The following is a 115,343-nucleotide window of genomic DNA, read 5'->3' on the forward strand; positions in this document are numbered from 1 at the left end:
GTCCCGGCCCGACCATGCCGTGCTTTGGCGGGGCCGATATGACAACGCTTTACGTGACCACCTTGCGCAAGGGCATGAGCCCTGAGGCACTGGCCGCAGCCCCCTTGTCTGGCAGTGTCTTCGCGCTGGAGGTCGAGGTGCCGGGTGTCCCCATCGCCACCTTTGCCTCTCGCTCTCCAGCATCACCCGACGTGCTGAATGGAGAACGCTCACCCTCCCTGGACACGACCCGTGAACCTCACGCGTGACTGACCTTGTGGCTGCTCTTGTGCCCCGTCCCTTGTGACCTCCACCGTTGATGAATTCCAGAGGGAGACCCCATGCGCCTCAATCGCCTCAAGCAACGCATTGCCCAAAAAGAGGGCGTCGTGAATGGCTGGCTCTCCATGCCGTGTGCCTTCTCGGCAGAGATCATGGCCCATCAGGGCTGGGACAGCCTGACCATCGACATGCAGCACGGGGTGATCGATTACAGCGATCTGCTGCCGATGCTGACGGCCATCTCCACCACTGACACCGTCCCGCTTGTCCGGGTGCCAAGTCTGGAGCCGGGGTTGATCATGAAGGTGCTGGATGCGGGGGCCTATGGCGTGATTGCGCCTTTGATCAATACGGCCGATGACGCCAGGGCACTGGTGGCCGCCTGTCGTTATCCCCCGCTGGGGATGCGCAGCTTCGGCCCTCATCGCGCCATGCTGTATGGCGGAGCGGATTATGCGAAGCATGCCAATGACGAGATGCTGGTGCTGGGCATGATCGAGACCAGCGAAGGCGTGGCGAACCTGGAAGAGATTCTGGCCGTCGAGGGGCTGGATGGCATCTATATCGGCCCTGCGGATCTGGCGTTGTCACACGGGCACACACCTGGGTTCGATCACGGTGATGGCCCCATGGATATCTTGATCGACGAGATTGTCGCACGGGCTCGGCAGCACGGCAGCGTCATCGGCATTCACAACGGCAGTGCCGCGCATGCGCGACGGATGTTGGCGCGTGGCTGTGATCTGGTCACGGTCGGAGCCGATACACGTCTGTTGATGGCAGGGGCACAGGCAGTACTGAAGGACATGGAGCGCAGCGCGAATCATTGTGAAGGCTATTGAATGCACCTGGCCGTGGCAGTCGTTCGCCTGAGCCAGCGATACGCTATCAGAGGAGAGGCAAAATGAATCAGTTCGCACGTTATCCCAGCCTGGAAGGCCGGCATGTCTTCATCAGTGGCGGCGCCAGCGGCATCGGCGCGACCTTGGTAGAGCATTTCTGTGAGCAGCAGGCGCGAGTGAGTTTCATCGATATCGATGATGCCTCAGGCGAGGCCCTGGCGGCGCGTCTGACCGATCAGGGAGGAGAGGTGCATTACCGACATTGCGATGTGACTGACATCCAGCAGCTGCGCACGGTCATCGAGGCTGCAGCAGATGAGTGGGGGCCGATAGGGGCCCTGGTCAACAATGCCGCGCGTGATACCCGGGTACCGCTCACGGAGCTGGATGTCGAGACATGGGATGACCTTCAGGCCACCAATCTTCGCCATGTGGTGTTTGCCTGTCAGGCAGTCTTTGCCGGGATGCAGGCGGCGGGCGGCGGGTCGATCATCAATTTCAGCTCGCCCAGCTTCCTGCGTCGCTCGCGGGACATCTCGGCCTATTCGAGCGCGAAGGCGGCCACCATCGGTCTGACGCGCACCTTGTCGCGTGACATGGGAGATGCGGGGATTCGCGTCAATACCGTGCTGCCGGGGTGGATCATTACCGAGCGTCAGAAGGCGCTGTGGTGGAATCCCGAGCTGGAGAAGCAGGTATTGGAAAATCAGAGCCTGCACCAGCGGGTACAGCCCGAGGATGTGGCTCGGATGGTGTTGTTCCTGGCAGCGGATGACAGTCGCATGATGACGGCCCAGACCTATATCGTGGATGGTGGCCTCGTCTAGCCATGCTGAAGTGGTCATGGCGTTTTCGCAGAGCGTTTTGGGAGGCTGCGTTTTGCATGCATCACTCCCCATGAAGCGCTTTTCGTGCCAGCGCCACTGGCAACGAGATGGCGGCTTTCGCCGGAGTGGTATCGAGTGCTCCTTGGGATGATCAATAGGATAAGGGTGATCGAAGCGACAGTTTTATAGGCTGCTTCAATCATGCCAAGACATCCTTATTGAACTTTGATCCAAGGAAAGCACTTTTTTTGAAAATGAAGGTGAAAACGTTTTCAAGCGCTGCTAGTGTCTTTTCAAACGGCGAAGAATTCAGCGCTGACCATCATTTTCCTACGTCATCATCACTGAGCTTCAGGTGCGGATTTTTCGACCTGAATGCACACAATAAAACAACGCCATATGCTCGTCGGGAGAGAGGAATGAAAACGATAAAATTGACCGTCTCCGAAGCCATCGCCAGATACCTGGCGGCGCAGAAGATTGAACTTGATGGCAGTGTCGAGACCTTGTTCGGTTGCGGGTTCGCCATCTTTGGCCACGGTAACGTGACCTGTCTGGGGCAGCAGCTGCACAACATCCAGGACACGATCCCGATCTGGCGCGGCCAGAATGAGCAGTCCATGGCGGTTGCCGCCGTTGCCTACGCCAAGGCCAACAAGCGCCAGCGCATCGGGATCGCCAGCACCTCCATCGGGCCGGGTGCCACCAACATGATCACGGCTGCGGGTATTGCGCACACCAACCGCCTTCCATTGCTGATGTTCGCCGGCGATGCCCATGTCTCACGCCTGCCAGACCCGGTGCTGCAGCAGGTCGAGCATGCCCATCAACCAGGCCTGAGCGTCAATGATGCCTTCAAGCCCGTCACTCGCTATTGGGATCGCATCACTCATCCCGCACAGATCATGCAGTCCTTGCCGACAGCGATCGCGACGCTGACGGATCCCGCCAATTGCGGGCCGGTCATGATTTCATTGCCACAGGATATTCAGGGCGTTGCCTATGACTATCCAGAGGCGCTCTTCGAAGAATGCATCCATCATATTCGTCGTCCGGAAGCCGATACGCGTGCTGTACAGGATGCCATTTCCCTGCTGGAAAAGGCGGAGAAGCCGCTGATCATCGCTGGCGGTGGCGTTCATTATTCCGAAGCCAATCAGTTGCTGGCCGACTTTGCACAACGTCGTAATATTCCGGTGGTCGAGACGATTGCGGGCCGTTCTTCGCTGCTGCAATCCCACCCCTGCAATATCGGCCCGATTGGTGTGACTGGCTCGAATTCCGCCAATGCCATGGCGGCACAATGTGATGTGCTGGTGGCCATTGGCACACGCCTGCAGGACTTCACCACCGGATCCTGGTCGGTGTTTCGTAATCCAGCGCTGAAGATCGTGTCAGTCAACGTGGCGCATATGGATGCCATCAAGCATCGCGCCATGGCGGTCATCGGCGATGCTCGCCACACGCTGGAGCGTCTTGATTCCGGGTTGGGTGAATGGCAAGCCGATCAGCGCTGGCTGGAAAAGGGCCAGGCTGAGGTCGCCGAGTGGAAATCCCTGTGCGCCAACCGTGGCGAGATCACGCCCGGCGAGATGGCGTCCTACGCCCAGGTCATTGCCAGCGTCAATGCGGTGCAGGAACCCGGCGATACCGTGCTGACTGCCGCCGGTGGCTTGCCGGCAGAGCTCAACATGAACTGGCAGAGCAAGCAGCTCGGCAAGTTCGATATCGAGTTCGGCTTCTCCTGCATGGGATATGAAGTGGCGGGCGGCTGGGGCGCCAAGATCGCCAATCCCGACAACGAGGTCGTGGTCCTGGTCGGCGATGGCTCCTACATGATGATGAATTCCGACATCTACAGCTCGGTGCTGACGGGCCACAAGATGATCGTGCTGGTGTGTGACAACGCCGGGTTTGCGGTCATCAACAAGCTGCAGAACAACAGTGGCAATCCGTCCTTCAACAACATGCTGGCCGATTGTCGCAGCCAGGCCGATGAGCTGGTACGCGTCGACTTCCTCAAGCATGCCCAGTCGCAAGGTGCCTATGGTGAGCACCTGAGTGACATCAGTGATTTCCGGGCCGCCTACCAGCGCGCCAAGGAGAGCCCGCGGACCTACGTCATCGTGGTGGATATCGATTCCAGCAAGTGGTCTTCCTGTGACTGCTGGTGGGATGTGGGGCTACCCGAAGTCGTCCGCGAGGACGTGGATGAAGCGCAGGTCACCGCCATGAATGCCGGCCGTGTCCATCAGCGTCGCGGGCTCTGATTCTGCGTGAGGCCTGGCGCACACCGCAACGGGCCTCATGAACACGCTTGGAATGACAACGCCAATTACCAGCACCCATGCATTTGCAGGAGAACCCTGATGTTCAATGAAGAACACAATATCGCACCGCTGCGCTGGGCCATGGTCGGTGGTGGCCGTGGCAGTGAAATCGGCCACGCCCATCGTGCTGCTGCCCATCGTGACAACTTGTTCCAGCTGGTCGCCGGTGCCTTCGATCTCGACGCTGAACGCGGGCGTGAATTCGGCACCAACCTGGGACTCGATCCAGAGCGTTGCTACCCGGATTACGCCAGCCTGTTCGAGGCCGAAGCTGCTCGCGAGGACGGCATTCAGGCGGTCAGCATCGCCACGCCCAACAGCACCCACCATGCCATCAGCCTGGCAGCGCTCAAGGCCGGTCTGCATGTGATCTGCGAAAAGCCGGTGACCTTCACGGTTGCCGAGGCCGAGGAGCTCAAGGCCGAAGCACAGGCGCGCGGTCTGGTCTTCGGTGTCATGTATGGCTATAGCGGCTATCAGATGCTGCACCAGGCCCGTGCCATGGTGCAGTCGGGTGAGCTGGGGCAGATCCGCATGGTCAACATGCAATTCGCTCATGGCTTCCATAGCCAGCCGGTCGAACAGGTCAGCAGCGGCGCCAAGTGGCGTACCAGTCCTGCCGTTTCCGGGCCGACTTATGTGCTGGGGGATCTCGGGACGCACATCTTCTATGCCGGCCAGTTCATCACCGGACTCAAGGTCGAACGCCTGATGTGCCACCGCCAGAGTTTCGTGGCCTCGCGTGCGCCGCTGGAAGACAACGCCCAGGTGTTGCTCCAGTACCAGAACGGCGCGGTGGGGTCGCTTTGGGCCAGCGCCGTGAACGCGGGTTCCATGCACCAGCAGAAGATTCGCGTGGTGGGAGAGAAGGCCAGTATCGAGTGGTGGGATGAGTATCCCAACCAGTTGCGTCTGGAAGTGCAGGGCGAGCCGGCCCGCATTCTCGAGCGTGGCATGGGCTATCTCGCCGAAGGCGACAGCGCCGTGAACAGCAATCGCATCGGCGGCGGCCACGCGGAAGGCTTCTTCGAATCCTGGGCCAATGTCTATCACCGCTATGCACTCGCCATGCAGGGCGCCGAAGCGCGCCGTGATGGCAGAAGTACCCAGCATCTCGGTCTGTCAGAGCAGGAGTTGGAGTCGCTCTGGTTCCCCAATATCGACGCCGGTATCGAAGGTGTGCGGTTGCTGGAGTGCTGTGTGGAATCGTCTGACAACGAGAATCGCTGGGTCGCGTTCTGACCTGACTGCCGGCATCTGGAGCGCCTCACTCTGACGCTATCACCGCCATGGATTGGCGGTTGCTGTGAGGTCGCTTCGCCAATGCGCTACTGATGATGGTTATTTCAAAAGACAACGACAACGCCAAAGAGAAGGACATCCTCATGCAAATCAAGCTTTCCAACGCGCCGTGTTCCTGGGGTATCGAGTTTGCCGACAATCCCGCCAACCCCAGCTGGCAGACCGTACTGGATGAGATCGCCGGCGCCGGCTTCAAGGCGACGGAGCTGGGTCCGCTCAACTATCTGCCGACCGAGCAGGCAGCACTGGCGTCCGCGTTGGACAGCCGAGGGCTCGAGCTGATCGCCGGTACCATCTTCAAGCATCTACATGACGCGTCACGTCGTCAGGAAATCCTGGATTACACCCGCGCGACCTGTGAAGTGCTCAAGCCGCAGCAGGGCAACTATATGGTCATCATCGATCACGTCAGCTCGCCGCGCACCGATGAGGCTGGCCAGCAGGAAACCGCGACACGTCTCAATGATGAGCAATGGAACGAGATGATGGTCACTATCCGCCAAGTGGCTGAAATCTGTCAGGAATATGACGTGATGCCGGTGCTTCACCCGCATGCCGGCACCTATATCGAGTATCGTGATGAAGTCGATCGCGCCATGAAAGAGCTGGACTCTGACCTGGTCAAGCTGTGCATCGACACTGGCCATTGCACCTATGCCGGGATCGACCCCGCCGAGCTGATTCGCACCTACGGCGAGCGCGTCGCCTATATCCACTTCAAGGATATTCAGGCGCCGGTGCTGGAAAACGTGGTGAAGGATGGCATCGACTTCTATACCGCCATCGGCCAGGGCGTGTTCTGCCCGCTGGGCCAGGGCTGTGTCGACTTTGATGCGGTTCGCGAGAGTCTGGAATCCATCGGCTATCAAGGCTGGATCACCGTCGAGCAGGACGTGGACCCGACCAAGGACAACAGCGCGCTGGAAAATGCCCGCGAAAGTCGTGAATTCATTGAACGCAGCATTCTTGAAAAGGGCCTGGCGGAAGCCTGATCCGCATGAAGCCCTGTCGTCATCGCGCCAGAAGACGGCAGGGCACGGAAGATACCGCAATGACTTGTCTCGATAGCGTGGTGCGTCAGATGCCACGAGCACTCGAGCCACACCTGCCTCAGCAGTTCTCGTAATACTATAACAATCGATCACGAGAGGTCGTCATGCCCACTTCACACCCCGGTAGCGACACCGCTACCCCCTCAGCATCCACCGATTCCTCCTCACCCGACAATCAAGAAAAGCTGACGCCAGCGCAGCTTGTCTTCCTGATCAAGATCATTCTAGTGGCCGCCCTGGGTGGCCTGCTGTTCGGTTATGACACCGGCGTCATCTCCGGGGCCATCGGGCCCATCGCGCAGTATTTTGATCTGTCCGCCGCCGAGAAGGGCTGGGCAGTCTCATCTGTGGTCATCGGCTGTATCGGTGGCGCACTCATCGCCGGACGGCTGTCCATTGCCTATGGGCGCAAGGCCGTCTTTATGCTGTCAGCGTTGATGTTCACGGCGTCAGCACTGGGATCCGGCCTGGCGAGCACCTTTGATGCCTACATCTGGTGGCGCATTCTCGGCGGGATTGCCGTCGGCATGGCCAGTGTCATGGCACCAATGTATATCTCCGAGATGTCACCCGGTTATATGCGAGGGCGCACCGTCAGTCTGTTCCAGCAATCCGTGGTCTTTGGTCAGATGGTGGTGTTCTTCGTGAACTACTTCATTGCCAAGGGCATGGCGGAAACCTGGATCCTGAATCACGGCTGGCGCTGGATGCTGGGGTCTGAAGCGATCATTTCCATTCTGTTTGCAGTGCTGATTCCTTTCGTGCCCGAATCTCCACGTTGGTTGGTGCTGAAAGGGCGCCTGGACGATGCCCGCCGAGTCTTGGCGCGCTTCTATCATGGCGATGCCATTGAACGCACGCTGGGGGAGATCCAGAAATCCTTCCTGCACAATGAGAGCAAGCGTCACGCGTCGCTGCGTACCAAGGGGATGCTGGGGCTGGTGGCCATCGGGATCTTCATCGCTGCTGCTCAGCAACTGACCGGCATCAATGTGGTGATGTACTACGCACCGGATGTGTTGTCCGCTGTCACTTCCAGCAATGAAGATGCCCTGTTCCAGACCTCCATCATGGGGGTGACCTTCGTCGCCGGTAACCTGCTGGGCATGCTGCTGATCGATAAGGTCGGGCGTCGTCCGTTGTTGATTGCGGGGAGCCTTGGCAGCATTGTCGGCATGACCTTCCTGGGTGTCGTGATCGGCAATGGCGAACCGGGCATCAGTGCCTTGATCGCCCTGATCGTCTATGTCGTCTCGTTTGCCATCTCCTGGGGGTGTGTCTGCTGGACACTGGTCTCCGAGATATTCCCCAATGCCATTCGCGCACGAGCCATGTCACTGGCCGTGGCGGCGCAGTGGCTGCTGGGCTTCATCGTCACTCAGACCTTCCCGATGATGCGCCAGAGCGACTTCCTCAATGAGCTGGTCGGTGGAGGATTCAGCTTCTGGCTCTATGCGGTACTGACCTTCCTCAGTCTGCTGATCGTGCTGCGCTACGTGCCGGAAACCAAGGGCAAGACCCTGGAAGAGCTCGAGAACATCACCGGTAGTCGTCTCAGCAAGCGTCGCCGTCGTCTTTCTCGTCAGGGCTTGCCGCTGACCGCTGAGTAAACCAGGAGCGCTCTGGACTGTTCATCAAGCCGTCGTTATCTACTCCCGCTGGCAATCTTCACGTGCTGGCGGGAGCATGTCTTGCACCGGGCACTATCGTTCTGCCCCGATACCGATGGCATGATCAAAGGACACCAAGCCACAGCCAGAGGACACATGGATGAAGCATAACGTCGCGCGGTATGGCCTGATATTGAATACAGAACGGTTCGAGGAGTGTGTCGCTTTCTATCAAGGTCTTTTCGAACTGCCGCTGATGTTCAGCAAGGAAGATGGCAGTTTCAGGCTGACCTGCCTGTCTTATGGGGCGGGCTATCTGATGATCGAGCAGGGTGGGAAAGCCATTGAAGGCGGCAAGACACCAGAACAAGGTAGCGCCAAGCTACGCTTCAATGTCAGGGATATCGATCAGGCATTGGCAGATGTCAAAGCCTGGGGTATCGACGCCGAAATTGAAGAGACACCATGGGGCAGGACCATACATCTGCATGATCCCGACGGTAACCGGGTGGGGATTCGGGATGAGTCCGGGTTCGAGTTACAGGTCTCGAAATGAGAGCCTAACCCATTTGCACGATATCTTCTGAGAAGGCGAATCGTGTTCGCGTGTTTCTGGCCTCAAACACTTGCCCCTTGCGAGCCATCGCAAAATGATGGCAGGCAAGGGGTAGGTGTTACGACAAGTCAGTCTTGCGATGGCGAGGGTAGAGTATCAACTGCTGGCATTGGCGCTTGCGAGCTCCCGGCGGCGCTTACTTAGACGTGTACCAGTAATATCTTCCAATTCTTCCAGCGTCTTGCCTTTGGTCTCGGGCACATAGCGCATCACGATCAGCATGCTGAGCAAAATCAAGACGGCATATAGCCAGAAACTGAAGCCAGTGCCGAAGGCCGAGTTGAGGAACTCACTCTGACGTAGCATGGGGAAGGATTGGGTGACCACAAACCCCATGAACCATTGAGCCGCCAGAGCGATGGCCATTGCACGGCCGCGGATGGCATTGGGGAAGATTTCTGACAGTAGCGTCCAGCATACGCAGCCCCAAGAGACAGCAAAGGAAACGACATAGACAATAAGCGCCAGTAGTGCGCCGTAGCCAATGGCATCGCGCGAAATGATCAGCCCTAGTGCGCACATACCGATCATGCTGCCAATGCTTCCCGCTATCAGCAGCGGACGGCGGCCGACCTTATCGATGAGTAGCATGCCCAGCAAATTCCCGCCCACGAAGGTCACACCCATGATGGAGGTTTGTAACAGCGCATCTTCACTGCTTGAAGTTACGGTGGAGAGGACTTCCGGCGCGTAATACATCACGACGTTGATTCCTGTCAGCTGCTGGGCGCAGGCCAAGAATGAGCCCAGCACCACTAAACCAAGCAGGCCACGCTCTTTGAGGCTGATGCGATTCTCCAGGGTGGCGTCACGATAGGAAGAGACGATTTCTTTCAGCGTGCTCTCGACACGAGAGGCAGGGGTAAATTTGGCCAACACTCCGCGTGCTTGCTCGTGTCGTCCACGGAGGACCAACCAGCGAGGTGATTCGGGAATGAACATCAACAGAATGGCAAACAACAGGGCGGGCAAGGCTTCTGATCCCAGCATCCAGCGCCAGCCATGCTCAATGATCCAGGCCTCTGCCATGCCCTTGGCAATGAAGTAATTCACGAAGAAAACGACCATCTGACCAAAGACGATCGATTGCTGGAACAGGCTGACAGTGCGGCCTCGCAGGTGGCCTGGTGACATTTCTGATATGTACATCGGGGCGACGACACTTGCCAGGCCGACGGCCATACCACCGATGACTCGCCAGATACTGTAAACGGTGAAGTCCGTAGCTGTCGCTGAGCCAATGGCAGACAGGAAAAAGAGGATGGCAGCAATCAGGAAGGCCATACGCCTTCCGAATCGAATAGAGACCCAGCCTGCACAGATGGCGCCGCCGATACAGCCGATAACCACAGACGATACGGCCCAACCTTTCTCTGCTGGTGCTAATTGGAAGTAATCCGTGATGGGACCGATAGCACCTGAGATGACGCCGGTGTCATACCCGAATAGCAGTCCCCCTAGGGTTGCAATCAGCGTGATACGAATCAGATAGCCCAGTTGTCCTTTGGTCAGCCCCTGATGTTCGGAGCCGGTCTTGTGATGTGTCGATCCTGACGTGACTGGCATGCATGTCCTCCAGCGTCATGCTTGTGCAAGACGCGGTTGGCCAGGGTTCCGGCGGGTTGGCGTGGCCGGTCCTGATATTGTTCTGTTCTGAGGATGGACGTCTTAACGTTCTTGGCCCATGCGGGCCTATCCATCCTGACAAGACCGGAGCCAGCCATAAGGCTGACTCCGATATAGTGGGCACTATGAAGTTAGATTGCGGTAGCGGGGGCGAATTTCTCGCGGAGCGCTGTAACGCTCAGTGACAACTGATGTTCAAGCTTGGTGAGGTAGTCGCCCTCTTTGACAGGAGTGAAGGGGTCAGGGCCCATAGCTGGCGCCTCGATGATAATCGGCCCTGGATAACCCATTTCAGCCAGTTGTTCGAATTGTGGCTGCAGGGCGCTGTGGCCTTGGCCAATTCCGCCTCGATTGGAATCTGCGACGTGGTAAAGGCCGAGCTGCTGGCCGGTCTGCGCCAGTGCCTTCACAGGGTCGGCTTCCTCGATGTTCATGTGATAAGCGTCCAGCAACACTTGCAGCTGATCGCTGCCGACATCCTTGATCAGTTGGCGGCATTGCTCCCCAGTATTGATCAGGTGAGATTCGTAGCGGTTGAGCACTTCGAAAACCAAAGGTACCTGCCGCTCTGCAGCATAGGCACAGATTGGCCTGAGGAATTCAACGAGATAGCCGTATTCAGTGGCATGATCGCTACCTGCGGAGGGGCGGATGCGTCCCACCAACCCATGGAGTGATACTCGAGCACCGCCAATTGCATGCGCAAAATCAATAAGATCTCGGTAATACTTATCAGCGGCTTCCCGATCTGATGCATCCGGAGATGCCGGATCACAGTCACCCGGCGTCAGGGAAAAGACTTGCAGGTTGTGCTTCTGGCACAAGCCCAGTACATACTCGGGAGTAAAGCTTTCCAAGTCTCCGTGCAGCTCGACACCGTCAAACCCCAAGCGCGAGACGCGCTCAAAGGTATTTTCCAGAGAGATCGGGCCGAAAGTCCAAGTGCAGACACCTAGTTTCATGAATGACTCCATTGATCGCTATTGTTGTTGAAGGAAGTGAGTGCCCCCTGCCAGGATTAGATGTATGGCAGGGGGAGACATCAAAGTGTTGGCATCGTGAAGTGGCTTGTCTGCTCGCTTCTGAGTCCATCCGGCCAGCGAGTCGTTACGGCCTTCATGCGGGTATAGAAACGCACACCATCCGGGCCGTGCATGTGAAGCGGACCAAAGAGTGAGCGCTTCCAGCCGCCAAAGCTATGGAATGCCATCGGCACAGGGATGGGGACGTTTACGCCGACCATGCCGACCTGAATACGGGTGGTGTATTGGCGGGCAGCATCACCGTCGCGAGTGAAGATGGCCGTGCCATTGCCATACTCGTGGGCATTGATGAGAGAAATCGCCTCGTCGAGTGATTCCTGGCGAACCAGACACAAAACCGGCCCGAAAATTTCTTCGGCATAGATGCGCATATCTGGGCGCACATGATCAAAGAGGGTAGCGCCCACGAAATAGCCGTTCTCGTGCCCGGGAACCTTGATGTCACGGCCATCCACGACCAGCTCCGCACCTTGCTCGACACCGCTGTCGATGAACTCGATGACCTTGTCGGCATGCACGCGCGAGATCAGCGGTCCCATGTCATTTTCTTGCCCCTCGACTTCGCCGGGGCCAACTCGCAGGGTGGCCATCCGCTCGAGGATCTTGTCACGCAGTCGCTGAGCGGTTTGCTCACCGATCGGTACTGCGACGGAGATCGCCATGCAGCGCTCACCAGCACTGCCGTACGCCGCTCCCATCAGAGCGTCTGCGGCCTGATCCAGATCGGCATCCGGCATCACGACCATATGATTCTTCGCCCCCCCCAGGGCCTGAACACGCTTGCCATGTGCAGAAGCTGTGGAATAGATGTATTCGGCGATCGGGGTGGAACCGACAAAGGAAACGGCCTCGACGCGCTCATCGGTCAGCAGGACATCGACGGCTTCCTTGTCCCCATTGACGACGTTGAATACGCCCGGCGGCAGTCCGGCTTCTGTCAGCAGTTCTGCCATGCGCAGTGGAGCAGAGGGATCTTTCTCCGAAGGCTTCATGATGAAGGTATTGCCGGTAGCCAGGGCAATGGGGAACATCCACATCGGTACCATGGCCGGGAAGTTGAACGGGGCGATGCCTGCGCAGACACCTAGCGGTTGCATCAGAGAGTGGCTGTCTACGCCGGTACCGACGTTAAGAGAGTGTTCACCTTTTTGAAGGTGAGGCATGCCACAGGCGAATTCGACGACTTCCATGCCGCGAGTCACCTCACCGAGCGCATCCGAATGCACTTTGCCGTGCTCACGCGAAATCAGTGTGGCGAGTTCGTCGCTATGCTTTTCCAGCAGTGCCTTGAAGCGGAACAGGATGCGTGAGCGCTTGAGGGCTGAGGTGTTGGACCAGCCGGGGAAGGCGGCGCTGGCGGCAGCAATGGCGGAGCGGGTTTCCTCGGCACTGGCCAGTGACACACTTGCGGACTGCTCGCCCGTGGCCGGGTTGTAGACTGGTGCATTACGACCGCTGTCGCCGGGTTGCGTTTGACCATTGATGAAGTGATGTAACTGTTGCATGAACGTGTCCTCGTGGAGAGTGGTATTGGCGCTGACTCAAGCGAAGTGATCTGAGTCGTGCGGGCTGTCTATGCAGCCTAGTGGCCTAGAGCCGGCTCCCTCCGTGCGCAGAGGAATAAGAACCGTTCTATTTGTTGAGCGCGGTTGCCACATCATCCCGGCCCAAATATTTCGGATAACTTTGAAATGGCAGATGAATCAGGCGTTGATCAGCTCTGCCTCGCGTGCGAGATGAGCCAGATTGTCGTGACCGAGCGTTGCGTAGGTCAGCGGGTCGGCGACGGCAGGGTCTTGCTCGGCCTCTACAACCAGCCAGCGATCATCGTGCTGACCATATCCCTGACGCTTCAGCTCGGTGAAAAGCGCGGCAAAGTCAACACCGCCGTCTCCCGGCACGGTGAAAACGCCATCCAGTACGGCATCCAGGAAGGACTTGTCACGGTTGATCGCGTTGTCCATCAGTGCCATACGGATGTCCTTGCAGTGGACGTGGGTAATGCGTTTGCCATGCTTGCGTGCCACAGCGACGGGATCGCCACCGGCATAGGTCAGGTGACCGGCATCCAGCAACAGCTTCACGTGTTGTGTGGAGGCCATCAAACGGTCCACATCGGCTTCACTCTCGATGACGGTGCCCATGTGATGGTGATAAGCCATTTCCACGCCTTGAGACGCCATCTCTTTTGCGACAGCATCCAGGCCGGTTGTTAAACGCTCCCAATCGGCATCATTCATGACGGGGCGGCGTGAGACAGGAGTGTCTTGATCCCCATGTACACAGCGGCTGACTTCGCAATACACCATGACAGTAGCGCCACACGTCTTGAGCAGCTGAAGATGATCATTCAGGGCTTCCAGCTCTTCCTCGACGCTACGCTCCAGCAGGCGGCTTGAGTACCAGCCAGATACCAACGCCAGATCGTGAGCATTGAGTACCTGAGACAGGGCGTCGGGGGTGCGCGGGAATTTGTTTCCTAGCTCGAAACCAGCAAAACCTGCCTGGCGGCCTTCGCTGAGACATACCTCCAGCGGTGTGTCGGCACCGAGGCTCGGTAGATCATCATTGGTCCAGGTCAGCGGGTTGATGCCTAGGCGAATGCTCATGGCGGTATCCTTCTTCGAGATATTGAGTGTGCAAGGAGGCACCGTGGCCTCCGAGGGCATGGCGTAGACTCAGGGCCGGAGAGGCTGGCTGCACCCGACCCTGTGGATGTTTTAGTGAGCTTGTTGCTGTTTTTGCGTCACATAGCCCTGGTAGGCGTCACGGACCTCAGTACGTTCGCTGACCTCGGGAATGGCGACCTCCCACCAGTGCCCGCCTTCCTGGGTGGAGGGCAACGGATCAGTGTCTAGCGCGATGACGTAGGTTGTCTCTGAGGCCCGGGCACGCTCGAGGGCGGCTTCCAGTTCGCCAATCCCTGTGACCTGTTCGGCCTGACAGCCCAGCGCACGAGCGTGTGCCGCAAAATCCACCTTGGGAGCGCCTTCCGGAACGGTGCGACAGTCCTTGAGCAGATTGTTGAAACCGGCACCGCCAGTCGCGTGTTGTAGGCGATTGATGCAGCCGTAGCCTCGGTTATCGAGCACGACGACGGTCAATTTGTGGCCCAGCATCACTGAGGTGGCCAGCTCGGAGTTAAGCATCAGGTAACTACCGTCTCCCACTACGACGGTCACATCACGCGATGGGTGAGCCATCTTGACGCCCATCCCGCCGGCCAGTTCATAGCCCATGCATGAGAAGCCATATTCCACGTGATAACTGCCGGGGACAGTGGCTGCCCATAGCTTGTGAAGCTCACCTGGTAAGCCGCCGGCGGCACAGACCACGGTGGTGTCTTCTGTCGCTTGACGATTTACGGCACCGAGTACCTGAGCATCGGTTGGCAGCGAGAGTGCCTGGTCAGCCATCACGCTTTCCCTGACCGCTTCCCATTCCTGCTTGAGCCCAGATTGGCGTTGCACCCAGCTATCTGGTGCAGCCCAGTCGGCTAGCCCCGTCGTTAAAGCTTCTATTCCGCGCAGTGCGTCGCACTGCAGCTGCTGTGCGCCATGCTTGACGGCATCGAAGCGACCGACATTGAGGCTGATGAGTGTTTGATCGGCGGCTTCAAAGAGCGTGCGAGAGCCGCTGGTAAAGTCTTGGAGTCGTGAACCGATGGCCAGAATGACATCTGCTTCACGTGCCAGCTGATTGGCGCTGGCCGCGCCCGTCACCCCAATCGCGCCCATATTGCGAGCGTGGCTCCAAGGCAGGGCACCTTTGCCTGCCTGTGTTTCGACCACGGGGATACCGTGCTGCTCGGCAAAGGTGGATAGAGCATCGCACGCCTCGCTGTAGTGCACGCCACCGCCTGCAATCAAAAGTGGGCGCTTGGCTGAGCGGAGCGTGTCTAACGCCATCACAAGCTCTTCCTGGGCGACAGGAGCACGGCGGATACGATGGAGCTGGCGGTCGAAGAAATCGGTAGGCCAGTCGTATGCTAGCGTCTGGACGTCCTGTGGCAGACACAGGGTGGCAGGGCCGCAGTCCACGGGATCCAACAGCGTCGCCAATGCTTGGGGAAGGCTGGTCAGCAACTGTTCCGGCCGTGTGATGCGATCAAAGAAGCGCGAAACAGGTCGGAAGCAATCATTGACGCTCAGGCCGGGGTCGTTGAAATGTTCGACCTGTTGAAGCACCGGATCTGGTGCGCGGCTGGCGAAGGTGTCACCGGGCAAGAACAGCACCGGTAATCGGTTGACATGGGCAAGCCCGGCAGAGGTCACCATGTTGGTGGCACCAGGTCCGATGGACGAGGTGCACGCCATGATTCGGCGACGGTTGTTCGCCTTGGCATAGGCGATGGCAGCATTGGCCATGCCTTGTTCGTTATGAGCACGATAGGTGGGGAACGCATCACTTGCAGCGTGCAAGGCCTCGCCAAGGCCTGCCACATTGCCGTGGCCGAAGATGGCAAAGCAGCCACCGAACAAGGGGACTTCCTGTCCGTTTTGCTCGATATATTGCGCACTCAGGTATCGCACCAATGCCTGAGCGACTGTCAGGCGCACGGTACCCGGCGCTGCCGCTGAGTGAGAAACAGAGCTCATTGCAGGACTCCTTCTGCGAGCGTGGTGGCAGGACTGGCATCCTCTGCGTTGCAATAGGCATCACGCAGTTTCTGCCAATGGGTAATCAATTCGAGATAGTTGTCAGCGGCCTGTCGGGTCAGGGTCGCGTCATCGATAGTGCCCGAAAGCCAAGCTTGGCTGGGGGCGGTGAATAATGTACGGCCGACGGTGAACCCTTTGCAGATCGGGAAACGTGCTGCCTGTTCGAATCCACGCTTTACGTCTTCGATGGGGGCATCCAGTCCCAGAAGTACGACACCGTGACACCAGCTATCGCGTGTACTGATGATTTGATTCACCTTTTCCCAGCCCTGGGCTGTAAGAGCCGGAAGTTTCCACCAATCGGGACGAATGCCGAGGTTGTAGAGACGCTCCAGACTGCGCGGAATGGTGGTCTCATCGCAGGTGGGGGCGTCTGCCTGACGTGGCGGAATCACTTCAATCAGCAGTTCATGTCCGGAAATGCAGCAAGCGTCATACAGCTGGCGCAAGCGGGCTTCCTGGTCAAGGCGCAGTGTGGCTTCGTCATCGGGGTGGTAGAACACCAGGCACTTCACGATGTGGTGGCGCGGCCAGCGTCTCAGCTGGCTACCGATGTCATCGCCATGCTGGAAGCGAAGTGGGCGTGAGCTGGGGAGCTCGACCGGGCGGCCGACCCACCATTCCAGTTCAGCGGTGTCATTGAGTGCATCCTGGCCCAAGACATCATCACAGAGGATCGCCGGCCGTGTGATGCCGGCCTGCTGTGCCGCTGTGCGGGTGGCTTGTACCAGTAACTGCTTCAAGCGAGGCAGGCGATCGGGGTTACCTTCGACATCGCGTGCCATGTCCAGGAATTGACGGCGATGGTCGAATGCCAGTCCCAGCACGCTGTCCCAGTGCGCTACACGACGGGTGGTGACGCGATGCAAGTGGGTTAGATGATCATCAAGATCCGGGCGAGGCACGGACTCGCGGCGGCTCAGATAATCGAACAGTTCCGCTTCTGTGGGCATGGCTGGTGCACACCCGTGACGGGACACCACCAAGGCGCCGCACGCGTTGGCGTAATGGCCGCAAGTTTCCCAACTTTCATCGCGCAGGTAGCCACGCAGGAAACCGCTCATGAAAGCATCGCCGGCACCGAGTACATTCATGACCTCGACCTTGACGCCCTCGACCAGAATGCCGTCTTCAAGTTGTTGCGGGATCTCTTCTTCGAAGATGACGCAGCCACGCGCCCCTATCTTGCACACGAGCACTGCCTCGCTATGACGGCGAACTTCACGCAGCGCTTCTAGCGTGTCGGTACTGTTGCCGGCAATGTGAAACTCTTCTTCCGTGCCGACGATCAGGTCAAAGTCGCCAAGCCAACGTGCCATGTGCTGGCTTACGCTTTCATCCGCGACGAACCGAGTCTCGCCATCGCCAATGCTGGTCAGCCCCCAGAGTACTGGCCGGTAGTCGATGTCCAAGACACGCTTTACACCAGCGTTTCGTGCAGCATCCAGTGCCTTGCGAGCAGCGCGCTGCGTACGCGGTGTAGAGAGATGAGTGCCGGTGATGGCTAAGGCACGTGCTCGGGAGATAAATGCCGGATCGACATCATCTTCATCAATGGCCATGTCAGCACAGTCGTTACGAACAAAGAGTAGGGGGAACTGGTCTTTGTCCTTGATGCCGAGGAGCACTAGGCCCGTCAGGCGTTCAGGATCGCGGATTAAGTGGCTGACATCACAACCGGCCGAGGTGAGCTCTTCGCGCAGAAATTCCCCCATCTGCTCGTTGCCAACTCGAGCTAGCATCGAGGATTTGAGTCCAAGGCGTGCCGTACCATACGCCATATTGCCGGAGCTCCCGCCCAGGTATTTCTTGAAGCTGGTGGCGTCCTCGAGACGCGCACCGATCTGTTCAGCGTAGAGGTCAACGGCGACGCGGCCGAGGCAAATGACATCCAGATCCGGTGAGTGAGGAGAGTGGCGCGTCATGGGCATATCCCTTAATGGGCCGGTGTTACCCGGCATTGACAATAATCGATGTAGATCGAGGTATCGGGGGGAGCCCCGTAGTGCTTATTGATGATCTACGTGTACGCCTGCTCGCGGTCAGGCAACAGAGGCGGAATCCGTCCGTTGGAACTCCGCCAACTCTGCATCCAGGCTGGCCATTTCCTCGCCACCGGCCATCATGTTGAGCACTTCCTCACGAGTGATGTCCTCTTTGCGCCAGCTTCCTAATGAGGTGCCGCGCTTGAGCAGAGTAAAGGCATCACCGATGGGGTAGGCGTGATGGACGTTATGCGTGATGAAGATGACGCCGAGCCCTCGGTTGCGCGCCTGAGCGATATAGCGCAGTACCTTCGATGCCTGCTTGACACCTAGTGCTGACGTTGGCTCATCCAGAATGAGCACCTTGGCACCGAAGTAGACAGCGCGTGCGATTGCGACACACTGGCGTTCGCCGCCTGACAGCGTGCCGACTGGTTGAGACGGGTCACGCACATCGATCCCGATCTTGGCCATCTCTTCACGTGCCACCCGATCTGCAAACTCCCAGTCCACATATTTGAAAGGACCGAACCCCTTGGTGGGCTCACGGCCCATGAAGAAATTACGGGTGATCGACATCAAGGGAATCATTGCGAGGTCCTGGAAGACCGTTGCGATGCCGGCATCGAGTGCCTGGCCGGGGGACGTGAAATTGGCAGGATTCCCCTCCAGCAGCAGTTCACCGTGAGTCGGGGCATGCACTCCTGATAACGTCTTGATGAGGGTCGACTTGCCGGCGCCGTTATCGCCGAGCAGGCACATGACCTCGCCTGCGTAGACTTTCAATGAAATATTGGAAAGGGCGACTACGTTGCCGAAGTGCTTGTCGACAGCCTGCATCTCGATAAGAGGAGTGCGGGTGTCAGCGGCTTTCGGAGTATCACCTCTGGCGCGATCGGCGGCGGTCGTAGTCTGTTCCGGCGTCTGTTGCAGGTTGGCGTTAGTAGTCATTACTTAGCCTCCAGAGCTTTCTTGCGCACGTAATTGTTGAACAGTACTGCGATCAGGAGCATGGCGCCGAGGAAGACCTTGAACCAGTCAGTGTTAACGCCGGTGTAGAAGATGCCCATCTGTACCGTGCCGAAGATAAGCGCACCGAATACGGCACCCACGGCAGAGCCATAGCCGCCTGTCAGCAGAGCTCCGCCGATCACGACGGCGATGATGGCTTCCAGTTCCTTGAGCAGACCGCGAGTCGTGTCGGCTGAACCGGTATCCATGACTTGCAGGCAGGCAAAGATGGTGGCGGCGACAGCGGTAAAGATGAACAGCAGGATCTTGACCTTCATTACAGGGACGCCGACGTTGCGTGCAGCATTCACATCACCGCCGCAGGCGAATATCCAGTTGCCGAAGCGGGTGTAAAGCAGCAGCCAGGTCGCGGCAGCGGCCAGTACAATCCACCAGACGATAGAGACCGGGACACCAGTGACACTTGGATTTCCCGCGAAGTTGGTGGCAATCCAGCCTTGGGCTGCCATCCAGCTGAAGAGGCCAGTAAATACCTCGCCGGAGAAAAACGGTGCCAACCAGTCATGATCGGCAATCTCTTGCAGACCGCTGACTTGGGTGCGTCCAGTCGTCAAGCGGGTCAGGCCGATGGCCAGGCCGCGCAGGATGAACAGAAAGCCCAGTGTGACGATGAAGGAGGGCAGACCTGTGCGCATCACCAGATAGCCGTTAATCCAGCCAATCAGGACGGCGCAAGCAAAGGCGAAAGTAATGGCCAGCCAGAGGGGCCAGCCGTATTGCACGGCAGGGATGGCAATCAAGATGCCGGCAAAGCCGATCATTGAGCCTAGGGAAAGGTCGAATTCACCACCGATCATCAGGAGCGATGCCGCGATGGCGAGGATGCCTAGCTGTGCAGAGACTTCCAGGAAGTTGAGAATGCCCGCCAGGCTGAACATGCCGGTCCCCGAAGCGGCGACAGAGAAGAAGGCAAATACCAGGATGGTGCCGGCAATGGCGCCAAATTCGGGACGTTTCAGTGCGGCCTTGAGAGGGTGGACGCGGCGAAGCCGTTCGTCATCAGCGGCCGGAACGGCACTGATAGTATGATCAGTCATGATGCTCTCTCCGGGCGTCCTCATAGGGGGAGGACGCCATGTCATGGAAATGAAAGTTTTGCCAAATTGAGCTTTTCGCTTAGCGAATGCCTTGCTCTGAAAGCTCGATGACCTGACCTGCATTCTCGGCGGTGACAAATCCGGGGCCTGTGGCGACATCGCCAGCCGGCATCAGACCGTGTATGTGGTACTGATGCATGAAGACCACCGGCAGATAGCCTTGCAGGTACTGTTGTTGATCAATGGCAAAGTTCATTTCACCCGACTGAATGGCGGCGAGTATGTCGGGGGAGAGATCGAAGGTGCCGAGCTGGAATTTTTGAGTAGCGCCAGCTTCTTGCATTGCCTTGAGCATTGGCTCGGAACCGAGAGGCCCCAAGGCGAGGATGGCATCCACTTCGCTGTGCTGATTGAGGTAGGCAACGAGAGAGTTTTTGATTTCGGTGGGATCGGTGCTGGTGGCTAGTTCACTGGCGCTACCGTCGAACCCCTTGATGAAGCCCGCGCACCGTGCATCTAGCCCTACGTTGCCTTGCTCCTGATTGATGCAGAGTCCGTGTTTGGCGCCGCTCTCTACCATGCGTTCTGCCGCACCTCGCCCTGCTTCATATTCACTCTGACCAATGTGAAGTTGTGCGCCGACCTCCTTGGACTTATCGCCACCAGAATTGATGGTGATGACCGGGATCTGCTGATCCACAGCATTCTTGATGCCTTTGCCCAGTGCATCAGCGTCGGTCAGGGAAATGATAAGGCCATCTGGCTTTGAAGCTACTGCAGCATCCAGCAGTTGCGCCATCTTTGCCATGTCAAAGGTAGAAGGTGCGCGGTACTCGACTTCGACGCCAAGTTCTTCAGCTGCATCGTCAGCGCCGCGCTTGACGACTGACCAGAAGGGGTCGGAGTTCTGGCCATGCGTGATCATGACGTAGCGCTCGGTTTCGGCTGCCCAGGCGGCATTGGCCACAGAGACTGCTAACAAGGCTGTCGTGAGACTGGCTATCGCACGACGCAGGCGTGGCATCCTTCTGTGAGAGTTCGGAGAGGTGGCGAGAGGCTCGACTTTGTACATGGTTGGCTCCTGACGTTCTTTGGTTATTGTCTTTGTCAGTGAGGAAGAGCGGACTGGCGCTGCTCTCTTCCAGTATGCGAGTGCCCGGTGGTCTGGAACATGGCGTATTCCATCGCGACCGGTAGTTGGAATGTAGATTCCACTCGGATGGAATGCAACCGGAATATTCATTTTATTTTGATCTTGGAATTTTCATTCCATGCGCCTAGACTCCTCCCTATCGCCTACCGGGGGATCGCCAAGATCTCAGCGCCCAGTCAGGTAGGCACAGCGAGGAGTATTTATGCCAGATCCCACTTCCTTGCAGCGCGCCGCGCGTCAGCTGCAGACTTTTGAAGCCCTAGAGGCGCATATAGGCGAGCAATATCCCGAGCTCTCCAAGCGCTTGCAGCAGAGTGCTCGCTTTCTTCTGGATCATCCCCAGGAAGTGGCATTCGGCACGGTAGCCGCACTGGCTGACAAAGCTGGGGTGACACCCTCCACCATGATCCGCTTTGCGAATGCGCTGGGATTCTCTGGCTTTTCGGAGATGCAGAAGCTGTTCCGCTCACGCTTGGTTGAGGCAGAGCCCGATTACAACGAACGCATTCGTGTGGCTCGTGAGGTCACTGGGACGAGCCCAAGCGTCAACGAGCTACTGATGAATTTCGCCGAGGCCAATCTGCAAGCTTTGGCTCAGTTGCCTCATCGCGTGCCGACGCAAGATATCGAGCGGGCGCTGGACCTCATGCAGGCCGCGGAGGCCATTCATCTGTTGGGTGCTCGCCGTAGCTTCGTGGTCTCAAGTTACCTGGCCTATTCGCTGCGTCACGTGGCCAAGCGTGCGTTTCTCATGGATGGGATGGGGGCGATGTATCGCGAGCAGGCCGAGGCAGTGTCTGAACGGGACTGTCTATTGGTGACCAGCTTTGCCCCCTATGCCGAGGAGGTACAAAACGCCGTCAGGTCGGTCAGGGAGCGAGGGGTCCCCATCATATTGATTACGGATTCCTCGTTGAGCCCTCTGACTCGCCAAGCGGATGTGGCATTGGTCGTCAATGAGGCGGAAGTACAGGGATTCAGAGGATTGACCTCCACGTTATGTCTGGCACAAGTGCTGGCAATCGGGCTGGGGGTTCGCAATGAAGCCAATATGGCAACAGATTGTCAGAAATTGCAGATAGAAAACTGATGTTTCAATAACCAGCGGGTTCTCTTGGCAAGTCAACACAGGAGGTGTTGCCTTCCAGCCCCGCGACTTCTCGCAATGCAGTTGCAACAAGCTCAACAACAAACGCCATGAAGAGGAAGTCTTATATGAAAATCGCTCTGTTAGGTGCCGGTCGCATCGGCCGTGTTCATGCTCGCGCTATCTCTGACCACCCGACGGCCGAGCTGGCTTCGGTTAGCGACGCCTTTTCTGCAGCAGCCGAGTCACTGGCTAGCGAGTACGGCGTGCCGGTGCTAAGTGCTGATGATGTTTTCAGCTCTGACGATATTGACGGTGTCTTGATTGCGTCTTCAACACCAACGCATTCTGACTTCCTGGAACGCGCCGCTCGTTCTGGCAAGGCCGTACTGTGCGAAAAGCCGATTGACCTGGATCTAGTGCGTACGCGCCATTGTCTCGCGGTGTTGGAAGAGTATCCGGTCACCTGCGCTCTGGGGTTCAATCGTCGTCACGACCCCCAGTTTTCCGCGCTGAAGACCGCAATGGACTCAGGACGCATTGGCAAGTTGGAAATGATCACGATCACCAGCCGTGACCCTGAGCCGCCCCCCGCTGAATATATTGCAGCCTCGGGCGGTATCTTCCGTGACATGAGCATTCATGATCTGGATATGGCTGCCTGGTTGCTCGGAGAGCCTGTAACGGAAGTGACAGTAAGTGGCAGCTGTCTTGTGGACCCGGCTATTGGTGAGGCAGGTGATCTCGACAGTGTCCTGATCAATCTGAAGAGTGCGTCGGGCAAGTTGGTCAATATCAGCAATTCTCGCCGGGCCTGCTATGGCTACGATCAGCGTATTGAAGTGTTTGGCAGCAAGGGGATGTTGGAGGCGCGCAACGAAACGGATACTCAGTTGCGTTTCACGGGTGCCGAGGGGGTCGTGGATGAGCGTCCACAGTGGTTCTTCCTCGAGCGTTACTCGCGCGCTTATGCACAGGAAGTCGCCGACTTCGTGGCAGCCTGGCAGGAAAATCGGGCGCCGTTGGCAGGAGCGCAAGATGGTCTGGCGGCACTTGAACTAGCAGAAGCCGCGCTGATTTCCTACCGAGAAGGTCGGCGAGTCTTGCTCAGTGAAATCCGCTGAGACCTGCTCAGTAATTTGAATTGCCATCGCCATGATAGGAGTCGACCAATGAGCCTTCTGGTAAGACCGCATGCCCCGAGTGAAGATGGCACCTTGCTCGAGGTAACCCCGGAATCTGCAGGCTGGACACACGTGGGCTTTCGCGTGCATCGCTTGAAACAAGGTGAGCGTTTCGAGCGCCACACCGAGAGTCGTGAGCAATGCCTCGTGCTGCTCTCGGGGCGCGCGACCGTGCGTACCGGTGACCAGACTTTCGAGAATATCGGCGAGCGCATGAGTGTTTTCGATCACTTGCCTCCCTATTCGGTGTACCTGCCAGATGGCGTCGCCTACTCGGTAGAAGCCCTGACAGAGCTTGAAATAGCAGTTTGTAGTGCTCCGGGGCATGGCAACCATGCCGCGCGCCTGATTCGCCCCGAGCAGGTGGCCTGTTCGACACGAGGCGAGGGGACCAATACGCGCCATGTGCAGGACATTCTTCCGCAGACAGAGCCTGCTGATAGTTTGTTGGTGGTTGAGGTCTATACACCGCCGGGTAATTGGTCCAGCTACCCGCCGCACAAGCATTGTGCGGACAACCTCCCGGAGGAGTCTTTCCTTGAGGAAACCTATTATCACAAGCTCAATCCGTCACAGGGCTTTGCGTTCCAGCGCGTCTATACCGATGATCGCTCTCTGGATGAGACCATGGCGGTGGAGGACGGTTGCTGTGTGATGGTGCCGGAGGGATATCATCCCGCCGCCGCCCCGCACGGCTACGAGCTCTACTACCTCAATGTCATGGCCGGCCCCAAGCGGGTGTGGAAGTTCAAGAATGATCCTGCGCATGAGTGGATCGTCGAGCAGGCGTGATAGACAGGCTATTCTTCGGTAAGTCGTAAAAAAGCCCGCCTCTGGACAATCCAGAGGCGGGCTTTTGCGTTCCTGGCGTCACATTACGCCAGGAGCTTCATACCAGCTCGCGCTTTTCTTCCCGTGCGATGCGGCGATCACGTGCGACCGCGCGGCAGATGACGATCAATACCGCCAGGGTGAGCACTGGCCATACCAGTACGTAGGTGGCAAATAGCAATGTCATGAGTGTTGTCTCCTTGTTCTGTCTAGGACGTATCCAGAATCATGCGCCGGTGGAGGCGGCAGGCTGCGTCTGGATCGGTGTTGTCGTATCACGATCGCCTGAGTCGAGTGCTTCGTCATAGTTGCCGACACGTGCGGTGATGGTGTCGAAGTCGAAGCGTTCCTGGCGGCTGGTGAGGCTCATGACCACACACACCAGGGTGCTGGTGCCGTAAGCGGTCAACGATGCCAGCAGGACGGTGTAGTCGCGCAGGAAGTCAGTCGCGAAGATCAGCATGGCGATCATGGCCGCGATTCCCGCAAGGATGCCGAGAATGCGCCCCAGGAAGCCGAATACCATCAGGCCGATGATCACGCCGCCGCCGATGCTGGCGAGCAGCTCGAAGAACAGACCGCTCATGCCCGTCAGCGGCACCAGTTCAAAGCGTGCCAGGCAGAACATCACCATCGCGACGATGACCGACGTGGTGAAGGCGGTGTTGGTCACCCGATTCCAGAAGCAGCTGGCGATGACCGGGAAGACGATCGCGCCCCACAGAGCTCCGACGAAGACCAGCATCACCAGGATATCCAGTGAGAAGCTGGCGAAGACGATGCCCAGCACCGTGGCGATGATCATGGTCAAGCGGCCGATGAAGAGCATGCGCTTCGGGTCTGGCTTGCCGCGGGCGATATTCTTGCCATAGACATCGGCCATGATGATGGCGGACAGCGCGGAAAGGTCGGAATCCGCGGTGGAGGACAGCGAGCCGATCACCAGAATGAAGAACAGCGCGATGAAGAACGGCGGCAGATACTCGGACACCATCTGCGGGATGAGGTTGTTCATGTCGCCGTTGAGCGGCTCCACCCCGAGTGTCAGTGCCATCAGGCCAATCATGCCCAGGCCGATGACGATGGCGCCATAGCCCAGTGTCGCGGTGAGGAAGGTCGGCTTGATGTGGTCTTCGTTGACGGCGAACAGGCGCTGGGAAATGGTCTGGTTACCGATCGCATAGGCCAGTACCGCGACGAAGAAGGGCGCCCCCTGGTTCAGGATGGCATCCGTCGAGAAGAAGTTGGCCTGCTCGGGCGTCAGGTTATCCAGGCCTGCGACCAGCTCTGTCGGGCCACCCATCGCAAAGAACACCGCCGGAATGATCACGATGGCGATCGCCATCAGGGCAACCAGTTGCGCGAAGTCGGTCAGTACCGAGGCGCGGAAGCCCGACCACAGGGTATAGAACAGCACCCCCACGCCCGCCATGATCACGCCCGCCTGGAAGGACAGCGGCGAGAGCACGGAGACGAGCGCCCCGGCGGCAGTGAAGTTGACCATCAGGCTGATCACGCTACCCAGCAGGTTGGAGAGCGCCAGAATCAGCTGACTGGAGGAGCCGTGGCGCGCATGGATCAGCTCGCCCAGTGTATGCGCATTGGGCGCCAGCTTGCGGAAGCGGCGGCCGAAGGGGTAGATGAACAGAATCATCAGTGCGCCCCACAGGCCATAGTGGATCGGCCCTGAGACACCATAGGTATAGCCGGAGGTGGCGGCAGCATAGAAGGAGGCCGCCCAGATCCAGGTAGCCGTCATGCTCGCCGCGCCCATGCCGAAGCCAACGCGATGGTTGGAGACCATGAAGGCATCGGCATCTTCATTTTTCTTGCGGATCCCCAGCGTCATCAGGTAGGTGCCGCCATAGAAGGCAAGCAGCAGCAGTACGACAGTCAGGGTAGAGAATTGATATAGCGATTCGTTGTTCAAGAACTGGCCCTCGGTAGGGAAACAGGGCGCTACGCAACGCAGTCGCCCGAGGGCAAACGGTTGTCGATAGCGACGAGTAAGGAGGGGAAGGTTCTTAGCCGTGGACGTAGTTCTGCGTCATTTGCTCAAGCAAATGGCATCCAGCGCAGCACGTGGGCCGCGTCATCAATAATCGGCAATCTCGGTCAATGAAGACGGAGTTGGTGGCACTTCCCGGTCAGGCGGGAACTTGGGGGAGGGCGGCGTGGCATGCATCTGCCTTCATCGGAATAATGATATCGCATACGCGTCCTTGTTATCGGTCAAGCCTTGCAAGGGCGCTGATGCGAGTTGTTGGTCAGCCCCAAGCTTGGCAAAACGGTGTTTTTATTTTCTCTCGTTATCAAATTCGTTGACAACGATAAATTATGCGCATGTCAATGTCTACACCCTGGCGGGCAAAGCTTGCCTCTCATTCACGTCAACGGTGGTTGGACGAGCGGGTGCGACGATGTTCAGTTGCGTGACACGTGCCAGAGCAGCATGGAAGACATGACTTATTATATATAAATAATATTACTCGGCATGAGTTGTGTTTATTTGCTGAGTGTTCTGAATGGTGCCAGAAAGTGGAATAAATCGTTGTTATTACGTCATGCGTATTACTTGTCCAATGCTTGAGGAAAAGACTCCCTCAATGGCTCAGGCAACGACTGACTCGGCTTGGAGGGGGTGTTGACCCATGGGAGAGCGAGTCTTCAAAGCGGCCTACCCACAGTAAAACGCCCTGTCCGAAGACAGGGCGTAGTGGGCATGCTCAACGCAGGGTTTGGCTTACCGAGAGCTTTCTGCTGTCTTGCGAGTGCTTTCCCAGCGCAGGTGCGCTTCGGGAGAATAGCTACGTGACGGCGTGTGCTCGAGACCGATCTTGGCGGTACCGATCGACACCAGACGCAGCAGGGACGCCGTGGCGGCAATCACGATGAACAGCGCCGGCACACCGCCGAGATTGGAGAGCATCTTGATGCCATCAATGCCCACGAAGGCCGTCATGATCCAGGCGACGGCGCCGATGGTGCAACCCCAGATGATCTTCATGAGCAGACGATCATTGGTATTTTCATCACTGTCACCGGCCATGGCGGCCTGGCTGTCAGTGCTGCACAGCTGGCTGATCGCTTCGGTGTTGGAGTCGGCTGCCGTCACGAAGGACAGGAAGGCGATGATCAGGAAGACGGCGCTGACCAAGGTGCTCATCGGCAGTTCGTCAAACAGGGCATAGATGACGGAGCCTGCACCAGACTCATTCAGCAGTTGGTAAAGCGCACCGCCACTTTGCATGTCGAACTGGATAGTGGAGCTTGCGAAGACACTCACGTAGGTGATCGAGAACAGGGCCGGCGCGACCAGGTTGATCAGCATGAACTGTCGCACGGTATAGCCACGGGAAATCTTGCCCAGGAACAGGGCGGATATCGGTGCCCATGCCATCCAGTTGGCCCAGTAGAAGATACTCCAGCTTTTCGGCCACGGATCGTCATCGAAGGCCCCGGTGAACAGGCTCTTTTGCATGAAGTTGTTGAAATACTCACCCGCAGCTTCGGTGCCATAGCCAAGAATGGTCTGGGTCGGGCCGCACAGGAAGACGAAGGCCATGAAGACGAAGAAGGCCTTGGCGTTGATGGCGGACAGACGCGCAATGCCTTTCTGCAGACCACTGGCCGCGGAGGCGGTAAAGCAGGCCACGATGGCGAGAGTCACCAGTGCCAGCATCAGCGGGCCAGTGCCGGTCCCCAGGAAGCGGTCCAGGCCGCCGGCCAGTGTCATGGCGCCGGTGCCCAATGACGATGCCATGCCGCAGACCAGTGCGAACAATGCCAGTGCATCCAGCGCGCGGCCCTTGCGGCCGATCAGGCGATCACCCAACAGCGGCACGAAGAGCGTGCCGAGCGAGAACGGCTTGCCCAGGTTGTAATGCATCAGAGCGAACAGCAATGCCGGGACGGTATAGATCGCATAGGGCGTGAATGACCAATGCAGGAACATCGTCGAGAGTGCAAAGCGTGCTGCCTCAGGAGAGTTCGCCGTCACCTCCAGTGAGCCGGGCGGAGTGTGTAAGTGATAGAGCGGTTCTGCGGTCGACCAGAACATGATGCCGACGGCCAGCGTGGTACATAGCGTGATGGAAAACCAGCGCCAGGGTGTCAGGATTCGCGTGGCATTTTCACCACCGATCCGCGTGCGGCCCAGTGGTGACAGGTAAGTGATCAGGCATGTCACCACCATCGCCAGTGCCGTAATCGAGAACAGCCAACCGAACTTGTTGAGTACCCAGTCATTCAAGGCCGTCGTGGTGGCGAGAAAGCCTTCGAGATTGATAAGGCTTGCTGCCACTGCGACTATCAGCAGGATGAACGGTGGCCAGAAGACGAGGGGGCGGATGGAAGAACTAAACATACGCGTTCCTATAATTTTCTTGTGTGTCTGAGGATGCTAACCCATAAAATTCTGTTTTGTCAGCGTTGTGCTTTCAGCCTTGTATGGGTATACACGCGCGCGTTCAGGTAAGGAATCTGGGTTATTTTTTGAGGGTTCTGTCAGGAAATCGCTTCAGTGGCTAACGCACCCTAGCCGTAACGCAGGCTGCATGGCCCATGCCACTGTGCGGGCCATGACACTCAAGAGAAAACCACGACACCCCCGTCGCCTCTCGGCCCGGGGGTGTCGTGGTTTCTCCTTGAGGACTTGAGTGTCACGCCATCTCGAGTTGGCTCAGCTGGACTGGGAAGATTGCCAGCGCTGGTGAGCTTCCGCCGAATAACTGCGTGACGGCGTGTGCTCGAGGCCGATCTTGGCGGTGCCGATCGAGACCAGTCGTATCAGAGACGCCGTGGCACCGATCACGATGAAGAGCGCTGGTACCCCGCCGAGGTTGGAGAGCATCTTGATGCCATCGATGCCGACGAAGGAGGTCATGATCCAGGCGACGGCACCGATGGTCGAGCCCCAGATGATCTTCATCATCAGGCGGCCCTTGCTGCGGTCTTCGCTTTCGTTGCCTGCCAGAGCCTCCTGGCTATCCGAGCTGCAGAGTTGGCTGATGGCATCGGTATTGGAGTCGGCCGCTGTCACGAAAGACAGGAAGGCGATGACCAGGAAGATCCCTCCCACCAGAGAGCTCATCGGTAGCTCATCGAATAGTGCGTAGATCACCGAGCCAGCCCCGGCCTCGCTGAGGATGGTGTTGAGTGCCCCGGCGGTATCCATGTCGAGCTTCAATGTCGTGCTGCTGAACACCGCGACATAGATGATCGAGAAGAGTGAGGGCGCCACCATGTTGATCAGCATGAACTGCCGCACGGTATACCCCCGTGAGATCTTGCCCAGGAACAGAGCCGAAATCGGTGCCCATGCCATCCAGTTGGCCCAGTAGAAGATGGTCCAGCTCTGTGGCCAGGGGTCATTGTCGAAGGCCCCGGTGAACAGATTCTTGCTCATGAAGTTGGTGAAGTATTCGCCAGCCGCTTCCGTGCCGTAGCCCAGGATGGTCAGCGTCGGACCGAAGGCGAACACGAAGATGAGAAAGGCGAAGAAGGCCTTGGCGTTGATGGCGGACAGGCGTGCGATGCCTTTTTGCAGACCACTGGCCGCCGAAGCGGTGAAACACAGCACGATCGCGAGGGTGACGATGCCCAGCATCAGCGGGCCCGAGCCAGTGCCGAGGAAGCGGTCGATGCCGCCTGCCAATGTCATGGCCCCTGTACCGAGGGACGACGCCATGCCACAGACCAGGGCGAAGAGCGCGAGTGCATCGAGCGCACGTCCCTTGCGACCGATCAGTCGATCTCCCAGCAGCGGCACGAACAGGGTTCCGAGCGAGAAGGGCTTGCCGAGGTTGTAATGCATCAGGGCAAAGATCAGCGCAGGGACGGTGTAGATCGCATAGGGCGTGAACGACCAGTGCAGGAACATGGTCGAGAGCGCGAACCGCGCGGCTTCCGGGCTATTGGCGGCAATGTCCAGCGAGGTGGGCGGCGAGTGCAGATGATAAAGCGGCTCTGCGGTCGACCAGAACATGATGCCCACGGCCAACGTGGTGCATAACGTGATGGAGAACCAACGCCATGGGGACAACAGTCGCGTCGCGTTCTCGCCGCCGATACGCGTGCGGCCCAACGGCGAAAGATAGGCTATGAGGCAGGCCACCACCATGCTGAGCGCCGTGATGGAAAACAACCAGCCGAACTTGCTCAGTACCTGGTTGTTGAGATTGGTAGTGACAGCCAGAAAGCTGTCGAGATCGATCAAGCTCGCCAATACGGAGGCGAACAGCAGAATGAAAGGTGGCCAGAAGACCAGTGGGCGCACGGATGCTCCGAACATTTGATACTCCTCGATCTTGTTGTCGGGTGTAGCCGATCATCTTGTTGTCAGGTGTTACCGATCATCTCGGGGTGACGCTTGACGTCTTGTCTGCGCCGATCAGGGGCCTCATCGGTAAGGGGGGGAATGAGCGTCTGATCATGTAGGGACGATCATCTGATTTTGCAACGTCAGTGCTCGAGGAGGAGGCGGAATGACGTCAGCTTTCCGGGCTCCCTGTGACATGCAGCGAACTGCCGTGCAGCGTATTGCAGGGCAGATCGGAAAATCTTCCATCCTGTCGCAGGCAGAATGTCAGGGGTCGTAATGGAGATAGTAAAAACGCCCGTATAAGCAGCAAGACCAGTGATCCTGATGAGGACTCATCGCTCCTGAGGTTTCTCTCGCAACAATTCGCGAATCATCTCTGCGCAAGTATCGAAGATCGGATGCGTCAGGCTGGGGGAACGATGGAGTTCAATTTCGGCAGTGGGTAGCGCCGGAAGCCCCGCTTCGGTGCCCAGCTCGCACCAGTCCTCAGGCAACGAGCGTCGATCTGCCACCGTGATGGCATGGCCCTGATTGACGATGACTCTCAAGCCACTGGGGCTCTGACTGGTGGAATCGATACGCCAACTGCGTTCTGCCTGGGTCAGGGCGGACAATGCCCTTTCGCGATAGATGCATTGTTCGGGGAACAGCGCCAACGGCAGCGGAGCGGAGGGGTCCAGCACAAAGCGTTGATGCGCCGCCCACACGACAGGCTCGCGAGACAGCAGTTCCCCCTGGCGTTGTTGGTTGTGGCTGACCGCGATGACCAGATCCAGCTGGCCGGCATCGAGCTGTTCCAGCAGTTCCGTGGACATCCGGCAGTGGATGTGCGGACGGATCTGGGGGTGGCGCTCGCCGAGATGTGCCAGCAGCTCTGGCAACCAGGTGGTGGCGTAATCCTCCGGCAAGCCGAGGCGCAACGTGATCGGGTGGTCGTTTTCGCTGAGGGCCGCCACGGCTTCGCGCTGCAGTTGCAGGATGCGTCGTGCGTAACGCAGAAACGTTCGGCCGGCATTGGTCAATTCCATATGACGGCTGGTTCGCATCAGCAGTCGATAGCCAAGACGCTCCTCGAGGGTGCTGATGCGCAGACTGACAGTGGACTGCGTGCGATGCAGATGCCGCGACGCCTGAGTGAAGCTCCCGCTGTCGGCCACCGTCACGAATGCCAGCAGGAGATCCGTATCCAGCGATGGCAGCGGGCGAGGGGCGTCTGCGCTTGATGTATCGGGTTTGCCGATGGATTTCATTGGAATGACTCGTTTCTCAAATGCATGGATTCTGGCCAGCATAGTGCCTGACCCACGAGCTGTCTTGTCCCCCAGCCCCACGACGTGAGGATACCTCCGTGACTGACCTGACTTCCGCGATGCCCCCGCAATTGGCCGATGCCGAGACCGTCGATCTCTCCGCGTTGGTCGATACCGAGCGTTACCCCCTGCATGACCCCCGATCTCCAGCGCTTGAGGCCACGATCGCCAAGGCGCGTGAAGATCTCGAGCGTGAGGGTTGCGCCGTATTGAGAGGATTTCTGCGTCCGGAGCGCCTTGCGCAGATGCAAGCGGAAACGGCCCGTCTCGCCGAGACCGCGTTCTACAACACCCGCGAGGTGAATGCCTATTTCACGGCCGATGACGACCGCTTGCCCCAACAGGACCCGCGTCGCTTGTTCATGACGCGCACCAGTGGCTTCGTGACGCGTGACATGATCCCTGCCGATAGCCTGATGCAGCGGCTGTACGTCTCGCAGGCCATGAAGCAACTGGTGTCGGCCTGTCTTGGTCGTGAGCGGGTGTACGAGTATGCCGACCCCTTTGCCGGGCTCGTGCTCAACGTGCTGCCAGATGGCACCGAGCAACCCTGGCACTACGACACCAACGAATTCATCGTCACCATGATGACGCAACAGCCCGAGAGCGGGGGTCAGTTCGAGTATTGCCCCGGCATCCGCACCCCCAACGATGAGCACTACGCTGCCGTAGGCGAAGTGATCCGGGGAGAGTCGCGTGAAGCGGTGAAGACCCTGAGCCTCAACCCGGGTGATCTGCAGTTGTTCAAGGGGCGGTTCAGTCTGCACCGTGTCACGCAGGTGTCGGGTGTGGTCCCCCGGTTGACGGCGATCTTCGCGTATTCCGAAACGCCGGGAGTGGTCGGCCGGCTTGAACGTACGCGTCAGCTGTATGGACGAGTCTCGGAGCAGCACATTCTGGCGGAAGCTCAGCACGTCCAGCGTGCCGATGGTCTGCTCGACTGAGACGGGCGCGACATTCCCGTGACGCCTTCCCCCTTGTACGCGCCTTGGCGCATGACCGAACTTTTCCCACAGGGCACTTCACATGAAAATGGACCTGACAGCGATGGGCATTCTGGCCCCGACCCATGCACTGGAAGACTGCGAACCGACTTCGGAAGAGATTGCGCAGATCCAATGCGACCGACTCGCGCGTGTTCGCCAGGAACTGGCCCGTCGCGATATCTCGGCGGCAGTCCTGTTCGACCCGGCCCATGTCCGCTATGCCACCGGGTCTCGCAACATGCAGGTATACAGCTCACGCAATCCCGCTCGCTACGTATTCGTCCCCGCGGCAGGGCCGGTCGTGCTGTTCGAGTTCTCGGGGTGTGAACACCTGGCCAGCCATCTGCCGACCGTGGACGAGATTCGTCCGGCCAAGGCGATTTCCTATTACTTCAATGAGAAGAATACACAAGACGTCACCAGGGCCTGGGCGGATGAAATCATTGACCTCGTGCGCCAGTGTGGCGGAGGTGAGCGGATCGCCCTCGAAAGCGCGACTGCAGAAGCCGCTTTCATGCTCGAGCAGCGTGGCTATCAGGTGTTGGATGCCCATGAGCCCCTTGAGCAGGCACGTGCCATCAAGGTACCCAACGAGATAAAGATGATTCGCTCCTCCCTGAGAGCGGTTGAGGAGGGGGTGCGCAAACTGGAGGCCTCCATCCGTCCTGGCGTCACCGAGAATCACGCCTGGTCGCGGCTGCACCAGCACATCATCGAGACAGACGCCGATTTCATCGAGACACGCCTCATGAATTCCGGGCCACGCACGAACCCCTGGTTCCAGGAATGTTCCGACCGTGTCATCCAGGCAGGAGAACTGGTCGCACTGGATACCGATGTGGTGGGACGTTACGGATACTATGCGGACTTCTCGAGAACCTTCCTGTGTGGTTCGGGGGAGGCCAGCGCCGAGCAGAAATCGCTCTATCGCATGGCGTATGACCAGATCCAGACCAACATGGAAAATCTCAAGCCCGGGGTCAGCTTCAAGGAATACGCCGAACGCGCCTGGCGAATCCCTCCCGCTTACCGCGCGCGTCGTTACTTTGCCCTGGCGCATGGTGTCGGGATGAACGGCGAGTATCCCTACATCGTTCATCGCGAGGATATCGAGGACAAGGGTTACGACGGCATCCTCAAGCCGGGGATGACGCTGTGTGTGGAGAGCTATATCGGGCATGAGTCCGGCGGTGAAGGCGTCAAGCTCGAAGAGCAGCTGTACATTCGTGACGATGGTCAGGTGGAGCTGTTGTCCGACTACCCCTTCGACGAGCGCCTGCTTAGCTAGGCTGCCTGAGTCAGGCCGTCTGAGTCAGGCCTGTTGAGCCGGGCCCGGGTAGCTTGCCGAGGCACATCGGCATTACGCGGCATGGCGGCTTTGCCATTGTCTCATGGCGAAAGAGGGCCTGATGGCAGCCGTGTGCCGTGAACGGGAGAGAGCGTCGAGAACGACTATCGTTCATGGGGTACCAGTTGCTTCCTGCTCGCCTTTTGCCCCTCGTGAGTGCCGTCTATGCCAACCCCTCTGCCACTGCAGAAACTGCCGCCCTTGAGTTCGCTGAAAGGGTTTGAAGCTGCTGCGCGTCTGCTGAGTCTCCGCGCGGCTGCCGAGGAGCTGAGCCTGACGCATCCGGCCATCGCCAACCAGATTCAGCGTCTCGAAGAGAGTCTGGAGGTGAAACTGTTTGCCCGTGAAGGCCGTCATGTGGTGCTGACGGCGGCTGGCGAGCGTTTTTATCCGGTAGTGCGTGAAGCGCTGGCGGGTCTGGTGCAAGGGGCCGAGTCGCTGCGCCAGATGCAGCATGCCCAGCCACTGACGATTCAGGTCTATGTGACGACCTCGATTCGCTGGTTGGCACCTCGCTTGTCGCATTTCCAGGCCATGCATCCTGAAGTCGAGCTCAAGCTGATGACGTGCAGTCTTGGCTGGGAGTTCGATGAGGCCAATGCCGATGTCGGTATCGTCTTCCGCGATGCGCCGCTGGCGGATCACCTGCACTGGCAGCCGTTGTTCGAATCACGCCTCTTCCCGGTGTGCAGCCCCCAGCTGCTGGGCGAAGGGGCACGACCGGTTCCCGCGGATGCCTTGAAGACGCTGCCGTTGATCGGGGTCTACACCGAGGGCTGGAATTGGGAGAGTTACTTCGAGGCATTGTCGCTAGGCCCGTGTCCCACCCGCAATTGCATCGTGGTCGACACCCTGGCCGTCGCCCTGGAGATGGCGGCGCGCGGGGAGGGCGTCGCATTGGTCAACGGGCCCTTTGCCGACGATGACCTGGCGAACGGTCGACTCATCAACCCGACCGGACAGGTGACGACCGGGCGCGGTGAATGGGGGGCTGTCTGTCATCGCGAGCTGGAGCGGGATCCGCGCGTCGCGACCCTCCTTGGCTGGCTGGAGGCACAGAGTCGCAGCGTGCCCACCTGATCCGTCAGAGCGAGAGCTGTTACGTGACAACGCCACCTTCGGGTGGCGTTTTTTGTTTCCGGGTTCTGGGGTCTGGGCATCTGGCATCTGCCGGTTGATCGCTGTTCGCTGTTCGGAGACGTGGGGGCTGGGTGGACTCACAAAAATTGTTACCAATCACCAAATTCTTATGAATTGTTGGCAGGCAGGTCGGCCAGTAGGGTGAGCTTCAAGATGACATGGGCCACGACGGACAGGATTCCACTCCGTCCCAACCCTGTGCAGTACACCGGACAGCCAGCAGGCAGACAGCAAAGAGGACAGCACATGAAAGTCGGATTCATCGGTCTCGGTAACGTGGGTGGCAAGCTGGCAGGTAGTCTGCTGCGCAATGGACATGACGTCACCGTGCGTGACCTTGACCCGGAAGCCGCCAAGCCTTTCCTCGCGCAGGGTGCCAAGTGGGCGGATTCCGCCAGGGAACTCGCCGAAGCCAACGACATGGTCATCACCTGCCTGCCGTCTCCGGCTGCCTGCAGCGCCGTGATGGAAAGCGACGACGGCATCATCGCCGGTCTGCGTGAAGGCAAGATCTGGCTCGAGATGAGCACTACCGACGACGGCGAACTGCGTCGCATCGCCGACAAGGTGCTGGCCACCGGTGCCAAGGCACTGGAAGCGCCGGTCTCCGGCGGCTGCCACCGCGCTGCCACCGGCAATATCTCCATCTTCGTCGGCGGTGACCGCGAATCCTTCGAGCAGGTGCTGCCGGTGCTGACCAATCTCGGTCGTCGTGTCCTACACACCGGGGAGCTGGGTACCGCCTCCGTGCTCAAGGTGATGACCAACTATCTGGCCACTGCCAACCTGTGCGCCGTCGCCGAAGCCCTGACCGTCTGCAAGAAGGCCGGCATGGACATGAATACCACCTACGAGGCGATCAAGATTTCCTCGGGCAACTCCTTCGTCCATGAGACCGAGTCCCAGGTCATCCTGAACGGAAGCCGCAACATCAGCTTCACCATGGATCTGGTGCTCAAGGATGTCGGCCTGTTCGACACCCTGGCCAAGAACCTGGATGTGCCGCTGGAAATCTCCCCGATGCTGATGGACATCTTCCGCGATGGTCAGGAACGCTTCGGTCCGCGTGAGTGGTCCTCCAACATCATCCGTCGTCTCGAGGAAGCCGCCGATGTCCGTGTGCTCGGCACCGGCTTCCCGGCAGAGCTGACCGATGACGAGCCGGAAGAAGTCGGCTACGAAGTCGGCGTTACCGGCCGCAGCTGAGCCGTGAAGACTGCCCCGGAGCGCCGTGTGAATGGCCTCCGGGGCATTTGCGTTTGAGACTCACCCTCAGGGAAAGTGTTATCTCCCACCAGCAACGAGAGGTCTGGCATGCAACATCACGACAACTTCTACATCAATGGTCACTGGCAGGCACCCTTCGGGCGCGAGCGCATGGAGGTCATCAATCCGGCCACCGGTGAGCTGTGCGCCAGTGTGCCGCGTGCCGGTGAGCAGGATGTGGAGGCTGCCATCATGGCAGCACGTCAGGCATTGCCTGCCTGGTCCACGACATCCGCGCAGGAACGCCACGATATCCTGATGGCGGCAGCGGATGAGATGCAGCGTCGCTTCGATGAGCTGCGCGACGTTCAGGTGCTCACCATGGGTTGCCCGGTGCAACTGGCCGGCGCGCTGCACGTAGAAGGTCCCATCGAAGGCATGCGTTACTACGCCGAGCGTGCCTTCCAGATGGAAGAGGACGAGCGCAAGGGCGATGTGACTCTGATGCGCGAGCCGATCGGTGTCTGCTCGCTGATCAACCCGTGGAACTATCCGCTGCATCAGTTGATCGGCAAGCTGGCCCCGGCGCTGGCGGCAGGCTGCACCGTGATCGCCAAGCCGGCGGAGCAGACGCCGCTGCAGGACTTCATCATGGCCGAGATCTTCGAGAAGGTCGGTCTGCCTGCTGGCGTCTTCAATGTGGTGACGGGCGAGGGCAGCGAGATCGGCCCGGTGATGTCCGGACATCCGCAGGTCGACATGGTGTCCTTCACTGGCTCGACCATTGCCGGTAGCAAGGTCGCCGAGAGTGCCGCGCCTACTGTCAAGCGGGTCTGTCAGGAACTGGGCGGCAAGTCGCCGCTGCTGGTGACGGAAGATGCCGACCTGGCCGCGGCCGTGCGCTTGAACGTCGAGAACGTGATGGCCAACACCGGTCAGACCTGCGACGCCTTCACGCGTCTGCTGGTGCCGCGTTCACGCATGGAAGAGGCGACCCGTCTGGCAGTCGAGATCGCCAATGAGCAGGTGGTGGGTGACCCGAATGATCCGGCGACCACCATGGGGCCGCTGGTCTCCCAGCGTCAGCGCGAGCGGGTGCTTGATCTGGTGCAGCGGGCCATCAATGACGGTGTCGAGCTGGCGCTGGGTGGCGTCGAGCCGCCCGAAGGGCTCGAGAAGGGCTGCTATGTGCGGCCGACCATCTTCACCAATGTCAGCAATGAAATGGAGATCGCCCGTGAGGAGGTCTTCGGCCCTGTGCTGTGCATCCTGCCCTACGACGACGTGAAGCAGGGGATCGCCATCGCCAATGACAGCGTCTATGGCCTGTCATCTGCGGTCTATGCGCGTGACGCTGAGGCAGCATTGCCGATCGCCCGCTGCATGCAGGCAGGGCAATGCTATCTGCAGGGCGCAGAGTTCTCCTTCGATGCGCCCTTCGGTGGCTACAAGCGTTCCGGCAATGGCCGTGAATGGGGCGACGAAGGCCTGGCGGAATATGTCGAGGTCAAGGCACTGCTCGGCGCGCCGGTCATCTCCTGACAGGAGGCGAATGACGCCGCCGTGATGCCACGCAAGATACCCGTGATTCGTGAGGCCAGGCTGGCCTTGTGAATCACGGGTATCTTGCATTCGCGCCATCGACCATTCGCGCCATCGACAAAAGACACCCTCAAGGCGCTTGTCGGCTGTCGCGGATGCGCTTCGCTATCAGAGCAACGCCCATCGCGTCTGTCACATCGCTGGGTACTGAAAAATACCTATATGCTCAGTGCTAAAAATACCTATATATAGTGGCAAGACTTTGTGCGGTGCAGCATTGCTGGCACGTCAGGTGCCGTTTTGGACCTCAGATGATGCGCGAGGAGAGCTGACGCGCCGCCTGAACCAGATGCTTGGAGTAGGCGCGAGCCTGCTGCGGATTCAGGCAGTCCTGGCTGATGACGGCGCTAATTGCGGCGATAGGCTCATTGCGCATGTTCAGCACAGGCGCCGCGATACAGCTCAATTGTCCCTCGGCATCGCCACTGGACACGGCATACCCGAGGCGTTGCGCACGCTCAAGTTCGGCATCCATCTCGTCACGGCGTTCGGCCAGGCCGGGCGTGATACGCGTGGCAGCCTCCAGGTACAGCTGACGCGAGCTCTCGGGGCGCATGGCGAGAATCGCCTTACCGGCGGCACAGGCATGCTGGGCCATGGTCTTGCCGATATAGAGGTTGTAGCTGCCACTGCCGGAGGCATCGACCTTCGAGATCACCACCACCTGATCCCCGATGGGGATGCACAGGAAGATCGAGCGGTGAATCTCGTTCTTGAGAATCTCGGCGATGGGGTAGAAGACCGGAATCAGGCTCTGCTTGTTGTAGATCGTCGAGGAGATCTGGAAGATGCGCGAGCCGATGCAGTAGGACTTCTTGCGACCGGGATCGTGAGCGACCAGCTGATGGTGCAGCAGGGAGTTGATCACACGATGACCGGTAGCGGGCGAGATGCCGGTGGACTCACAGATTTCCGAGAGCGTCAGCGGGTAGGAGGCTGCCGCAAGCAGATCCAGAATCATGACACTGTGGTCGACGGCAGGGGCTTTGGTCTTCTCGTGATTCATGAACGCGGGGACACTCCGAAACGCGAATCTCGGTCACAGGCGGCGTGCATCCGGGGCTGTGACACTGTGACGACGGATGAACGATGCCACACACGGCATCTCTCATGCGCTGAAAATAAATGGCCCATAGGGTACCAGACCCATGGGCCGTGCGCGGGATTGGTGGCTGATCTTCGGATCACTCGGCGTGATCGGCCAGCACCAGGTCCGCGCCTTTTTCCGCCACCATCATCACCGGCGCATTCAGGTTGCCGGAGGTGATATTGGGGAAGATGGCGGCATCGATGACGCGCAGTCCCGCCACACCATGTACCTTCAGCCGGCTGTCGACCACGGCGTTCGCCTTGTCCGGGCCCATCGCGCAGGAACCGCACAGGTGGTAGATGGAGCCACCCTGGGAGCGGAAATACGCAAGCATGCTGTCCTCGTCGTGGACCGTCTCGGCCGGGGCGACCTCGCACTCGGTGATGGCCTTGAGAGCGGGCGCGCCCATCAGCTTGCGCACCAGTCGACTGCCCTGAATTACCTCATCGATATCCTTCTGGGTACTGAGGTAGTTGGGGCAGATCGTCGCCGGGGCTGCCGGGTCTGCCGAGGACAGTGAAATGCTGCCACGGCTGGTCGGTCGGCAGGAATTGAAGGCCAGCAGGAAGCCGGAATACGGCTCCGGCGTCAGCTTGGCCTTCGGGTCGTTGGGAATCTGGTAGGACATCGGATTGAAGTAGAGCTGGATGTTCGGCTCTGACTCCGCTTCGCTGCCTCGGAAGAACCCTCCGGCCTGATTCACGCTCATGCCCAGCGGCCCGCTGCGATTGACCAGGTACTGCAGTCCCGCCTTGGCCTGACCCCAGAAGGACGCGAAGTCGTCATTCAGCGTGGTGCGATTGGCGCGGTAGTAGTAGCTGGCGCACAGGTGGTCCTGCAGATTCTGACCGACGGCCGGCAGGTCTACCTGTGTCTCGATACCATGCGTGGCCAGCGCCTCACGCTCGCCGATCCCCGAAAGCTGCAGCAGCTTCGGGGAATCCACCGCGCCAGCGCAGAGAATGACTTCGCGACGCGCCGTCACCTCGATGACCTCGTCATCAAGCCGGTAGACGACACCCGTGGCGCGCTTGCCGCCATCGGGCGCCTCTTCCAGCATCACGCGCTCCACCCGACAGATATGCTTGAGCGTGAGGTTGTCGCGCGACAATGCCGGCTTCAGGTAGGCGGTATTGCTGGAATCTCGCTGTCCCTTGCGGATATTGGCCTCATAGATGCCAGCACCCTCGAAGTGCTCGCCGTTGAAATCATCATTGAGCGTGTAACCCAGCTCGCTAGCACCTTCCAGCCACGACTGACAGATCGGGTGTGCGCCATGTTTGAGTGGCGTGATGCCGATCGGCCCCTGGCCGGAGCGATACTCGGTGTCGCCATCCGGGTGGCATTCAAGACGCTTGAAGTAGGGCAGTACCTCGCGATAGGACCAGCCGTCGTTGCCGACGCGCGCCCAGTCATCGAAGTCCGAGGCCTGGCCCCGGACATAGATCATCGCATTGATGGAACCGGAGCCACCCTGCACCTTGCCGCGGGGGGTATAGATCTTGCGGCCCCCCATCGCGGCTTCTTCCTTGCTGTAATACATGTAGTTGTAGGTCGGGTTGTAGTAGGTCTTGGCGAACCCGACCGGCACCTTGATCCAGGGCGAGGTGTCCTTGCCGCCGGCCTCCAGCAGCAACACGCTGTGGCGTCCGCTGGCGCTAAGCCGGTTGGCGAGGATGCATCCCGCCGACCCGGCACCGACAATGATGAAATCGTATTGCATCAGCGTTACGCCTCCGGCTTGCGCTTCCAGTCGGTGCTGGACTGTTCCTTCACGTCATAGGGACGCGGGTCCATGCTCAGGTGAAGGGCCCGGCCGGTGTAAGGTGAATTGGCCTTGACCACGTCCATGTTCAGCTCGACCCCCAGGCCCGGCTTGGCGGAGGGGATGATGTAGCCATCACGCCACTCGATCTTCTCCTTGAGCACATCGGCGTGGAAGCCATCCCAGGTGCCGATGCTTTCCTGAATCAGGAAGTTGGGCGTGGCGGTCGCCAGCTGGATACTGGCCGCGGCGCCGACAGGGCCATTGTAGAGATGCGGGGCGATCTGGGCGTAATAGGTTTCTGCCAGCGCTGCAATCTTCTTGCCTTCCAGAATGCCGCCGACGCGTCCCAGGTTCATCTGCAGGATGGAGGCCGCGTTGTTCTTGAGCACATCGTGGAATTCGTACTTGGTGGTCAGGCGCTCGCCGGTCGCGACCGGAATGGAGGTGTGGTCTGCCACACGCGCCATGGCCTCGCTCTGTCCCGGCGGTATCGGCTCTTCCAGCCACAGCGGGTCATAGGGCTCGAGATACTTGGCGAGACGAATGGCAGACGCCGGTGTCATCTGGCCGTGGGTGCCGAACAACAGATCACAGCTGTTGCCGACCGCTTCGCGGATGCGGCGGCAGAAGGTGGCGCTCTTGTCCATGCCTTCCAGAGACAGCATCTGGCCGGAGTAGGCGGTGTAGGGGCCGGCCGGGTCGAACTTCAGCGCGGTGAAGCCCTTCTCGCGGTTTTCCAGTGCGCATTCGACAGCCAGCTCGACGTTGTCATAGTCGTAGTTGCCGCGTGCATCCTTGGGGTACAAGTAGGTGTAGGAGCGCAGCTTGTCGTGGACCTTGCCACCGATCAGCTCATACACCGGCAGACCGGCCGCCTTGCCGACGATGTCCCAGCAGGCCATCTCGAGACCGCTGAGCACACCCATCATGGTGAGGTCAGGGCGTTGGGTGAAGCCACTGGAGAAGGCTTCGCGGTACAGACGTTCAATATGATGCGGGTTCTTGCCTTCCAGATAACGCGAGAAGACATCGGCGATCGCCTTGCTCATGACTTCCGGGTGGAAGGTGGCGGCATAGACTTCACCGACCCCTTCGATGCCGCAAGCGGTACGCAGCTGAACGAAGATCCAGTACATGCCGCCGACGTGGGGCGGCGGAGTGGCGACGATGTGTGTCTCGCAACTGACAACTTTCATGGTGGCAGGCCTTTCAGTGGTCACTGGCTAGCAGGAGATTGTGGATGCGCACTGCCTGGCATGCCGTCATTCGACGCCAACAGCGCGCTTCCGGAAAGAAATGGGGTAGGGCGTCAGCGCCTCCGGGGGAGAGGGTTCCCCGAAGGCGTGACAGGTAAGACGGAATGGCGTGATCAGTAGTTCATCACGACCAGACGGGTCTGGGTGTAGTCGAGCATGCCGTGCTTGCCATCATCACCGCCCAGGCCAGAGCGCTTCCAGCCGGCGTGGTAGCCCTGGTAGGGGTCCGCCGGGGTGCGGTTGATGTAGAGCTCGCCGGCTTCGATGTTGTTGGCGACCTTCATGGCGGTGCGATAGTTCTCGGTGAAGACCACGGAGGCCAGACCGAACTGGTGGTCATTGGCCAGTGCCAGCGCTTCATCCACATCGCTGTAGGTCAGCACCGGCAGTACCGGGCCGAAGATCTCTTCCTGCACGATCTCCATGTCCTGACGGCAACCGGTCAGCAAGGTCGGCGGGTAGAAGTGACCCTTGCCCTCGGGGATATAGCCGCCGATTTCCAGAGTGGCGCCGTCATCGATGGCGCGTTCCACCATCTGATGGATGTTGAGACGCGAATTCTCGTTGATCAGCGGCCCCATCAGGCTGGCATCTTCCAGACGGTTGCCGAACTTGACGCCTTCCATCTGCTGCTTCAGCTGGGCGACGAAATCGTCATAGACGGATTCGTGCACATATACACGCTCGATGGCGGTACACAGCTGGCCACAGTTGGTGAGGGTAGAGGCCGCGATCTGTGCCGCTGCCTTGGCCAGGTCGGCATCCGGCTCGACGATGGCCGGTGACTTGCCGCCCAGTTCCAGTGAAGACTTGGCGATGTTGACCTGGGAATATTCCAGCACCTTGCGACCGGCGCCGACGCTGCCGGTCAGGGTGATCATGCCCACCTTGGGGTGAGTGCAGACGGCTTCTGCGGTGCCGTGGTCCATCGCCAGGATGTTGACGATGCCTGCCGGAATGCCGGCATCCTGAATCGCCTTGGCGATCTCGAAGGCGGAGGTCGGGGTGTTGTTGCTCGGACGCACGACCACGGCGTTGCCGGTGATCAGCGCCGGGGCGATCTTGCGCAGCAGGGTGAACACCGGGTAGTTGAACGGAATCAGGCAGGCCACGACGCCGATGGGCTCACGCTGCAGCAGCAGGCTTTCATTGGGAGTGTCGCTGGGGACGATCTCGCCCTCGATACGACGTGCCCACTCGGCGTGGTAGCGCGTGATGTCGGCGGCGTAGATGGCTTCATTGGTGGCGTCTTCCAGGCTCTTGCCGGACTCATCTGCCAATGCCTGGCCGATGGCATCCTTGCGCGCCATCAGCGCCTCGGCAAGCTTGTGCATGTAGCCGGCACGCTCGGTGCTGGTCTTGGCACGCCAGTCCTTCTGCGCCTTGGCCGCAATGCTCACCGCTTCAAGCGCTTCGTCAGTGGTTGCTGCCTGCACCTGACCTACCAGTGCTTCGGTGGCCGGGTTGTAGACCGAAATCATCTCGCCCTGGGATGAGGCGACGAATTCGTTGTTGATGAAGTTCTTGTCAGTGCGCATGCATCACTCCTCCTGAATTTGGCCTACAGGCTATGAAGTGACGCCAAAGGTGTCAAACTGTTTTTCACATGTAGAAATAGATTTCCGTATATGGAATTTTTTCAGGAGTTATGGTTGGGAGAGTACTGCTGGTGGGAATGGCGTGAAGGTGATTTCGTACGCCATTGCCTACCCATGGCCATCAGTCTGGAAACAGGGAAATCAGCGTCCTGTCAGTGCGTTCAGCAACAACTGGTCATCCTTGTTGCCGGGTACTCCAGCGTTTCCGCGTTCAAGGTTTCATTGAAAGTCTTTCTCCGCGCCGCGGGTTTTTCAGCCACGCAGCGAAAGATAGTGTCAGTCACTTCCCGAGACAGACCTGCTGCCACGTGACGCAACAGCTCTTGCCGTTGGGCCGATGACAACCACTGACTAAAAGGGGCATCTCCATGCTCACCTTGATCGTGAAATTTGACGTCAAGCCCGAACAACTCGCTACCTTCAAGCAGGCCTTGGCTGACAACAAGCTGGGCTCAGCGGCTGAACCGGGGATGCTGGAAATGCGTTTCTTCGCGGCCAAGGATTCTCCCACCGCCATCCACGCCTGTGAGCTCAACCAGGCGGCTGTCATGAAATCCTGCAGCGTCAGCGGCACATAAGCTGGCAGGCCAGTGCGAGTCACGCGAATGTGATAGTTTCTGGAGCATCCAGCCGTTTGTCGGCGCAGAGTCCCGGGCATTTTCTTCGCCGGCGGGGCAAGCGGCGCCATGTTATTACCCGGTAGTGGCAACCCTCTTCATCTTTGGTCAGGACTCCTCGTCATGAGTGATGCGTATTACCTCCACCTTACCGATCGCCTGCGCGAACAGCTGAAGGATCCTGATGCCTTTGAAGAGGGGCGTTTGCCTTCTGAACGAGTGCTGGCCGAGCGCTTCGATACCACGCGCGTGACGTTGCGTCAGGCGTTGGGGCAGCTGGAGGGAGAAGGGCGCATTCATCGCAGCAATCGCCGTGGGTGGTTCGTGTCGCCGCCACGGCTGGATTACGACCCCACGCGTGACTCCGGCTTCAATGACTATGTGACGGCGCAGGGGCGGCGGCCACGCACGGAAGTGCTGCTGACCGATGTTCAGGCCTACCCACCGGCTGCGCAAGCGCTTGGCCTGGCCGCCCAGACACCGCTCTATCATATTCGCCGCCGGCGTTTCGTGGATGAGCGCGCAGTGCTCAGCGAGTCGATGTGGGTGGTGCCGGAGCGCGCCCCGGGACTGCTCGAGGAGGGCCAGTTCGGGGTGTCACTGTGGGCGGAGCTGCGCGGGCGCTACGGCCTGACGCTGGCCCATCGTGAGCTGCGCTTCTATTCCGAGTCGCTGGGGGAGCAGGCCGCCCGGGAGCTGGGGGTCGCCATGGGCAGCCCCGGTCTGACCGTGCGTCGCGCTACCTTCGATGAGCAGCATCGTCCCATCGGCTATGACGAAGAGCGCTGGCTGCACAATGCGCTGTGCATCACCGTCACGCTCAAGAACAAGCCCTGAGCCCGCGCTGCAGGGACGCTATATGAGGTAACACTGTTTCACCGGGACTTCAACTGACTGTCACGGGGGTGTCATTCGGCCCGCCCATACTCTTGGTATATACCAGATGGCGAGAGCCATTCATTCCAAGCGTTGGAGAGTCCCGATGTCCTTCTTGACCCGTTCCTTCCTCACCCGTTCCTTGCTGGCCAGTGCCGTTGGTCTGGTCGTTTCCCTCAATGCCCAGGCGGCCACCGAGCTCACTGTCTATACCGCGGTGGAGTCCGATGATCTGCAGAAATATGCCGAACGCTTCCAGCAGGCGCACCCGGATATCGACATCAAATGGGTACGCGACTCCACGGGCGTGATCACCGCACGATTGCTTGCCGAGAAGGACAACCCGCAGGCGGATGTGGTGTGGGGCCTGGCCGCGACCAGCCTGCTGGTGCTCGAGAAGGAAGGCATGCTGTCGCGTTATGCCCCCAAGGGAGTCGAGGCGCTGGATAGCAAGTTCGTCGACCCCGCCTACCGTGATGGCCAGGACCCGTCCTGGGTCGGGATGGACGCCTGGGTCGCCTCGCTCTGCTACAACACCGTCGAAGGTGAGCGACTGGGAGTGCCCAGGCCGACGTCCTGGGAAGACCTCACGCGTCCCGAGTTCAAGGGCCACGTGATCATGCCCAACCCGAGTTCTTCCGGTACCGGCTATCTGGATGTCGCCAGCTGGTTGCAGCTGTGGGGTGACGAGGGCGGCTGGGAGTACATGGACCGCCTGCACGACAACATTGCCCGCTACACCCACTCAGGCTCCGCGCCCTGCAACCTGGCCGGTTCCGGCGAGGCCGTGGTCGGTGTGTCCTTCGCCTTCCGAGGCGCGCGCCTCAAGGCACAGGGCGCACCGGTGGACCTGGTCTTCCCCGAGGAAGGGCTGGGCTGGGACATGGAAGCCGCGGCGATCATGAAGGGCACCGACAAGCGTGAGGCGGCGCAGACACTGATGGATTGGGCAGTCTCCAAGCCGGCCAATGAACTCTACAACGAAGGCTATGCGGTCGTGGCCTATCCAGGGGTGGCCAAGCCGATCGAGCATTATCCGGCCAATATCACCGAGATGATGATCGAGGCTGACTTTGCCAAGGCGGCCAACCAGCGGGATGCAGTGCTCGCCGAATGGCAGCGCCGTTACGACGGCAAGTCCGACAGTCAGTAAGTCACGCCCAGCCACCTTCGTCATTGCCCCGGCGCCTTGCGCCGGGGTCGGGAGTTTCTCGCATGTCTCTTGTGACCGCACCCCCGCGTCATCACGCCTCGCGCCAAGCGCCGCCAGCGACTGCCGGCGCCTCGCCTCGCGCGGTCTCCGGCCCTGCAGCCCGGGCGCCTGCGCGTGACGCAGCGCCTCAGGCACTCACCACGCGTTCTGCGTCGTCAGACAGCATTCACCTCAAGATCAGCGGCCTCACCAAGCGCTATGGCCAGTTCACGGCCCTGAGCGAGATCGACCTCGCGATCCGCGAAGGCGAGTTCGTGTGCTTCCTCGGCCCCTCCGGCTGTGGCAAGACCACCTTGCTGCGCGCCATCGCCGGGCTTGCGCCGCAGAGCGAAGGCACCATCCACCAGCGCGGCCAGGACATCTCACGGCTGCCGCCGCAGGCGCGCGACTTCGGCATCGTCTTCCAGTCCTATGCGCTGTTCCCCAATCTCACCGTGTTCGACAACGTGGCCTATGGGCTGCGCAATCGGCGCGATGCGCGTGACGCGATGCGCCGCCGCGTGACGGAGCTGCTCACCCTGGTGGACCTGGCCGGCAGTGAAGGCAAGTATCCGGCGGCCCTGTCCGGGGGCCAGCAGCAACGCGTGGCACTGGCGCGGGCGCTGGCGACCGAGCCGGGGCTGCTGTTGCTCGATGAGCCACTGTCGGCATTGGATGCGCGCGTACGCCTGCATCTGCGCAGTCAGATCAAGGCGCTGCAGGCACGGCTGGGCGTCACCACCATCATGGTGACCCACGACCAGGAAGAGGCCCTGGCCATGGCGGACCGCATCGTGGTGATGAACCATGGTGTGATCGAGCAGATCGGCACTCCCGCCGAGATCTACCGTCAGCCGGCGAGCGCCTTCGTGGCCGAATTCATCGGCAGCATGAACTTCCTGCAATGCTGTCCCGAAAACGCCAGTACTTTGCGTCTGGGCCAGCAGCGTCTGGAATGCGCGGCGCATGATCTTGAGGGGCTGGATCAGGCGCGTCTGGCCATTCGCCCGGAAGCCGTCTCGCTGTGCGCAGTGGGTGAGGGGCTGTCGGCGCAGGTGGAGCACGTCGAGTTTCTCGGCGCCTTCCTGCGTATCACTCTGACGCTTGAGGGCTGTGGGCAGACACTGTCGGCGGATGTGGCGCTCAAGGACAGCGAGTCACTGGGCGTGCGGGTCGGTGCCCGGGTGGGGGTGCGTCTGCCCTCCGAGGCGATCCGCCTGTATCCGCTGGTGGAGGCGCAGGCATGATGGCGCGCGCATTGCCCTTGTCGGGTCGGCTATCAGGCGAGTCCGGCTTGCGTCTGTTGATGTTGCTGCTGGCCCTGGCGCTGCTGGTCATCGGGCTGCTGTTGCCGCTGGCCACCATGCTGATCAAGAGCGTGCAGGACCGCAGTGGCGACTTCGTCGGCCTGGCCAACTTCGCGCGCTATGTGCAGACGCCGGCGCTGGTCGGCTCGATCATCAATTCCGTCAGCATCGCGCTGATCAGTACCCTGACGGTGGTGAGTCTGGCGTTCCTGTGCGCGTACGGCATCACCCGCACCTGCATGCCGGGCAAGCGCGTCTTCCGCATGCTGTCCATCCTGCCGCTACTGGCTCCGTCACTGCTGCCAGCCATCAGTCTGGTGTATCTGTTCGGCAATCAGGGCTGGTTCAAGGATGTGCTGCTGGGGGAGAGCATCTACGGCCCCATCGGCATCGTGATGGGCATGACCTTCTGGATCTTCCCGCATGCGCTGATGATCATGATGACGGCGCTCAGCAACAGCGATGCCCGTCTCTATGAAGCCGCGGACGCGCTGGGAACGCCCAAATGGCGCAGCTTTCTGACCATCACCTTGCCGGGCGCGCGCTACGGCATCATCTCCTGCGCCTTCGTGGCCTTCACGCTGGCGATCACCGATTTCGGCGTGCCGAAGATCATCGGCGGGCAGTTCAGTGTGCTGGCCACCGATGTCTATCGTCAGGTGGTGGGGCAGCAGAACTTCCAGATGGGCGCGGTGGTCAGCGTCATCCTGCTGTTGCCGGCCTTGCTGTCCTTCGCGGTGGACCGCTGGATCCAGCGCCGTCAGGTCGCACAGCTCTCGGCGCGCGCCGTGCCCTGGCAGCCGACACCAAGCCCGCTGCGTGACTGGGTCTTCGCGCTGCTCTGCTATGGCGTGGCCGCCGCGATTCTGGCCGTGATCGGCACCGCCATCTATGCCTCGCTCGTACAGTTCTGGCCCTACAACCTGAGCTTGACCCTGGATCACTACGCCTTCAAGGCGCTGGCGGGCGGTGGCTGGGACGCGTGGCTCAACTCGCTGACGCTGGCCTTCTGGGTCACCTTGATCGGCACGCTGGTCATCTTCTTCAACGCCTGGCTGACCGAGAAGAGTCAGGGCTATCGCCCGCTGCGCCAGGGGCTGCACTTCATGGCGATGATGCCGATGGCCGTGCCGGGCATGGTGCTGGGTCTGTCCTACATCTTCTACTTCAACCAGGCCGACAACCCGCTGAACTGGATCTACGGCACCTTCGCGATTCTGGTGCTCAACACCCTGGTGCATTTCTATACCGTCTGCCACCTGACCTCGGTGACTGCGCTCAAGCAGCTTGATCCGGAATTCGAGGCGGTCGGTGCCTCACTCAAGGTGCCGTTCTGGAAGACCTTCTGCCGCATCACCTTGCCGGTGTCTCTGCCGTCAGTGCTGGATATCTCGGCCTATCTGTTCATGAACGCGATGACGACCGTCTCGGCAGTGGTATTTCTCTACAACAGCGATACCCGACTGGCCTCCATCGCGGTGATGCATCTCGACGAAGCCGGGCACTTCGCCAGCGCGGCCGCCATGGCAGTGCTGATCTTCTTCACCTGTCTGGGCGTCAAGCTGCTGCATGCGGTGGTCAGTCATCTGCTGTTGACCCGTGCCCAACGCTGGCGACAGGCGACCTGATTACGCCGTTGGCCGTCTTTTTTTTGTGCAAATTAACTGGTATATACCAATGAGTATTCAACATCCGTACCTGCTGACTCCCGGTCCCTTGACCACCAGTGCGAGCGTCAAGGCCGCCATGATGAAGGACTGGGGCTCCTGGGATCAGGACTTCAACACCAAGACCGCCGAGATCTGCCAGCAGTTGCTCCGCTGTGCCAATGCCAGTGAGCACCATGAGTGCGTGCCGATGCAGGGCAGCGGTACCTTCGCGGTCGAGGCGACGCTGGGCAGTCTGATCGAGCCGACGAGTACGACGCTGGTGCTGGTCAATGGCGCCTATGGCAAGCGTCTGGTCAGTCTACTGACCCGCATGGGGCGTGACTGCGACGTGCTGGCGTGGGGCGATGCCGAGGCGCCGTGTGCCAAGGCCGTGGCCGACAGACTCGCGGCAAGGCCCGAGATCGGTCATGTCGCCATGATTCACTGCGAGACAAGCTCCGGGATGCTCAATCCAGTGGCGGACATCGCCGAGGTGGTGGCAGCACACGGTCGTGAGCTGATCCTCGATTCGATGAGTGGCTTCGGGGCATTGGAGGTCGATGCGCAACGTATTCCGTTTCTGGCGCTGATCTCATCGGCCAACAAATGCTTCGAGGGGGTGCCGGGGCTCGGCTTCGTGATCGCCCGGCGTGATGCGCTGCAGGCGGCACAGGGGCGTAGCCACTCACTGTCGCTGGACCTGCACGATCAATGGCAGTACCTCAAGCGCACCGGCCAATGGCGTTATACCCCGCCGACTCACGTGGTGGCGGCGTTTCACCAGGCGCTGAAGGAACACGCCGAGGAGGGCGGCGTCGCGGGTCGCCACGCCCGGTATCACGCCAACATGCAGCGACTGGTGGCAGGCATGCGTCAGCGCGGCTTCACGACCCTGCTCGACGATGCCTGGCTGTCGCCGATCATCACCACCTTCCTGAGCCCGGCACACCCGGACTTCGACTTTTCACGTTTCTACGCCGAGCTCAAGGCACGTGGCTTCATCATCTACCCGGGCAAGCTCACCGACGTGGAGAGCTTCCGCATCGGCAGCATCGGGCAGCTGGATGTCCGCGTGATGGATCAACTTTTGGCCGCCGTGGATGACGCGCTGGCCACCCTGGGTGTCGACGATGCCCGCCCGTGCGCTGACGCTGTCGCACTCAACTGACTGGAGAACTGTCATGCAATATCACACCCCGGATCGTCTGCAGGCTGCCATCTTCGATTGGGCCGGCACCCTGGTGGATTTCGGCTCCTTCGCGCCGACCCAGATCTTCGTCGAGGCCTTCGCGGAAATCGGCGTGGCCATCAGTCTGGAAGAGGCGCGCGGCCCGATGGGCATGGGCAAATGGGAACACATCCGCACCCTGTGTGATGACCCAGCGATCGCGGCCCGTTTCGAGGCAGCCTGTGGCCACGCCCCGAGTGATGCCGATGTCACGGCGCTTTATGAGCGCTTCATGCCGCTGCAGATCGACAAGATCGGGGCGCACTCCGCCCTGATTCCCGGCGCGCTCGAGGTCATCAACGGGTTGCGCGACAAGGGCATCAAGATCGGCTCCTGCTCCGGCTACCCCCGCGAGGTGCTCGAGCAGGTGGTCGCACGGGGCAAGGGCAATGGGCTGGTGGTGGACCATGTCGTGGCCACCGATGAAGTGCCTAAGGGGCGACCCTCTCCGGCGCAGTCTCTGGCCAATGTCATCGCGCTGGGCATCACTGACGTGGCGGCCTGTGTGAAGGTGGATGACACGGCGCCGGGGCTGCTGGAAGGTCGCAGCGCCGGCATGTGGACAGTCGCGTTGACCTGCTCCGGCAACGCCATGGGGCTGGATCACGCAGCGTTCATGGCCCTGTCAGAGGCAGAGCTCAACGAAAGGCGCAGCGCCATCGAGGCCCAGTTCGCGCCGTCCGGTCCGCACTTCATGATCGACACCATTGCGCAGCTGTCCGAGGTGATCAGCGAGATCGAGGCGCGTCTGGCGCGCGGCGAGCGCCCCTGACAGCCTGGCGACGGGGCGGCGACGCCAGGCCTGGCGCTGCACTGCCTGTCACCTCGCTCGCCCACCTTGATCTACCATTTCACCCCACCACTTCACTCCACCCCTTCAGGCGCCAGCCTCGGGTCCTTGCACAAGGCCTTGAGGCTGGCGTCTTCTCGCAAAAGGTAAGGACATATGCTCATTGGCGATTGCCGCCTGGTTGCCCTGAAAGCCCGTAATTTCCGCATGCCTGTCCGCATGCCCGTCTCCATGCACGGGCAAGCTCACTCTCAAGCCCAATTTCATGTTCAGGCCCAATCTCATGTTCAAGCTCAAGCTCAAGCTCAAGGCCACACGATTGCCGTGAGTGCCTCTTGAGCCCACTGGCGCTGGGACTCATCCTGATCTCGGTCTGTCTGCATGCGGGCTGGAATCTGCTCGGCAAGGGGCGGGCGCCGTCGCTGGCCTTCTTCATGCTGGCCATGGCCAGTGGTGCGCTGATCTTTGCGCCGCTGCTGGGGTTGGGGCCGTCGTTTGCCGTGCTGCCCGCTGAATTCTGGGGCTGGCTGGTGGCCACCGGACTCTGTCAGGTGCTCTACATGGGCGGACTTGCCTGGGCCTATGCGCGCGGCGAGGTCAGTGTGCTGTATCCCATCGCGCGGGCCTTGCCGGTGGTGTTGGTGCCGCTGGTGTCGCTGAGTCTGCTGAGCAGTCAGGCACTTACGGCGTTGGATCTGGTCGGCATGGGGCTGATCGTACTCGGCGCGTTGGTGCTGCCCTTGAGCAGTCCGCAGGGCCTGCGCCCCTCGACCTACCTGACCCCGGCACTGGGGTTCGCGCTGCTGGCAGCAGTCGGCACCACCGGCTATTCGCTGATCGACAAGCAGGCGCTGGATATCATGGTGAGTGTCGGTTACTCGCCCACCTCGGCGGGCGCTGTCTTTCTGGTGTTGCAGGCCATCATGACCGTCGCCTGGGGCGCGCTGCTGGTGATGTTGCTGCCGGCAGAGCGTCGCCGCCTGCCTGCGCTATGGCGGGGGGAGCGGGGCAGCATGGTGCTGACCGGCGTGATGGTGATGGCGACCTATGGGCTGGTGCTGGTTGCCATGACGCTGACGGCGGAGGTCAGCCTCGTCGTTGCAATGCGTCAACTGTCGATCCCGCTGGGCGTGATGCTCGGGGTGCTCTGGTTGCGCGAGCGAGCGGCCATCGCCAAGTGGATCGGCATCGTCATCATGCTGGCGGGACTGTGGACCGTTGCGCTGGTGTGAGGAAAGGCGTGGCATGAGGCACAAAAAAAGCGAGACAGGCGGCTGCCTGTCTCGCTTTTGTCTTTCTGCGGGCGCTGGCGGGGCATCACGCTGTCGTGAGCCCCTGCACCGCCATGCTTACTTGGCGTCTGCCACCAGCATTTCCAGCGTGGCGCGGGCACCGTTGTCGTGCAGGCTCTTCAGGGCCTTGAGGTAGGCATCGCGGAAGCGCGGCTGGTCGACCAGGTCACCGAATAGTTCACGGTTGTCCAGGAAGGCGGTCGGCTCTTCGCGCTGACGGCTGGCACGCTCCATCAGCTCGTCCTTCAGCGGGTCGACCACATCGATGGTCTCGCCTTGCTCGTCCACGCCTTCGGCATAACGTGCCCAGCTGGCCACGACGGCTGCGGTACGACGCAGTTCGCCATCGGTCTTGAGCTGTGCGTGTGCCACCGGGATCAGGAACTTCGGAATACGGTCGGAGGTCTCGGCGCACAGACGCGCGAGGGTGTCCTTGACTTCTGGGTTGGCGAAACGCTCGATCAGCGTGCGGCAATGGGCGTCGAGATCGATACCCGGCAGCTGAGCCAGCGTCGGGCGAGCTTCCTCGTTCATGTAGCCGAGCAGGAAGTCGACGATCAGTGGGTCGTTGCAGGCTTCATGGGCGTAGCGATAGCCGGCCAGGTAGCCGAAGTAGCACAGCGCCTGGTGACCGGCGTTGAGCAGACGCAGCTTCATCAGCTCATAGGGCTCGACATCTTCCACCGGCTGCACGCCGGCATCTTCAAAGGCCGGGCGGCCATTGGCGAAGTGGTCTTCCAGCACCCACTGGGTGAAGGGCTCGCAGACCACCGGCCAGGCGTCTTCCACGCCGAAACGTGAGGACAGCTCTTCGATGTCAGCCGGCGTGGTCACCGGCGTGATGCGGTCGACCATGGAGTTGGGGAAGGGCACTTCGGCTTCGATCCATGTCGCCAGTTCTGCATCACGTGCGCGCGCGTAGGCAGTGAACATCTTGTGAGCGACGTTGCCGTTGCCTTCGATGTTGTCACAGGACATCACGGTGAACGGGGCGACGCCACGCTCGCGACGACGTGCCAGGGCTTCGGTGATCAGGCCGAAGCTGGTCTTGGCTTCCCCCGGGTTGGCCAGGTCGTGCTGGACGTCGGCGTTCTCGAGATTGAATTCGCCGGTGACCGGGTGGAAGTTGTAGCCACCTTCGGTGACGGTCAGCGAGACGATGCGGATCGCCGGGTCGGCCATCAGCTCGATGACGGCATCCGGGGAGTCCGGGGCAAAGCGGTAATCGATGATGGAACCCACCACGCGCGGCTCATAGTTGCCGTCCGGGTGCTTGAGTACCACGGTGTAGAGGTGGTCCTGCGAGGCCAGGGCTTCCTGCATGCGGCGGTCGCCCGGCATCACGCCGACGCCGACGATGCCCCAGTCCAGCGCCTTGCCCTGATTCATCAGCTCGTCGAGGTACATGGCCTGGTGCGCACGATGGAAACCGCCCACGCCGAAGTGGACGATACCGGCGCTGACCGCAGTGCGGTCATAGTTCGGAGTGGCTACCTTGGCGTCCAGCTGAGTCAGACTGGCATTGGAGAGACGGGTCATGGGGAGGTCTCCTGCCGCGTGTCGCGGTCGAGTCGAGATGGGTAAAGAAAGGGTAGGTCGTAACGGCCAGCGGCGAAGGTCACCCGTGTGATTCAGGCTTCCTTCGCCGCTGGCATGGCAGGGGGCAAGCCCCTGCCGACTCAGCTAGCGGTGGCCGCTTGCTTGGGGGACTGCTTGTTGAACAGCGCCTTGCTGCGCTGCAGCTCCCAGTACGCGAAGATGAAGTAGATGATCGTCGACCAGATGGTCACGTCATAGAACAACTCACGATTCGCTTCGTAGCTGGCCAGGTCCGGGCTGCCGAAGAGTACGCGCAGCGCGAGGACCATCGGCACCGCCAGGCCCAGCACCATCCAGACGGCCTTGATGGCCTTGGTCAGACCCGAAGTGTCCTTGACCGGTGCGTGGTTGGTGGTCTCGGCCTGCTTGGCGTGCAGGGCTTCGACACGCTCCTGGAATTCCCGCTCGGCCGCTTCGGCTTTCGGGTAGGAGTCGGCTGCACCGGCAGATCTGGCCATCAGGGTGTAGAGGATGATGGAGACGAACCAGGTCGGCAGGAACAGGTAGTAGAACGGGATCACGTCGACCGTCTCGAGGCCAAAGCCGAAGATCAGTGACAGCGCCCAGGTTGCCAGTGCCGGCGTGTTGTGCTTCACGCCCTTGTAGCGCGCCCAGTAACGGCTGAAGCCGAGTTTCGGGAACAGGTGATGCTCAGCGAAGATGATCCCGCCGACCGGTACCAGCACCAGACCCGCATAGGTCAGCAGCGGCAGCATGCTGCGATAGACGAACGGGAAGCAGCTGAGCACGGCAACGCAGATACCCACGGCCAGCGTCGCCTTGTTGCGCGACAGGTTCGGCATCGCCGACTGGGCGGCAAGGCCCGCGCGGTACAGGTTGGCATTGGCGGTGGTCCAGCCTGCGACGACCACGATCACGAAGCCAGCGGCGCCAAGAGCGTGCAACGCCACTTCGCCCGGTTCCAGCACATCGATGCTGATACCGGCGACGGCAGCGGTGGCCGCGCCCATCAGGCCGGCGGAGATCCAGGCGACATAGTGGCCGAACATCATGCCGGTGCTGGTCGCAAGGCCGGAGCGCATGCGCTTGGCATAGCGCAGCAGCGCCATGTCGATCAGACCGAAGTGGGAGAAGGTGTTGGCCGCCCAGGAGAAGCCGATGACTTCCCAGATGCCGATGCCCGCTTCGCCCTGGGAGTTGATCCCGGTGAAGACGGTACTGCCGGCGACATCAATGAAACTCGAGAAACTGTTCAGGCTGGTTTCACCGGTGACGGACTCCGCCAGTTCCGGCAGCAGAACCATGCCGCCGACGGTGAACATCAGCATCAGCCACGGGGCACAGATGCTGGCGAATTCGGTCAGGGCGTTGAAGCCATAGACCGCGACCAGCACCACAATGGCCGCCACGGCCAGTGCCAGCAGGATGAACTCGAAGCTGGTGGGATAGGCCTGGGTCTGGGCCGGGATGTCGAACAGCAGCCTGACCGCCGTGGCGGAAACGGTAATCATGGCCGCCGATATGGCGGTGAATATGACCACGTTGGCCCAATTGTAGAGCCGTGACATCGAATCACCGGCAATACGGTGAAGATAGGTGAAGAGGCTCAGACGGGTCTCGATCGCGATTGGCGTCGTGATCAACCAGAAGCTGAGCACTGCGAGGCCATTACCGATCAGCAGGCCCAGCAGGATATCCCAGATACCGGCACCGAGCGCCACGAAGGTGGCACCGATGACGAACTCGGTCGCGGCAACGTGCTCGGCGGCATAGAGACCGGCAAAGTGTGGCCACCGGTGCAGTTTATGACGTGGCACCGGCAGTAGCTCATCGTCCATATGGGCGATCTGCCGATCCAAATCTGGCGCAGTACTGGCCATGATTGGCTCCTGTTTTTTTACGGCTTGTCTTGCTGCTCCTACCCGAGATGTCACGCAGCCGCCTTGGCGATCCTGTCGGCGATGACGAGGGTAGATCGTCTATTATCGATCAAATGACTCAGGTGTGGTGCAAATGATCGATGAATGGTCATCAAAACGCAAAGCCCGCGTGCTTGAACTTTGGGCTATGTCCTCGAGTGATCATGGCTATGAAAGTCAGGAAAGCGCTGAAGGCCGCATGAAATCAGGGCTTGCGCGAGGGTGTCTCGATTCAATGACACGATTCAGCAAAATGAATTTTTCCGTTCTCACACCCCCGTTCGGCGCCTGAAGCATTGTGTCCTGGCTAAAACGGCCAACGATCCAGGGCCAGATATCTCACAACTCTGAGGGTGGTCTTGCACCGATGTGGTGCGATCGGCGTACCCGGCATCGTCGCTTTCTTGCCATGCCTCAGCAGTCTCCTGATCGAGGCCCGGGAGTCGAAAGGGGAAATGGGGCAGCGGAGAGGGCAGCGGAAAGGGCAGCGGAAAGGGCAGCGAAAGTCGGGTCGCTGCGAGAGAGCACTATAAAGAGCGCTATAGAGGTGGCGACATATAAAGGTGGGTGTTGGTCAGTGGCGACATCGGTTTCGGCACAATGCGACGGAAAGTGCATGAAATAACGACAAAGAACGAGAAAAATGAGACATCTTGCGGCGTCCCCCAGTTCTCGCTAAGGTTGCGCAACACTGTTTCCTAACCAGGAAGCCCCAACATGACTCCCGGCGCTTGATTGGCGACGGGGCAAGGCGAGGAGGCCAGCCATGCGAACGCGCACACTGACCATTCTGATGATGATATTCACGCTGCTGGGAGCCCCGCTGGCTCAGGCAGGACCGCACGATAGAGGCCATGGGCATCATGACCGTGGGCATGGCCACCACGACCGCGGCCATCACGGCAAACAGCACAATAAGCACCACAAGCAGCAGCGCCACCATGAACGCCGCCGTCATGAGGCGCGACGCCATCACCAGTGGCGCCGTGGCGACCACCTGCCGCGTCATTACTACTCCGACAGCCGCTACTGGGTGAAGGACTGGCACCATCGTCATCTGTCCAAACCGCCGCGCGGTCATCGTTGGCTGAACATCGATGGGCGCTATGTGCTGGCCGCGGTGGCGGGTGGCGCGATCACGGCCATCATTCTCAATCGCTGAATTAGTGGCCAACAGGCTGCGCTAAGCAAGACGATGAAAAAGGGGCCTCTGATGAGGCCCCTTTTTCATGTCCGATCTTCAGTGGAAAGTGCTGTCCACATGAGGCTCGATCCCCTCACGCGTAGGCACTGCATACCCAGGTCATGGTCGCGGGGGTGTCACCGTTGTAGGTGATGGCGTGTCCGAGGGTGCTGTCGAAGGCCAGGCTGTCACCGACCTTGAGCTGGATGGGGTCGTAGAGTTCGGTCCAGACCGTCACCTCGCCGCTGGTCACGATGATCTGTTCCTGGCCGGAATGTTTTTGCAGGCCGCCGAACTCCTCGAGACTGCGATTGAGCACGGTGGTTTCCAATACCATGTATTCCTTGGACGCCACATTGTTGCAGAGCGGTCGATAGCGGTAGTTGGGCGTCTCGATGACGTCTCCCTCCTGTGCTCGCGTCAACGCGAGCCAACCCCGAAATGCCGCGTCCTCCGTGTGATAGAACAGCTCGCTGACATCCACCTTCAGGCCCCTAGCGAGATTCACGATCGCCTCGAAGGTCGGCGAGATACGTCCATTCTCGATTCTCGACACGCTGGCCGCCGAGATACCTGACGCGCTGGCCACGGCCGCGATGGTCAGTCCCTTCTCCTTGCGTAGTGCCTTGAGATTGTCACCAATGGCGCCTGCCTTGCGTTCTCGGTGCTTCAGCGCGATCGGCGTTTCCTGGTGGGGTGTCATGTCAGCGTGCTCCATCGAGTTTGTCTGCTGGGTGGCGTCTGTCGCCGTTTGCCGTTGCTCAGCGCCTGTGTGGCACATGGGCGCGAGTCATCAAGTCATGCCACGGCAGGAGAGAGGCGTAAGCGCCATGATGGCGTCCATTTAGGGCTTCCACGAGCAAAATGTCGAGCAGGTATCCACATTTGACCCAATATTGCGTATATGCAATTGTGGAGGCGAATGCGCAATCGACAGTGGCCGCCCACTGGGCGTGTATCAGGCCTCAGCCTGTATCAGGCATTCGCCTGCAGGTACGCATGGCATTGCACTCTAATTAAAATAATCTTGGGAAAACAAAAATGTACGACTTCAAGAAACAGCTCCTCGGCATGGGTATCGCTGCCAGCCTGTTGGCGACTGCCACGACTCAGGCGGCGGACGTCGAGTGGAAGATGGCGACCCCGTGGGGCGGTGGGCCCTGGCTTGAACGGGATGCCAAGACCTTCGCGGACTATGCAAGCGAATTGACGAATGGCGACGTGAGCATCCAGGTATTCCCCGGTGGCACCCTGGGCGGCGCGCTGCGCGTCACCAATACCGTGAAGTCCGGTGTCGCGCAGATCAGTCACAACTACATCAACTATGACTACGGAACTGACCCGACGGCAGCGCTGCTGGCCGGGCACTCCAGCGGCCTGACACCGGAAGAATTCATGCTGTGGATGTACGAGGGCGGCGGTGTCGAGCTCTATGAAGCCTTCCGTCGCGAGGTGTTCGGCGTCGTGGCCTTCCCGTGCTCGACCCTGGGCACCGAGATTTTCCTGCACTCGAGCAAGAAGGTGCAGACGCTTGAGGACTTCCAGGGACTGCGCCTGAGAACCTCGGGTGCCTGGGCTGAAATCGCCTCACGTCTTGGGGCCTCTACCGTGGTGATGGCCGGCAGTGACATCTATACGGCGTTGGATCGCGGTGTAATCGATGCCGCGGAGTGGGGGAGTCCTGAGCTCAACAAGCCGACGGGTTTCCAGAATGTCGCGCAGTACGTCATCTTGCCCGGCATCCATCAGTCGGGCGGCATTCTGGAGTGTGAAGTGAATGTCGATGCCTGGGACGGGCTGAGCGAAGCCCAGCAGAACCAGTTGCGCCTCGCGGGCAAGCTGAGCGTGTTCGAGTCCTGGCTGGATAGCTCCTTTGCCGATCTCAAGGCCTTCAAGGAGCTGGAGGAAGGCCCCAACGAAATCGTGCAGCTGGATCAATCCTTCATCGATGCCATCTACGAAGAGACCCGTGCCTGGGAAGATGAGAAGGCGGGCGAGAATGAGTGGTTCGCACGTGTGCTTGAGTCGCAACGTACCTTCAAACAGAGCATGACGACCTGGCAGGACTACCGTTTGCCGATCGGGGAAATGGGACGCTGATTCCTCTTGAATGATGTCTCTGGCCCGGGCGATACCTGTATCGCCCGGGCTCTCTCCTTGTCGTCATCCTGGTGAGTTGCCATGAAAATCGTCGCTGTCATTGAGCGCCAGACCCGCTGGGCCGGGTATCTGGGGGCAGTCTTGATACTGCCGCTGGTGCTTGCGTTGGTCTATGAAGTCTTCAGTCGTTATGTGCTGGGAAAGCCCACCTTATGGGCGTTTGAAGTCAGCTACATGGTGATGGGCGCCATCTTCATGCTTGGCATGGCAAATGCCCTGCGTGTCGGCCAGCACGTTAGTGTGGATGTGTTGAGCCAGAATTTTGCACCGCGTCTCAGGGCTGGAGTTCATCTGGCCTGTTATGCGGTGTTGCTGCCGGTACTGATGTGGCTTGTCTGGGAGCTGTCGCTCTATGCGCTCGAGGCGTTCTCCAGCAATGAGCGCTCCGGACGTTCTGCCTGGAATCCGGTGATCTGGCCGGTCTTCGGCGTGTGGTGGCTGGGCTTCGTCTATCTGACGCTGCAGGTGATCGCGGAGATGTTGAAGCTCTGGAGCACACTGCTGGGCCATGATCATGGCGCGGAGGTGTCCTCATGAGCGACTTCATTGCCCTCATCATGTTCCCTGCGCTCATCGCTCTGATCGTGCTCGGTTTCCCGATCGCGTTCTCGATGATCGTTGTCGCTACCGTCTTTGGTGTTGCCCAGTTCGGGGATGCCGCGGCCTATCAACTGCTGACCAAGATCGAGGACACGGCGTCCAATTCCATTCTGGCTGCCGTGCCCTTGTTCATCTTCATGGGCGCGATGCTCGAGAATTCCGGCATTGCCGAGCGACTGTTCGGGGCCATCCATCTGTGGACACGTCGGATGCCCGGCGGGCTGGGCGTCGGTGCGGTCATCATGGGCACCATCTTCGCCGCCGCCAGTGGTGTCGTCGGGGCCACCGAGGCGGTGATCGGCATGCTGGCCGTGCCGGTCATGCTCAAGCATCACTACGACAAGTCGCTGATCTCCGGCACCATCTGTGCCAGTGGCTCATTGGGCACGGCGATTCCGCCTTCCATTACCGTGGTCATTCTCGGGCCTGTAGCCGGGGTCTCTGTCGGATCACTGTTCAGTGGTCTGCTGATCCCGGGGCTGTTGATGGCGCTGCTGTTCCTCCTCTATATCGTCGTGGTCTGTGCGCTGAAGCCAGCACTTGCGCCGCGACTCAAGGAAGATGAGCAGCATCCGGGGTGGGGCAAGCTGCTCACCATTACCCTGAGTGCGCTGCTGCCGACCATGAGTCTGATCCTGGTGGTGCTGGGCACGATTCTGATGGGCATCGCCACGCCGACGGAAGCGGCGGCCTGTGGGGCGCTCGGCTCCGTATTGCTGGCACTGGGGTATCGCAATCTCACGCTGTCCATCCTGTGGAACGCGGCGGTACGCACACTCAACATCACCGCGATGATTCTGCTGATCGTGCTGGGCGGCAACATGTTCGCGGGCGTCTTCTTCGCCTCCGGCGGGATGGCCACCGTACAGTCGTTGCTGCTGGATACCGGCTTGAGCCCGTGGCTGATTCTTGGCGCCATCCTCCTGATCGCCTTCCTGGCCGGTTTCGTGCTCGACATGATCTCGGTGGTCCTGATCGTCATCCCCGTGGCGATGCCGGTCATCGGCCTGCTCGGGTTCGATGAGATCTGGTTCTGCGTGGCCTTCCTGATCGTGATGCAGACGAGTTATCTGACACCGCCGTTGGCGCCCTCCATCTTCTATCTGCGTGCCATCACGCCTCCTGAAGTGACGCTGAAGCACATGTACAAGGGGGTGATGCCCTTCATCTTCCTGCAGCTGGTGGTGTTGGCGCTGATCCTGGCCTTCCCGGGACTGGCGCTGTGGTTGCCTGATGCCATCAGCGGACCGTCATGGAAATGATGGACACCTTATTGGAAAGGAATGAGTTCGTATGAGTGATGCAACACAGGAAGAGACAGGAATGGACGTCAATCTCGATCGGGCAGCGCTCAAGACGCTATGTCACGAGGTGCTGAGCCACCATGGGTTCAGTGAGCCACATGTCGATGCCATGAGTGACGCGCTGGTAGCGGCTGAAATGGACGGCTGTCGTTCCCATGGGCTCTATCGCCTGATGGGGTTCGTCGCGACACTGAACAATGGCGGTGTGGTGCCGGACGCCGTGCCGGTCGTCGAGGATACGGCACCCTCCATCGTCAAGGTGGATGCCAAGGGGGGCTTCTCGTCGCTGGCCTTCCAGCAGGGCGTGCCTGAGCTGCTCGACAAGGCGCGTGCCAATGGCATTGCCATTCTGGCCATCAATCATTGCGTGCATGGCACGGCATTGTGGGTAGAGATCGAGCGGCTGACGCGTGAAGGACTGGTCGCTATCGCCTGCAATCCGACTCAGTCGTACATGGCGCCGTATGGTGGCAGTCAGCCTCTGCTGGGGACCAATCCCCTCGCCTTTGGCTGGCCGCGTGAGGACGGAAACCCGTACGTATTCGACTTCGCCACCAGTGCCATCGCGCGCGGCGATATCGAGCTGCATCGTCGCCAGGGGGACAAGATTCCGCTCGGCTGGGGTGTCGATCGAGAGGGCGAGCCGTCACAGGACCCGACGGAAGTGCTGGACCATGGCGCGATGCTGCCCTTCGGTGATCACAAGGGCTCTGCGCTGGCGATCATGATCGAGTTGATCGCAGGGCCGCTGATCGGCGACATGCTGAGTATCGAATCCAGCGAACACGATCAGGGCAAGGGGAGCCTGCCGTATCATGGGGAGTTGATCATCGCGATAGATCCCGCGCGCCTCACGGGCGGCAGCACCCAGCAGCACATGCTGCGCTCTGAAAGGCTGTTCGAACTCGTGAAGCAGCAGGGCGCAAGGCTCTCCTCCGAGCGTCGCTTCAAGGCTCGCCAGAAGCATCAAGAAGAGGGCGTCACGCTTTCGAGAGCCTTGTATGACGATATCCTCAAGCTGGCCTCATGAACCTCCGTGTAGACCGAGCAGCAGAGTGATCGCTGAGAGCACACCGCGGAAAGTCACAATTGCATGAAGAAGAACGGCCGCCTCCTGGGCGGCCGTTCTTGTATGAAGGTCTCTATCGTCGGGCTTGTCATCGGCGTTGTCTTCGGTGCTGCCAACCTCACGCCTGCCGATACTGAGCGCCCATCCAGTTCTGCCTGATTATGCGCACCACTGGTTGAGCCTGCTTTTCAGCAAATGCGCAGATGCTGATAGCGTAAGACGTATTGAGGGTGGCTGACGCCACCTGAAGGTCACGCAGGGGAGAGGCACATGACGCTTGAGATGACATCGCGGTTTCGTGGTTGCCTGTTGGGCGGTGCGGTGGGTGACGCCCTGGGGGCGGCGGTGGAATTCCTGTCGCACGAGGAGATCCAGGCGCGCTTCGGCAGTGATGGAATAGCCGACTATGCACCGGCCTATGGTGGGCTGGGGCGGATTACCGATGATACGCAGATGACGCTGTTTACTGCCGAGGGCCTGCTGCGCAGTCATGTGCGTGGCTGCTTGAGAGGCATCACGACGCAAAGTGGTCTGGTCAGCAGCGCCTACGAGCGCTGGCTTTACACCCAAGGCGAACGCTCGCGGCAGGAGACCGAGCAAGAATGGTTGGACAGTGGCTGGCTGATCAAGCAGCGCGAGCTCCATTCGCGGCGCGCCCCGGGCATGACATGCCTGTCAGCGCTCAAGCAGATGCGTGCCTACGGTGACAAGGCGCAAAACGACAGCAAGGGCTGTGGTGGGGTGATGCGTGTGGCACCTGTCGGCTTGTTCGCGCATGCGATGGGAGCCTCCCATGAGATGTGCTTCGAACTCGGAGAAGAGGTCTGTGCGCTGACCCATGGGCACGTGACCGGCCAGCTGACCGGCGGCGTGCTGGCGGTGATGATCCAGTGTCTGGTGGCGGGGGATTCGATGGCACAGGCACTCGCGCATGCTCTGCGTATTCTCGAGCGCAAGCCGAGCTGTGATGACACTCTGCAGGCCCTGGAGCAAGCCCGCGCGCTGGCCGAGTCCGAAACGTCGGCGCCGGCCGCAGTGGTATTGCTGGGGCTGGGGTGGATCGCGGAAGAAGCCTTGGCAATCGCTGTCTACTGCGCGCTCACTGCCCGGGATTACCGCTCTGCGATTCAGCTCGCGGTCAATCACGATGGGGATTCGGATTCCACCGGGGCCATCACGGGCAATCTGCTCGGGGCGCAATGGGGCGAGGAGGCGATACCGAGTGACTGGCTGGCGCCCCTTGAACTGCGTGACGTCATCGGCGAGATCGCCAAAGACCTGCACGACTGCCCCCGCTGGGAGCTCTACACCGATGGTGGGGGCAAGGATGAAAAGTGGGCCTGGGAGAAATACCCGGGCTATTGAGGCGCGGTGCAGCAGCATGAAAAAACGCGGAGCCATCTTCCAATGGCTCCGCGTTTTCGTGTCTGGACAACAATTTTCATCGCCCGTCGCGATGCAAGGGGAGCGCAGAGGCGCAGGGAGTGCTTGAAACAGGTGACTTGAGAGGGCGTCCACGGGCTTCGTAAGCGGTTGATAATACTATGCTTATTACCAAAGTCGTAGATGAGCGTCTGTCCAGCGGGTCAGGTGAGTGACGCATTGGTTCGTGATTGGAATCAATGCTGTTCCAGTGGAGGGATATCTCGCGTGGCGGGTTTCGTCCACAATGCGCTCATTCCACATTGCACGAAACGGCAGTCTGGATTCGGTCGATGGCTGGCGCCTGTCAAGACGTCTTCCACTTTTTTGAAGATGGCATGCATCCAACCCGTTGGCGCAAGCGTAAGACTCTACAAGCACAACGGTGAGGGTTTCAGCAGGGTAGAAAGACATACTGCTGACGAATGCCTTCCTCATGATCGCGACCAAAGTTGAAGTGTCAGGCAGCGGTACCGGAGCAGACCTGAGTGACTGATCGACATTCGATCACTGGCGACATGCACCTTCATGGTTGTACAGAAGTGATGCAAAAAGCTTGCAAGGGTTTTGCGTGGTGAGGGACTTAACCACTTACGGGTACCGAGGCAATGACAAGGCATCGCAATCTGGTTCTTTGATGGAAACAGTGAGCTGCCAGCGACATGGCTAGTGTGATAGCGCAATAATCATTAGTCTGTTAACAAGTTAGGCGGGTGCAGCCGAGACTGCACACGACATCACAAGGGCAACATCGCCCAGGACAAGCAAAGGAAAATCATCATGAAAACTCTGAACCTCAAGACTCTGATCGCCGCCGCCGCTCTCGCTACCGTGAGCACTGCCTCCTTCGCAGCGGATGACAGCCCGGCCGCACAGCGTGTTCAGCAGTCCGTCAGCCAGGACGTCGTCGTCGGCACTGCCCAGCAGGCACCGACTGCCCAGGCCACTTTCGCCGATACCGGCATGAGCGTTGCCGCAGGTCGTGTCGAGACTGCCCTCAATCAGTCCGCCATCGAAGGCAAGGGTGTTGCCACCGTCAGCCGCGAGCAGGCCTTCGACAACGACGCCGGCAAGAGTGTCGCTGCTACCCGCGTTCAGCACGCCCTGAGCGACAGCAACGTCTGAGCCATTCAGTCGTCTTGCCCGGGCACTCACGCCCACTGACCACTTTGTTCATCGAGGAGATTCATCATGAAAACCATCAAGACTCTGATCGCCGCCGCCGCTCTCGCTACCGTCAGCACCGCCACCTTCGCCGCGGACGACAGCCCGGCCGCCCAGCGTGTCCAGCAGTCCATCAGCCAGGACGTCGTCGTCGGCACCGCTCAGTCAGCCGCTACCCAGCAAGCCAGCTTCGCGGAAACCGGCATGAGCGTCGCGGCAGGTCGCATTCAGCAGTCCATCAGTGCCGATCGCATCCATGGTCAGTCGCACACCGTGGCCACTGCCAGCCAGGCATTCGATAACGATGCCGGCAAGAGTGTCGCAGCGACTCGCGTCCAGCACGCCCTGAATGACAGCAACGTCTGAACCATCGTCAAGCCTGACCTGGATTGCCGGGTCTGATCATCGCTTTGCTTTTTATCGAGGAGATACACCATGAACACTCTCAAGACTCTGATCGCCGCTGCCGCACTCGCCACCGTCAGCACTGCATCCTTCGCCGCCGACGATAGCCCGGCTGCCAAGCGCGTCCAGCACAACGTCAGTGATAGCGTCATCCATGGCTCTGCCCAGCAAGCTCCGACCGCCCAGGCGACCTTCGCGGAAACCGGCATGAGCACCGCTGCTGGCCGTTTCCAGGTGGCATCCGGTGACGACGAGATCCGTGGCCATGATCGCTCCATCCATCTGCAGGAATTCGATGTCGCCAATGATTCCGGCGATAGCGTTGCCGGCACCCGTGTTCGTCACACCGTGAGCGACGTCAACGTCTGAGACGCCCGACGTCTGCGTCAGGCGCTTGCAGGCCAGGTGTCTGCACTGACATGACCTTTTTCGACAGGAGAACCCCCATGCAATCCCTCAAGTCTCTATTTGCCATTGCCGCATTGTCCGTTGCCGCCACTGGCGTGGCCTCTGCCAATGACAGCGAAGCCGATGCCCGCGTCCGTGCCACCCTCAGTGATCGCGTGATCATGGGCCAGGCACAGCCGGTGACTCAGCAAGCCGCGCTGCATCACGATGACGCCGTGGAAACCGGCATGAGTGTCGCTGCTAGCCGCGTCCAGAAGTCCATCAGCAACGCCGGCGTCCAGGGCACCACCCGTGCACTGGCGAGCGATTCGGCTGATTACGTCAATGATGCTGGCAAGAGTGTCTCTGCTACACGCGTCGAGCATGCCTTGAACGAAAGCGCATGATCTCTCGTCGGCGGATGAACATCCTCCGACTCTGCAAGACAGCCAAGGATGCCGATATGCCATCGACTTGCCCCTGTCAGTTGCTGAATGGACCCACTGACCATCGTGTCGCGTCATGATGGTCAGTGTCCCAGAGAAGAATACGTGAGAGAGAAGAACGCTTGAGCAAGTGTTTTGGCTGAGTGGAAGCCAGTGTGGAAGTGCGCACTCGTCGTCAACTGCAGAGCCCTTGCTCAAACGCTTTCCTGTCCTGAATGTCCTGTCCCGACATTCCCTGCCCGCCATTGGTGGGCTTTTTTCGTTGCATGAAGGTAATCAGCAGCGGAGATCGGCAGCAGGGAGAGGCAGCCGGGACAGGCGGGCCGGACAGAATGGTGGGACAGAAAGCCGGGTCATGCCGCGACCAGCTTGGCCTCCATCAGGGTTTGCACATAGGGCGGCAGGTCCCCTGTGGCGAGGCTTGCGACATCTCCCAGATGCTCGGTGCGGCCATTGCGCAGCACCAGTACGCGGTCCGCGAAATGACTGACCAGCCCCAGGTCATGGGTGACGAAGACCAGGCTCAGGCCGCGCTCACGCTTGAGGCGTTGCAGCAGGCGAATGATGGCCGCCTGTACCGAGACATCCAGCGCCGAGGTGATCTCGTCACACAGCAGGATGTCGGGCTCGGCGGCCAGCGCGCGGGCGATGGCGACGCGCTGCTGCTCGCCCCCTGACAGCTGACTGGGCAGACGGTCGAGATAAAGCGCGGGCAGGCGCACCTCTTCCAGCAGCGACTGGGCACGCTGGCGGGCGCCATCGCCCTTGAGATCGAACCAGCGAGACAGCACCGGCGCGAGGGATTCGAACACGGTCAGACGAGGATTCAGCGCCGTGCTGGCATGCTGGAAGATGTACTGGATCTTCTGACGCTGCACCGGACGCCGCTCGGCGACCAATCCCGCCAAGGACTCCTGACGCAGACTGAGCTGTCCGGAGACGGGGGAGAGCAGGCCGGCCAGCGCCTTGAGGATCGAGGTCTTGCCGCTGCCGGATTCGCCGATCAAGGCCAGCGTCTCGCCTTGCTGGAGCGAGAATGCCACATCGCTGACGGTGAGCGCCGGCGTTTCACCGCGCAGGCGCGCCAGCCAGCCGGGCATGCGATAGCACAGGTTCAGCGACTCCACGGCCAGCAGCGGCGCGATGTCCAGTGACGTGGCTGACTGCGAGTCGTTCTTTACGCGATCGGCCCGCTCATCGGTTGCTGCGTTACTTTCCGCACTTTTCGCACTTTCTCCGCTCTCCGCATGCGCTCTGCCCACTGATTCATGACCCTCCAGCGCATGATGGCAGGCGTAGCGACCTTGCCAGCTCGGCACGCTGTCACGGCACGTCTCACTGGCGCGCGGACAGCGCGGTGCGAAGGCACAGCCCTTGATGGCGCTTCCCACCAGGGGCGGAGTGCCTTCCAGCGCGGCGTCAGGTCGATAGCACTGACTGCCCGGAGTCGCGGCCAGCAGCGCGTGACCATAGGGGTGGCGCGGGCCGTTGAGGAAGTCGCGAGTCGCGGCGACCTCCACCAGCTGACCGGCGTACATCACCGCGACGCGGTCACACAGGTGAGATACCGCGCCCAAATCATGACTGACGAAGACGATGCTCATGCCCAGCTCAGCGCGCAGCGAGGCCAACAGCGCCAGAATCTCATTCTGGGTGCTGGCATCCAGGCCGGTGGTCGGCTCATCCATCACCAGCACTCGTGGGCGTTGCGCCAGGGCCAGCGCCAGACTGGCGCGTTGCTGCTGTCCGCCGGAAAGCTGGTGCGGATAGCGCTGCATCAGCACTTCGGGGTGAGGGAGGTGGACGCGTCGCAGCCATGCCACGGCCTGCTGTTCACGTTCCGCCTTGCCTTTCACGCCCTGTGACAGCAGCGTCTCGCACAGCAGGCTGCCGAGCGTGAGATGGGGCGTCATGGCCTTTTCGGCATGCTGGGACACCAGCCCGAGCCTGAGTTCGCCCAGCCAGCGCCCCGGTTGATGATGAAAGCTCAGCTGGCGGTGCTCGTCGTGAAGAGGGTCATGACTTGTAGAGGCAGTGGCAGAGGTAGAGGCAGTGGCAGAAGTGGAGGCAGTGGCGGGCGCAGGTAAGGCGACACTCACCTCGCCGGTGCGCACCAGGCTGCCCCGACGCAACAGGCCCAGCATGGCCGTGGCCAAGGTGCTCTTGCCGCTGCCGGACTCGCCCACCAGACCCAGAATCTCGCCCTGGCCCAGGCTCAGGTCGATACCGCGCAGCACGGGTCGCCAGGTCTGCTGGCGATCATGAAAGCCGATGTTGAGATCGCGAACGCGGATCACGGCGTTGTCCGTCATGGCGTCACCTTTGGAATTCGAAGTCATTCGGGGCGCCCCGCACGGTCGATGCCCAGTGTCTTGGCCAGGGTGTCGGCGACCAGATTGATGGCGATGATCAGGCTGGATAGCGCCACGATCGGCGGCAGCACGGCCCAGGGCGCAAACGACATGAAGCCGCGGCCATCGGCGACCATCAGCCCCCAGTCCGGAGTCGGCGGGGAGACGCCGAAGCCGAGAAACGACAGCGAGCTGAAGGCCAGCAATGCCCAGGACCAGCGCATCGCCAACTCGACGAGGATGGTGTCGAGCACATTGGGTTTGATCTCGCGCCACAGCAGGCGCATCAGGCTGTCGCCGCGCAGTCGTGCGGCCTGTATATAGTCAAGGCACAGCACTTCGCGGCACGCAGTGACCATCACGCGCACCACCGCCACGCCATAGAAGATGCCCAGAGTCAGGATGAAGACCAGCGGGCCGGGGCCCATCACGCCGATGACCAGCAAGAGGAACAGTAGCCAGGGAATCGACAGCAGGGCGTCCACCAGACGCATGGCGATGTTCTCGACCCGCCCGCCGATGATGGCCAACAGCATGCCGCAGGCGCTGCCCCATACCACGGCCAGCACGGCGGCCGGCAGCGAGGTGTAGATGGCCTCGCGGCCCCCGGCCAGGGTGCGGCTGAGGACATCGCGGCCGAGCTGGTCGGTGCCCAGCCAATGTTCGGCACTGGGGGGCAGCAGTGAAGCGAGACTGTCACCCGCAGAGATGTCATGGGGCGCCAGCCAGCGGCCAGCGACGGCCAGCAGAAGATGCAGGCCGATCAGCACCAGGCCCAGGCGGCCCTGGCGATTGGCCCACAGCAGCGCCAGGGTGTGTTGACCCGGCAGGCTGGCCAGGGCCAGTCGCGGGCCGCGTGCGGTCGTCGAGGAAGAAGCGTTCATGAGTGACTCAGGCTGTCTTGAGTTTGGGATTGAGCACGATGACCAGCATGTCGGCGACTAGATTGCACAGCACATAGGTGACGGAGAGCACCAGTGCGCAGGCCTGCACCACCGGCATGTCGCGGTCATTGATGGCCGAGATCATCAGGCGCCCCAGCCCCGGATAGTTGAAGACCTGTTCGACGATCACCACGCCGCCCAGCAGCCAGGCGATGGTCATGGCGGCCAGACTGATGGTCGGCAGCAGGGCGGCCGGTGCCAGATGACGGATCACCAGTCGCCAGCGCGGCAGCTGGCGGATACGCGCCATGTTCATGAAGTCACTGTCCATCACGCTGATGGTGTTGGAGCGGGTCATGCGCATCATGTGTGCCATGGCCACCAGCGCCAGCGTGATGGCGGGCAGCCAGACACCGGGCAGCAGGTTCCACAGGCTCTCGTTGGCACCGGCCACGGTGATGGCAGGGAACCACGGCAGCCAGATGGCGAAGGCCAGGGTCAGCAGGGTGGCGCTGATGAATTCCGGCACCGTCATGGCGATCAGCACCAGGCTGGAGAGGCTGGAGTCGATCCAGCTGTCGCGCTTGAGCGCCGCGATCAGCCCCAGCAGGATGGCCAGCGGAATGGCCATCACGGTCGCGATGCCGCCCAGCAGCAAGGTGTTGGCCAGACGCGGCATCAAGGTATCGCTGACCGGTGCACGACTGGTCAGCGAGGTGCCGAAATCACCACTCAGCAACTGCCCCCACCAGCTGACGAAGCGCGTCGTCACCGGCGTGTCCAAGCCAAGCTCGGCGCGACACTGGGCGAGATTGATCGGTGTCATGCTGCGTCCCAGATAGTTGACGCAGAAGTCGCCGGGCAGCATCTCGATCACCCAGAACACCACGCAGGCCACGAAGACCAGCGTGAAGCCGCCATACAGGCAGCGCTGCAACAGCATTGCCCACATCTCAGTTCACCTCTTGAAGATCACGTGCCCGCTGTGGCGTCGAAGCCTCACAGAGGGGCGGCAGGCCCAGCACCTGACGCAGGCGCGGGTGGAGGGCCAGTGACTCGAGTTCAAGGCGCTCGCCCGCAGTGATTGACGGGCCATGCAGAATGGCGAAGCGCTGATCCGACGTGGCGCCGGGGCCGAAACCGTGTGTGGAGACATAGCCGGGCGCCGCCACCAGCTCTGCGTGATGGGCATGCTTGCAGGCGGGTTCGAAGCTCATGCCAGGCGGTGCCTGATAGAGTTGGATATGCTTCACGCCCGGGGGCAGGAAGTCGGCCGCCGCAAGCGGCGTGACGCCGAACTCGGCCAGGCGCGCGGCCTGCTCGCGTTGGCGTTCGTCATCATCACAGGCCACCAGCAACAGGCCACCATCACATTGCAGCGCGACATCCGGTAGAAGGCGGTCTGCCACCAGCGCCCGCTGGACCGGGGCATGGCCATGATCACTGAAGACACACAGGTGATAGGCCTCGCGCTTGTTGATGGCCTCAAGGCCGGCCAGCAGGCTGCCAAGCTGGGCATCGACCATCATCAGGGCCCCATCGACCAGGGCGTCATCATTGCCATGCACATGCAGGCAGTAATCGGGAGTGTTGAGTTCGAGCAGCACCAGCTCTGGCGTTTCGCGCTCGATCAGCGACAGTGCCTCGTTGAGCAGTTGCTGGTCATTGCTCATCGCGCGCATCAGGGCGTCATTGCGGGCATCCCAGTGATTCAGACGCGGCGCGGTCATGCCCTTGGCGCGCAGGTCGCCTTCCTCCCACCAGGGCGACAGATACCAGTCGCAGCTCTCGGGGCGGGCCAGCCCGAAGCCGAGGCTGGCCACCCGCAGTCCTGCCGCGCGCGCGGCCTCGAGCAGGGTCTCGCCACGCAGGTCCTCGACCGTTGCAGGGCGAAAATGCCCTGCAGTGGCGCTGGCGTCTGAGGCGTGACTGTTGCTATCCGTTTCAGTCCCTGTATCAGACGCAAACTCCGTCTTCGTCTCAGCACCGGGGCAATGGATGCCGTTGGAATAGATACCGTTGGAATAGATGCCGTGCACCTGAGCCGGTTGCCCGGTCAGGACGCCCGCTCGCGCGGGCATCGAATTGGCATTGGTATCGGCACCCAGGCGCTCGATCAGCAGGCCGTCTCTGGCAAGGGCATCGAGATGCGGCAGGCGCGCCCGCGTCTCGGCGAAGCGCTGACTGCTGATGCCGTCCATCAGAATCAGGATCAGGCCAGGGCGGGACATCAGCTCTCTCCCTGCTTGTCGACCTGGTGCCAGCGAATCGCGAAGTGTTCGACTGCCGGGATATGCACCTCACGCTTCATGACGCGGTTGTTGTTGAGGTGGAAGGGAATCAGCGTCGCGCCGGTCTCGGTCAGCAGCGCCTGGGCCTGGTGATAGAGCTCGGTGCGAGCTTCGTCATCCAGGGTGGCGCGCGCCTTGGCGAGCAGGGCATCGAATTCGGGGTTCTTGTAGGCCGACTCGTTCCAGTTGGCCTCGCTCTGGAAGATCTCGTTGAGCACCTGATCGGTCGGGCGCTGGCCCCAGGCCGTGGTGAAGGCCGGCTTCTTCATCCAGGCGGTGTTCCAGTAATCCGCCGCGGGCACGTTGTGCACGTTGACGGTGATGCCGGCCTCGGCTGCCTGACGCTGGTAGAGCTCCGTCATCGGGCGGAAGTAGTTGTCGACGCCGCTGGTGTAGACGTCGATCTCCAGCCCATCGGCATACCCCGCGTCGCTCAGCAGGCTGCGAGCGGTGTCGAGGTCCTGCGGGCATTGCTGCGCCAGCTTGTATTGATCGCCATTCCAGACCGGATTGTCACAGGTAATGGTGGCGCCGCCCTTGCCGAACAGCAGGTTGACCATCTCTTCACGGTCGGCCACCAGACGCAGCGCACGGCGCACGCGCACATCCTGGAAGACCTCGTCGTCGGCGCGGAACACCATGCCACGCCAGTCGCCGGTGGCGATGGAGTCGTAGTGGTAGGCCGGATTGCTGGAGAACAGGCGCAGCTGCTGGGCGTTGACGCCATTCCAGCCCGACCAGTCAATCTGGCCGGCCAGCAATGCCTGGGTGCGGGCGTTGTCATCGGGAATGCCGATCAGGTCCATGCCATCCAGCTTCGGTGCGCCTTCCCAGTAGTCAGCGAAGGCTTCGAAGGTGGTGGTACCCTGCGGATCGAATTCGACCAGCTTGAAGGGGCCGGTGCCGATGCCCTGCAGTGAAGTGTCGTCATCAAAGCCGACCGGCACGATCTTGGCGCGGTAATCCATCAGCAGAATCGGCAGGTCAGCATGGGACTGGCTGAGGCGGAACACGATCTGGCCGGCCTCATTGACGCTGACGTCCTCGATGACTGACAGCGCGGCACGTGCCGGGGCATCGCGCTCGGGGTCGAGCAGACGCGTGAAGCTGTAGATGACGTCATCCGCGCTCAGCGCCTTGCCATTGTGAAAGCTGACTCCGTCACGCAGCGTGAAGGTCCACTCATCGGCAGCGGGGTTGGCCTGCCACTCGGAGGCCAGATCCGACACCGGCTCGCCCTTGCTGCCCTGACGGACCAGGCGGCTGTAGATCAGCTGGTTGGCCGAGTAGAAGCGCGTCGGGGAGATGGGGTCCAGCGACTCCTTGCCACTGAACTCGACCCAATGCGGGGTGCGCAGTGTCTCGGCATGGGCCAGCTGGGGGACGGCCAGTTGGGCGAAGGCGGCAAGGCCGATGGCGGCGATCAAGGGCTTCTTCATGTCAGGCTCCAGGCAAGGGCAACGGTCAGGGACGGTAGTCAGGGACAGTGGTCAGATACGGTCATCAGTGACAGCAAGCAGGTTCCGCAAAACCGGGTCAGGCCGACAGGCAGGCCGTTGGTTGGCTCGTGGCGCAGCCCGCCGGGACGGTCGAACTGCGGCAACGCTGTCGTCTTGAGGCGTCATCTTTGGCGCAGATGATGACGTTTCCGTGACAGATGCCAGCCGTTGGCCGCAACAAAAACTGCGACTGTGCCTTAGAAATTCTGAGGCTCGCGTCTTCCTGCCCGTGCTAGCGGGGCTGGGAGGGCATCTCGCTGGTGACAGGATTGGCCTGAGAGGTGTGCATGGTGCTGCGCAACCAGGCACAGAAATCGTTGACCGCCGGGGCATGGCGGCGCTCCGGAGACACCAGCAGGTACTGGCTGCTGGTGCTGGGCATGCGCAAGGCGTGCGCCAGTTGCAGGCGTCCGTTCTTGATCAGGTCCATCACGAAGGACTGGCGGACGAGCAGGAAGCCATGTCCCTCGAGTGCCGCGGCAATCGCCAGACTGGCATTGCCGAACTTGAGGCCGGCCGGCGGGATGTGGCCGCGAAACTTCTGCAGTCGGAACCAGTCCAGCCAGCTTTCGCGGTAGCCGATGCACTCGATTCGTGGCGCGCGGGCCAGCTCGTCGAGTGGACTCGCGGGTGAGGCATTGGGGGCGAGGGAGTGATGCAGGAAGGTGGGGCTGGCCACGACGACCCACTGCTCATCGGCCAGTTTCTCGTACTCGCGCCCGCACCAGCCGCCGTAGCCATTGATGATCTCGATATCGACATCGGGCTGCTCGTCCGGGAGTACCTGGTTGTGCGGCAGCACCGTGACCTGGATGTTCGGATGCAGGCGCTGGAAGTCCTTGAGCCTGGGGATCAGCCAGTATTCGACGAAGCTGTGATTGGAGCGCAGCGTCAGGCTCTGTTGCTCATCGTGCTGGAAGAGGGTGGCGGTGCCGCGCTTGAGGGTCTCGAACACGCCACTGACCAGCGGCAGATAGGCATGCGCCTCGTCGGTCAGCTCGATGCGATTGCCGCGGCGCACGAACAGGCTGACCGCGAGGAAGTCTTCCAGCTGCTTGACGCGCTGACTGACGGCGCCCTGGGTAATGCACAGTTCGGCGGCGGCGCGGGTCAGGCTGCCGAGGCGTGCGGTGGCCTCGAAGGCGGTCAGGGCATTGAATGGGGGCAGGCGCTGAGCGAGGCGCTGGGAAGGGTGATAGGCAGGACGCGACATGCAGAACTCCAGCTTGACTGAGCCAGTCGCCGCATCGGCGGCTGGTGCTGAAGCCATGACTGCAGATCCTGCCGCGGCACGCGGCCGGGCGCTCATTCTTGCAGCCGTGCATGACGATGACGTGACAGTGTGCGCGTATAAAAACTAAGGCTCGCCGCCAGAAAGTCTCGCTATGGTCACGGGTCTGCGTTCACTAGCATGGCGGGCATTCACTGGCGGATCGCTCGTTTGACATGAGCGCCAGCCACACCCGTTCGTCATGCCGTGCCTTGCGGCTTGTGATCGCACTCGACAGACAGGAAGACTCTGCATGCCTCGCCTCGCGTTTGACGCCGAACAGCTTCACCTGACTCTGGATGATGGCCAGACCCTTGCCCAGCATGTGCTGTGGCTGCAAGACCATGACCCCGCCCGTCGCCATGCCAATGGCCAGCGTCTGGACAGTGTGCTCGACCTCGACTGGGACGCCGCCATCAGCGAGGCGGCGCTTGAGGAGGGCGACGTCCTGCGAGTGACACTGAGCAATGCACGCGAGATTCGCTACGGCGTCGATGAGCTGGCCGCCTTGAGTACCGGCTTTCCCGATGAGCGCAGCAGTGCGCACAAGACGCTGTGGCAGGGCAGCGAGTTCTCGGTCGCCCGGGTCGAGTGGGCCGATGTCATCGCCGGGGGAGAGGCGCGGCGCGAGGCACTGGCCTGGGTCCGTGACACCGGGGTGGTGTGCCTGCGTGGCGTGCCTGTCGAGCCGGGCAAGGTGCTCGAGGTGATCGCGCAGTTCGGGTATGTGCGCGAAACCAATTACGGCAAGCTGTTCGATGTCCGCACCGAGGTTTCGCCGAGCAATCTCGCCTTCAGCAATCTCGGACTCGGGGCGCATACCGACAACCCCTATCGTGACCCGGCGCCAAGCATCCAGCTGCTGCATTGCCTGAGCAACGAGGTGGAAGGCGGCCAGACCCTGCTGGTGGATGGCTTCGCCGCCGCCGAGCGCCTGCGCGAACTGGCGCCCGAGAGTTTCGCGCTGCTGACGCGCACGCGGGTGCCGTTCCGCTTTCATGACGCGGACCATGCCGATCTCAGAAGCTGGGTGCCGTTCATCGAGACCGACCACAAGGGCAACATCCGCCAGGTGCGTTACAACAACCGCTCCATCGCCTCGCTGCCGCTGCCGCTTGAGGCGCAACGCGCCTTCTATCGTGCCTATCACGACTGGGCGCGCGTGATCGGTCAGCCGGAGCAGGCCACGCGCCTGCGCCTTGCCCCGGGGGACTGCCTGCTGTTCGACAACAGTCGCGTGATGCATGCCCGTACCGCCTTCGTGGCCGGTGGCAATCGTCATCTGCAGGGCGCCTACGCCGATCTCGACAGCCTGTATTCCACCCTCAATCTGCTGGAGAACGCCCGATGATCACGCAGCCTGCCAACGCCGAGGGCATCGTCGGCTTGATCGAGGACATCTTCGCCCTGCACGGTGCGGACTCCTATCTGGGCGAGGAGGTGACCATGGCCGAGCACATGCTGCAGGCGGCGCATCTGGCCGAGCAGCAGGGGGAATCCGAGTCGGTGATTCTGGCCGCCTTGCTGCATGACGTGGGGCATTACGCCAATGGGCTGCCGCCGGAGGTCTTGATGAACGGCCAGGACAATCGTCATCAGGTCAGCGGTGCCGACTGGCTGGCGCGCTTCTTCCCGGCCGAGATCGTCGAGCCGGTACGCCAGCACGTGGCGGCCAAGCGTTATCTGGTCGCGGTGGAGCCGAGCTATCGCGCCTGTCTGTCACAGGCCTCGCTGGATAGCCTGGCCCTGCAGGGCGGGGCGATGGAGCCGCACGAGGCCGCGGCCTTTGCCCAGCTGCCCCAGCTTGCGGCCATTCTCAAGGTGCGGCGCCTGGATGATGCCGCCAAGGTGGCCGGCATGCAGACGCCGGACTTCGCTCACTACAAGCCGATGCTTCAGCGCTGGGTGCTGGCGGCGGTATGACGGGCTTTCCGGCGTCTCAGCCCTGTTGGACATCCCAATAGGGCGGGCTGCCGAAGTATTCGGAGAAGTAGTCCAGGAAGGCGCGCACCTTGGGGGCCAGCTGGCGGTTGCTGGGATAGACCGCCCAGATGCCGGTCTCGCTGATCAAGGGCGTCTCGGGCAGCACCTCTACCAGGCTGCCTTCGGCCAGGTGGCGGTAAATGCTCCATGTCGAGGACAGGGTGATGCCCAGGCCAGCGGCGCAGGCGTCACGAACGGCTTCGCCATTGTCGGTGCGGATACGCCCCTTGACGCGAATCGGCTCGACGCCGTTCTCGCACTGAAAGCACCACTGGTCCATGCCGATCAGGGTCAGGCATTCGTGTTCGTGCAGCATCGAGGGATGCGTCGGTGTGCCATGGCGCGCGAGATAGTCCGGCGAGGCGCACAGAATGCGCTTGTCCGGTGCCAGGCGCCGCGCGATCAGGCTGGAATCCTTGAGGGCGGAGTTGCGGATGGCGATATCAAAGCCGCCCTCGACCAGATCGACGATGGTGTCGGTCAGTCGCAGGTCCAGTTCGAGATCAGGGCAGCGCTCGAGAAAACCGGCCAGGCCCGGCACCAGGTGCATGCGCCCGAAGGAGGCGGATGCGGTGATGCGCAAGGTGCCGCTGGGGGAGGTCGTGCCGATGCCGACGGCAGCCCGCGCGGCCTCAGCGCTGATCAGTACCTCCTCTGCATGGGGGAGAAAGGCACGACCTTCTTCGCTCAGTGCCACATGACGCGTGGTGCGATGCAGCAGGCGCACCCCCAGACTGTCCTCGAGCTTGCGCAAGTGAGAGCTGGCGACGGCGGGCGACAGTCCCAGGTCCTCGCCGGCCTGACTGATGCTGTTCACGGCGGCCAGGCGGACGAACAGCTTCAGGTGCTCAAGATTCATGCGGGTGTCCTCATTTGCGTCGACGTGCGTGGCTCCCGATGGCGAGAGGCACGCCAGCTACGGCTTGGCGCAATGTTCGTGACGTCCACTACATCCAACAAGCTCAATACGTCCAACACGCCCAATACATCCAATACTTTCAATAAAACCAATAAACTGATTGTAGTTTATCGCCGTTTATCATTCAGGCCCATGACAATTATGCTGGCTCCACATCCACGCAGGAGACAGACTCATGAAAGCGATGCTCGTCAAATCATTCGGTGGTCCCGAGGTGTTCGAAGCGGCCGAAATCGCCAAGCCCCAAGCGGCGGCAGGTCAGGTACTGGTGCGTATCGCCGCCACGAGTATCAACACCGTCGACACCATGATTCGCGAGATGGGCCCTGAGCTGCCACTGTCTCCCGCACTGCCGTCGCTGCTGGGCATGGACTTCGCCGGTACCGTCGAAGCCGTGGGCGAGGGCGTCGAAGGCTACGCCATCGGGGATGAAGTCTATGGTTGTGCTGGTGGCCTGGCCGACCTTCCGGGCACCCTGACCGCGTATATCGCCGCCGATGTCCGCCTGATCGCCCACAAGCCGAAGTCCTTGAGCATGGTGGAAGCCGCGGCGCTGCCGCTGGTCGGCATCACGGCTTATGAAGGTCTCAAGCGCGCCAACATCGAGGCCGGTCAGAAGGTGCTGGTTCACGGTGGGGCGGGTGGTGTGGGGCACATCGCCATCCAGCTGGCCCGTCACTTCGGTGCCGATGTTGCCTCTACCGTCGGTCGTGATGAGCACGAGACGCTGGTCGAAGGGCTGGGGGCCAGTGCCATCAATTACCGCAATGAGCAGGTCGCCGACTATGTGGCCAAGCACACCGACGGCAAGGGCTTCGACATCGTGTTCGACTCCGTCGGCGGCGCCAACCTGCCGACCTCCTTCGAGGCTGCCGCGCTCAATGGCCATGTCTCGACGACCGTGTCCTTCATGGAAATCGACCTGTCCACCGCGCACTTCAAGGGCCTGTCACTGCATGTCGTCTTCATGCTGATCCCGATGCTGCATGACTTCCGTCGTCAGCAGCACCACGAGATTCTGGCCGACATGGCGCGTATCGCCGATGCCGGCGCGCTCAAGCCGATCATCGATGATCAGGTCTTCCCGCTTGAGGAAGTGGGCCAGGCCCACGCCCGCCTGGGCAGCGGCAAGGCAACCGGCAAGGTCATCGTCGAGGTCTGATAGCGGGACCTGATAGAGAGGTCTGATAGCGAGACCCGCCAGCCATCCAGGCGGCAGCATTTGACACTGCGCTGGCACAGATGAACGACAGGGTGTGGCCATAGGGCACGCCCTGTCGTTCGCGTCTCAAGCGTCGTGTGACATTTCAAGGAGAGAGCGCATGAAAACCATCCTTATCACCGGTTCTACCGATGGCATCGGCCTGGTCACGGCCAAGGCCCTGCTGGAGCGCGGCCATCGCGTGCTGATTCACGGGCGCAGCGAGCAGAAGGTCAATGGCGTCGTCGCCGAACTTGCAACGCTGGCAGGGGCTGAGCGTGTCGCAGGTTTCGTGGCCGACCTGTCCGATCTGGCCGCCATCGATTCACTGGCAAGCGAAGTGCTGGCGGCCAATGCCAGTCTGGATGTCCTGATCAACAATGCCGGTGTCTTCCAGGCCCCCAGCGTCGTGACGGCTGACGGTCTCGACCTGCGCTTCGTGGTCAACACCCTTGCCCCGTATCTGCTCACCCAGAAACTGGCTTCGGCACTGCGTCCGGCCGGGCGGGTCGTCAACCTGTCCTCGGCGGCTCAATCCTCCGTGGACCTGAAGGCGCTGATCGGAGAGGTCGCGTTCAACGACCACTACGCGGCCTATGCCCAGAGCAAGCTCGCGATCACCATGTGGACCCGCACGCTTGCCCAGGACTGGGAAGGCCAGGGACCGATCCTGATCGCGGTCAACCCGGGCTCTCTGCTGGCCAGCAAGATGGTCAAGGAAGGCTTCGGCGTGCCGGGCAAGGACCTGGGTATCGGTGCTGATATCCTGGTGCGTGCGGCACTGGATGAGGAATTCGCCGGCGCCAATGGTCAGTACTTCGACAACGACGCCCAGCGATTCGCACCGCCGCACGCCGACGCACTCGATGATGCGCTGTGCCGTGAAGTGGTCGCGACGATGGAGAAGACGCTCGGCTCTCTGGCTGGCTGAAGCGCGCCGGGAACCGCTGTCACGCTGCAATATGACGCCTCGCTCATGCTGATGATCTCTCAGCGTGGGCGGGGCGTCGTCGTATGCAAGGGCATGCAACGGCTGGCGGATGGATGGCGCCGGCTAGCCTCAGAGGCGATCGATCGCGGCGCTGACCTGCCGGGCACCGGCCAGGATCTCGGCGATGACCGCCTGGGTCTGATCGACGCTCTGCTGGCCGGCTTCACTGTGGATGACGACGGTATTCATGCGCTCGCCCCCCTGGCGGATCAAGGCCGTGTTGTCGCGCAATACCTTGCTGATCTGCTCGGCGGATTGCGTAGTGGCCTGTGACAGGCGCCGAACCTCGTGGGCCACCACCGCAAAGCCTCTGCCATGATCCCCCGCGCGGGCGGCTTCGACCGCCGCGTTCAAGGCCAGCAGGTTGGTCTGCTGCGCAATGTGGGAAATGCTTTCGGCCATCTGGTTGATGCTTCTCACATGATGATTGAGCGCCTCGATGACCTGCCGCGCCGTCGCGACTTCCGTGCCGGCGCGGGTGACATCCTCCACGGCGGCCGCCAGTTGTGTCAGGCCGTCAGCGGCGATGGTCTCCGTCTGCTGGGCGCTGGTGCGCGCGGCAGTGACGGCGTCTCGCGTTGCCTGATGCTGCTGCATCTCGGCGGTGATATCGCTGGCGAACTTGATGACGCGAACCACCTTGCCGCGGGCATCGAGCACCGGGTTGTAGGTCGCTTCCAGCCAGATCGGGCTGCCATTGGCCGTGACGCGCGCAAAACGCCCCTGTTTGAAGCTGTTGTTGGCCAACTCGCGCCAGAAGTCGGGGTTTTCCTCATAGAAGCTGTCAGCGCAGAAGCGACGATGATGCTGCCCGATGACGTCATGGGCCTGATACCCCATCACCTTGAGGAAGTTGTCGTTGGCCTTGAGCACGGTGCCATCCGGCGCGAATTCGATCACTGCCATCGAGGTGTTGAGCGCGGTGAGAATGGCGTCCTGACTGCTGGCGCTCTCGTGACGCTCACTGACATCGCGGGCAATCTTGATGATGTAACGCACACGCCCGCGGCGAGTCATGACCGGCAGGTAGGTCGCCTCCAACCACAAGGTCGCGCCTCTGGCATCACGTCGCTCGAAGGTGCCACCGCGTGAATGGCCGGCGGCCAGCTGTTGCCAGAAGTGTTGATAGTCCGGGGCCTGATGGACCTCGCTCGAGCAGAACATTCGGTGATGCTGCCCCACGACCTGATCACGGCGATAGCCCGTCGCTGACAGAAAGGCGTCGCTTGCGCCAAGAATGCTGCCATCCGGGCGAAAGAAGATGCAGGCAGTGTGGTCTTCCAGCGCACGGCGCAGGGCCTGGGCACGATCGAGCAGCATGGGAGAGTTCCTGGCAAGAGAGGGGAGGCACCAATCCGTCATCGACTGCGGACATCCTTGATGCGATTGTGCTGAAGTAATGTTTATTTACTGTTGAATCTACTATCGACACTGCTTCGCCAATCTTTAGCATCAAATTCCTGATGCTGTGGGTATCAGGATTCTCATCAATACGCTTGCCCCGCACGATTGCTCGGGCGGGGCGGGGTGGGATGTGAGGAGTGAGGTGTGAAGCGAGCTGAAGCCAGAGGCTTGAGGCATGCCATAAGCTCGGCGGCTGGTTGATGGACTTCTCTTGGCTAGGGCTTGGGATAGACAAGGCCAGGAAGCATCTCCTCAAGCAACATGGCCGCATGCATCACTTTCATATCCTGGAACTTTCCTCCCACCAGATGCAGTCCGACAGGCAGCCCATTGTCATCCAATCCGCAGGGGAGTGATGCCGCGGGTTGTTGGGTCAGGTTGAAGGGGTAGCTGAACGGCGTCCAGTCCATCCAGTCAGTGTATTTCTCGCCGGGTGGGACGTTGTGCCCAGCGACAAAGGGTGAAATGGGCAAGGTGGGGGTAACAAGCAGATCCCATTGCTCGTGGAAGGATTGCATGTGTGCGCAAAGTGCAGTCCGCTCTCGTCTTGCCGCCAGATATTGCGACAAGGAAATGTTGTTGCCGCGCTCTGCAATGTCCAGCAAGCCCGGGTCCATTTGCTCTCGCTGGCTGTCGGTCATCTTTTCGACCACCTGGGTGGCACCCGCGAACCACAAGGTATTGAAGGTATCGAGGGGACAGGAAAACCCGGGGTCTATCTCGATGACGTCAGCGCCCAGTCTCGACAGTAGAGCGACCGCTTCGTCCACTCGCAGGCGTATGTCCTGTGCAACGTCGACATACCCAAGCGTCGGGCTGTAAGCGATTTTCCATCCTTCAAGAGACAATGGGAGTGGCGCATTCCAATGAATACCATGCGGGTTGCCGAGCAATCCGTCTCGGGCATCCGGTCTTGCCATGCTGGCAAGCATCAGGGCGCTATCGGACGCCGTCCGCGTCATCGGTCCCAGGTGTGAGAGTGTCGACATGGCGCTGGTCGGCCATTGAGGTATCCAGCCAAACGTGGGTTTCAGGCCGAAGGTGCCGGTAAAGCTGCAGGGTATGCGGATCGAACCGCCCGCGTCACTTCCTTGATGGAGCATGCCCAGGTTCAGCGCGGCCGCTGCTCCAGCCCCGCCTGAGGATCCACCCGACGTCAGCGCGGTATTCCAGGGGTTGCGCGTTACGCCATGCAGGGGGTTGTCCGTCACTCCCTTCCAGCCGTACTCCGGTGAGGCTGTCTTGCCGAGAAAGACGGCGCCTGCCTTGCGCAGGCTCGCGGCGACGGGGGAATCGACGTCACTCCCCCCGTCGGGTGATGTGGTGGCGGAGCCGTACCGGGTCGGCATGTCCTGGGACAGCGTCAGGTCCTTGAGCGTTGTCGGCACACCGTCCAGCGGGCCGCAGGGCGAGCCGTTCATCCAGCGGGCTTCGGCGTCTTTCGCCGCCTTCATTGCCCCATCATGGGCGATATGCACGAAGGCATTGACCTTGGGGTTGAGCGTATCGATACGCTCCAGGCAGTCCCGGGTCAGCTCGACAGGGGATAGCTCACCCTGGCGAAATAGCGTCAGGGCGTCAGTGGCGGTCAATTCAGATAATTGCGTGGGAAGAGAGGCTGGGGTCATGTCAGATCCTGTCCATTGGCTATCAAGTGCCGGCTATCAGGTACTGTGATCAAGCACTCGCACGTGGGACGTTCTCGGCACGTGAGATGTTCTCGGCAATGAAAAGGGCCTGCGCAATGCAGGCCCTTGTCGCTGGTCAGCGGGCTTCGATCACCTGAGGTGAGGGAGCCGCATCATCTTCCAGCTGCTCCGGGTGATATTCCGCGGTGTAATCCCGACGCGCCCGCGCGAAGCGTTCCACCACATCGGCATCCTTGCGCTGCAAGGCCAGGCTGATGATGACGAAGGCTGACGCATTGAGGATCAGGCCCCAGATGCCGGCATGCAGGCCAAGCGGGTTGCTGACGCTGGCGCCGTAGGACAGCCAGAGGACGGTCACGATACCCAGGATCAGGCCCCAGAAGGCCGCTTGCGGGTGTGCCTTGCGCCAGGTGATGGCGCCCAGTGTCGGCACGATCAGCTGAGCAGTGCCCGCCAGTGCCGCGATCCCGATGGTGACGAGCAGCCCCGGAACGGTCAGTGCCAGGATGTAGGCCGCCAGAGAGAAGCCGACCAGAGACAGGCGCCCGATGTGGACGATGCGCTTCTGATCCGCTTGCGGGTTCACGTAGCGCTTGTAGATATCCATGGTGACGACGGTCGATACCGCATGGATCTGGGAGTTGGCGGTGGACATCGCCGCTGCCGCGCCAGCCGCCATGATCAGTGATGCCAGCAGATAGGGCGCATAGTTCATCAGCATGACGGGCAGGATCTGGTCAGCATTCTCCAGGCCAGGCTCCAGCAGTACGCCGGTGTACCCCGTGAGTACCGAGCCGAAGTAGGCGAAGGCGGCGAGCCCCAGCAGGAAGGGCATCAAGCCGAACAGCTTGCCGCTTTTCACCGAATACATGCGCAGCCAGATCTGGGGACCCATGAAGGCGCCGATGGCCACGATCACGAACAGAGAGAACCACATGGAGTAGCCCATGTTGCCATTCGGCCCCGGCAGCGTCAGATGCGCGGGCGAGTCGCTGGCGAGCTGAGCGAACATGCTGGTCGGGCCACCTGCCTGGCCGGCGATGTAGTAACCCGCATACATCATGCCGAAGAACAGCAGCGCCCCGTAGATCACATCTGTCCAGGCGATGGCGCGAATTCCGCCGACCCACACATAGACGATGATGATGAAGTAGAACAGCAGTGCGGCCAGCCAGAAGGGCACGACGCCACCGGAGGCGACCTCGATCAGGTAGGCGCCGCCTGTCAGCTGGATCTGCAGATATGGCACGGTAAAGATCAGCGTGATGACGGCAACGAGGACTCTGAGTGCTTCACTGTTGTAGAAATCGCCCATCAGGTCTGACGGCGTCAGGTAGTCAAAGCGCTTGCCGAGATACCAGACGCGCTTGCCCACCCAGTAGTACATGAAGCCGAAGAGCAGGTTCCACGCAAGCGCGGTGAGATAGATCGGGCCACTGGTGTAGAAGGTGGCATTCGATCCCAGGAAGGCAAAGGCGCTCCACCAGGTGGCCGCCACCGTGAAGAACACGGCAATGCTGCCCATGGCCCGCCCCTGAACGAAGAAGTCTTCGCTCGTCGTCTGGGACTTGCGGGCCGAGACGAGCCCGACGATCAAGGGAATGATCATGAAGGCCGCGATGATCAAGATGCTTCCAGTCATGGTGAGCTCCTCAGCGCTTGCCGCCGGTGGAAGGGGCTCTGGCGCTACCCCAGTTGGTCAGGTAGGCATACAGGAACACGGCGGTGAGGAAGCCCCACCACACCAGGTTCCAGACGAGGAAGAACGGAACTCCCATCACCATGGGCTCGATCTTGTTGGCCATCAGCATCAATGGACTCTCGAGCATCAAGAATCCCAGCAGCATGCTGCCGTAGATGGCGACCTTGCGGGTCGTGAAGCGCTTTCTCATTGCATTCCCCTTTATTGTGGTTGGTGGGGCGGGTTGTGACCTGTCGTGTCGATGGCAGGGAACCAGGCATGGCAAAGCATCAATTATTGTATTTATGCGTATAAATTAACCAATAGGTGACAATCCCCCTACCGTCAAGGAAGTCACGGCGTTTTCGCTTTTCGCCTCACCCGCGACGCAGGCCCCCAAAATCTGGATAATGGCGGCCATCGCGTAGCCGTCTGACTGGCGTGCTGGCGCCCACACTCTTCACAGCGGTGCATCGTTCATGGAAATCAAGGTCAACTTTCTCGACAACCTGAGGCTCGAGGCGAAATTCGACGACTTCACGGTCATCACCGATCAGCCCATCCGCTACAAGGGTGATGGGTCGGCGCCGAGCCCGTTCGACTACTTCCTGGCGTCGTCGGCGCTGTGCGCGGCGTACTTCGTGAAGGTGTACTGCGTGGCGCGGGACATCCCGACCGAGAACATCCGCCTGTCGCAGAACAACATCGTCGACCCGGAGAACCGCTACAACCAGATCTTCAAGATCCAGGTGGAGCTGCCGGAAGACCTCTCCGACAAGGACCGTCAGGGCATCCTGCGTTCCATCGAGCGTTGCACGGTGAAGAAGGTCGTCCAGACCGGCCCGGGCTTCGAGATCGAGACGGTCGACAACCTCGACGAGGACGCCCAGGCATTGCTGATGGCGGAGCCGCCAGAAGGGCAGAGCACCTGGATCGAAGGCAAGGACCTGCCGCTGGAGCAGACCATCGCCAACATGACGGGCCTGCTGAATGATCTCGGCATGAAGATCGAGATCGCCTCCTGGCGCAACATCGTGCCGCACGTCTGGTCGCTGCACATTCGTGATGCCGCCTCGCCGATGTGCTTCACCAACGGCAAGGGTTCGACCAAGGAGAGCGCGCTGTGCTCGGCACTGGGCGAGTTCATCGAGCGTCTGAGCTGCAACTTCTTCTACAACGACCAGTTCTTCGGCGAAGCCATCGCTGACAGCGAGTTCGTGCACTACCCGAACGAGAAGTGGTTCCAGCCGGGCCCGAATGACGAGATCCCGGAAGGCGTGCTGGATGACTACTGCCTGGAGATCTTCAATCCGGATGGCGAGCTGGGTGGCTCCAATCTGATCGACACCAATTCCGGACGTGCGGACCGTGGCATCGTTTCCTTGCCGTTCACTCGCCGCTCGGACGGTGAGACGATCTACTTCCCGTCCAACCTGATCGAGAACCTGTATCTCAGCAACGGCATGAGCGCCGGCAATACTCTGCCGGAAGCCCAGGTGCAGTGTCTGTCCGAGATCTTCGAGCGTGCCGTGAAGCGCGAGATTCTCGAGCAGGAACTGACCCTGCCGGACGTGCCGCAGGAGGTGCTGGCCAAGTACCCGGAAATCGTCGAAGGCATCGAGGCACTGGAAGCCCAGGGCTTCCCGATTCTGGTCAAGGACGCCTCGCTGGGCGGCCAGTTCCCGGTGGCCTGCGTCACCTTGATGAACCCGAAGACCGGCGGTGTCTTCGCCTCCTTCGGCGCGCACCCGAGTTTTGAAGTCGCCATCGAACGCAGCCTGACCGAGCTGATGCAGGGCCGCAGCTTCGAGGGTCTCAACGACTTCATGCCGCCGACCTTCAACTCGCTGGCCGTGTCCGAGCCGAACAACTTCGTCGAGCACTTCATCGACTCCTCGGGTCTGGTCTCCTGGCGCTTCTTCAGCTCCAAGACCGACATCGAGTTCGTCGAGTGGGACTTCTCCGGCAGCAACGAAGAAGAAGTCGCCAACCTGTTCGGCATCCTCGATGAGATCGGCAAGGAGGCCTACATGGCGGTGCACGAGGATCTTGGCGCGCCGGTGTGCCGTATCCTGGTGCCGGGCTATTCCGAGGTCTATCCGGTCGAGGACCTGGTGTGGGACAACACCAACATGGCGCTGGATTACCGCGAGGACATCCTCAATCTGCATCGTCTCGATGACGAGCAGCTGGCGGACCTGGGCGAGCGTCTCGAAGAGAGCCAGCTTGATGAGCACATGGACATCAAGACGCTGATCGGCATCGAGTTCGACGAGAACACCATCTGGGGTCAGCTGACGATTCTCGAGCTGAAACTGATGATCAACCTCGCGCTGGGTCAGCACGAGGACGCGCTGGATCGCGTCGAGATGTTCCTGCAGTACAACGACAACACCGTCGTGCGCGGCCTCTATTATCAGGCCATGAAGGCGGTGCTGGAGATCACGCTGGATGACGAGCTGGAGCTTGAGGATTACCTCTACAACTTCCGCCGCATGTTCGGCGAAGACACCATGGCTGCCGTGGTGGGCTCCGTGCAGGGCGAGGTGCGCTTCCATGGTCTGGAGCCGACCAACATGCAGCTGGAAGGGCTCGATCGCCACCTGCGTCTGATCGAAAGCTACCAGAAACTGCACGCCCATCGTGCTGCCCTGGCGGCCAAGCAGGGCTGATGCTCGCCTGCTGAATCCCGTGGCATGACAAGAACGGCCCCTCACTGGATGGTGAGGGGCCGTTTTCGTAGCCGGGCGCTTATTTTCTGTGCTCAGGGCTCAGGGCTCAGGGCTCAGGGCTCAGGGCTCAGGACTTAGCGCAGCACCTGCTGTCCCTCCGCCAGACGCTGACAGCATTCAATGATCTGCTCGCGGATCCAGCGATGCGCGGGGTCCTTCTGATAGCGGCGATGCCAGCTCAAGTGGAAGGGGAAGGAGGCAAAGGCGACCGGCGGTGCCACACGGGTGACGGCGAACTGGCGACAGAAATGCTGGCATAGCCCGGTGGGCAGGCTCGCGATCAGTGGCGAGCGCTCCAGCAGCGAGGGCACGGCCATGAAGTAGGTGACCGCCAGGGCCACCTCACGCTTGAGCCCCTGGCTCTCGAGCTGCTTGAAGATGCCGCTTTTCAGGCGGGTATGGGGCTGTACCAGCACATGGGCGTGGTGCTCGAAATCCGCCTTTGTCATGCGGCCTTCATCATCCAGACGCTCCAATAGCGGATGCCCGTTGCCGACCAGACAGTCGATGCCTTCCGTGATCACTTCCCTGACCACCAGATTCTCGGGCGGATCGACCTGACGCCCGAAGGCGAGGTCCGTCGTACCGCTCATCACGCCGGCTTCGCTCATGTCCTGCGAGAGACGGCGTACCTGGAGGGTGATGCCCGGCGCCTGTTCACGCAGGATCGTCGCCAGTTGCGGCAGGATCAGCACCTCGAAGTAATCGTTGGCGGCAATCTCGAAATGACGGCTTTCGGTGGTGTGGTCGAAGTGCCGCTCGCTGTTGATCAGGCCATCGAGGTCGGTCAGCGCCGCCTCGATGGTCGGGAACAGGTGATCGGCCTTCTCGGTAGGGCGCATGCGCTGGCGGTCGCGGATGAACAGCGGGTCATTGAACAGCTCGCGCAGCCTGGAGAGCGCCGCGCTCACCGAGGGCTGACTCAGGTGAAGACGCTCGCCGGCGCGCGTGACGTTCTGCTCGAGATACAGCGCATGGAAGGTGCGCAGGAGGTTGAGGTCGTAGTTGAGCTTCATGATGACTACCAGAGCAGGCGGAGTGTCGCGGCTGCACTCTGGCGAGTGAGCACTATTTGTCTGGATGATAGCAGCTATCTGTACTATCGATTATCACGATGGCAAGTGCAGGCGGTAGGGTAGTGATCAGAACACGACGAGTGATCCAAGCGACCCACAGGAGTGAGCCATGAGTGATGTGAAGCGGACGCAAGCCGAAGAGGAAAAGATCGTGCTGATCACCGGCGCCTCCAGCGGTATCGGTGAGGCCACCGCGCGCACGCTGGTGAAGGCCGGGCACAAGGTCGTCGCGACCGCCCGTCGCAAGGAGCGCCTCGATGCGCTGGTCGATGAACTGGGCAGCGACAAGGTGCTGGCGATTGCCGCCGATGCGACGGACTACGATCAGCTTGCCAAGGTCGTCGAGCAGGCCGTGGCCCAGCATGGCCGTCTGGATGTGGCGTTCGCCAATGCCGGTACCGGCGTCAGCCAGACAGGCACCGAGAACGGCGATCCCGAGGAGTGGAAGCGAGTCATCGACATCAACATCAATGCGCTGCTGTGGACCGCCCACGCGACCCTGCCGCACCTGAGAGAGAGCAAGGGCCACTTCATCCTCACCAGTTCCGTGGCCGGCCGCGCCAACCATGCGGGCTCCATCTACAGCTCCAGCAAGTGGTTTGCCTACGGCTTCGGCCAGAACCTGGCGATGGAAATGGCCGAGTGGCAAGGCCGCTGCACCACCATTACCCCGGGCATGGTCAATACCGCCTTCTTCGATGAGCCCAAGCCGGACAAGCTGGACCCGCAGGATGTGGCGGATGCCGTGCTCTACGCCATCAGTGCCTCGCCGCGTGCCAATATCCGCGAAGTGCATCTGATGCCGACCTATTGAGCCGGTTGCCGGCATGCGAGTTGGCGAGTGAATGGGCCGATGAGCACGCTGGTGCAAGATAACTATTTGTGTGTGCGATAGTGGCTATCCGGACTATCGATTATGACGATGGTGATGTGAGCAGTAAGCTTCATTCAACACAGGGCGAGCACCACTTGGTGACCATCACGTGGTGACCATCACGTCGCCGACATCTTTCGTGAAGTGACCGTTGCGGGCTATCCCGCACGTTGAGGAGAGCATCATGAGCAAGGTTCTGGTAGTAGTGACATCCCACGATACGCTGGGTGACACGGGCAAGAAGACAGGCTTCTGGCTGGAAGAGCTGGCGGCTCCCTACTATGTCATGAAGGACGCCGGCATCGAGGTGACGCTGGCCTCTCCCAAGGGCGGTCAACCGCCGCTGGATCCGGCAAGCCAAGGCGAGGATTTCCAGACGGATGCCACGCGTCGCTTCGACAAGGACGCCGCTGCTCAGCAGGACCTCGCCACCACCGCCGTGCTGGCAGACATGAAGGTCGAAGACTTCGACGCCATCTTCTACCCGGGTGGCCACGGCCCGCTGTGGGATCTGACCAACGACGCGGATTCCATCCGTCTGATCGAGCAGTTCCATGCGGCTGGCAAGCTGGTCAGCTCCGTCTGCCACGCCCCGGCAGTGCTGCTGAACGCCCGCAAGCCTGATGGCACTCCCTTCGTGGACGGCGTGCGTGTCACCGGCTTCACCAATGGCGAAGAAGAAGGCGTCGGCCTCACCAATGTCGTGCCGTTCCTGGTCGAAGATGCCCTGCAGCAGAAAGGCGGCATCTATGAGAAGAAGGCCGATTTCACCTCCTTCGCGATTCAGGATGGCCTGATCATCACCGGTCAGAACCCGATGTCTTCCGAAGGTGTCGCTGAGCTGCTGATCGACAGCCTCAAGAAGTAGATCGGGCGAGTTCAGGCTCCATGAAAAACCCCGCGACCGGGTCACCGGTCGCGGGGTTTTCGTCTTTCAGGTGGCGGGTCTCAGCTGCGCCCGGCTGGTTCAGTTGTTCTGAGCCAGTCGCCTGGTTCAGTAGAATGAGCCAGTCGCCTGTTTCAGTAGAACAAGCCAGTCACCATCAGCCATTCGAGGCTTTCGCTGCCCGCGCAAGCTGGGTTACGTAGGCATCGAGCACTTCCGGCATCGAGAGCGGTGTCGGGTTGGCCGCCGTGCCCATCGGGTCATTCTCCAGCAGGATGACCCTGTCGTTGCTGAAGGTGGGCAGGTCATTGTCCGCAAGATGCTGGTTGAGGCGCTCAATCAGCGCCTGGCCGCCGTAGGTCAGGATGATATCGACGTCGGCCAGCTCCGCCAGTTGTTGCGGGGGCACTCGCCCGCCAATCTTGCCGTCGCTGGCACTTGCCGTCACGAAGGACGGGGAGGTCAGCCCCAGCTCGGCAAGGAAGCGCCCCCGGGCATCGTTGTCGTTGTAGAAGGCGATCCGGGTCGGGTCTTCAGGGTCGATATAGCGCAGGGTGATGGCCGACTTGCCCTTGATCTCCGGGTGGGCGGCGATGTTCTCGGCGACCTGGGCCTCGAGACGCTCGATCAGTGCTTCCCCTTCGGCGGCCATGCCCATGCCGGCACTGTCGAGGCGAATCATGTCGCGCCAGCTGGAAGACCAGCGCGGCCCCGGGCGCGCCACGACCGGCGCGATCTTGCTGAGCTTGGCGTAATCGTCTTCGCTCAATCCTGAATAGGCGGCGAGGATGACGTCCGGCTGGCTGGCGGCCACGGCATCGAAATCGAGGGTCTTGCCCTGATCGAACAGATTGGCCGAGTCGGCCCCCAGTGCTTCCAGGCGCGCCTTGACCCACGGCATCATGCCGTCGCCGTCATCATCCCCGAAGTCCTGACGGGGGAAGCCCACCGGCACCACGCCCAGTGCCAACGGCACTTCATGATTGGCCCAGGCGACGGTGGCGATACGTTGCGGCTTGTTCTCGATGACGGTAGTACCGAAGGCATGTTCGATCGTGAGCGGATACTGCGCCGTTGCCTCGGCGGAGGCAGATGTTCTGGCAGACGACATGTGTGCAGTCGCTGACTCGTGTGCCTGTACGGCAGGTGTGAGGCAGGCAGCCATGACGGTGGTCAGGCCGATGGCGCAGGAAAGTCGCGTGAGTCGCAAGGGAGACTCCTTGTAGGATCGGCTGGCGGCAGACGCCGCTGGCCAGAGATGAGATGACAGCCCCTGGCGGGGAGGGGCTGTCGGTGGGTAGGCAAGCGTTACGTGTGGAGACGGGTGTCCTGTCGGCAGGGCGGGCCCGTGCTCAGAAGTCGTAGGTCATGCTCAGCAGCGCACTGCGCGGCGCGCCGTACAGGTACTGGCTGTAGAAGCCCTGCTGCGTGTAGTACTCCTCATCGAAGAGGTTGGACACGTTGAGCTGGGTGCTGAAGTTGTCATTGAAGCGATAGCGCGCCATGGCGTTGGCGAGGAAGACATCGCCCTGGCCGACCTTCTCGGTACCGGTGGGCGTGTCGGTATCCTTGTAGGTATCACCCTGCCAGGTGCCACCAGCGCCCAGCGTCAGACGCGTCCAGTCGCCGGGCAGCTGCCAGGTGGCGTAGACCTTGGCCTGCTGGCGCGGATAGCTGGTATTGAGCTGGGTGCCATCGGAGTCCTCGGCGTCCACCAGTGCGTAGCTGGCGGAGAGATTGATGCCCGGCGCGACTTCACCGGCCACTTCCAGTTCGAAGCCTTCGACCACGGCGCCGTCTGACTCGGTGTAGGCCTGATCGGTGGTGCCGGCGACATAGACGCCGGGGATCTCGACAGCCAGATTGTCCTGCTCGCTGCGGAAGACGGCGAAGGACACGTCAGCGCGGTCCTCGAACAACGCCGCCTTCAGGCCCGCCTCATAGCTGGTGCCCTCGAGCGGGTCGAGCAGGGCGCCATCGGGGGCACGTTCGCTCTGGGTGTTGAAGATCTGCGTGTAGCTGGTATAGGCGGTGAGGTTGTCGGTAATGTCGACGATCAGGCCGGCATAGGGCGTGAACTCGTCGTTGTATTCATAGCTGCGCTCGCCACGGTAGTCCTGGTCGATCTCCCAATCGGTCAGGCGGGCGCCGATGATCAGGTGCACGGGGTCGGCCAGCGAGAAGCGCGTCACGGCGTAGAAACCGCTCTGCTCGGTTTCGGTGTCGTCGGTCAGGCCCCATTCGCCCCATTCCGGCTCGGCCAGCGCCGGGTCATCGCGATCGGTGAAGCTGCCCAGCGCCGGCACGGCGCTCGCCGGGGTGCGGCTCCAGATCTCGTACTCTTCCTTGAGCTGCATGTAGCCAAAGCCCAGCTGGTGCTCACGACCGAGCAGCTCGAAGGGGCCCTCGGCGCTCAGATTCAGGTTCTTCTGGGTGCGATCACCGCGATAGTCGACCAGATACGAGGTCGTCGGTACCTGACGATTGCTGTCGTAGTAGAGGATGCCATTGTCACGATCCACATAGCCGCCACGGTAGTTGTAGGTCAGCCCGTAGTTGGCATCGCCATGACTGTAGGCGGCGGTCGCCTTCCAGCCGTTGGCGAAGTAGTGGGTCAGGTCGGCGAAGCCGCGCGTGTTCTCGGTGAAGAAGTGCGCCCATTCGGTATTGTTGGCGACCGACTGGTCGAAGTCGGTGCGCGTGCCGTCGGTGTAGTAGAGCGGCACGCCCAGATAGGCGCCATCCTGGTCATAGCGCTGATACTCGACCCCGACGTTCAGCTCGGTGTCAGGCGTCAATTCGGCGGCGATCACCCCGTAGAGGGTCTCGCGGTCATTCTCGACATCATCCATGAAGCTGTCGGAGCGGTCCTTGGCGGCCGCGAAGCGCACGCCGACCTTGCCGGCATCATCCAGCGGCGTGCTGACATCCACCACGCCACGTCGTCGGTCCCAGCTGCCGACTGCGCCTGTCACGCTGGCCGCGGCTTCGTCCAGCGGCTTCTTACGCACGAAGTTGACGGTGGCGGACGGGTCGCCGACGCCTGTCATCAGGCCGGTGGCCCCGCGGACCACCTCGACGCGATCATAGATGGCGGTGTCCCACTCGGCGTCGCCGAACGGCCAGAAGCTGCTGGTGTTGCTCTGTTGGCCATCGAACTGGAAATTGCGGATGGTATAGCCGCGTGACTGGAAGCTGGCGCGGGTGCCGTCCAGGCGATTGGAGGACACGCCCGGCAGGCGGTTGATCGCCTCCGTGGTGCTGGTCAGCGCCTCATCATCCATCTGCTGGCGGGTCAGAAAGCTGACAGACTGCGGTGTCTCGCGTGGCGACAGGGTCAAGCCATTGGCGCTGGTGCTGGAGTCGACCGTATACGCCTGAGTCTCTTCCGTGGTGCCGCCTTGCGCCTCGCCGACGATGGTCATCGCCTCAAGCGTGCGAGTCTCATCCGCGATAGCGGTGGCACTGAGCAGTGACGAGGTCGCGAGCGCAATGGAGAGGGCGAGTGGCGAGCGAGTGAAACCTGGACGGCGGAGTGAGTGAGCCAAGACTGCGTTCCCTAGTTGTTTATAATAATCATTATTATTTACCCGCTGGCGGCACTTTTGTTTTGCGAAATGCCAGACACGCTTTGCGGGATGCCAAGAATGAAAATTTCGGGGAACTTCATGAGCCCGGCATGGTGCTATCGGGCGATGGGTCTGGTCATGCGGCAGGCCAGAGACAGCTGCCGGGCCACGTGTTCGACACATTCAGGCCACGCACGCAAGCGTCATACTGAAACGCCCCGCGACCGTTCATCCGGTCGCGGGGCGTTTCGTTTCAGGGCTGTTGCTTTTGGGCTGTGGCTCCTGGTTCTGCGATGCAGGGCGGATCAGGGGTTACGGCGCGCTTACTCGCGCTCCACCCACGCCTTCCAGCCGCCGTACTCGCTGATGTCCGTCATCGGCACGCCGCTGTCAGCGGACACCGAGCAGATGAAGCCCGCGACCCAGCGGCTATCTTCGAGTTCGATCTGGCCCAGTCCCAGCGGGAAGGGGATGCCGGCGAGGAAGCTGCCGACACTGTCGATGGGCAGAGACCAGACCTCCAGCGCGATGCTGGTGCCGTCTTGCGGGGCACGCAGCATGGCCGGTTTGGCGGGTGTCGCGTCATCCAGTTGATAGAGGCGGTAGCTGGGTGCGCTGTGAGTGCGCGCGACCAGACGGGCCTCGCGCTGGGTGAGCTGATGATTGAGCGGCATGCCACTGAGGTGTGCGCCGCAGACGGCGATCTCGAGTCGGCCATTGGCCGCCGCGGGCAGCTGGCTTTCCGCGAGGCGCGCCTGAGGACGGGCGACGGCGCTGGCACCCAGCGGCAGCGCGAATTCGTGCTCGAGCAGACGCGCGATGCTGAGCAGCTGCAGGTCTTCGAAGGCGGGCGCGAACAGCGTCACGCCCCCCGGCAGGCCCTGGCGATTGAAGCCCACCGGCACGGCCAGCGCGCTGAGATCCAGCAGGTTCATGAAGTTGGTCCAGGTGCCCAGCTCCGAATTGACCGCGATCGGCGCCTCGGCCAATTCCGCCTTGGTGGGCAGGCGCGGCGTGGTCGGCGCCAGCATCACGTCGACCTGCGCCAGCAGCGCCTCGGCCTGACGGCGGTATTCGGCCAGTTGATAGCGCGCATCGAAGGCATCGACGGCCAGCGGCGTGGCACCGCCGAGGGTGATCTCGCGAGTCACCGGGTGCAGCGCCTCGGGGTTGCGCTCGATCAGCTCGCGCACCGCGTGATAACGCTCCGCCACCCAGGGGCCTTCATACAGCAGGCGCGCGGCGGCCAGCAGCGGGCTGCAATCCAGCTCGACCAGCTCGGCCCCCAGCGCTTTGCACTGGCGCATCGCGGCTTCCATGTAGCCGCTGTAATCGCTGTCGGTATGCCACTGAGCCCGCGGCGGCACGCCGATGCGCAGGCCAGCCAGGTCGGGCAGCACGCCATAGGCCTGGCCGTGAACGCTGAAGTCATGCTCGCGCGCCCAGCGGTTGTCGGCATCGAACTGTGCGGTGACTGACAGCACCTTCGCGGCATCATCTCAGCCCAGCGCGAAGATGGAGATGGTATCCAGCGTCGCGCAGGCCGGTACCACACCACCTCCACTGAGCAGGCCAAGCGTCGGCTTCACGCCGACCAGATTGTTGAAGCAGGCCGGAACCCGGCCGGAACCTGCCGTGTCCGTGCCCAGCGCGAAGCTGACCTGGCCCTGGGCGGTGACGACGGCGGAGCCACTGCTGGAGCCACCCGGCACATAGGCGGGGTCGAAGGCATTGGCCGGGGTGCCGTAGACCGGCAAGGCGCGTTCCCCGACCAGCCCGGTGGCGAACTGGTCCAGATTGGTCTTGCCCATCGGAATCGCGCCTGCCGCGATCAGCTGCTTGACCACGAAGGCATCATCGCTCGGCGTGTAGGCAAATTCCGGGCAACCGGCGGTGGTGGTCACGCCGGCGAGATCGATATTGTCCTTGATCGCGAAGGGAATGCCGTAGAGCGGCAGCGACTCGGGCGCCACGTCGTCCAGACGTGCCAGATAGGGTTCCAGCTGCTGTGCTGACAGGCGGGTGATCCAGGCGGCGTCGGTCTCGGCCTGCGCGGCCAGCAGCTCATCCACCAGTTGGCGCGGCGTCATCTCACCGGCCTGATAGGCCTTGCTCAGCGCCGTGATGCTCAGGTTGAGCGGGGTATGGGTCATCATCACAGCGTCTCCTCGGAGGACAGGGTCGATCGGGTGTTGTCTGGTGCGCTGGCATCAGCGGAATCCGTGGCTTCCACGGCGGTCGACAGCACGATCAGTGGTTGGCCGGGGGCGACGCCGCTGCCTTCCTTGATCGGCAGGCGCACGACACGGCCAGCGGTGTGGGTGCGAATCTCGACTTCCATCTTCATCGACTCGACCAGCGCCACCACCTGGCCGGCCTCGACGTCATCGCCCTCAGCGACTTCCAGCTTCCACAGGCTGCCGGTGACCGGTGTCTCGATGCCCAGCTCGTCATCACTCAGGCTGTCGGCTTCCTGCACCTCATTGATCTGATCCTCGAAGGTGAACTGGCCGCGCGCATGCCAGTCGTCGATTTCCTGCTGGAAGGCGGCCTGGCGGCGTTCGCGGAAGGCATCGGTCTCGGCCTGGTGTTCGGCGATCTGTGCTTGATAATCGGCGAGACGGAAGCGCGTCTTCTCGATCTTGAGGTCGTAACGCCCCTGAGGGTGATCACGACGGATCTGCTCGAGCGCTGCATGGCTGACCGGATGGAAGCGCAGCTGATCGAACACGCGCAGCAGCCACGGGGTAGTGAAGTGCTCGGTGCGGCGATAGCGATTCCACATCTGCAGCGTGCGGCCGACGAACTGATAACCGCCCGGGCCTTCCATGCCATACACGCACAGATAGGCGCCACCGATGCCCACCGAGTTCTCGGCGGTCCAGGTACGTGCCGGGTTGTACTTGGTGGTCACCAGCCGCTGGCGCGGGTCCAGCGGCGTGGCCACCGGCGCGCCGAGATAGACATCGCCGAGGCCCATCACCAGATAGCGGGCGTTGAGCACCGTCTCGCGCACTGCCGCCTCATCGGCGAGGCCATTGATGCGGCGAATGAATTCCAGATTGCTCGGGCACCAGGGGGCATCCGGGCGCACCGAGCGCTGGTACTTGTCGATGGCCTGCTGACACGCCGGATCGTCCCAGGACAGCGGCAGGTGCACAGTGCGGGCCTCGATCTCGATGTCCTCGACATCCTTGAGCGCGACTTCGGCCTGTTCGAGATGCGCCATCAACGTCTCGAGCGTCAGGCTGCGCGGGTCGTAATGCAGTTGCAGCGAGCGAATGCCCGGGGTCATCTCCATCAGGCCGGGCAGCGGGTGCTCCTTGAGCCACAGCATCCAGGCGTGGGCGCGGAAGCGCAGCGCGATATCCAGCTCCATCTGGCCGAATTCGATCAGCAGGAAGTCATCGCCGGCGCGGCGATAGACGATCTGCTCGCCGCCTTGTTCGGCGCTCAGGCGCTTGAGCACCGGCGAGTCATCGGGGCGCGGACGTTTTGCGGCGATGGCGCTCAGCGTGGCGCCGCCGGTTTCCGTCAGGCCCTTTTCCAGAGTGTCGAGCTGGCCACTGGCGAGGGCGGCGATCACGGCGTCCTGCTGCACCTCGATGGTGCGGGCTTCCTCCAGAGTCAGCGCGACGAAGCGGATGCGATCACCGGCGGCCAGCTGGCCCAGCTTCCAGCGCTCAGCACGCACCACGGTGGCCGGACACACGAAGCCGCCCAGCGACGGGCCGTCCGGGCCGAGGATGACCGGCATGTCGCCGGTGAAGTCGATGGTGCCGAAGGCGTAGGCGTTGTCATGGATATTGGAGGGATGCAGACCGGCCTCGCCGCCGTCGGCGCGCGCCCACTGCGGACGTGGGCCGATCAGGCGTACGCCGGTGCGGCTGGAGTTGTAATGCACTTCCCAGCGGTGACCGAAGAAGGTGCTGATGTCGTCTTCGGTGAAGAAGTCCGGCGCCCCGTGCGGGCCATAGAGCACGCCGATCTGCCATTCGCGGCCTTGTGTCCTGTCTTGAGCGTTCCCGCCTTGTTCATCCGCGACCAGGCCAGCGCCCTGCGGGATCAGCGCCTCGGGCAGCCGGGTCAGGGCGGGCGGGCGGCACTCGGCGAGATCGGCCAGCGGCAGGGTGTCGCCACTGCGCAGCGCACGTCCGGCATGGCCGCCGAACTGGCCCAGGGTGAAGGTCGCGCGCGAGCCCAGATACTGCGGGCAGTCGATGCCGCCGGCGATCAGCAGATAGCTGCGCGCGCCAGCAGCGACCTTGCCCAGACTCAGGGTGCTGCCAGCGGCGATCTCATGCACCTGCCACAGGGCAAGTTCGTGAGTCGCGGCGTCAGCAGCGCTGTCTTGCGGTGCTGAAACGGACAGCGTGGCGGGCAGCGGTGCGCCGGCCAGTACCACGCGCGTGGCGCGGTGGAAGTGCAGCGTCGGGCCATTGAGAGTGATCTCGAGGCCTGCGGCATCGGCGGCGTTGCCCAGCAGCGCATTGCCGAGACGGAAGGCGTAGTCATCGAAGGGGCCGGAGGGCGGCACGCCCACATCCCAGTGGCCCAGGCGACCCGGCATGTCCTGCACGGTGGTCAGAGTGCCGGGGACGAGTACCTCGAAGGTCGGCGCGGCCCACTCGAGGCCTTCCAGCCAGCGGGTGTAGATCTCGACATTGATGAAGCGCGGGTCTTCCAGCAGGTGCGACAGCCACTGACGGTTGGTCTCGATGCCGTAGAGGCGAGAGGCCGCCAATGCCTTGGAGAGATCGCCGCGCGCCTGTTCGCGAGTTGGTGCGTGCACCATCACCTTGGCCAGCATCGGGTCGAACCAGGCGGGGACCTCGAAGCCGGCCTCGATGGAGTGATCCACCCGCAGCTGGCTGTCGTCGGCGAGGGCGGCGGTCACGGCGTCATTGGCGAACTCCACCTCGGTGAGCAGGCCGCTGGAAGGGCGGAAGTCGTGCTGCGGATTCTCGGCATAGACACGTGCCTGCATGGCGTGGCCGCGGGGAGTCAGCGGCGCGACCAGCTCGCGCAGATTGCCCAGCTCACCGGCGCCCAACTTGAGCATCCAGGCGACGATGTCCACGCCCCACACAAGTTCGGTGACACCGTGCTCGACCTGCAGACGCGTATTGACCTCCAGGAAATAGAAGGCCTGACGCTCGGCGTCATAGATGAATTCGACGGTACCGGCGCTGCGGTAATTGACGGCTTCGCCCAGGCGGATGGCGGTGGCGATCATGTCGTCGCGAACGCGCTCGGGCAGGTTGGGTGCCGGGCATTCCTCGATGACCTTCTGATGGCGGCGCTGACTGGAGCAGTCGCGCTCGCCCAGCGCGATCACCGTGCCTTCGCCGTCACCGAACAGCTGCACTTCCAGGTGACGGGCGCGGGCGATGTACGCCTCGAGGAAGACGCCACCATCACCGAAGTTGCGCTCGCCCAGGCCCTTGACCGAATCGAAGGCGCGGCTGAGGGAGGCTTCGTCGTCACAGACCTGCATGCCGATGCCGCCGCCGCCGGCGGTGGACTTGAGCATCACCGGATAGCCGATACGGGCGGCCTCGCTCAGTGCGCTCTCGACATCGTCCAGCAGGCCGGTGCCGGGCACCAGCGGCACGCCGGCATTCTCGGCGATGGTACGCGCTTCGTGCTTGAGGCCGAAGGCGTGGATCTGCTCGACGGTCGGGCCGAGGAAGACCAGGCCAGCGGCGTCACAGGCCTGGATGAAGCGAGTGTTCTCGGACAGGAAACCATAGCCCGGGTGCACGGCCTGGGCGCCACTCTCGCGGGCGATGGCGATCAGCTTGTCGATGTCGAGATAGGTCTCGGCGGCGGCACCTTCACCGAGGCTGTAGGCTTCATCGGCCTCGCGCACGAAGGGGGATTCACGGTCGGCTTCTGCGTAGACGGCGACGCTCTGGACACCGAGGGCACGCAGCGTGCGCTGGATTCGGGTGGCGATGGCGTCACGGTTGGCAATCAGGACCTTGTGGAACATGACGGAGTCATCCTTCCGGCGGCGGGTCGTCCCGCCTTCAAACTGTGAGCTGCCGGTCGTCCGGTAGCCGGGCAGAGCCTTTGAGAGCTGACGAGTGATGCAAGAGAGATGACATCGTCAGATGGGGCTCGGCCGTTTCTTGTCGTATGCGTGTTCGAAAGCTTCGCTGTCAGCTCGGCGGCTCAGCTCGGCGGATCAGCTCGGCCGATCAGCCCAGGGGCGAGTCGCTGATGCGGATGGCGACCGGTGTCGGGTCGTAGCCATTGCAGGGGTTGTTGAGCTGCGGGCAGTTGGAGAGCAGCACATAGACGTCACGCTCGGCGACCATCTCGACGTACTTGCCCGGGCCGGACAGGCCGTCCTCGAAGCTCAGGCCGCCATCGGCGGTGACCGGCACGTTCATGAAGAAGTTGATGTTGTGGCCGATGTCGCGCTTGGTCAGGTCGTACTTCGGGTAGCGGGCGATGGCCAGCATCCAGTTGTCACGACAGGAGTGCATGTGGCGCTTCTCCAGGTCGTAACGCACGGTGTTGGACTCGCTGGAGCAGGCGCCGCCCAGGGTGTCATGCCGACCGCAGGTATCGCCGGTGATGGTCAGCAGCGCCCGGCCACGGGTGGAATAGAGCACCGTGCCGGTGGTCAGGTAGACCTTGCCCTGCTCGCGCACGGTGTCCATCGCGCTGTAACGCTCGGCGGTGTCGTCGGCTGAGAAGAACAGGGTGTCGGCGGCCTGATTGCCATGCAGGTCGGTGATACGCAGGTGCTGGCCGGCGCGGACCAGGCCGATGAAGTGATCGCCGGCCTCGACGGTGCGCTCAAGCTCGCGCGGCTGCTGTGCGGGGTCGGCGTAGCTCAGCGGGGCGCCGTCCGTCGCGGCCGGGGTGTGGGCATGGGGGTGTTCAAGTGTCGAGGTGCACATTGGGATGTCCTTTGTCCCTGTCATCTGGGGCGTCGTTTCCAGTTGCCACGAGCCAGTCGGCGTGGCCTCCGTCTGCTGTCGGGGGACGCCTCAGCCCGCCAGGTGATAGAGCTGGTTGTTGGCGTAGGCGCGGGCATTCTCGGGGCGCGACAGATAGCAGGCGTCGTGCTCATCCATCGGCGTCGCGGTGCCGAAGGTCATGTCCACGCCGCGCAGCGGATAGTCCTCGGCGGGGTCCAGCGGATGCGGACAGGTGTGCAGCATGACGAGGGTGTCCATCTCGAAGCGCAGGGTGACGCTGTTGCCGGCGGCACAGTGGTCCGCGACGTAGTGCAGATTGGCGTCTTCATCGGCGCGCACGCGGGAGAACAGGTTGAGGTTGGCGCACAGGTCGCGCTCGCCCAGACCGTACTTGGCCATCTCGATCAGCAGGCTGTCGTGGCCGCTGGGCGTGAAGTCATTGAAGGCTTGCTGATAGGCCTTCTTGTGCCAGCCCTTGGCGGCGAAGTGGTGCTCCATCAGGTTGCCGCTGGCGCTGTCATGCCAGCCGAGATCGTCCTGGATGATGGAGGCGAAGATACGGCCCATGTCGGAATACAGGCAGTGGCCTTCGGTGAGGCGGAAGGTGTGCTGACCCTTGAGGGTATCCGGCAGATTGAGGCGCTCAAGCGTATCCAGCGGGTTGTACATCACCAGGCCGACATTGGCGTTGGCCTCGCTCGCGGTCAGCTTGAGCGCGCTGCCACGCGGCATGCGCATCGACCAGTGATGGCCGCCGGGCAGATGGGTCTTGTACTTTGCAGTAAAGCTCGCGGTAAAGCTGGTGCGGGCGGCGGTTGCGGCATCAAGCGGTATGTTCATTGAATTGGCCTCCGGTGAGAGTGGCTTGGGAAACGGAGTGGGCTGGTGTCGTCAGCGTTTCGTGCTCGCGCTCGAGCGTCGTCTGGTCAGAGCCTGGTGGGCGAGCACCCGGCTGGCGTGACGTCGTGTTGGCCTTGCTGCGCTCGGTGGGCAGGTCATAGGTGATGGTCGAGCCATAGGCCTGCGGGGCCTGCGCATCGACACGCACCTTGTCGAACACCCAGACGCGCGAGCCCAGCTCGAAGGCTTCCTTGAGGTCATGGGTGATCATGAAGATGGTCAGCTGCTGTTCTTCCCACAGGCGCAGGATCAGCTGGTGCATGTCCTTGCGGATGCCCGGGTCCAGCGCGCCGAAGGGCTCATCCAGCAGCAGGATGCGCGGCTTCATCATCAGCGCCTGGGCGATGGCGAGGCGCTGCTGCATGCCGCCGGACAGCTCATGCGGGTACTTGTCCAGTGCGTGGGACAGGCCGACTTCCGCCAGACGCGCTTCGGCGGCGACCCGGGCTTCACGGCGCTTGGCCCCGAACAGCTTGCCGGTCAGCGGGGCACGTGCCAGCTCCTCGGCCATGATCACGTTGCCCAGCACGGTGAGGTGCGGGAAGACGGAATACTTCTGGAAGACGATGCCGCGGTCCGGGCCCGGCTCGCCGGGGATGGGCTTGCCATCGAGCAGCAGCTCACCGCGCGAGACGCCCTCGGTGCCCAGCAGCAGCTTGAGGAAGGTGGTCTTGCCGCAACCGGAGGCGCCGACCAGGGTGATGAATTCTCCGGCCTCGACGGTCAGGTTCATGCGTTCCAGCACGACCTGCTGACCGTAGTGCTTCTCGAGGCCCTTGGCGTGGATCAGGCTCATGATTGGCTCTCCTCAGCGTGGTACCAGGGGAAGGCGCGGGTCGAGACGAGCACCAGCAGACGGTCGAGCAGGAAGGCCAGCAGCGTGATCCAGGCCACGTAGGGCAGGATGACGTCCATCGCCAGATAGCGGCGCACCAGGAAGATGCGATAGCCGAGGCCGTCCTGGGCGGCGATGGCTTCGGCGGCGATCAGGAACAACCAGGCGCTGCCGAGTGCCAGGCGCGTGGCGCTCAGAAGGCGCGGGGTCAGCTGGGGCAGCAGTACGCGGGTCAGCACCTGCCAGGAGCTGGCGCCCAGCGTCTGGGCCTTGATCAGCTGCTCATCGGGCAAGCGCAGGGCCTGATTCTGCAGGTCGCGAATCAGGAAGGGCGTGATGCCGATGACGATCAGCGCGATCTTGGCCAGCTCGCCGGTACCGAAGGCGATGAACAGGATCGGCAGGATCGCCATCGGCGGAATCAGGGACAGCACGGTGATCAGCGGTGACAGCTTGGCGCGCAGCAGCGGCAGGCCACCGGTGAGCAGGCCGACGGTCAGGCCGATCAGCGCACTGATCAGCACGCCGGCCACAGCGGCAGGTCGCCGGTGCGCACGTTGACCTCGGTGGCCAGTCGCGAGAACGACTCGCCCATGGCGGCAAAGGACGGCAGCAGTCGGTCATTCGGGTTGTCGAGCAGTCGCTGGTTGGACTGCACGATGTAGAGGATGGCCAGCAGCGCGAAGGGCAGGCCACCGAGCAGCCAGCGGCCACCACGGGAGGGTGTCAGATTGATCAGGCGTTTCATGCGCGGGATCCACGGGTGCGAACGAGGGTGCGGTCGAGGGAGGCGGTCGGTTCACGATCCGCGAGGCAGGCTGCCCCGCGGAGCGTGTGCGGCATCCACCGCGTGGCGTTACTGGCTGTCGGCCAGTGCGGCGGTGTAGCTCGGGTCGAAGCGCAGCATCACGTTGCCTTCATTGCCGATGACGCCGGCGGGGGTCTCGATACCGATGAAGCCGGCATCCGGGGCGCCTTCGCCCAACAGGCCCTGCGCGAAGCTGAAGTCGGCGATGTGCTGCATGGTGTCCTTGAGGCTCGGCGCATTGAAGGCGGCCACGGCCTCGGCGGGGGTGTAGTACATGTGGGTCGCGGCCAGCTGGGACTGATAGCCGGCGAGGTCGGTGCCGGCGGCATCGGCCATCTGGGAGAGGGCGGCTTCGTCACCGGCTTTCATCTTCTCCATCACCTCATACCAGGCACCGACCAGCGCGTGGCCGAAGTCCGGGTTGTCCTTCAGCGTCTGGGTGTTGACGACCATCAGGTCGAGAATCTCGCCGGGGATATCGCTGGAGTTGAAGACTTCGGTGTAGCCGGGCATCTCCTTGAGCGTGGCCAGCTGCGGGTTCCAGGTCACCACCGCCTGGGTGTCGGTGTTGCTGGCCAGCGCCACGATGTCGGCATCGCCGGTATTGGTGGTGGTGAGATCGCGCTCGCTCATGCCGACGCTGTCCAGCGCGCGTGCCAGCAGGTAGTGGGAGACACTGAACTGCACCAGATTGACCTCGCGGTCCTTCAGGGACTCGATGGAATCGCCATCGCGGACCATCACGCCGTCATTGCCATCGGAGTAGTCGCCCAGAATCAGCGCGGTGGAATCGACGCTGCTGGCGGCGGGGAGGGTGAGGGCGTCCATGTTGGTCATGGCGCAGCCATCGACATTGCCGGAGGTGTACTGATTGATGGACTCGACGTAATCGTTGACCTGCACTACATCGATATTGATGTCGTACTTCTTGGCCCACTTGTCGACGATGCCCTGGGTGTCCGCGTATTCCCACGGCATCCAGCCGGCATACACCGACCAGCACACGCTGAAGGAATCCTGCGCCATGGCCTGTGGGCTCAGCGATGCGCCAAGCAGCAGGGCGCCGGCCAGCGCAGCACGTCTGGAAGCGTTTCGGGAAACGGTAGATGAAGCAGATGAGACAGCAGCGGATGACACCTGGGCGCTGGCATCCGAGGGGGAAATCGCGGACTGGGAAAGGCGAGTGAGCTGGGTCATTGTCGTTATCTCCGGCGGAAAAAGTGAGAGGCGCCGACCTTTACAGGCTTTGCGTCTCCCGGGCTTTTGTCCCGCCGTGTAACCCCCAGCTTGGAGGTCGAGTGCTCTCGGACCAGTCGTGACGGCTATCAGCCAGTCACCGGAACCCTAGCGCTCCATTGGTGTAGATTTTCGATTGTTGTATGCCTATCGGTGCCTCGAGGAATGTCTAGCAGGAAGTGTGCCTAATTTTGTTTATGCATTAAATTCAATCGCTTGTGCGATATGGTTGTTGCTAAAAGTTGCGTTGCATTAGTTTTTTGCACTGGTTAGAAGCAGTTTTTAGGTAGTTGCACTAAAGTCGTGCATGACATTGGTTTATCTATAAGTCTATTGATTAGTTGAGCATGGTGAATGATTATTATATTCTGAGCTTTAATGTACACTAATCGTTAAAAGAGAGTGTTATATGTCTAATTACGACGTTGGCGGCATCGTTAAATTTTTTAAAATTAATGGGTTGCATGGGTATAAAGATCTGTCAATAGATTTTGCAGGTGAATCTACAGTATTAGTGGCAGAAAATGGTGTGGGCAAAACAACTTTACTTAGTATATTAAGCTCCACTCTCAAGCGTGAGATATACAAGTTAAATACATATGATTTTGATAGCATCGAGTGTCATTTTGCTAGTGTGAACGATGTTGTTGTAATTAAAAAGAAAGACCTTGCTCTAAATATTGGGGAAAAGACACTCGCTATTTTGAGCAATTTTTCAGAGGAAGTGTCAATACCACATGATACTATAATCGAATTTGTAATGACATCCTTTTCTGAATCGGACCCAATGTCTATTTTAGCGAATCCGATTGGTGATAAGCTATTCTCAGAAACTCATTATGATATTAGCGATCTGCATGAAAAACTTTGTATGATCTATAGTGAGATTGTAATCAGTGGGCATGCCTCTGTAACGTTTGAAGCTTTTAATATAATAAAAAGATGTGTGGGTGATACAGAGGTTATATATTTGCCCACGTACCGCCGTGTCGAGAGGCCGTTAAAGAAAGATAGAAGAAGATTTCACCAGAGAAGTAGGCGTAGCTTTGGGAATAAGTTCTCCACAAAGTTTAACTATAATAACGCTATACAAGATATGGGGTATGACGACATTGCATTTGGATTGGCCGATGTCGAGCAACAGCTAGGAGAGTTAACCAAGGAAATACAGAGAAGATCGAATTTTGAGTACGGTAAATTAAGTGCTCGTATGCTTGATGAACTTTTGGGTCCACGCGGGCCTGAAGTTAGTCATGAGTCAAAATTACCAGAATTAGATTCTCTAAAGAGATTTCTTAGTCGTGTACAGCGTCAAAGAGGCGGAGATGAGGGTATTATAAATAAAGTTGAAAGCTTATATGAGGAAGGAAGTAGTAACAGTGATGAAAAGTTCGTAAGATTTTTCTTGTCGAGACTCGGTGATGTTATCGCTCAAACTAAAGAAATTGAAGATAAAATCGAGCGATTTGTAGATGTGTGCAATGAGTACTTGCAGACTTCGAGTGATCAAAAGAAGCTACAGTTTGACCCAGATAATTTAAAAGTTAAAGTCACCGATACATGGGATCCAGATCAAGAAAGAGAAATTGACTTAGACGATCTATCATCTGGCGAAAAACAAATTATCTCTTTGATGTCTTATCTTTACCTAAATGACACTAATAAAATACTATTAATTGACGAGCCGGAGTTGTCTTTATCTATTGACTGGCAGAGAAAAGTCCTGCCTGATGTTATGTTAAGTGGTTCGGTGAGTCAGCTTTTGGCAATCACTCATTCTCCTTTTATATTTGAAAACGATTTGGATAGTAACGCTAGGGCTATGATTGTTAAACGTTCATCGGAGCTTAAAAATGACTAATAGCTTAGTTGAAAAGCTCAGGGACAGCCGTAGCTCTCCTAGCGTATTAAGAGATAAGCTCATCAGAGCGAAGGGTGGTCAGCATGATAAGATAATATTTGTATTTGAAGGTTTTGATGATGTAGGTGTTTATGAGGAATGGATTAAAAAAATTAATGATAACATCGAGTTTGAGCCTATACCAGGTAAGGGCAAGCGGCAGCTATTAGACTTGCATAAATCTTTGGTAGACAAGAATGATAAAAATATTTCGAATACTTTGTTTTTTGTAGATCACGATTTTGATAAAGATAACGAGTATGGGGATAACGTCTGTGTACTAAATGGATATTCAATTGAGAATTTTCTTTGTTCTAAATCTGTTTTAAATAGCTTGTTGAAAGATGAATATCGTTGTGCGGGCGAAGTGGATATTAGAGAAGATATTATTGCTAATTTTGAAAAATGTTATAATGACTTTTGCAAACATTTTTATGATATTAACTATTATATTTTCTCTGCGCGTAGAGAAAAAGTAGAAATAGTGAAAAAGCCGGAAAGAGTCACTAACTTTGTAAATGTGGAGGTCGATAAAATTACTCCAAAAGAATATAATGTTGAAGAAGTAGTTCTGTTCGGTGGAGCGGTAGATATTAGTAAGCATCAGCAGGATTACTCCTTGCTGTCGTCGATGTATTCAGTTCGAGGAAAGTATATATTGGATTTCTTTAAGAAATGGCTGGCAGCTTTAACTGATGATAGAAAATCTGCAAACTCAATATTGTTTAATCGTGATCTTCCTAAAATAACAGGTGAGCCACATTCGTTTGAGCTGAGAAGACTCGCCTCGGCTAGTGCACCGCCTGAGTCTGTGAATGTTTTTATTCAAAACTGGCTGCTGACTAAATTGTGAAAACCTGAAGGTGCCATAAGGTTTATTGTTGGATGGTGATTCTCTGTGTAAAGACCCCATCTCTTTAGGCTGGGGTCTTTGTGCGTAGGTGCCACTGAGTTCTACTACGTATTTCAATATCGATCTCCATTCAATACTGCATGCTTAACCTCTAGCTTATCGGGCTCTCACAATGCAGCGCGCGACTTTCCCAAGGGGTTGCCCTTGCCGCGGCGCATGGTTGCGCGATCCGGCGCGTCGTTTCGTTGTGCCTCTCACCAAAGTCTTATACGTTGGTGGTGCTTTATTAGCACATACAAAAACAACGGCTTGCTCCCGATTGCCCGTGTGGCTTCACACGAGGGGGAAGGGCAGCAGCGACAGACAAAGGACACACGATGACAGACGTAGTCGAGAAGGACCTGCAGGAGTCTTCTGTGGTTCAGGCAGTTGAGAAGGGCTCTCCATCATCGCGTTCGCGTCGTGGTTTCCTGGGCATGAGTGGGGCGGCAATTGCCGGGGCGGCGTTGGGTCAGTTCCTGCCGGGTATTCCCAGTGCCTTGGCCAAGGAGACGACACCTGCGGCGGAGGTGCTCAAGCCTTCCGCCAAGTCTCCAGTGCGACTCAATTACAACGAGAATGCGCTTGGTATGGCACCGTCTGCACAGCGTGCCGCAGCGGCATCCATCCCGCATTCCAATCGCTATCCCTTCGCCCATCTGGGCAAATTGCAGTCATTGGTGGCGACTCATCACAAGGTACCGAGCGAGAGCATTCTGTTCACGCCGGGCTCCTCGGATGCGATCCGTGCCAGTGTGCTGGCCCATGCGACTCCCGATACCCAGTTGGTGATCCCCGAGCTGACTTATGGCGATGGCGCCCTGTATGCCGGCTTCTATGACCTCGCCATTCGCAAGGTGCCGTCCTCGCGCGAGGACTGGTCATTCAAGATTTCCGACATGAAGCAGGCCGTGGCCGACCACTCCGGCCCCTCCATCGTCTATCTGGTGAATCCCAATAACCCGACCTCGACCATCATTTCCAGTGATGAACTGGAGGCCTGGGTCAACGACAGCCGCGACGACACGCTGTTCATCATCGATGAAGCCTACGCCGAATTCGTCAATGCCCCGGCCTTCCGCTCCGCCGATCATCTGATTGCTGGTGGTGCCAAGAACGTCCTGCTGCTGAAGACCTTCTCCAAGATTCACGCCATGGCAGGCCTGCGTGTCGGCTACGCCGTCGGCGATGTCGATCGTCTCGAGCATGTCTCCCACTACGTCGAAGACGATGCCATGACGCTGTCGTATCCCGGTGTGATGGCGGCGACGGCCTCCATGCAGTCACCGGAGTTTCTGGTCCACAGCAAGCAGAGCAACGATGAAGCGCGCGCCATCTTCACGGCGACGCTCGACGAGCTGGGCTGGGAGTATCTGCCGGGGCAGACCAACTTCGTCTTCCACCGTATCTCCAGGCCGCTGAAGGAATTCCAGACCGCGATGAAGGAACGCCACGTGCTGATCGGGCGTGCCTTCCCGCCGGCGGATGGCTGGTGTCGCATGTCACTCGGCACGCCGGAGGAGATGCACTATGTCGCCGCCGTACTGCGCGAAATGAAGGCCAAGGGCGTCGTCTAGTCGTGACGATTTCCCTTGTAGAAAGACGAAACGCCCGCCATTTGGCGGGCGTTTGCGTTTCAAGGCGGGATTGTCAGATCAGCTATTGCGCGTCAGGCGGGTGGCCAGCCACCAGCCCAGCAGCATCGTCACCAGAAAGCCTGCCAATGGCAGACTCATGGCGCTGCTGGAGACGATGGCGGGCCCGGGGCAGTAACCGCTCAGCCCCCAGCCGATACCGAACAGGGCCGCGCCGAGCAGCAGGCGGCCATCGATATCGCGACGCGTGGGCAGTTGGAAGCGCTCGCCCAGCAGGGGAGTGCCACGCCGCCAGACGAGGCGATAGCCGAGGAAGGTGGTGATGACGGCACCACCCAGCACGAAGATCAGCGTGGGGTCCCAGTCTCCGGCCACGTCGAGAAAGCCGACCACGCGCGCGGGGTCGGTCATGCCGCTGAGTGTCAGCCCGAGGCTGAAGACCAGCCCGGTAAGAAAGCCGATGACCGTTTTCATGGTGACTCCCCCAGCAGATGTTGGCTCACGAACACCGTCAGCATGGCGACAGCCACGAACACCACCGTGGCCACCAGCGAGCGGGGTGAGAGACGCGCGATACCGCAGACGCCATGACCACTGGTACAGCCGCCGCCGATGCCTGTTCCGATACCCACCAGCAGACCGGCGAACATCATGCTCAGCACCCCGCTGGCGGGATCGCCGATCAGCGCATCCGTGCTTGCGGCCACGTTGCCCCAGTCGAGATTGAGCAGCAAAAGCAGCAGCGGGCCGCTGATCAACCCGAGTACGAAGGCGAGACGCCAGCGGCGGTCCGGGCCTGATTCCAGCAGCGCGCCGCGCGTGATGCCGCTGATACCGGCGATACGTCCCAGAAAGGCCATCAGCATCACTGCCGAGAGACCGATCAAAACGCCACCGGCGAGTCCTTTCATGCTGCTTATCATGTCCATGTCGTTCATCCTCGTGTCGCGATCATCCTGCGGTGCGTCGATGATATGCTCGTGGCTGGCAAGCGCCAACCGGCTGTCTGGCCGCTTGGCTGTACGACAAGGACGCCGACCTTTCGATGGAGGGCACCGCAGGAGCACCATGAACGAACTGACCCAACGCCTGCGCACCTTTCTCAAGGTGGCGGAGCATCAGAGCTTCAATGTGGCGGCGCGGGAGCTGGATATCGCCAGTTCCACGGCGACGCGTCATGTCAATCATCTGGAGCGCCAGCTGGGCGAGCCGCTGCTGGTGCGCACCACGCGCCATGTACGGCTGTCGCCGGCCGGCGAGCGCGCCCTGATCCGCTTTCGCGCCATTCTGGCCGAGGTGGATCAACTGGAGGATGAGCTGGAAACGCTGAGCGAGCGGGTCGCGGGGCCGCTGCGCATCTCGGTGCCGTGGCGCTATTCACGCCTCTATCTGGCCCCGCTGGTGAGCGAGTTCATGCAGTGCTATCCCGAGGTGGCGCTGGATATCGTCAGCAGCGACCAGCGGGTGGACCTGGTCGAGGACCACTTCGACGTGGCCCTGCGCATCGGCCATCTGGAAGATTCGAGCCTGATCGCGCGCCATATCAGTGATCAGCGCTTCGTGCTGGCTGCCGCGCCGTCCTACCTCGCCGCCCAGCCGCCTATCCATCAGCCACAGGACCTGGAGCAGCACCGTCTGCTGACCTTCAGCTATACCACCGCCAATCATCACTGGCGGCTGGTGCAGGGCGATCGGGAGCATCGCATCTCGGTGCGCGCCCGCGCGCTGCGCACCAACAACGCCGACATTCTCACCCAGGCCGCGCTGGGGGGCGCCGGCGTGGTGGTGCAGCCGCTCTGGGCCATCCGGGAAGAGCTGGCAAGTGGCCGCCTGTTGCCGGTGCTGGAGGACTTTCAGGTCACTTCATCGGATTTCGACACCGGTATCCATGTCGTCTTCGCGCGCGAGAATCAGCACAACCCGCGCGTACGTGCCTGGGTCGACTTCCTGCTCGCCCGCCGCGAGCGGCTGTCCTGCTGACAAGCCCTGTGAACGACACGCAGGAAAACACGAAGGGCCCGGTCTCGAGAGATCGGGCCCTTCGTGTTTTCAGGCTGCGCGCTGGCTACTTACCAAGCAGCATCTACCAAGCGGTGCCTGGCCACTGCTCATCAGGCAGCCATCAATAGAGGATATCGCTGCGGATGATGTACTTGGCACCGTCGCGGATCGGCTCGCTGGCATGCACGCAGTGCTGCGGGTGCGAGCCATGCGGGAAGCACAGTACGCCACCCTTGGGCGTGGAGACCGATACCTTCTGGATATCATCCTGCGACTGGGCCGGCTTGCCGGGGTCGCGACGGCTGACCAGAAACTCGGTGCGCCCGCCGGTATAACCATCGCTGAGGAAGATGAGGAAGGTGTACTGGCTCATCAGGCCCGGATAGGCGTCCTGGACGATCTCGCCATTGATGACGCGACTGCCCGGCCAGGCACCATCGGTGTGCGGCTTGAAGAAGTCGCCGGCCTCGTAGCGATAGACGCGAAAGCGCGCATTGATGCCCTTGGCGCCTTCGCCCTGGATCTGCTCGGTCACCAGCGGCGCCGAACGCTGCCAGATGACCTGATCGACCGCTTCACTGACGACCCAGTTGACGTTGTGGTTGTGGCGTACCGAACGCGGCAGGGAGACGGGCGCATCTTCCTCGAAGCCCATTTCCTCCAGGGCGGCGACGAAGTTGTCGGCCTCGGCGGGTGTCAGCACATTGAGCAGCTGGAAGGCACCCGGGACACCCTCGACTTCCTGACGGACCACCTCTGGCGCCGCGTCGGCCTCGAAGAGATCAGACACGTCGCCGTTGTCGGTCCAGATGGGCAGGGGCGTGGGAGAGAAGCCGCGTTCGTGGCGGACGACATGGAAAGACAAGCTCATGGCAAAGCTCCTGAATGACGAAGAATGTGAGACGAGAATCTGGTGGCCGCCAAGCGGTGGCCGCCAGGCCTGCAAGGAGGGAGGCCTGGGCGACGGTCATCTGGTGGCGAGTGCCGATAAGGTCGGGCGAGGGGCGGGCGAGGGGCAGCAACCCGGATGGGCCAGGTGTCTGCCATCTCGACCGCGGCGCTCAGCCGCCACCAACCAGTCATTTTCAACCAGCCGCCACCGACCAGCCGTTATCAACCAGCGGCCGTGACACCTCAGTCGGGATAGCGGACCAATACCCGCGTCTCGAGACTGGTGCGTGTCGGCGCATCGTCGGGCGTATCGAGCAGCTCGGCCGCGGTATGCGCGACCGGCGGCTTGCCGGCGCTGTCGAAGGCATTGAAGACGATGGCTTCGTCGGGGCGCATCTGTGAGGCGAAGTACCAGCGGTGAGCCGGATTGTGCACGAGGCCCTGGATCTGGCCGCAGCGGTCCGGATAGAGGATGTCGATGTTGACCCAGTCCTCGTGTTGCACGCTCTGGGTATCGGCGAAGGCCAGCGGGTCACGTGCGACGGCCTGCTCGACCGGCTGCCAGACATTGACGATGCCGTAGTGGCCGCTCAGCCACTGCTCCGCCTGCTCGGGCGGGAGCAGATCGCGCACGCGCTGCGGTCCAGAGCGCGGCGAGTAGTCGACATGCACATGCTGCGCCGGCACGCGCTCACCCTCGAAGCCGCGCAGGGTGTGGTCGAACACCTGCACCTCACTGACGCCGAGCTGCTGCTTGAGCAATGCCTCGATGGCCGGTGTGTGCAGGCGATCGCGCACCTTGGCATCGCGCACATCGACGGCAAGTTCGGGCGTGTCGAGAAACAGCAGCCCCTGGCAGGCGAAGCTGGGCGGTGTGGCGCGCAGGTCCTGCAGCCTGACACCGCGGCGGTCATGCTCCGGCTCGATACGGCGACCGGTCTCGCCGTTCGGGTCCACCTTGATCTGCAGGCCTTCCGGGCGGTCGAGCTGATAATTGACGAACGCCATGAGGGTAGGGACGGGCGCTGACATGAACGAGACCTCCTTCACGATGGGTTGTCAGAGGATGCCGCAGGACAGGCACTCAGGCGGGTGCCTGCGGTGCCGAGTCCAGGAGGCTGGTTCACGAGGCTAGTGCACTGGCGCGGGCAGAAAAAGGCGCCTGTCGGCAATTGGTTATTGCACATATGGCAATAATCAAGCGCCGACCGACGCTCAATGCCCGCCGGACAGGTGCAGACCAGCGATGGACAGCACGATGACGCCGATGCAGGCCATGCGGCGAAACGAGAAGTGCTCGCGCCAGAACAGCACGCCGATGATGGCGCTGACCACGGTCCCGATGCCGGAGAACACGGCATAGGCGATGCCCAGACTGATGGTGTCCATGGCCAGATACAGCAGGCTCAAGGAGGAGCTGAAGCCCAGCGCGACCAGCAACACGCCCATGCGGCGGTGCTGATTGGCGTACTGGTTGAAACCGGTGACGCCGACGACTTCACAGCAGCCGGCGGCGATCAGATAGACCCAATCCATGACGTCACTCCTGGTCATTCACTGAGGGTGGTCTGCGGTGTGGCACTCGCGCGAGGCTGCTTGTCGGCAGGCGCGCTGGGGGCCGTCTTGAGCACGATGATGCCGATCAGCATCAGCACCACGAAGCCCAGCGTGGACCACTGGAATTCGAGATCGAAGAACAGCAGGTCAGCCACCACCGTCCCCACCGTGCCCAGGCCGACGAAGATGGCGTAGGTGGTGCTGGCGGGCAGTGTCTTGGCGATCTGGGTGACCAGACTCAGGCTGATGATGACCAGCAGCACCGTCAGTGCCCATTCCAGCGGACTGTCGGCGACTTTCAGGCCCGTGGCCCAGCCGATTTCGCACAGGGTCGAGATCAGGAAGTAGAGCGTGATGCGCATGGTGATCGGGTGTCCTTGTGGGGTGTCCTTGTGGGGTGTCGAGAAATACGGCGTTTCATTACCTGTGAGAGACCTGCGTTTCATCAATATCCAACAACCAATACCAGTCTATATGAGTTTTTGTTGATGTTTTGATGCAGGAAAAGGCGGAGGGAGCCCCTCCGCCTGTTGTCCCTCCACCTGCTGCCTGGCAAGTCGTTGGCGCAGCCTTGTTTGGCCAGAGCTCCTTTGAACAAGAGCCCCTTTGAACACGAGCCCTGGTGACCAGGAGCGTCAGGAGGCCAGCGGCGTGGTCGTCGCCTGAATGTCTGATTCCGCATCGGATGGTGTCGCGGCCTCGGCCGGCTGGGCCAGATAGGCTTCCAGCGAGTCATCCATCGCCTCCAGCCACGGCGTGTGATGCCTGGGCGCCAGAGTGCCGGTCATCAAGGAGCGATAGCCGTGATCGCGGAAGGTCATGATGTTCTCGTGCTTGTGATGCTCCCATTCCAGGAAGGTACGATTCACGCCATCGATATCGAAGCTCGGGTAGTCGGTCTCCTCGATCAGCGATTTCACGTAATCGCCCTGGAAGAGAATCATGTCCTCATCACTTTCCAGCGTTTCCTCGCGGGCCCGCCACGCCAGACTGTCTGCACGCATCGCGTCCAATGACGGCAGGGGCAGGGTGCCGAGAATCGCATCACGCACCCACCAGGCCTGGGCATCGAACATGTTGAAGGTGTACCACTGGTCCTGCATGCCGAGATAGAACAGGCGCGGATTCTCTTCCCACGCCACCCCCTTGTAGAGCCCCCGCGGCCACATGCGGTTCTGGGTCTTGAGGCGCAGCGACTCCTCGAGGAACGGGAAGTGGTGCAGATAGCCGGTGCACAGGATGATGGCATCGACGCGCTTGTGTCTGCCGTCACTGAAATAGGCGGTATCGCGATCGACCTTCACCAGCAGCGGCTTCTCTTCCCAGTTGTCCGGCCATTTGAAGCCCATCGGGGCGGTGCGATAGCTGGTGGTGATGCTGCGCGCACCATACTTGTAGCACTGCGAGCCGATGTCCTCGGCGGAATAGCTGCTGCCGAGCAACAGCAGGTCCTTGCCCTTGAATTCCAGTGCATCACGGAAGTCATGGGCATGCAGAATGCGGCCATTGAAGCTCGAGAAACCGGGGAATTCCGGCACATTAGGCGTCGAGAAATGCCCGGAGGCCACGATGACGTGATCGAATCTTTCGCTGGTCACCAGATCGAGCGCCTGGTCATGCACGCTGACCGTGAATTGCTGGCTGGCATCATCGAAGGTGACCTGGCGCACCGGGCAACCGAAGCGGATGTACTTGCGCACGCCGGCCTTCTCGACGCGACCCTTGATGTAGTCGAACAGCACCGCGCGCGGCGGATAGGAGGCGATAGGGCGCCCGAAATGTTCTTCAAAGGAGTAGTCGGCGAATTCGAGACATTCCTTGGGGCCATTCGACCACAGGTAGCGATACATGCTGCCGT

Annotated in this window: 94 protein-coding genes, 2 pseudogenes and 1 riboswitch (2 of these 97 cut by a window edge); of the genes and pseudogenes, 46 read left to right on the forward strand and 50 right to left on the reverse strand. The window is 60.8% G+C overall.

Annotated elements, in window-relative coordinates:
- The 8 genes from LCW13_RS06905 to LCW13_RS06940 all read left to right on the forward strand — a co-directional run.
- On the forward strand, positions 1-248 hold the final stretch of the coding sequence (locus tag LCW13_RS06905) for an SMP-30/gluconolactonase/LRE family protein (RefSeq protein ID WP_215824245.1). It extends 709 nt beyond the left edge of the window; the window shows 248 of its 957 coding nt (coding positions 710-957); the start codon falls outside the window, past its left edge; its stop codon occupies positions 246-248.
- Between the two features lie 72 nt (positions 249-320).
- Positions 321-1,103, forward strand: a complete 783-nt coding sequence (locus tag LCW13_RS06910; RefSeq protein WP_225347889.1) for an HpcH/HpaI aldolase family protein — start codon at positions 321-323, stop codon at positions 1,101-1,103.
- A 62-nt stretch (positions 1,104-1,165) separates the two neighbouring features.
- On the forward strand, positions 1,166-1,930 hold the full coding sequence (locus LCW13_RS06915; protein WP_192837993.1) for an SDR family NAD(P)-dependent oxidoreductase: 765 nt from the start codon (positions 1,166-1,168) through the stop codon (positions 1,928-1,930).
- A gap of 419 nt (positions 1,931-2,349) precedes the next feature.
- Positions 2,350-4,200 (forward strand): 3D-(3,5/4)-trihydroxycyclohexane-1,2-dione acylhydrolase (decyclizing), encoded by a 1,851-nt coding sequence (gene iolD / locus LCW13_RS06920; protein ID WP_131431787.1) that lies wholly within the window; start codon positions 2,350-2,352, stop codon positions 4,198-4,200.
- Between the two features lie 99 nt (positions 4,201-4,299).
- Positions 4,300-5,502 (forward strand): Gfo/Idh/MocA family protein, encoded by a 1,203-nt coding sequence (locus tag LCW13_RS06925; protein WP_054555846.1) that lies wholly within the window; start codon positions 4,300-4,302, stop codon positions 5,500-5,502.
- A gap of 143 nt (positions 5,503-5,645) precedes the next feature.
- Positions 5,646-6,554: a TIM barrel protein gene (locus tag LCW13_RS06930; RefSeq protein WP_215824247.1), complete on the forward strand. Its 909-nt coding sequence runs from the start codon at positions 5,646-5,648 to the stop codon at positions 6,552-6,554.
- Between the two features lie 164 nt (positions 6,555-6,718).
- Positions 6,719-8,224 carry a sugar porter family MFS transporter gene (locus LCW13_RS06935; RefSeq protein WP_225347890.1) on the forward strand — a complete coding sequence of 502 codons (1,506 nt, stop codon included), beginning with the start codon at positions 6,719-6,721 and terminating at the stop codon, positions 8,222-8,224.
- A gap of 160 nt (positions 8,225-8,384) precedes the next feature.
- Positions 8,385-8,780: a VOC family protein gene (locus tag LCW13_RS06940; protein ID WP_192837996.1), complete on the forward strand. Its 396-nt coding sequence runs from the start codon at positions 8,385-8,387 to the stop codon at positions 8,778-8,780.
- A 156-nt stretch (positions 8,781-8,936) separates the two neighbouring features.
- Here the strand turns inward: LCW13_RS06940 and LCW13_RS06945 are convergent, their stop codons facing one another.
- From LCW13_RS06945 to LCW13_RS06985, 9 genes are all read right to left on the reverse strand, one after another.
- Entirely contained in the window at positions 8,937-10,406 is a 1,470-nt protein-coding gene (locus LCW13_RS06945; protein ID WP_192837997.1) for a sugar porter family MFS transporter, read from the reverse strand.
- A 191-nt stretch (positions 10,407-10,597) separates the two neighbouring features.
- Positions 10,598-11,428: a sugar phosphate isomerase/epimerase family protein gene (locus tag LCW13_RS06950; protein WP_225347891.1), complete on the reverse strand. Its 831-nt coding sequence runs from the start codon at positions 11,426-11,428 to the stop codon at positions 10,598-10,600.
- A gap of 80 nt (positions 11,429-11,508) precedes the next feature.
- Positions 11,509-13,014 (reverse strand): CoA-acylating methylmalonate-semialdehyde dehydrogenase, encoded by a 1,506-nt coding sequence (locus tag LCW13_RS06955; RefSeq protein ID WP_192837999.1) that lies wholly within the window; start codon positions 13,012-13,014, stop codon positions 11,509-11,511.
- 198 nt (positions 13,015-13,212) lie between these two features.
- A complete protein-coding gene (iolE, locus tag LCW13_RS06960; protein WP_225347892.1) occupies positions 13,213-14,118 on the reverse strand; it encodes a myo-inosose-2 dehydratase in 906 nt (301 codons plus the stop codon).
- Between the two features lie 111 nt (positions 14,119-14,229).
- The gene (gene iolD, locus LCW13_RS06965; protein ID WP_215824253.1) at positions 14,230-16,107 is read right to left on the reverse strand and encodes a 3D-(3,5/4)-trihydroxycyclohexane-1,2-dione acylhydrolase (decyclizing); all 1,878 of its coding nucleotides are present in this window, start codon (positions 16,105-16,107) and stop codon (positions 14,230-14,232) included.
- Entirely contained in the window at positions 16,104-18,095 is a 1,992-nt protein-coding gene (locus LCW13_RS06970) for a bifunctional 5-dehydro-2-deoxygluconokinase/5-dehydro-2-deoxyphosphogluconate aldolase (RefSeq protein ID WP_215824254.1), read from the reverse strand. The genes iolD (LCW13_RS06965) and LCW13_RS06970 overlap by 4 nt, the downstream gene beginning before the upstream one ends.
- A gap of 117 nt (positions 18,096-18,212) precedes the next feature.
- On the reverse strand, positions 18,213-18,995 hold the full coding sequence (locus LCW13_RS06975) for an ATP-binding cassette domain-containing protein (RefSeq protein ID WP_192838264.1): 783 nt from the start codon (positions 18,993-18,995) through the stop codon (positions 18,213-18,215).
- Between the two features lie 110 nt (positions 18,996-19,105).
- A complete protein-coding gene (locus LCW13_RS06980) occupies positions 19,106-20,224 on the reverse strand; it encodes an ABC transporter permease (protein ID WP_192838003.1) in 1,119 nt (372 codons plus the stop codon).
- A gap of 79 nt (positions 20,225-20,303) precedes the next feature.
- The gene (locus tag LCW13_RS06985) at positions 20,304-21,296 is read right to left on the reverse strand and encodes a sugar ABC transporter substrate-binding protein (protein WP_225347893.1); all 993 of its coding nucleotides are present in this window, start codon (positions 21,294-21,296) and stop codon (positions 20,304-20,306) included.
- 283 nt (positions 21,297-21,579) lie between these two features.
- On the opposite strand from LCW13_RS06985, the gene LCW13_RS06990 reads away from it, so the two are divergent.
- The 3 genes from LCW13_RS06990 to iolB all read left to right on the forward strand — a co-directional run bounded on the left by LCW13_RS06990 (position 21,580) and on the right by iolB (position 24,440).
- The gene (locus tag LCW13_RS06990) at positions 21,580-22,467 is read left to right on the forward strand and encodes a MurR/RpiR family transcriptional regulator (protein WP_225347894.1); all 888 of its coding nucleotides are present in this window, start codon (positions 21,580-21,582) and stop codon (positions 22,465-22,467) included.
- 125 nt (positions 22,468-22,592) lie between these two features.
- The gene (gene iolG / locus LCW13_RS06995) at positions 22,593-23,588 is read left to right on the forward strand and encodes an inositol 2-dehydrogenase (protein ID WP_215824256.1); all 996 of its coding nucleotides are present in this window, start codon (positions 22,593-22,595) and stop codon (positions 23,586-23,588) included.
- Positions 23,589-23,636: 48 nt separating this feature from the next.
- Positions 23,637-24,440 carry a 5-deoxy-glucuronate isomerase gene (gene iolB / locus LCW13_RS07000; protein WP_192838006.1) on the forward strand — a complete coding sequence of 268 codons (804 nt, stop codon included), beginning with the start codon at positions 23,637-23,639 and terminating at the stop codon, positions 24,438-24,440.
- Between the two features lie 97 nt (positions 24,441-24,537).
- Here the strand turns inward: iolB and LCW13_RS07005 are convergent, their stop codons facing one another.
- From LCW13_RS07005 to LCW13_RS07025, 5 genes are all read right to left on the reverse strand, one after another.
- Positions 24,538-24,666 carry a putative transporter small subunit gene (locus LCW13_RS07005; RefSeq protein ID WP_215824257.1) on the reverse strand — a complete coding sequence of 43 codons (129 nt, stop codon included), beginning with the start codon at positions 24,664-24,666 and terminating at the stop codon, positions 24,538-24,540.
- A 39-nt stretch (positions 24,667-24,705) separates the two neighbouring features.
- On the reverse strand, positions 24,706-26,409 hold the full coding sequence (locus tag LCW13_RS07010; protein ID WP_225347895.1) for a sodium:solute symporter family protein: 1,704 nt from the start codon (positions 26,407-26,409) through the stop codon (positions 24,706-24,708).
- A gap of 813 nt (positions 26,410-27,222) precedes the next feature.
- Positions 27,223-28,845 carry a BCCT family transporter gene (locus tag LCW13_RS07015; RefSeq protein ID WP_215824259.1) on the reverse strand — a complete coding sequence of 541 codons (1,623 nt, stop codon included), beginning with the start codon at positions 28,843-28,845 and terminating at the stop codon, positions 27,223-27,225.
- Between the two features lie 315 nt (positions 28,846-29,160).
- Positions 29,161-30,771 carry a BCCT family transporter gene (locus tag LCW13_RS07020; RefSeq protein WP_131431800.1) on the reverse strand — a complete coding sequence of 537 codons (1,611 nt, stop codon included), beginning with the start codon at positions 30,769-30,771 and terminating at the stop codon, positions 29,161-29,163.
- Positions 30,772-31,133: 362 nt separating this feature from the next.
- Complete coding sequence (locus tag LCW13_RS07025) at positions 31,134-32,051, reverse strand: LysR substrate-binding domain-containing protein (RefSeq protein WP_225347896.1); 918 nt, start codon at positions 32,049-32,051, stop codon at positions 31,134-31,136.
- A gap of 98 nt (positions 32,052-32,149) precedes the next feature.
- On the opposite strand from LCW13_RS07025, the gene LCW13_RS07030 reads away from it, so the two are divergent.
- The 5 genes from LCW13_RS07030 (at position 32,150) to LCW13_RS07050 (ending at position 38,333) form a co-directional block, all read left to right on the forward strand.
- Positions 32,150-33,055, forward strand: a complete 906-nt coding sequence (locus tag LCW13_RS07030; protein WP_318527679.1) for a HalD/BesD family halogenase — start codon at positions 32,150-32,152, stop codon at positions 33,053-33,055.
- A gap of 82 nt (positions 33,056-33,137) precedes the next feature.
- Positions 33,138-34,385: a M24 family metallopeptidase gene (locus tag LCW13_RS07035; RefSeq protein ID WP_225347897.1), complete on the forward strand. Its 1,248-nt coding sequence runs from the start codon at positions 33,138-33,140 to the stop codon at positions 34,383-34,385.
- A gap of 225 nt (positions 34,386-34,610) precedes the next feature.
- Entirely contained in the window at positions 34,611-35,525 is a 915-nt protein-coding gene (locus LCW13_RS07040; RefSeq protein WP_225347898.1) for a LysR substrate-binding domain-containing protein, read from the forward strand.
- Positions 35,526-35,831: 306 nt separating this feature from the next.
- A complete protein-coding gene (locus LCW13_RS07045) occupies positions 35,832-36,791 on the forward strand; it encodes an NAD(P)-dependent oxidoreductase (protein WP_225347900.1) in 960 nt (319 codons plus the stop codon).
- A 108-nt stretch (positions 36,792-36,899) separates the two neighbouring features.
- Positions 36,900-38,333 (forward strand): aldehyde dehydrogenase family protein, encoded by a 1,434-nt coding sequence (locus LCW13_RS07050; protein WP_107335082.1) that lies wholly within the window; start codon positions 36,900-36,902, stop codon positions 38,331-38,333.
- Positions 38,334-38,640: 307 nt separating this feature from the next.
- On the opposite strand, the gene LCW13_RS07055 is transcribed toward LCW13_RS07050, so the two are convergent.
- The 4 genes from LCW13_RS07055 to aldA all read right to left on the reverse strand — a co-directional run bounded on the left by LCW13_RS07055 (position 38,641) and on the right by aldA (position 44,045).
- Positions 38,641-39,399: an IclR family transcriptional regulator gene (locus LCW13_RS07055; RefSeq protein WP_225347901.1), complete on the reverse strand. Its 759-nt coding sequence runs from the start codon at positions 39,397-39,399 to the stop codon at positions 38,641-38,643.
- Positions 39,400-39,577: 178 nt separating this feature from the next.
- Entirely contained in the window at positions 39,578-41,206 is a 1,629-nt protein-coding gene (locus LCW13_RS07060) for a GMC family oxidoreductase (RefSeq protein ID WP_225347902.1), read from the reverse strand.
- Between the two features lie 5 nt (positions 41,207-41,211).
- Positions 41,212-42,447, reverse strand: a complete 1,236-nt coding sequence (locus tag LCW13_RS07065; RefSeq protein WP_225347903.1) for a mandelate racemase/muconate lactonizing enzyme family protein — start codon at positions 42,445-42,447, stop codon at positions 41,212-41,214.
- Between the two features lie 173 nt (positions 42,448-42,620).
- A complete protein-coding gene (gene aldA / locus LCW13_RS07070) occupies positions 42,621-44,045 on the reverse strand; it encodes an aldehyde dehydrogenase (protein ID WP_225347904.1) in 1,425 nt (474 codons plus the stop codon).
- Positions 44,046-44,473: 428 nt separating this feature from the next.
- On the opposite strand from aldA, the gene LCW13_RS07075 reads away from it, so the two are divergent.
- The 8 genes from LCW13_RS07075 to LCW13_RS07110 all read left to right on the forward strand — a co-directional run bounded on the left by LCW13_RS07075 (position 44,474) and on the right by LCW13_RS07110 (position 52,996).
- The gene (locus LCW13_RS07075) at positions 44,474-44,683 is read left to right on the forward strand and encodes a putative quinol monooxygenase (protein ID WP_225347905.1); all 210 of its coding nucleotides are present in this window, start codon (positions 44,474-44,476) and stop codon (positions 44,681-44,683) included.
- A gap of 162 nt (positions 44,684-44,845) precedes the next feature.
- Positions 44,846-45,559 (forward strand): UTRA domain-containing protein, encoded by a 714-nt coding sequence (locus LCW13_RS07080; RefSeq protein WP_054555867.1) that lies wholly within the window; start codon positions 44,846-44,848, stop codon positions 45,557-45,559.
- Positions 45,560-45,704: 145 nt separating this feature from the next.
- Complete coding sequence (locus tag LCW13_RS07085; RefSeq protein WP_225347906.1) at positions 45,705-46,751, forward strand: putative 2-aminoethylphosphonate ABC transporter substrate-binding protein; 1,047 nt, start codon at positions 45,705-45,707, stop codon at positions 46,749-46,751.
- Between the two features lie 62 nt (positions 46,752-46,813).
- Positions 46,814-48,037, forward strand: a complete 1,224-nt coding sequence (locus LCW13_RS07090) for a putative 2-aminoethylphosphonate ABC transporter ATP-binding protein (protein ID WP_084589472.1) — start codon at positions 46,814-46,816, stop codon at positions 48,035-48,037.
- The gene (locus tag LCW13_RS07095) at positions 48,037-49,725 is read left to right on the forward strand and encodes a putative 2-aminoethylphosphonate ABC transporter permease subunit (protein WP_404813682.1); all 1,689 of its coding nucleotides are present in this window, start codon (positions 48,037-48,039) and stop codon (positions 49,723-49,725) included. The genes LCW13_RS07090 and LCW13_RS07095 overlap by 1 nt, the downstream gene beginning before the upstream one ends.
- Positions 49,726-49,774: 49 nt before the next feature.
- Positions 49,775-50,914, forward strand: a complete 1,140-nt coding sequence (locus LCW13_RS07100) for a 2-aminoethylphosphonate--pyruvate transaminase (protein WP_043334033.1) — start codon at positions 49,775-49,777, stop codon at positions 50,912-50,914.
- Positions 50,915-50,927: 13 nt separating this feature from the next.
- Complete coding sequence (gene phnX / locus LCW13_RS07105; protein WP_043334032.1) at positions 50,928-51,746, forward strand: phosphonoacetaldehyde hydrolase; 819 nt, start codon at positions 50,928-50,930, stop codon at positions 51,744-51,746.
- A gap of 353 nt (positions 51,747-52,099) precedes the next feature.
- On the forward strand, positions 52,100-52,996 hold the full coding sequence (locus LCW13_RS07110) for an EamA family transporter (protein ID WP_043334030.1): 897 nt from the start codon (positions 52,100-52,102) through the stop codon (positions 52,994-52,996).
- Positions 52,997-53,113: 117 nt separating this feature from the next.
- Here LCW13_RS07110 and LCW13_RS07115 read toward each other — a convergent pair whose 3' ends face one another.
- Complete coding sequence (locus LCW13_RS07115; RefSeq protein ID WP_215824269.1) at positions 53,114-54,595, reverse strand: mannitol dehydrogenase family protein; 1,482 nt, start codon at positions 54,593-54,595, stop codon at positions 53,114-53,116.
- 140 nt (positions 54,596-54,735) lie between these two features.
- Positions 54,736-56,496 carry a purine-cytosine permease family protein gene (locus tag LCW13_RS07120; protein ID WP_153635513.1) on the reverse strand — a complete coding sequence of 587 codons (1,761 nt, stop codon included), beginning with the start codon at positions 56,494-56,496 and terminating at the stop codon, positions 54,736-54,738.
- Positions 56,497-56,629: 133 nt separating this feature from the next.
- Between LCW13_RS07120 and LCW13_RS07125 the strand changes: the two genes are divergently transcribed.
- A complete protein-coding gene (locus LCW13_RS07125) occupies positions 56,630-56,827 on the forward strand; it encodes a hypothetical protein (RefSeq protein ID WP_225347907.1) in 198 nt (65 codons plus the stop codon).
- Positions 56,828-57,301: 474 nt separating this feature from the next.
- The gene (locus tag LCW13_RS07130; RefSeq protein WP_153635514.1) at positions 57,302-57,697 is read left to right on the forward strand and encodes an RcnB family protein; all 396 of its coding nucleotides are present in this window, start codon (positions 57,302-57,304) and stop codon (positions 57,695-57,697) included.
- Between the two features lie 115 nt (positions 57,698-57,812).
- Here the strand turns inward: LCW13_RS07130 and LCW13_RS07135 are convergent, their stop codons facing one another.
- Positions 57,813-58,421: a helix-turn-helix domain-containing protein gene (locus tag LCW13_RS07135; RefSeq protein ID WP_172978641.1), complete on the reverse strand. Its 609-nt coding sequence runs from the start codon at positions 58,419-58,421 to the stop codon at positions 57,813-57,815.
- 338 nt (positions 58,422-58,759) lie between these two features.
- On the opposite strand from LCW13_RS07135, the gene LCW13_RS07140 reads away from it, so the two are divergent.
- The 9 genes from LCW13_RS07140 to LCW13_RS07180 all read left to right on the forward strand — a co-directional run bounded on the left by LCW13_RS07140 (position 58,760) and on the right by LCW13_RS07180 (position 66,636).
- Positions 58,760-59,818, forward strand: a complete 1,059-nt coding sequence (locus LCW13_RS07140; RefSeq protein ID WP_043334026.1) for a type 2 periplasmic-binding domain-containing protein — start codon at positions 58,760-58,762, stop codon at positions 59,816-59,818.
- 81 nt (positions 59,819-59,899) lie between these two features.
- Complete coding sequence (locus tag LCW13_RS07145) at positions 59,900-60,415, forward strand: TRAP transporter small permease subunit (RefSeq protein WP_043334025.1); 516 nt, start codon at positions 59,900-59,902, stop codon at positions 60,413-60,415.
- Entirely contained in the window at positions 60,412-61,740 is a 1,329-nt protein-coding gene (locus tag LCW13_RS07150; RefSeq protein WP_054555879.1) for a TRAP transporter large permease, read from the forward strand. Before LCW13_RS07145 ends, LCW13_RS07150 begins: the two co-directional genes overlap by 4 nt.
- Positions 61,741-61,771: 31 nt before the next feature.
- Positions 61,772-62,812 carry an Ldh family oxidoreductase gene (locus LCW13_RS07155; protein WP_199852361.1) on the forward strand — a complete coding sequence of 347 codons (1,041 nt, stop codon included), beginning with the start codon at positions 61,772-61,774 and terminating at the stop codon, positions 62,810-62,812.
- A gap of 309 nt (positions 62,813-63,121) precedes the next feature.
- On the forward strand, positions 63,122-64,216 hold the full coding sequence (locus LCW13_RS07160) for an ADP-ribosylglycohydrolase family protein (protein ID WP_043334023.1): 1,095 nt from the start codon (positions 63,122-63,124) through the stop codon (positions 64,214-64,216).
- 837 nt (positions 64,217-65,053) lie between these two features.
- On the forward strand, positions 65,054-65,398 hold the full coding sequence (locus tag LCW13_RS07165; RefSeq protein ID WP_043334022.1) for a hypothetical protein: 345 nt from the start codon (positions 65,054-65,056) through the stop codon (positions 65,396-65,398).
- Between the two features lie 66 nt (positions 65,399-65,464).
- On the forward strand, positions 65,465-65,803 hold the full coding sequence (locus LCW13_RS07170; RefSeq protein WP_054555881.1) for a hypothetical protein: 339 nt from the start codon (positions 65,465-65,467) through the stop codon (positions 65,801-65,803).
- 69 nt (positions 65,804-65,872) lie between these two features.
- On the forward strand, positions 65,873-66,211 hold the full coding sequence (locus LCW13_RS07175; RefSeq protein ID WP_175090547.1) for a hypothetical protein: 339 nt from the start codon (positions 65,873-65,875) through the stop codon (positions 66,209-66,211).
- Between the two features lie 77 nt (positions 66,212-66,288).
- Positions 66,289-66,636 (forward strand): hypothetical protein, encoded by a 348-nt coding sequence (locus LCW13_RS07180; protein ID WP_175090546.1) that lies wholly within the window; start codon positions 66,289-66,291, stop codon positions 66,634-66,636.
- A gap of 392 nt (positions 66,637-67,028) precedes the next feature.
- On the opposite strand, the gene LCW13_RS07185 is transcribed toward LCW13_RS07180, so the two are convergent.
- From LCW13_RS07185 to LCW13_RS07210, 6 genes are all read right to left on the reverse strand, one after another.
- A complete protein-coding gene (locus LCW13_RS07185; RefSeq protein WP_175090545.1) occupies positions 67,029-68,987 on the reverse strand; it encodes an ABC transporter ATP-binding protein in 1,959 nt (652 codons plus the stop codon).
- Between the two features lie 23 nt (positions 68,988-69,010).
- Positions 69,011-69,910, reverse strand: coding sequence for an ABC transporter permease (locus tag LCW13_RS07190; protein WP_043332303.1), 900 nt, complete (start codon positions 69,908-69,910; stop codon positions 69,011-69,013).
- Positions 69,911-69,917: 7 nt separating this feature from the next.
- Complete coding sequence (locus tag LCW13_RS07195; RefSeq protein ID WP_054555884.1) at positions 69,918-70,862, reverse strand: ABC transporter permease; 945 nt, start codon at positions 70,860-70,862, stop codon at positions 69,918-69,920.
- A 1-nt stretch (position 70,863) separates the two neighbouring features.
- Complete coding sequence (locus LCW13_RS07200; RefSeq protein WP_225347908.1) at positions 70,864-72,141, reverse strand: alkaline phosphatase family protein; 1,278 nt, start codon at positions 72,139-72,141, stop codon at positions 70,864-70,866.
- Positions 72,141-73,640, reverse strand: coding sequence for an ABC transporter substrate-binding protein (locus tag LCW13_RS07205; RefSeq protein WP_175090543.1), 1,500 nt, complete (start codon positions 73,638-73,640; stop codon positions 72,141-72,143). Before LCW13_RS07205 ends, LCW13_RS07200 begins: the two co-directional genes overlap by 1 nt.
- A 292-nt stretch (positions 73,641-73,932) precedes the next feature.
- The gene (locus tag LCW13_RS07210) at positions 73,933-74,970 is read right to left on the reverse strand and encodes a LysR substrate-binding domain-containing protein (RefSeq protein WP_052384372.1); all 1,038 of its coding nucleotides are present in this window, start codon (positions 74,968-74,970) and stop codon (positions 73,933-73,935) included.
- A gap of 253 nt (positions 74,971-75,223) precedes the next feature.
- Here LCW13_RS07210 and LCW13_RS07215 point away from each other — a divergent pair, with 253 nt between their 5' ends.
- Together LCW13_RS07215 and LCW13_RS07220 are read left to right on the forward strand one after the other, a co-directional pair.
- The gene (locus LCW13_RS07215) at positions 75,224-76,321 is read left to right on the forward strand and encodes a TauD/TfdA family dioxygenase (protein ID WP_175090541.1); all 1,098 of its coding nucleotides are present in this window, start codon (positions 75,224-75,226) and stop codon (positions 76,319-76,321) included.
- Positions 76,318-76,893, forward strand: a complete 576-nt coding sequence (locus LCW13_RS07220) for an HD domain-containing protein (RefSeq protein WP_225347909.1) — start codon at positions 76,318-76,320, stop codon at positions 76,891-76,893. Before LCW13_RS07215 ends, LCW13_RS07220 begins: the two co-directional genes overlap by 4 nt.
- A gap of 16 nt (positions 76,894-76,909) precedes the next feature.
- On the opposite strand, the gene LCW13_RS07225 is transcribed toward LCW13_RS07220, so the two are convergent.
- On the reverse strand, positions 76,910-77,812 hold the full coding sequence (locus LCW13_RS07225; RefSeq protein WP_043332286.1) for a LysR family transcriptional regulator: 903 nt from the start codon (positions 77,810-77,812) through the stop codon (positions 76,910-76,912).
- A 235-nt stretch (positions 77,813-78,047) separates the two neighbouring features.
- Here LCW13_RS07225 and LCW13_RS07230 point away from each other — a divergent pair, with 235 nt between their 5' ends.
- Together LCW13_RS07230 and LCW13_RS07235 are read left to right on the forward strand one after the other, a co-directional pair.
- Positions 78,048-79,034, forward strand: a complete 987-nt coding sequence (locus tag LCW13_RS07230) for a zinc-dependent alcohol dehydrogenase family protein (RefSeq protein WP_225347910.1) — start codon at positions 78,048-78,050, stop codon at positions 79,032-79,034.
- Positions 79,035-79,194: 160 nt separating this feature from the next.
- The gene (locus LCW13_RS07235; RefSeq protein WP_215824274.1) at positions 79,195-80,004 is read left to right on the forward strand and encodes an SDR family NAD(P)-dependent oxidoreductase; all 810 of its coding nucleotides are present in this window, start codon (positions 79,195-79,197) and stop codon (positions 80,002-80,004) included.
- Between the two features lie 129 nt (positions 80,005-80,133).
- Here LCW13_RS07235 and LCW13_RS17465 read toward each other — a convergent pair whose 3' ends face one another.
- The 4 genes from LCW13_RS17465 to LCW13_RS07260 form a co-directional block, all read right to left on the reverse strand.
- The gene (locus LCW13_RS17465; RefSeq protein ID WP_318527680.1) at positions 80,134-81,384 is read right to left on the reverse strand and encodes a methyl-accepting chemotaxis protein; all 1,251 of its coding nucleotides are present in this window, start codon (positions 81,382-81,384) and stop codon (positions 80,134-80,136) included.
- A 299-nt stretch (positions 81,385-81,683) separates the two neighbouring features.
- Complete coding sequence (locus LCW13_RS07250; protein WP_225347911.1) at positions 81,684-83,096, reverse strand: amidase; 1,413 nt, start codon at positions 83,094-83,096, stop codon at positions 81,684-81,686.
- 136 nt (positions 83,097-83,232) lie between these two features.
- A complete protein-coding gene (locus LCW13_RS07255) occupies positions 83,233-84,759 on the reverse strand; it encodes a sodium:solute symporter family protein (RefSeq protein ID WP_225347913.1) in 1,527 nt (508 codons plus the stop codon).
- A 10-nt stretch (positions 84,760-84,769) separates the two neighbouring features.
- The gene (locus LCW13_RS07260) at positions 84,770-85,009 is read right to left on the reverse strand and encodes a hypothetical protein (RefSeq protein WP_107335026.1); all 240 of its coding nucleotides are present in this window, start codon (positions 85,007-85,009) and stop codon (positions 84,770-84,772) included.
- Positions 85,010-85,277: 268 nt separating this feature from the next.
- Between LCW13_RS07260 and LCW13_RS07265 the strand changes: the two genes are divergently transcribed.
- Positions 85,278-87,470 carry an OsmC domain/YcaO domain-containing protein gene (locus LCW13_RS07265; RefSeq protein ID WP_225347914.1) on the forward strand — a complete coding sequence of 731 codons (2,193 nt, stop codon included), beginning with the start codon at positions 85,278-85,280 and terminating at the stop codon, positions 87,468-87,470.
- A gap of 134 nt (positions 87,471-87,604) precedes the next feature.
- On the opposite strand, the gene LCW13_RS07270 is transcribed toward LCW13_RS07265, so the two are convergent.
- Entirely contained in the window at positions 87,605-88,546 is a 942-nt protein-coding gene (locus LCW13_RS07270; protein ID WP_225347915.1) for a LysR substrate-binding domain-containing protein, read from the reverse strand.
- A 169-nt stretch (positions 88,547-88,715) separates the two neighbouring features.
- Here LCW13_RS07270 and LCW13_RS07275 point away from each other — a divergent pair, with 169 nt between their 5' ends.
- Together LCW13_RS07275 and LCW13_RS07280 are read left to right on the forward strand one after the other, a co-directional pair.
- Positions 88,716-89,420 (forward strand): SDR family oxidoreductase, encoded by a 705-nt coding sequence (locus LCW13_RS07275; RefSeq protein WP_225347916.1) that lies wholly within the window; start codon positions 88,716-88,718, stop codon positions 89,418-89,420.
- 244 nt (positions 89,421-89,664) lie between these two features.
- Positions 89,665-90,348: a type 1 glutamine amidotransferase domain-containing protein gene (locus LCW13_RS07280; RefSeq protein ID WP_215824280.1), complete on the forward strand. Its 684-nt coding sequence runs from the start codon at positions 89,665-89,667 to the stop codon at positions 90,346-90,348.
- Positions 90,349-90,523: 175 nt separating this feature from the next.
- Here LCW13_RS07280 and LCW13_RS07285 read toward each other — a convergent pair whose 3' ends face one another.
- The 10 genes and pseudogenes from LCW13_RS07285 to LCW13_RS07325 form a co-directional block, all read right to left on the reverse strand.
- Entirely contained in the window at positions 90,524-91,477 is a 954-nt protein-coding gene (locus LCW13_RS07285; protein ID WP_225347917.1) for an ABC transporter substrate-binding protein, read from the reverse strand.
- A gap of 241 nt (positions 91,478-91,718) precedes the next feature.
- Positions 91,719-93,914 carry a TonB-dependent siderophore receptor gene (locus LCW13_RS07290; RefSeq protein ID WP_225347918.1) on the reverse strand — a complete coding sequence of 732 codons (2,196 nt, stop codon included), beginning with the start codon at positions 93,912-93,914 and terminating at the stop codon, positions 91,719-91,721.
- 344 nt (positions 93,915-94,258) lie between these two features.
- Entirely contained in the window at positions 94,259-94,795 is a 537-nt protein-coding gene (locus LCW13_RS17520) for an allophanate hydrolase-related protein (protein WP_404813683.1), read from the reverse strand.
- Positions 94,772-96,091: pseudogene (atzF, locus tag LCW13_RS07295) on the reverse strand (allophanate hydrolase); the annotation flags it as partial. The gene LCW13_RS17520 and the pseudogene atzF, both read right to left, overlap by 24 nt.
- Positions 96,091-99,930, reverse strand: a complete 3,840-nt coding sequence (gene uca / locus LCW13_RS07300; protein ID WP_225347919.1) for an urea carboxylase — start codon at positions 99,928-99,930, stop codon at positions 96,091-96,093. The gene uca and the pseudogene atzF, both read right to left, overlap by 1 nt.
- Before the next feature lie 208 nt (positions 99,931-100,138).
- The gene (locus LCW13_RS07305) at positions 100,139-100,849 is read right to left on the reverse strand and encodes an urea amidolyase associated protein UAAP2 (protein WP_084589286.1); all 711 of its coding nucleotides are present in this window, start codon (positions 100,847-100,849) and stop codon (positions 100,139-100,141) included.
- Between the two features lie 90 nt (positions 100,850-100,939).
- On the reverse strand, positions 100,940-101,710 hold the full coding sequence (locus tag LCW13_RS07310; protein ID WP_213114920.1) for an urea amidolyase associated protein UAAP1: 771 nt from the start codon (positions 101,708-101,710) through the stop codon (positions 100,940-100,942).
- The gene (locus LCW13_RS07315; RefSeq protein ID WP_084589284.1) at positions 101,694-102,566 is read right to left on the reverse strand and encodes an ABC transporter ATP-binding protein; all 873 of its coding nucleotides are present in this window, start codon (positions 102,564-102,566) and stop codon (positions 101,694-101,696) included. The genes LCW13_RS07310 and LCW13_RS07315 overlap by 17 nt, the downstream gene beginning before the upstream one ends.
- Positions 102,563-103,353 (reverse strand): annotated as a pseudogene (locus LCW13_RS07320) (ABC transporter permease). Before LCW13_RS07320 ends, LCW13_RS07315 begins: the two are co-directional and overlap by 4 nt.
- A 108-nt stretch (positions 103,354-103,461) precedes the next feature.
- Entirely contained in the window at positions 103,462-104,610 is a 1,149-nt protein-coding gene (locus LCW13_RS07325; protein WP_225347920.1) for a putative urea ABC transporter substrate-binding protein, read from the reverse strand.
- Between the two features lie 53 nt (positions 104,611-104,663).
- A riboswitch (guanidine-I (ykkC/yxkD leader) is annotated at positions 104,664-104,772 on the reverse strand.
- 286 nt (positions 104,773-105,058) lie between these two features.
- Here LCW13_RS07325 and LCW13_RS07330 point away from each other — a divergent pair.
- From LCW13_RS07330 to LCW13_RS07340, 3 genes are all read left to right on the forward strand, one after another.
- Positions 105,059-106,510 (forward strand): AAA family ATPase, encoded by a 1,452-nt coding sequence (locus LCW13_RS07330; protein WP_225347921.1) that lies wholly within the window; start codon positions 105,059-105,061, stop codon positions 106,508-106,510.
- Positions 106,503-107,402 (forward strand): DUF4435 domain-containing protein, encoded by a 900-nt coding sequence (locus tag LCW13_RS07335; RefSeq protein WP_225347922.1) that lies wholly within the window; start codon positions 106,503-106,505, stop codon positions 107,400-107,402. Before LCW13_RS07330 ends, LCW13_RS07335 begins: the two co-directional genes overlap by 8 nt.
- A gap of 377 nt (positions 107,403-107,779) precedes the next feature.
- Positions 107,780-109,018, forward strand: a complete 1,239-nt coding sequence (locus tag LCW13_RS07340; protein ID WP_225347923.1) for a pyridoxal phosphate-dependent aminotransferase — start codon at positions 107,780-107,782, stop codon at positions 109,016-109,018.
- Positions 109,019-109,096: 78 nt separating this feature from the next.
- On the opposite strand, the gene LCW13_RS07345 is transcribed toward LCW13_RS07340, so the two are convergent.
- Both LCW13_RS07345 and LCW13_RS07350 read right to left on the reverse strand, forming a co-directional pair.
- The gene (locus LCW13_RS07345) at positions 109,097-109,510 is read right to left on the reverse strand and encodes a DUF6691 family protein (RefSeq protein ID WP_043332231.1); all 414 of its coding nucleotides are present in this window, start codon (positions 109,508-109,510) and stop codon (positions 109,097-109,099) included.
- Entirely contained in the window at positions 109,507-109,965 is a 459-nt protein-coding gene (locus LCW13_RS07350) for a YeeE/YedE family protein (protein ID WP_225347924.1), read from the reverse strand. The genes LCW13_RS07345 and LCW13_RS07350 overlap by 4 nt, the downstream gene beginning before the upstream one ends.
- Before the next feature lie 139 nt (positions 109,966-110,104).
- Here LCW13_RS07350 and LCW13_RS07355 point away from each other — a divergent pair, with 139 nt between their 5' ends.
- Positions 110,105-111,016: a LysR family transcriptional regulator gene (locus LCW13_RS07355; protein ID WP_165873919.1), complete on the forward strand. Its 912-nt coding sequence runs from the start codon at positions 110,105-110,107 to the stop codon at positions 111,014-111,016.
- A gap of 142 nt (positions 111,017-111,158) precedes the next feature.
- On the opposite strand, the gene LCW13_RS07360 is transcribed toward LCW13_RS07355, so the two are convergent.
- From LCW13_RS07360 to LCW13_RS07380, 5 genes are all read right to left on the reverse strand, one after another.
- Positions 111,159-111,908, reverse strand: a complete 750-nt coding sequence (locus tag LCW13_RS07360) for a 2OG-Fe(II) oxygenase family protein (protein ID WP_225347925.1) — start codon at positions 111,906-111,908, stop codon at positions 111,159-111,161.
- A 263-nt stretch (positions 111,909-112,171) separates the two neighbouring features.
- On the reverse strand, positions 112,172-112,960 hold the full coding sequence (locus LCW13_RS07365) for a CmcJ/NvfI family oxidoreductase (RefSeq protein ID WP_225347926.1): 789 nt from the start codon (positions 112,958-112,960) through the stop codon (positions 112,172-112,174).
- A gap of 183 nt (positions 112,961-113,143) precedes the next feature.
- Positions 113,144-113,464 (reverse strand): DMT family transporter, encoded by a 321-nt coding sequence (locus LCW13_RS07370; RefSeq protein WP_043332225.1) that lies wholly within the window; start codon positions 113,462-113,464, stop codon positions 113,144-113,146.
- Positions 113,465-113,478: 14 nt separating this feature from the next.
- Positions 113,479-113,931, reverse strand: coding sequence for a DMT family transporter (locus LCW13_RS07375; protein WP_084589279.1), 453 nt, complete (start codon positions 113,929-113,931; stop codon positions 113,479-113,481).
- A 189-nt stretch (positions 113,932-114,120) separates the two neighbouring features.
- Positions 114,121-115,343, reverse strand: the 3' portion of a protein-coding gene (locus LCW13_RS07380; RefSeq protein ID WP_225347927.1) for an NAD(P)-binding domain-containing protein. It continues 187 nt past the right edge of the window; the window shows 1,223 of its 1,410 coding nt (coding positions 188-1,410); its start codon lies off the right edge, out of view — the gene reads right to left on this strand; it ends in the stop codon at positions 114,121-114,123.

The sequence above is a fragment of the Cobetia amphilecti genome (genome assembly GCF_020217465.1).
GTDB lineage: Bacteria > Pseudomonadota > Gammaproteobacteria > Pseudomonadales > Halomonadaceae > Cobetia > Cobetia amphilecti.

Bases quoted from the DNA above. Each gene is read 5' to 3' on its own strand.
- LCW13_RS07225 (WP_043332286.1), bottom strand. From the start codon at position 77,812: ATGAATCTTGAGCACCTGAAGCTGTTCGTCCGCCTGGCCGCCGTGAAC.
- LCW13_RS07310 (WP_213114920.1), bottom strand. From the start codon at position 101,710: ATGAACATACCGCTTGATGCCGCAACCGCCGCCCGCACCAGCTTTACC.
- LCW13_RS07335 (WP_225347922.1), top strand. From the start codon at position 106,503: ATGACTAATAGCTTAGTTGAAAAGCTCAGGGACAGCCGTAGCTCTCCT.
- LCW13_RS07035 (WP_225347897.1), top strand. From the start codon at position 33,138: ATGAAAATGGACCTGACAGCGATGGGCATTCTGGCCCCGACCCATGCA.
- iolE (WP_225347892.1), bottom strand. From the start codon at position 14,118: ATGAGCATTCGCCTAGGCATCAACCCGCTGACCTGGACCAATGATGAT.
- LCW13_RS07275 (WP_225347916.1), top strand. From the start codon at position 88,716: ATGAGTGATGTGAAGCGGACGCAAGCCGAAGAGGAAAAGATCGTGCTG.
- LCW13_RS07175 (WP_175090547.1), top strand. From the start codon at position 65,873: ATGAACACTCTCAAGACTCTGATCGCCGCTGCCGCACTCGCCACCGTC.
- LCW13_RS07285 (WP_225347917.1), bottom strand. From the start codon at position 91,477: ATGTCGTCTGCCAGAACATCTGCCTCCGCCGAGGCAACGGCGCAGTAT.
- iolG (WP_215824256.1), top strand. From the start codon at position 22,593: ATGAAAATCGCTCTGTTAGGTGCCGGTCGCATCGGCCGTGTTCATGCT.
- LCW13_RS07135 (WP_172978641.1), bottom strand. From the start codon at position 58,421: ATGACACCCCACCAGGAAACGCCGATCGCGCTGAAGCACCGAGAACGC.
- LCW13_RS07215 (WP_175090541.1), top strand. From the start codon at position 75,224: ATGCCTCGCCTCGCGTTTGACGCCGAACAGCTTCACCTGACTCTGGAT.
- LCW13_RS06975 (WP_192838264.1), bottom strand. From the start codon at position 18,995: ATGCAGGCTGTCGACAAGCACTTCGGCAACGTAGTCGCCCTTTCCAAT.
- LCW13_RS07205 (WP_175090543.1), bottom strand. From the start codon at position 73,640: ATGAAGAAGCCCTTGATCGCCGCCATCGGCCTTGCCGCCTTCGCCCAA.
- iolB (WP_192838006.1), top strand. From the start codon at position 23,637: ATGAGCCTTCTGGTAAGACCGCATGCCCCGAGTGAAGATGGCACCTTG.
- LCW13_RS07230 (WP_225347910.1), top strand. From the start codon at position 78,048: ATGAAAGCGATGCTCGTCAAATCATTCGGTGGTCCCGAGGTGTTCGAA.
- LCW13_RS06925 (WP_054555846.1), top strand. From the start codon at position 4,300: ATGTTCAATGAAGAACACAATATCGCACCGCTGCGCTGGGCCATGGTC.
- LCW13_RS07260 (WP_107335026.1), bottom strand. From the start codon at position 85,009: ATGAGAAAGCGCTTCACGACCCGCAAGGTCGCCATCTACGGCAGCATG.
- iolD (WP_131431787.1), top strand. From the start codon at position 2,350: ATGAAAACGATAAAATTGACCGTCTCCGAAGCCATCGCCAGATACCTG.
- LCW13_RS07155 (WP_199852361.1), top strand. From the start codon at position 61,772: ATGAGTGATGCAACACAGGAAGAGACAGGAATGGACGTCAATCTCGAT.
- LCW13_RS07330 (WP_225347921.1), top strand. From the start codon at position 105,059: ATGTCTAATTACGACGTTGGCGGCATCGTTAAATTTTTTAAAATTAAT.
- LCW13_RS07050 (WP_107335082.1), top strand. From the start codon at position 36,900: ATGCAACATCACGACAACTTCTACATCAATGGTCACTGGCAGGCACCC.
- phnX (WP_043334032.1), top strand. From the start codon at position 50,928: ATGCAATATCACACCCCGGATCGTCTGCAGGCTGCCATCTTCGATTGG.
- LCW13_RS07325 (WP_225347920.1), bottom strand. From the start codon at position 104,610: ATGACCCAGCTCACTCGCCTTTCCCAGTCCGCGATTTCCCCCTCGGAT.
- LCW13_RS06985 (WP_225347893.1), bottom strand. From the start codon at position 21,296: ATGTACAAAGTCGAGCCTCTCGCCACCTCTCCGAACTCTCACAGAAGG.
- LCW13_RS07040 (WP_225347898.1), top strand. From the start codon at position 34,611: ATGCCAACCCCTCTGCCACTGCAGAAACTGCCGCCCTTGAGTTCGCTG.
- LCW13_RS07255 (WP_225347913.1), bottom strand. From the start codon at position 84,759: ATGACTGGAAGCATCTTGATCATCGCGGCCTTCATGATCATTCCCTTG.
- aldA (WP_225347904.1), bottom strand. From the start codon at position 44,045: ATGCGCACTGACAAGAACTTCATCAACAACGAATTCGTCGCCTCATCC.
- uca (WP_225347919.1), bottom strand. From the start codon at position 99,930: ATGTTCCACAAGGTCCTGATTGCCAACCGTGACGCCATCGCCACCCGA.
- LCW13_RS06915 (WP_192837993.1), top strand. From the start codon at position 1,166: ATGAATCAGTTCGCACGTTATCCCAGCCTGGAAGGCCGGCATGTCTTC.
- LCW13_RS07100 (WP_043334033.1), top strand. From the start codon at position 49,775: ATGAGTATTCAACATCCGTACCTGCTGACTCCCGGTCCCTTGACCACC.
- LCW13_RS07265 (WP_225347914.1), top strand. From the start codon at position 85,278: ATGGAAATCAAGGTCAACTTTCTCGACAACCTGAGGCTCGAGGCGAAA.
- LCW13_RS06930 (WP_215824247.1), top strand. From the start codon at position 5,646: ATGCAAATCAAGCTTTCCAACGCGCCGTGTTCCTGGGGTATCGAGTTT.
- LCW13_RS07145 (WP_043334025.1), top strand. From the start codon at position 59,900: ATGAAAATCGTCGCTGTCATTGAGCGCCAGACCCGCTGGGCCGGGTAT.
- LCW13_RS07160 (WP_043334023.1), top strand. From the start codon at position 63,122: ATGACGCTTGAGATGACATCGCGGTTTCGTGGTTGCCTGTTGGGCGGT.
- LCW13_RS07125 (WP_225347907.1), top strand. From the start codon at position 56,630: ATGATCGATGAATGGTCATCAAAACGCAAAGCCCGCGTGCTTGAACTT.
- LCW13_RS07345 (WP_043332231.1), bottom strand. From the start codon at position 109,510: ATGAAAACGGTCATCGGCTTTCTTACCGGGCTGGTCTTCAGCCTCGGG.
- LCW13_RS07250 (WP_225347911.1), bottom strand. From the start codon at position 83,096: ATGACCCCAGCCTCTCTTCCCACGCAATTATCTGAATTGACCGCCACT.
- LCW13_RS06980 (WP_192838003.1), bottom strand. From the start codon at position 20,224: ATGACTGATCATACTATCAGTGCCGTTCCGGCCGCTGATGACGAACGG.
- LCW13_RS07340 (WP_225347923.1), top strand. From the start codon at position 107,780: ATGACAGACGTAGTCGAGAAGGACCTGCAGGAGTCTTCTGTGGTTCAG.
- LCW13_RS07095 (WP_404813682.1), top strand. From the start codon at position 48,037: ATGGCGCGCGCATTGCCCTTGTCGGGTCGGCTATCAGGCGAGTCCGGC.
- LCW13_RS07195 (WP_054555884.1), bottom strand. From the start codon at position 70,862: ATGTGGGCAATGCTGTTGCAGCGCTGCCTGTATGGCGGCTTCACGCTG.
- LCW13_RS07150 (WP_054555879.1), top strand. From the start codon at position 60,412: ATGAGCGACTTCATTGCCCTCATCATGTTCCCTGCGCTCATCGCTCTG.
- LCW13_RS07305 (WP_084589286.1), bottom strand. From the start codon at position 100,849: ATGTGCACCTCGACACTTGAACACCCCCATGCCCACACCCCGGCCGCG.
- LCW13_RS07025 (WP_225347896.1), bottom strand. From the start codon at position 32,051: ATGAAATCCATCGGCAAACCCGATACATCAAGCGCAGACGCCCCTCGC.
- iolD (WP_215824253.1), bottom strand. From the start codon at position 16,107: ATGAGCTCTGTTTCTCACTCAGCGGCAGCGCCGGGTACCGTGCGCCTG.
- LCW13_RS07055 (WP_225347901.1), bottom strand. From the start codon at position 39,399: ATGAATCACGAGAAGACCAAAGCCCCTGCCGTCGACCACAGTGTCATG.
- LCW13_RS07355 (WP_165873919.1), top strand. From the start codon at position 110,105: ATGAACGAACTGACCCAACGCCTGCGCACCTTTCTCAAGGTGGCGGAG.
- LCW13_RS06910 (WP_225347889.1), top strand. From the start codon at position 321: ATGCGCCTCAATCGCCTCAAGCAACGCATTGCCCAAAAAGAGGGCGTC.
- LCW13_RS07170 (WP_054555881.1), top strand. From the start codon at position 65,465: ATGAAAACCATCAAGACTCTGATCGCCGCCGCCGCTCTCGCTACCGTC.
- LCW13_RS06990 (WP_225347894.1), top strand. From the start codon at position 21,580: ATGCCAGATCCCACTTCCTTGCAGCGCGCCGCGCGTCAGCTGCAGACT.
- LCW13_RS07140 (WP_043334026.1), top strand. From the start codon at position 58,760: ATGTACGACTTCAAGAAACAGCTCCTCGGCATGGGTATCGCTGCCAGC.
- LCW13_RS07185 (WP_175090545.1), bottom strand. From the start codon at position 68,987: ATGACGGACAACGCCGTGATCCGCGTTCGCGATCTCAACATCGGCTTT.
- LCW13_RS07200 (WP_225347908.1), bottom strand. From the start codon at position 72,141: ATGTCCCGCCCTGGCCTGATCCTGATTCTGATGGACGGCATCAGCAGT.
- LCW13_RS06950 (WP_225347891.1), bottom strand. From the start codon at position 11,428: ATGAAACTAGGTGTCTGCACTTGGACTTTCGGCCCGATCTCTCTGGAA.
- LCW13_RS07280 (WP_215824280.1), top strand. From the start codon at position 89,665: ATGAGCAAGGTTCTGGTAGTAGTGACATCCCACGATACGCTGGGTGAC.
- LCW13_RS07080 (WP_054555867.1), top strand. From the start codon at position 44,846: ATGAGTGATGCGTATTACCTCCACCTTACCGATCGCCTGCGCGAACAG.
- LCW13_RS06940 (WP_192837996.1), top strand. From the start codon at position 8,385: ATGAAGCATAACGTCGCGCGGTATGGCCTGATATTGAATACAGAACGG.
- LCW13_RS07085 (WP_225347906.1), top strand. From the start codon at position 45,705: ATGTCCTTCTTGACCCGTTCCTTCCTCACCCGTTCCTTGCTGGCCAGT.
- LCW13_RS17465 (WP_318527680.1), bottom strand. From the start codon at position 81,384: ATGCTGCTCGATCGTGCCCAGGCCCTGCGCCGTGCGCTGGAAGACCAC.
- LCW13_RS07090 (WP_084589472.1), top strand. From the start codon at position 46,814: ATGTCTCTTGTGACCGCACCCCCGCGTCATCACGCCTCGCGCCAAGCG.
- LCW13_RS07130 (WP_153635514.1), top strand. From the start codon at position 57,302: ATGCGAACGCGCACACTGACCATTCTGATGATGATATTCACGCTGCTG.
- LCW13_RS07235 (WP_215824274.1), top strand. From the start codon at position 79,195: ATGAAAACCATCCTTATCACCGGTTCTACCGATGGCATCGGCCTGGTC.
- LCW13_RS07360 (WP_225347925.1), bottom strand. From the start codon at position 111,908: ATGAGCTTGTCTTTCCATGTCGTCCGCCACGAACGCGGCTTCTCTCCC.
- LCW13_RS06935 (WP_225347890.1), top strand. From the start codon at position 6,719: ATGCCCACTTCACACCCCGGTAGCGACACCGCTACCCCCTCAGCATCC.
- LCW13_RS07020 (WP_131431800.1), bottom strand. From the start codon at position 30,771: ATGTTCGGAGCATCCGTGCGCCCACTGGTCTTCTGGCCACCTTTCATT.
- LCW13_RS07375 (WP_084589279.1), bottom strand. From the start codon at position 113,931: ATGAAACGCAGGTCTCTCACAGGTAATGAAACGCCGTATTTCTCGACA.
- LCW13_RS06955 (WP_192837999.1), bottom strand. From the start codon at position 13,014: ATGCAACAGTTACATCACTTCATCAATGGTCAAACGCAACCCGGCGAC.
- LCW13_RS07315 (WP_084589284.1), bottom strand. From the start codon at position 102,566: ATGAGCCTGATCCACGCCAAGGGCCTCGAGAAGCACTACGGTCAGCAG.
- LCW13_RS07365 (WP_225347926.1), bottom strand. From the start codon at position 112,960: ATGTCAGCGCCCGTCCCTACCCTCATGGCGTTCGTCAATTATCAGCTC.
- LCW13_RS07220 (WP_225347909.1), top strand. From the start codon at position 76,318: ATGATCACGCAGCCTGCCAACGCCGAGGGCATCGTCGGCTTGATCGAG.
- LCW13_RS06970 (WP_215824254.1), bottom strand. From the start codon at position 18,095: ATGACGCGCCACTCTCCTCACTCACCGGATCTGGATGTCATTTGCCTC.
- LCW13_RS07190 (WP_043332303.1), bottom strand. From the start codon at position 69,910: ATGAACGCTTCTTCCTCGACGACCGCACGCGGCCCGCGACTGGCCCTG.
- LCW13_RS07115 (WP_215824269.1), bottom strand. From the start codon at position 54,595: ATGACCCGTCTCTCCAATGCCAGTCTGACTCAGCTGGACGCCAAGGTA.
- LCW13_RS07165 (WP_043334022.1), top strand. From the start codon at position 65,054: ATGAAAACTCTGAACCTCAAGACTCTGATCGCCGCCGCCGCTCTCGCT.
- LCW13_RS07180 (WP_175090546.1), top strand. From the start codon at position 66,289: ATGCAATCCCTCAAGTCTCTATTTGCCATTGCCGCATTGTCCGTTGCC.
- LCW13_RS07210 (WP_052384372.1), bottom strand. From the start codon at position 74,970: ATGGCTTCAGCACCAGCCGCCGATGCGGCGACTGGCTCAGTCAAGCTG.
- LCW13_RS07045 (WP_225347900.1), top strand. From the start codon at position 35,832: ATGAAAGTCGGATTCATCGGTCTCGGTAACGTGGGTGGCAAGCTGGCA.
- LCW13_RS07120 (WP_153635513.1), bottom strand. From the start codon at position 56,496: ATGGCCAGTACTGCGCCAGATTTGGATCGGCAGATCGCCCATATGGAC.
- LCW13_RS07350 (WP_225347924.1), bottom strand. From the start codon at position 109,965: ATGGACATGATAAGCAGCATGAAAGGACTCGCCGGTGGCGTTTTGATC.
- LCW13_RS07060 (WP_225347902.1), bottom strand. From the start codon at position 41,206: ATGCAATACGATTTCATCATTGTCGGTGCCGGGTCGGCGGGATGCATC.
- LCW13_RS07370 (WP_043332225.1), bottom strand. From the start codon at position 113,464: ATGGATTGGGTCTATCTGATCGCCGCCGGCTGCTGTGAAGTCGTCGGC.
- LCW13_RS07270 (WP_225347915.1), bottom strand. From the start codon at position 88,546: ATGAAGCTCAACTACGACCTCAACCTCCTGCGCACCTTCCATGCGCTG.
- LCW13_RS07075 (WP_225347905.1), top strand. From the start codon at position 44,474: ATGCTCACCTTGATCGTGAAATTTGACGTCAAGCCCGAACAACTCGCT.
- LCW13_RS07015 (WP_215824259.1), bottom strand. From the start codon at position 28,845: ATGTTTAGTTCTTCCATCCGCCCCCTCGTCTTCTGGCCACCGTTCATC.
- LCW13_RS07005 (WP_215824257.1), bottom strand. From the start codon at position 24,666: ATGACATTGCTATTTGCCACCTACGTACTGGTATGGCCAGTGCTCACC.
- LCW13_RS07065 (WP_225347903.1), bottom strand. From the start codon at position 42,447: ATGAAAGTTGTCAGTTGCGAGACACACATCGTCGCCACTCCGCCGCCC.
- LCW13_RS06945 (WP_192837997.1), bottom strand. From the start codon at position 10,406: ATGCCAGTCACGTCAGGATCGACACATCACAAGACCGGCTCCGAACAT.